Source organism: Streptomyces sp. NPDC005266 (genome assembly GCF_040607655.1).
GTDB lineage: Bacteria > Actinomycetota > Actinomycetes > Streptomycetales > Streptomycetaceae > Streptomyces.
The window spans coordinates 141,546-256,888 of the sequence record NZ_JBEXHC010000007.1; the positions used below are offsets into that span (position 1 = coordinate 141,546).

Here is a 115,343-nt window from a genome sequence, read left to right on the forward strand (position 1 = left end):
CGTCAGGCACCGCCTCGCGTACAGGCACCGCCTCGCGTACAGGCACCGCCTCGCGTACAGGCACCGCCTCGCGTACAGGCACCGCCTCGCGTACAGGCACCGCCTCGCGTACAGGCGCGGTGTCGCCTTGGGGCGACCGCGCCCCGGCCGGACCCTGGCCCGGCGTGGAGCCGCCCTGGCCGGCGCCGCTCAGCTCGCCGAGGCCGACGTCGGGCAGGCGCACCGGCTGGCGGTCACCCGCGGTGTCCCTGACCAGGCCGCCGACCGGTTCGGTGATCTTTTGCGCCTCCTGCTCGATCGGCTCCCGGACGGGCCGTACGGCCTTCTGGTCTGCCGCCGGCCCGGCCGACTCTCCCCGCTCGGCGAGGTGAGCGCTGCCGCCGAACAGGAACGCGAGGGCCACCCGGAGGAAGAGCACCACCAGCAGCGCCCGCCATGCCTGTCGCCGTGCGCCTGCCGCGCGCGGCGGGCGCACGGCGACAGGCATGGCGGACACGGCAGACACCAGCGGACCCTTCCCTGGGGGCAGGTGTACATGACGTAAGGACGTACGGCGATACGGCTTGGGGCGCACAGAACGGGACGATCCTGCCAACCGGGCAGCCGGACTCACGTCCCTGGCGACGAGAAAGATCGTCGCACGACCGGCAAGAGGCGGCGCAACTCCCGGATCACTGATGCGGCGTCATGTCCGGTATCGGAAGTCGGCGCCGTTCGATCGCCGCCGCCATCACCTCCGGGAAGAGATCGGGGGTGCAGGCGAAGGCGGGCGCGCCCAGCGCGGCGAGCGCCGCCGCGTGTTGGCGGTCGTAACTCGGTGCCCCCTCGTCCGAGAGCGCGAGGAGCGCCACGAACTGCACACCGGACGCCTTCATCGCCGCCACACGCCCCAGCATCTCGTCCCGTATGCCGCCCTCGTAGAGGTCGCTGATGAGGACGACGACGGTGTCGGCGGGCCGGGCGATCCGCGACTGGCAGTACGCCAGCGCGCGGTTGATGTCGGTGCCGCCGCCCAGCCGCGTGCCGAAGAGGACGTCCACCGGATCGTCCAGCTGGTCGGTGAGGTCAACGACGGAGGTGTCGAAGACGACGAGCCGGGTGGCGAGGGAGCGCATCGAGGCGAGCACGGCGCCGAAGACGGAGGCGTGGACGACGGACGCGGCCATCGACCCCGACTGGTCGATGCACAGGATGACGTCCTTCTTCACTCCGCGCGCCGCACGCCCGTAGCCGATCAGCCGCTCGGGGACGACTGTCCTGTGCTCGGGGAGATAGTTCTTGAGGTTGGCGCGGATGGTGCGGTCCCAGTCGATGTCCCGGTGGCGCGGGCGGCTGATCCGGGACGAGCGGTCGAGCGCGCCGGTGAGGGTCGCGCGGGTGCGCGTCGCCAGCCGCTTCTCCAGATCCTCGACGACCTTGCGGACGACGGCCCGCGCGGTCGTCTTCGTCGTCTCCGGCATCGCCTTGTTCAGCGACAGCAGGGTGCCGACGAGATGCACATCCGCCTCCACGGCCTCCAGCATCTCCGGCTCCAGCAGCAGGGCCGACAGCCCGAGGCGGTCAATGGCGTCGCGCTGCATGACCTGGACGACGGAGGTGGGGAAGTACGTACGGATGTCACCGAGCCAGCGCGCCACTTGGGGCGCCGAACCGCCGAGCCCGCCGGGGCGCCGGCCGTCCGCCGCCGTGCCGGTGCCGGAACCGCTGCCGGGGCGGCCGACGGCCACGCCCGTGCCGCCGGGACCGCGGCCGCCCCCGGCCCCGTAGAGCGCCTCGAGCGTACGGTCCATGGCGGCGTCGGCGCCGCTCAGCCCGTAGCCGGTGCCGTCGGCCCCCTGTCCGCCGAGGACCAGCCGCCAGCGGCGCAGCCGCTCGTTGTCACCATCGGTCATGGGGCTGCCTCCGTCGCGTCGTTCTCCGCTGTCTCATGAGGGTCGAGGCCGAGCAGAAGGCGCACCGTGGGGACGACGGCCGCCGCGCGGCCGGGGTCGAGCCCGGGACCGAAGCCAGGGACGGCGGGGGCGACCTGCCCACCCGTGGCCTCCTGGCCTGCCGGGCCCCGGCGAACCAACTCGCCCAGGGCGCGGCGCACGCCCGTGCCGTACGCCGAGAAGGTCCGCCGCAGCAGGGGCAGGACTTCCGTGAACGCCTCCGGGGGTACGGCCGTGAGCCAGCCGTCGACCAGGCCGAGCAGCCGTTCGTCATGGACGAACAGCATGCCGCCGCCCGCCCCGCCGCCGATGAACCCCTCGATCCAGGACGCCGCTTCGGCCGGCTCGGTGCCGGGCGAGAGCGCGAGCCCCATCAACCGGGCGGCCTCGTCCTCCGCGAGCCGGCCGTCGTCCAGCAGCAGCCGCGCGGCCCGGCCCCGGATCAGGCCCGGGGTCGCGGGGGCGCCGTCCCGCCCGGCGAGGGAGCGCAACACGGCGGCCCAGCGTGCCCGCAGCCCGTTGTGGTCGCCCGTTGCCGCGGGGCCTGTCCCCGTTGTCCCGGGCGCTGTCCCCGTTGTCCCGGGGCCTGTCCCCGTTGTCCCGGGGCCTGTCCCCGTTGTCCCGGGGCCTGTCCCCGTTGTCCCGGGCGCTGTCCCCGTTGTCCCGGGCGCTGTCCCCGTTGTCCCGGGGCCTGTCCCCGTTGTCCCGGGCGCTGTCCCCGTTGTCCCGGGCGCTGCCCCCGTTGTCCCGGGCGCTGCCCCCGTTGCCCCGGGCGCTGCCCCCGTTGCCCCCACTACTGTCCCCGCCGCCTCCGACAGCAGCCCGATCGCCTGGTGCACGCCCTCCATATGGCCGCGCATCTCGGCCGCGCCGTCCGCGTCGAGGCCGACGCAGGCGGGCGGCAGCCCGACCAGGATCCGCTCGGCCAGCCCCACGGCGACCTTGCCGAGCGCGACGGTGTCGGTGCCGCGTACGTCCCCATACCGCACCGACCGCACCAACGCCGGCAGCGCCTTGGCGAGATGCCCGACGTCCGCGTCGAGCGCGGCCCGGTCGGCCAGCGCCCGCATCACCACGGGCAGGGCCGCCGGGAGCGCGGCGAGCAGACAGCGCTCGGCGAGCTCGGTCACCTCGGCGAGGCTCCTGGCGCTTCGGGCGTCCGTCTCCGCCTTGGCGGTGGCCGCCGAGAGCACGGTCGTCCCCCATACCCCCGCCTCGGCGACCCGCACCGACAACTCCGGTTCCCAGCGCAGCCGCCAGGTCTCCCGGAAGGTGCCGGTGCTGCCGCGCGAGACGGCCGGGGTGCCCCAGTCGACGCCCAGCAGCCGCAGCCGGTGCAGCAACCGACCGCGCCCGGCGTCCGTCTCCTTCCGCAGATCCAGCTCCAGCTCGCGGTCCTGCGCCTCGGGCTTGAGCCGCAGCGAGCGCTGCGTACGGATCAGATCCCGCTGGAGCGGCACCGCCGGGGCCGACTCCGGCACCTCACCGAGCACATCCCCGACCACCAGCCGGTCCCGCACCAGCGCGATCGGCACGTCGGAGCCCTCGCACATCACCGCGCGCACGGCGTCCGTCGTCTCGGCCAGCCCGGCGAGCGGACGCCCGCGCATGGCCGCGAGCGTCCCGGCAAGCCGTACCGCCTCGATCACATGCGCCGACGACACCGCGAAGTCCTCGTCCCGCAGCAGCCCGGCGACCTTGGTCATCCACCGCTCCAGCGGCCGGTCCGGCGCGTGGAAGAGATGGCTGTACCACCCGGGCGAGGCGATCCCGGCCCCATAACCGCTGTGCCGCGCCAGTCGGCGATGCGTCCACGGCACCCAGCTGATCTCCGCCTTGACCTTCGGCAGCCCCTTCAGCAGCTTCCGATCGGCGGTCACGGTCGTCCGCTCGGCCAGCGCCGGCACATGCCAGGCCCCGCAGACGACGGCCAGCTCCTCCCCGAACTCCCGCCGCGCCTCCCGCAACCGAAGCCGCATATGGGCCTCCCGCGCGGCGTCATTCTCATGTCCGCCGTCCCCGTACTCCCCTCGGATGGCGGCCATGGCTTCCCCGACGGCGGCAAAGGACCCGACGGCACCGGCCCCCGGCCCGAGGCCGCGATGCTCGACGACGTCCTCCCACCACCGCTCGGGATCGTCGTACCCGGCGGCCTCGGCGAGCACGGCAAGCGGATCGACCCTCAGCCGCTCGTCGGATGGGGACTCGCACGGGGACTCGGACGGAGACTCGGACGGGGGCGGGTCGACCGGGGCCTCCTTGACCGACATCGCCAGCGAGTTGGCCGCCGGAAGGTCGATGAACCGTACGGGGACGTCGTGCGCCAGCGCCCACTGGATGGCCACCCACTCCGGCGAGAACCCGGCCAACGGCCAGAACCCGGCCCGCCCCGGGTCGTCCGCCGCATGCGCGAGCAGCGCGACGGGCGGCCGCATGCCGTCCTCGGCGGCGAGCCCCACGATCGCGTCCGCCTCGGGCGGCCCCTCGATGAGCACGGCCCGAGGCACACACGCGTCCAACGCCGCCCGCACGGCCCGCGCGGACCCGGGCCCGTGATGCCGAACCCCCAAGAGCAGCGGCCACGCCGGGGTCGCGTCCGCGACCGGGGCGGGCGCGGCCACGCCCCGCGCGCCGGCCGTCCCGGCCAGGGGCCCGGCCCCCGCCTGGACCCGCGACGTCCGGATGGCCGCCACGGCGCTTCGGCCGGCGCCGCCAGCGGGCGCGCTCGCGGCACGCGCCGCCGACGGCTGGGCAGACGGGCTCGGCGCCATGGGGCGCCGAGCCTCCCGGGCGGCGGGCGCACCCGCCGGGTGGTCTGCCCCGGCGCCGTCCACGGCCGCCCCCCGCGCGGCCGTGGACGGGGTCGCCGGGTCAAGCCCCGGCACGGGGAAGGGCGCGGTCGCGGACGGGCCCGCCGCTTCCCACCCCGGCACGGGGACAAGCGCGGTCGTGGACGCACCCGCCGCATCCAACCCCCGCGCAGAGGCAGGCGGGATGGCGGCCCGCCCTCGCGGGCCGCCGCTCACGCGGTCACCTCTCGGCACGCGCGGTAGAAGTCCGTCCAGCCGTCGCGCTCGCGGACGACCGCTTCCAGATACTCCTGCCAGATGACGCGGTCGGCCGCCGGGTCGCGGACGACCGCGCCCAGGATGCCCGCCGCCACGTCGCCGGCCCGCAGGACGCCGTCGCCGAAGTGGGCGGCGAGGGCGAGGCCGCCTGTGACGACGGAGATGGCCTCGGCCGTCGACAACGTGCCCGAGGGCGACTTGAGCTTGGTGCGGCCGTCGCCCGTCACCCCTTCCCGCAGCTCGCGGAAGACGGTGACCACGCGGCGGATCTCCTCGATGCCCTCCGGGACCTCGGGGAGGTCCAGCGAGCGGCCGATCTGGGCGACGCGCCGGGAGACGATGTCGACCTCGGCCTCGGGGGTGGCGGGCAGCGGCAGGACGACCGTGTTGAAGCGGCGGCGCAGGGCGCTGGAGAGTTCGTTGACGCCGCGGTCGCGGTCGTTGGCGGTCGCGATGAGGTTGAAGCCACGGACCGCCTGGACCTCCTCGCCCAGCTCCGGGATCGGGAGCGTCTTCTCGGACAGGACGGTGATCAGCGTGTCCTGGACATCGGCGGGGATACGGGTCAGCTCCTCGACGCGCGCGGTCATGCCGTCGGCCATGGCCCGCATCACGGGGCTGGGCACGAGCGCGGCGCGGCTGGGGCCGTGAGCGAGGAGCCGGGCGTAGTTCCAGCCGTATCGGATGGCCTCTTCCGGCGTGCCGGCGGTGCCTTGTACCAGCAGTGTCGAGTCGCCGCTGACGGCCGCCGCCAGATGCTCGGAGACCCAGGTCTTGGCCGTGCCGGGCACGCCGAGCAGCAGCAGGGCGCGGTCGGTCGCCAGCGTGGTGACGGCGACTTCGACGATGCGGCGCGGGCCCACGTACTTGGGCGTGATCACGGTGCCGTCGGGCAGCGTGCCGCCCAGCAGATACGTGGCGACCGCCCAGGGCGACAGCCGCCACCGCGCGGGGCGCGGGCGGTCGTCGGCGGCGGCCAGTGCGCGCAGTTCGTCGGCGAAGGCGTCTTCCGCGTGCGGACGCAGCGCCTCATCGGCCTCGTTGATTTCAGTGGATTCGGTTCCGGGCACAGTGACGGTCACAGCTCCCCCACGACTCGTTTCTCGCTCCGTTTCCGGACGCGCAATCCACCCTGCACCACCCCACTGACAACGCCCCCAGGCCCAACGAACCCGCAGGTCAAGGCGTTTGTCAGTGGCGCCCCGTACCGTCGCAGACATGAATCCGCAGGGGGAACGCTGGACGGCGGAGCAGGTGCTGGCCCTGGCTCCTGACGCCGCGTCGCGCAAGGCGGGCGGCAAGCTCGCCTCGGCCGGGCCGTGGTCGGGCACGGGGGCCCACGGCCACGGGGTGTGGGGCCTGTGCTCGGGCAGTGGCAGCAAGCCGTACCAGACGGTGGTGGATCTGAACGGGCCCGGGTATCGGTGCGGTTGTCCGAGCCGGAAGTTCCCGTGCAAGCACGCGCTGGGTCTGCTGCTTCTGTGGGCGACGGGCGACGGGGGCGTGCCGGGGAGCGGGGAGCCACCGGAGTGGGCCGGGCAGTGGCTCGCCGGGCGGCGCGAGCGCGCCGAGAAGGAGGCGGCCGCGGCCGGGCAGGCGGAGCCGGACGCGGGCGCGCGGAACGGCGAGAGCGGGGGCGCCGCCGACCCGGAGGCGGCCCGCCGCCGCGCCGAGCGGCGCGCCCAGCGCATCGCCGCGGGCGCCTCGGAGTTGGAGCGGCGTCTGGCGGATCTGCTGCGCGATGGACTGGCCACGGCCGACCGCGCCGGATACGGGGCGTGGGAGGAGACGGCGGCCCGGATGGTCGACGCCCAGGCCCCGGGGCTTGAGGCGCGGGTGCGGGAGCTGGGCGCGATCCCGTCGTCGGGGGCGGGCTGGCCGGCCCGACTGCTGGAGGAGTGCGCGCTGGCGCACCTTCTCAACCAGGGCTGTCTCCAGCTGGACCGGCTGCCGGAGACGCTGGCCGCCACCACCCGCGCGCGGGTGGGCGTCACGGTGCCGGTGGCCGAGCTGCTGGCGTCCGGGGAGGCGATCCGGGACCGCTGGCTGGTCCTGGGGCGGCTGGACGGGACGGACGGCAAGCTGACCACCCGCCGCATCTGGCTGCGCGGGGAGCGCACGGGCGGTATGGCGCTGCTGTTGTCCTACGGCGCGGCCGGCCAGTCCCCGGAGCTCGCCCTCCCCACCGGGTTGGTCCTGGACGCGGATCTCACCTACTACCCGGGGGCGCGCCCGCTGCGCGCGGCTCTCGCCTCGCGGTACGGGGATGCCCTGTCCCCCTCGTCGTCGGCCGCACCGGCCGGAAGTGGCGTGGAGGAGGCGCTTTCCGCGTATGGGGCGGCCCTCCGCGACGATCCGTGGCTGGACGGCTGGCCGGTCGTGCTCTCCGATGTGGTCCCGGTCCCCGGGGACGAGGGCTGGCAGCTGGCGGATGCGCGGAGCGGGTTGGCGCTGCCCGTCGATCCACGCTGTGTGGGGCGTACGAATCTCTGGCAGTTGATGGCGATATCGGGCGGTGGCCCGGTCACTGTCTTCGGGGAGTGCGGCCACCGTGGCTTCTCGCCCCTCACCACCTGGGACCCGGGCCCGGTCTCGCTCACCGGAACGACATCGCAGGGAGGCCGGCAGTGAACGGCACCGCGTCCGCATTCCCATCCGCATCCGCGCGCACACCCACCATCGCCCCCTGGGACGATCTCGTCGCGGCGGCCCTGCTCGGCACCGAGCGCCGTACGCCGCCCGTCACCCCACGCCCCGGGCAGGACGCGCCGTCCGCCCTGCTGGACGCCGCCGCGCTCAGCACGGTGCGGCGGCGGGCCGGGCTGCGGCCCGCCCCGGCCCGGCCGGCGCCCGACCGGGCGCCGGGGGATCCGCGTCCGGGCCTGCCCCCGGCCGCGCGGAGCAGACTGGCGATGCTGCTGGCCGGCCGTTCGGCGCCGGGGCGCGGCGGCCCGCGCTCGGCGCCCGACCTCGCCGAGCTGCTGCCGCAGTGGCTCACGCTCGCCAACGAGCACGGCTATCGCGTGCCGGACGCCCTGCTTCCGGCGCTGCTCGACGCGGCCCGCGCCCGTACGGATCTGCGTTTCGAGGCGCTGACGCTGGGCGGGCCTCGGGCGCTGTGGCTGGCCCGGCTCAATCCGGAGTGGAAGTTCGCGCTGCGCGGCGCGGCGGCGGGGCGAGGCGCGGGTGTAACCGCTCTCCCCACCCCATCCGACTCCGCCGACCCCACCGACCCGGCCGACCCCGCCCACGTCCAGCGGCTGTGGGAGGAGGGCCTGTTCGCCGAGCGGGTCTCCTTGCTGGCGGCGGTGCGCCACCGCGATCCGGCGGCCGGTCTCGCCCTGCTCAGCGGCACCTGGGCGACCGAGCGAGCCGAGGACCGGCTGATGTTCCTGGACTCGCTGCGCGATGATCTCTCCCCCTCCGACGAGGAGTTTCTGGAGCAGGCCCTGTCCGACCGCAGTCGAAACGTGCGGGCGACGGCCGCCGAGCTGCTCTCCGCACTGCCCGGCTCCGCGCTCGCCGCGCGCATGGCCGAGCGGTCGCGGGGCTGTGTGTCCCTGACCGGCGACGGGCAGATCGCCGTCGAGGCACCGGCCGCCTGCGACAGCGGGATGGAGCGCGACGGCATCGTGGCCAAGCCGCCCTCCGGCCGGGGGCAACGGTCGTGGTGGCTGGGTCAGTTGGTGGAGGCGACGCCACTGGACCGCTGGTCCGAGTGGTTCGGCGGGCGCGGCCCCGCGGAGATCGTGGCGCTGCCCGTCGCGGACGGCTGGCAGGCGGATCTGCACGCGGCCTGGTGCCGGGCGGCCGTACGGCAACGCAGCGCACCATGGTCCCGCGCGCTCCTCGGCACCCCGGTGGCACCCCCTGCCTCGGGCGGCGACGCGGCACCGGCGGCATGGCGGGACCCGGCAAAGCTGCTGTCGGCGCTGCCGGCCGGGGAACGGGCGGAGTGGGTGGCCCAGTTCATCGCGTCCCATGGGCTGTCCGACGCGTTCCGGCTGCTGGCAGTGTGCGCGGTGCCGTGGGCCGAACCGCTCGGCCGGGCCGTCGTCGACGCGCTGGACATCGCCCGGGACGCGGGCAGCTACCCCTGGAGCTTCAGCGGGGTCATGGGGATGGCCGAGCGCTGTCTGGATCCGGGGCAGGCCGATCGGCTGAAGGTGCTGACGGCGATCCCGGACGAGGAGGAGGGTGCGGCGCCGGGGGCCGGAGGGTATTGGGCGGAGGCGTTTCAGCGCCTGGTGGGCACGCTGCGGTTGCGGGCGGCGATGCGAGCCGAACTGACACCGCCGACCTGACCCCCGGGGCCCCAACCCGGACCCGACTGGGGTCCCGCCCCGGCCCGTTCTGTCATCCGGGGCCTGCCCCGCGTGACGCCCGGGCTGGGCCCCGGGCACCGTTCGGGCTCCGCCCCCCGCCCGTTCTGTCGGTCCGCCCCGGCCCGTTCGGGGGCTCTGCTATGAGCGCCATTCCCGGCCTCGCCCCGGCCCCGTTCGATGGCTCCGCCACGGGACCCGTTCCGGGCTTCCGCCCCAGGCGCCGTCGGGGTCTCCGCCCCGGGCCCCGGTCCGGGGATCCTCGAGGCGCTGGCCCGGGCGCCGTTCGGGGCCTGCCCCGGCACCGTTCGGGCTCCGCCCCGGCCCGTTCCCGGGGTGACGGGCCGGTGGGGGCGGGGCGCGGGCTCGGCGGGGTGGCGGGGGTGGCCCGCGAGGTCAGGCGGCCACCGGGCGGACGTTCTGGCGGACCCAGTCGACGATGGAGGTCGTCGTGGCGCCGGGGGTGAAGATCTCCGCGACGCCCTGCTCCTTGAGCAGCGAAATGTCTGCTTCGGGGATGATGCCGCCGCCGAAGACCTTGATGTCCTCCGCCTCGCGTTCCCGCAGCAGCTCCAGCACCTTCGCGAAGAGGGTCATATGGGCACCGGAGAGGATCGACAGCCCGATCGCGTCGGCGTCCTCCTGGATCGCGGTGTCGACGATCTGCTCGGGCGTCTGGTGCAGCCCGGTGTAGATGACTTCCATGCCCGCGTCGCGCAGCGCCCGCGCGATCACCTTCGCCCCGCGGTCATGGCCGTCGAGTCCCGGCTTCGCGACCACCACACGGATCGGACCGGTCACACCCATCACTGCCTCCAAGCCCCATTGCTCTGGCATGGCCTGGGGTGCCGTCGCGCGCCCAGGCGTGAACGAACGTTATCTCCAGCATCCCTTACCCGGCAGTTTCGCGGCGCGCAGCGAGGGGGAAATCACACGTGGGACACGTTCGTCATCGGCCGCACCCGCATCCGCATCGCATCGCATCGAGCCGCACTCGCACATCCACAGGGGTCGGGCCGGCCATCAGGGGAGCCGCAGCGGGGACCGTCGCACCGCGTCGCGCCGCCATGAGTCGCGCGGCGCCGCGGTGCGACGGTGCGGTCATGAGGCCAGATCACCATGACCGGGGCCGGGCCACGGCTGCCCGTGTGGGCTTACGGGGGGCTTCAGCCGCCTCCCGTGCGCCGTTCAGGAGGTCGGCCGTCATGGGCCTCGTACGAATCCGGGCCATCGCCCTCGACCTGGCGATTCTCGCCGGGCATCTGCTGCTCTATCCGACCGGGCTGCGCCAGGAGCGCCCGCCCGCCCCGCCGCCGCCCGGTGCGGCGGCTCGGCTGCCGACCGAGGGCCGGGCCCGCCGGCCGGTGCTGCTCCTCCACGGCTTCATCGACAACCGCTCCGTCTTCGTGCTGCTGCGCCGCTCCCTGAGCCGCCATGGCCGTCAGCATGTGGAGGCGCTCAACTACTCACTTCTCACCTGTGACATCCGAACCGCCGCCGCCCTTCTCGGCCGCCATGTCGAGGAGGTGTGCGCGCGCACCGGCCACAGCACGGTGGACATCGTCGGGCACAGCCTGGGCGGCCTGATCGCCCGCTATTACGTCCAGCGGCTCGGCGGTGACGTCCGCGTCCACACCCTGGTGACGCTCGGGACACCGCACGCGGGCACCCGGATCGCGCCGCTGTTGTCCGCACATCCGCTCGTGCGTCAGATGTGCCCGGACTCGGATGTGATTGCGGAATTGCGTCAGCCTGCTCCCGATTGCCGTACGCGCTTCATCTCTTTCTGGAGCGATGTGGATCAGTTGATGATCCCGCCGGAGGTGGCCCGGTTAGACCATCCGGATGTGGTCGTGCGCAACATCCGCGTCAACGGAATCGGACATCTCGCCCTGCCGGTGCATTCCGCCGTCGCCACCGGGGTCCGCGAGGCACTGGACGCCGCCGATGAGGCACCGAACGCCGCCTCCGACGCCTTCTCGGTCGCCTGACGAGGCCGAAAATTGCCGAACATCAATCGAACGCCCGGCCAAAGGCATGCGTACAGTCAACCGAAAGACGACCAAATGCCATTTCCCGGGATGCTAAAAACTTGCTGAAGATTGTCGCTGGCGCTTACCGCCGGGTACAGTCGCCGCTAATTCTCCTGCAGCCGAGGCGAAAGAGAAGTTGGTTGGTGGTGAACGACCGTCACCCGTCGGGGTCCCCTCTCCCGACTGTCCCCGCTCCCGACGCCTCGTATTCCTATGACGCGGCATATGGCCGGCAGGACTCAGCGCATGGCTACGGCGGGCACGACGGCTACGCCACCGGCAGCTTCGATCACCTGGGCGCCGCCTATGGCGACGGCGATCCGCTCTTCGGCACGCTCCCCGGCGGCTACGACGCGCACAGCGGCCAGTACGACGCCTCGCAGTGGGCGGCGACCGGCCAGCACGACTCCGGCCTGTACGACGGCATGTACGACGCGGGTCAGCACCACACCGGCGCGTACGAGACCGGCGCGTACGAGACCGGCGCCTGCGACACCACCGCGATGTGGGCCGCCTCCGGATATCAGCTGCCCACTGGTATCCCCGCCCAGCAGGACGCCGAGACCGGTGCCCACTGGGACATGGGCGCCTGGGACGCGAACGCCACCGGCCAGTGGCACGCCGGCACCGGCACCGGCTACCAGACGTACGAGCAGCACGAGGGCTACGAGCAGCCGGAGGTGTACGACACCTCGGGTATCGACACCGGCCAGACCCAGTATTGGGACACCTCGGCCTACGCGACCGTCGATGAGGCGCAGTACGAACAGCCGGGGTTCGACCACACCCGGATCGACCAGCCCGCCCTCGACGAGGCCGCGCTGGACCAGATCGCGCTCGATCAAGCCGACCTCGAGCAGGCCGCGCTCGATCAAGCCGCCCTGGCGCAGGACGAGACGGCCACCTTCGGCTTCTCCGGCATGGAGGACAAGTCGGCCGCCCCCGAAGCCGAACCCGAACCCGGGGCGGCGGCCGAGCACGAGCAGCCCGCGCCCTCCTCCCGCCGGGGCGGCAGCCGCGGCCGCCGCCGCACCCCCGCTCCCCGCGCCACCGCCCCGCGCCCCCGCCGTTCCGCGCTCCTCACCGTCGCCGTTCCCTCCGTCTGCGCACTGGGCGTCACTGCCGTGGCCGCCGCCTCCGTCATGGGCAGCGACACCAAGGACGACACGACCACGCAGGCAGCCGCCGACACCGCCGCGGCACCGGTCAAGCCCTCCATCGCCACCGCCGCCAACAGCAAGCTGGACTCCCAGCTCGCCGGGGTCCGCGAGGGCGCCGACGACTTCCGGGACCGCGCCAGCCGTACCCAGGAGCGGATCGACCTCCAGGCGCGCCAGGCCGCCGAGCGGAAGCGGAAGATCGAGGAGGCGGCGCGCAAGGAAGCGCTGCGCCCGAAGTTCGCGATCCCGGTCGCGCAGCACGGCCTCAGCGCCACCTTCGGCCAGGCCGGTATCAACTGGATGTCGGTGCACACCGGCATCGACTTCCCGGTCAGCTACGGCACGCCCGTGATGGCCGCGACGGACGGTACCGTGCGCACCCAGTGGAACGACGCCTACGGCAACATGGTCATAGTGACCGCTCCGGACGGTACGGAGACCTGGTACTGCCACCTCAGCAGCGCCAAGATCCGCTCGGGGTCCGTCAAGGCCGGGGACACCATCGCGTACTCCGGGAACTCCGGTAACTCCACCGGTCCGCATCTGCACTTCGAGGTCCACCCGGGCGGCGGCGCGGCCGTTGACCCGCTGCCGTGGCTGCGCGGCCACGGCCTCGACCCGAACTGACCGGCCCCCGTAAACCGGTAAACCCGCAAACCCGGACGCGAACCCGGACGTAAACCCGGACTACAGCTTCTCGACCGGCGCGTACCGCAGCAGCAGCCGCTTCGGCTTGTCCTCACCGAAGTCGATCGTCGCCTCCGCGTTGTCCCCGCTGCCCTTCACGCCGACGACGGTGCCGAGGCCGAACGAGTCGTGCGTGACCCGGTCGCCGATGGCCAGGGAGACCACCGGGCGCTCCTTCGCCCGCCGGGTCGCGAAACCGCTGGCCCCCGCGCGCGAGCGCGATGACGACAGCATCGACGGTGTAGAGGCGACGGCGCCCATCGACGCCGACGGCGTGGCGGGCCCGGTGCGCCGCCACTTCACATACTGGTCCGGGATCTCCTCCAGGAAGCGGGACGGCGGGTTGTACGCGGGCTGTCCCCACGCGCTGCGCATCGTCGAGCGCGTCAGATAGAGCCGCTCACGCGCCCGGGTGATCCCGACGTACGCCAGCCGCCGCTCCTCCTCCAGCTCCTTGGTCTGGCCGAGCGCCCGCATATGCGGGAAGACCCCGTCCTCCATGCCGCTGAGGAAGACGACCGGGAACTCCAGCCCCTTGGCCGTGTGCAGCGTCATCAGCGTGATGACGCCCGCCCCCTCGGTGTCCTCGTCCGGGATCTGGTCGGAGTCGGCGACGAGCGCGACCTGCTCCAGGAAGTCCGCGAGCGTGCCGGGATTCTCCTCACCCCGGTCCTGCTCGAACTCCAGGGCCACGGCCGCCAGTTCCTGGAGGTTCTCGATGCGGGTCTCGTCCTGCGGGTCCGTGGACGCCTGGAGCTCGGCCAGATAGCCCGTCCGCTCCAGCACCGCTTCCACAACGGTCGCGGCGCTCGCCCCCGACTCGACGATGGTCCGCAACTCCTCCATCAGCGTGTTGAACCGCTTGACGGCGTTCGCCGAGCGGGCCGCCATGCCGTACGCCTCGTCGACCCGGCGCAGCGCCTGCGGGAAGGTGATCTTCTCGCGCGCCGCCAGCGCATCGATCATCGCCTCCGCGCGCTCCCCGATGCCGCGCTTGGGCACATTCAGGATCCGGCGCAGCGGGACGGTGTCCTCCGGGTTGGCCAGCACCCGCAGATACGCGAGGACGTCACGGACCTCCTTGCGTTCGTAGAAGCGCACTCCGCCGACGACCTTGTACGGCAGCCCGACCCGGATGAAGACTTCCTCGAAGACACGGGACTGGGCGTTGGTCCGGTAGAAGACGGCGACGTCTCCCGCCTTGGCGTCGCCCTCGTCGGTCAGCCGGTCGATCTCGTCGGCGACGAACTGCGCCTCGTCGTGCTCGGTGTCGGCCACATAGCCGGTGATCGTGGCCCCGGCGCCCGCCTCGGTCCACAGGTTCTTCGGGCGGCGGTTCTCATTGCGCTCGATGACGGCGTTGGCCGCGCTCAGGATCGTCTGGGTCGAGCGGTAGTTCTGCTCGAGCAGGATCGTCCGCGCGGCCGGGTAGTCCTCCTCGAACTGGAGGATGTTACGGATCGTGGCGCCCCGGAAGGCGTAGATCGACTGGTCGGCGTCGCCCACGACGCACAGCTCGCCCGCGTCCTCCCCGGTGCCCACCAGCTCGCGCACCAGGGTGTACTGCGCGTGGTTGGTGTCCTGGTACTCGTCGACGAGGACGTGCCGGAAGCGGCGGCGGTAGTGCTCGGCGACGTCCGGGAACGCCTGGAGCAGATTGACCGTCGTCATGATGATGTCGTCGAAGTCGAGGGCGTTGGCCTCGCGCAACCGCGACTGATACATCGCGTATGCCTCGGCGAGGGTCTTCTCGAACCCTCCCCCGGACTCCGTCCGGGAGGTGCCCCCTGCCGCCTGCCCCGCGAAGGTCTCCTCGTCGATCAGCTCGTTCTTGAGGTTGGAGATCTTGGCGCTGAAGGACTTCGGCGGGAACCGCTTGGGGTCGAGGTCCAGGTCCCGGCACACCAGCGCCATCAGCCGCTTCGAGTCGGCGGCGTCGTAGATCGAGAACGAGGACGTGAAGCCGAGCTTCTTCGATTCGCGGCGCAGGATGCGGACGCACGCGCTGTGGAACGTCGACACCCACATCGCATTGGCCCGGGGGCCGACCAGCTGCTCGACCCGCTCCTTCATCTCCCCCGCCGCCTTGTTCGTGAAGGTGATGGCGAGGATCTGGCCGGGGTGCACCCCGCGCGCGCCGAGCAGATACGCGATGCGGTGGGTAAGGACCCGGGTCTTGCCGGAGCCGGCGCCGGCGACGATCAGCAGGGGCGAGCCGGTGTGCTCCACGGCGGCCCGCTGCTGCTCGTTCATCCCCTCGAGCAGCGCGGACATGTCCACGACCGGCCGCGCGGCGCCGTCCCGGTAATACGCCTCTCTGGGCGGCGCGGGCGCGTCGAAGCCGGTGCGGAAGAGGTAGTGCGGCACGTCTTCACCGCCCACGGGGCCGTGCTCCACGGGTCCCTCGCGGTCCTCAGGCGGCGGGGGCTCCTCGTCGGAGTGCCCGAGGTCCGCCAGGAAGCTGTCGTCAAAGAGGCTGCTCATCGCTCACCGAGTCTAAGCGGCGCCACCGACACGTAGGCGCGGATAGGGCGACCCGGGGGTGCGTTGTCGGGTGCCACGGTGCGTCGTCGGGTGCCGGGGTGCGGTGTCGGGTGCCAGGGTGCGTCGTCGGGCGCCGGGGGTGCGGTGCCGGGTGCCAGGGTGCGTCGTCGGGCGCCGGGGGGGCGGTGTCGGGTGCCAGGGTGCGTCGTCGGGCGCCGGGGGCGGGGCCTCCGGGGCGGGGGGCCTGGACCGATATATTTAGGCGCCGGAAGCCGGAAGCGTGGGGTGGGCCGGAGATCGGCGCCACAAATACACGTAGGCGTCCAGGCCCCCCGCCCCTGCACCCCCGCCCCCTCCCGAGCGCTGGCGGCTGCCGCTTTGGTGGTCCGGTCGGGCGCCGGGGAGGGGGCGCACCCTCAGCGGCCTCTGGCCGGTGGGCGGTCCAGACGGCGGGGACGGGACCCGCACAGGGCCGTCTCGAGGGGTGTTTCGGGTAAAACGACCATCAGCCTTCACAGAAGCACCACTAGTTCGTTACCGTCCTGCGTCAGGCAGCCCGACACCCGTCGGCGACCGCGTCGGCACGGGCGGCCTCCGCCGAGTCCGGAACGTCGCGACACCGTGGCAGCCGGAGCCGGGGACCCACAACGCAAGACCGGGGTGAATCGGCCGCGTGGGCCGTAGGGCAGCCTTCCGAACCGCCCGAACCCGACAGCTAACCCGGTAGGCGGTCCACGGAAGGAGTCGCCACCCTTGGCGTCGCACCGCAAGCCGCGGACCCGAATACCGGCCTCGCTCTCCGGTCCTGGCCGCCGTACCGCTGTCGGGGTCACCACCGCCGCCCTGGCTTCCGTCACGCTCCTGTCCCAGACGGCGAACGCCGCGCCCGGCGATCACAAACCGGCCGCCACCCAGTCGATCGAGAAGGTCAAAGAGAGGGTCGACACCCTCTACCACCAGGCGGAAACCGCCACCCAGCGCTACAACGCCGCCAAGGAGCGCACCGACCAGCAGCGCGTCAAGGTGGACCGGCTGCTGGACAAGGTCGCGCAGCGGACCGAGAAGCTGAACGAGGCGCGGCGCACGCTCGGCAATTACGCCGCCGCCCAGTACCGCGACGGTGGCATGGCCACCAGCGCCGCGGCCCTGCTGTTCTCCAACGATCCGCAGGACATGTTCGACCAGTCCCACCTCATGGACCGGATGAGCGGCAAGCAGAAGCAGGCCGTCGACGACTTCGAGACGCAGCGGACGAAGGCCGCCGAGGAGCGCGGTAAGGCCACCGAGAGCCTGGCCTCGCTGACCGCGTCGCAGAAGGAGCTGAAGACCCAGAAGAAGTCCGTCCAGGACAAGCTGGCCGAGGCCCGCCGACTGCTGGCGAATCTGACGGCCAAGGAGAAGGCCCGGCTGGCGGAGATCGAGAGGAAGAAGGAGGCGGAGGACCGGCGCAAGGCGGCGGAGCTGGCCCAGAAGCAGCGCCAGGCGGCGGCCGAGCGCAAGCAGCAGCAGGAGCGCAACGACAGCTCCGGCTCCGGTTCGACGGCCCCCTCCGCACCGTCCGTCCCCTCCAACAGCTCGAAGGCGGCCCAGGCGGTCGCCTTCGCGAAGGCGCAGGTCGGCAAGCCGTACGTCTGGGGCGCGACCGGCCCCAACTCCTTCGACTGCTCAGGGCTGACCCAGGCCGCCTGGAAGACCGCCGGGGTGTCGCTGCCGCGCACGACCTGGGACCAGGTGAAGGCCGGCACGCGCGTCTCCACGTCCGACCTCCAGCCGGGCGATCTCGTCTTCTTCTATGACGACATCAGCCATGTCGGGCTCTATATAGGCAACGGGATGATGATCCACGCGCCGAAGCCCGGGGACGTGGTGAAGAAGGCCCCGATCACCGAGATGCCGATCTATGGGAGCGTACGGCCCGCCTGAGCGGATGCGGTGAAGTTCGCCGCTGGTCCCTCGCCGTTCGGCCTGGCCGAGGGCTTGGACGCCGAGAAGGATCAGCACTTGACTTCGCCGTAACGCTTAGTGCGGACCGTAGTGCGGTGCGGCTGCCCGGCGCCGGGCAGCCGCACCATCAGGCTCACGTGCCCGGCTTGCGCCCGTACACGTACACATCGTCGCCGTTCTTCAGCAGGCTCCAGTACTTCTTCGCGTCGGCCGAGCGCAAGTTGACGCAGCCATGGGAGCCGGGCGGCGACCACACGCTCCCCGCGATGGAGTGGAACGCCTGCCCGCCGTCGAAGAACTGGCTGTACGGCATGGCGACGTCATAGAGCGTCGACCAGTGGTCGATGTCCCGCCAGTAGATCTTCTTCAGCCCGGTGCGGGTCTCGTACCGGTCGCGCCCGGTCCGTACCGGCACCGGCCCGTAGACCAGCCGGGAGCCGTCCTGGACCCAGCTCAGCTGCCGGGTGAGGTCGACGCAGGCGATGCGGCCCTTGTTGGTCGGGCATTTTCTCGCCGCGTTCGGGTTGTCTCCCGCCGCCTTCTGGGTGTTGATGAGGCTCATCACGCCCCAGGTGACCGGGCCGGCGTAGCCGATGGTCGGGCTTATGCCGTGGTTGATCTGGAAATTCTGGATCGCCAGGCAGTCCGCCCGGGACTGCCGCCCGTCGACGGGGCGGCCGAGGAACTTCTCGGCCTGCTTCTGGTACGGACCGGTGCTGGTGGTGCACGACGTCGCGGCAGACGCGGCCCGCGCCGCCTGCGCCGGGTTGGCGGCGGCCAACGCGAGTGGCACCACCATCCCCATCAGCCCCAGCGCGGCCCCCGCCCGGCGCCCCCGACGGCTCTTGATCGCCCCCACTACCCCCATTGCCACTCCCTCCGAACTGCCTTGGTCTTGGTAAGACAGCTCGCGAGTGCGAAGGGTTGCGCACGGTATCAGTCCGTTATACCCGCTATTGGTCATACGAGCCGGACGATCAGGTCCACAGCACCGCGATGAAGATGTTCGCCGTCGTGAGGGCGCCCACCGCGCCGAAGAGCCCCGGCTCGACCTTCTCCTCGTCCCGCTTCACATAGACCAGGCCCAGGATCACGATCAGCAGCGCCAGCTTCACGCCGATCTTCACCGTGTTGACGGTGGTGTCCTCGGCCTGGTTGAGCCCGACCAGCGCCACCCCGGTCACCAGCATGGTCAGCGCCCCGTGCAGCATCCCCGGGACCATCCGGGCCTCGCCCGACCGCATCGCCTTCATCTGCGTGAGGAAGCCGCCGAGCAGCGCGGCGATGCCGACGATGTGCAGACCGACGAACACATGAATCAGTACGTCCATGGCTCGGAGACTAGCCCCGCGCATAGCACCGCCCCGCACTCGGGTGGGCCCCGATCATCGCTTCGGTCAGAGCCGCCCTCCGCTCACCACCACCCCGCAAACCGCCCGATCAGCCACGGCCACCACAGCGACGAAATCCGTCCACTCCCGTTCATCGCACCGCACCGGCCCCACCGGGCGCCTTAGCTTCCTCCTTCAGGTGGCAGTCCGCTTCCCGTCATCCGAGGGTCCCCGCCTCATGGGCGGACTGCCACCTGTCAGCTCCCCCCAGGAAAGGTGAACGGCCGCAGTGGCGTCGCACAGGTCGCATACGAAACACCAGCAGCCCAAGCAGCGTTCGCTCGCCGGCACCACCGCCCGCACGGCCGCACTCCTGGCCCTCACGGGCGCCGCCTCCGCCACCCTGCTGGGCGGCACCGGTTGCGCCGACCCCCGTCCCGCGCCCGCCACCCTGGCTCAGGTGAAGGCCAAGGTCGACCGGTACCAGCGAGAGGCCGAGGAGGCCACCGAGAAGTTCAACGGCGCGAAGTCGACGGCCGCCAAGGCCCGTGAGGCGTACGAGGACTTACGCGACGAGGCCGCCCGCCGCACCGCCCGCCTCAACACCGCCCGCAACGCGCTGGGCGCCTTCGCCACCGCCCAGTACCGCACCGGGACCGTCGCCCCCACCCTCCAGCTCGCCCTGTCCTCCTCCCCCGACCAGTATCTGCGGCGCGCCTCGCTCGCCGACCGCGCGGGCGACCGCCAGGCCGCCACGATCGCGAGCATCGGCCACCAGGAGAAGAAGTTACGCACGCTGCGCGGCAAGGCGGCCGACCGCCTGCACGAGCTGCGCGACTGCCAGGCGGCCGCCGCCCGCCACCGACAGGCCGTCCAGAAGAAGCTCGCCGCCGCCGATCGCCTCCTCGACCGGCTGACCCGGGAACAGCGGCAGCGCCTGGAGGCCAGGGACACCCGCCCCGCCCACCCGGCGGCCCGCGCCACCAAGCAGCACCCCGCCCCCGCCAGCACCCGCGCGGCCCGCGCCGTCTCCTTCGCCTACGCGGCCCTCGGCAAGCCCTACATCTGGGGCGCCACCGGTCCGCACGGCTATGACTGCTCCGGGCTCACCCAGGCCGCCTGGCGCGCCGCCGGCGTCTCGCTCCCCCGCACCACCTACACCCAGATCAACGCCGGCCACCGCATCTCCCGCACCGAACTGGCCCCCGGCGACCTGGTCTTCTTCTACTCCGGGATCAGCCACGTCGGCCTCTACGTCGGCAACGGCCGCATGATCCACGCCCCCCACCCCGGCGCCCCTGTCCGCCTGGCCTCCCTCACCGACATGCCCTTCGCGGGCGCGGCCCGTCCCGCCTGACGGGCAGCGCTACGGCTCCCGTCGGCGCTCAACGCGTTCGCGCAGCTCGACTGCCCGCGCATCTCCGTAGCCGTCCAGGAGCCGTAGCGCATCGCCCCCATGGCGAGGCCAGGCTATGCGGCCGAGCACAGGGCCATACTGGCCGCATGTCTTATGAAGCCCCGGTGGTGCTGTCGGGTTACGGGCCTGTCGGGCAGGCCTACGCCGAGCAACTGATCAGCGGCGACGGGCCGCTACGGCTCGCCGCCGTCCGCACCAGCGACGCCGAAGGACTGCCGCCGGAGCCTCGCCACGGCTGGGGCCCGTTGCCGCCCCTCGCCGAGACGTTGGAACGGACGGGGGCGGTGGTACTGGCACAGGCCGTGCCGTCGTCCCCGGCGGTGCGGGAACAGGCCGCCGCCGATGCCCTGTTCGCCCTGCGCCGGGGCGTCCACGTTGTCACGGCCGCCAAGAGTCATCTGCTCAGCCACTGGGGCGAACTGGGCCGGGCGGCGGCCGAGGGCCGCGGCCGGATCCGGATCTCGGGGGCCACCGGCGCCGCCCTCCCCGCCGCCGATCTCGCCCGGACCGGCCTACGGGGCCTCGGCTGCCGCACCCTCCGCGCCTGCCTGGGTGGCACCGCCACCTTCGTCCTCGACCGGCTGGCGGCGGGCGACTCGCTGGCGGACGCGGTCGCCGAGGCCCAGCGACGCGGTATCGCCGAGGCCGACCCGTCGGCCGACCTCTCCGGTGCCGACGCCGCCACGAAGGCGCGGCTGCTGGCCGCCCTGTTGTGGGGCTGGGACGCGTCCGCCGTCCGCACGACGACAGTAGGGATGGATGACAGCACGGCGGACGCGGCCCGCGCGGCCGCCGGACGGGGCCTGCGCCTGCGCTCGGTCGCGACCGCCTCGGCGGACGAACCCCTCGTCGTCCGCGTCCGGTTGGAGGAGACGGGACCGGGCGACCCGCTCTACGCCCTCAACGGCCCCGAGAAGGCCGTGGTCTACGGCTGCCCGGAGGCGGGCGACATCACGGTCAGCGGCGGCCGCTCCAGCCCGCTCGGCGCGGCCCTCGCCATGGTCAAGGACACGTTGGACGCGGCCGCGCCGAGGCAGTTCGGTTTCAGCTGACGTTGGCGGACGACAGGACCAACGGTCAAAAGGGAAAGACGCGGGTGAGCAGCACGCAGTGGCCGGCCTCGTTGATCACGTATTCCACGATGCCGCCGCCGTCCGGAATGGGTACCGTGCGCCAACCACCGCCCTGAGGGGCCGCCGAGCTGACCTTCACCCATGGGTCAGCGATAGCCACGGTGAGTGCGACGCTCTTCGAGAAAAGCTCGACCGGGAGGGCCGGATCGGCGAGCGTCTCGGCCACGGCGGCGGAGGGCTCGACGGGTCAGAGATCCTCTTCATTCACCAGGGATCGCTACACCATTGGCCCGGCGTCGCCGGACGACCTCTTCCATGGTCACCGTGGGCAAGGTCCCCGCTTCTACAGCCGCAATGGTGCGTTCCCGCTCCGGGTCGGTATCGAGCATCGCGTGGCCCCACCATGTCGCGATCACATGCTGCAGCTCCGACCCGGCCTGGGCCTGCCCCACTTCTCGATAGAACTCCATCCGCCGAGCTCCGCTCAGTGCATCGGCAATCCCGTTGATCGTCCGAGGAACCCTCGGCTCCTCGGGTTCATGCGAATGCACGGGCTGCGCGCTCATGGTGCTCTCCTCAGCGGACTCCGGGGCGATGCCGGCCGAGATTTTCTGCCTGTCCACTGTGCGCCAGAGACATGGCCGGGGCGCTGCTGTGGCCACGGAGGGCCACTTGTGGTGTCGGCTGGCCCGATGGTTCACGAGCCGTAACCCCTTAATTTCTCAGTCTCCAGAGTGACCCCGACCGGGTCGGGGATCTCGATCACCGTGCCGTAGGGCCGCGACGTCAGGCTCCTGTATCTCCCCGCCTCCGGCTCGGTGTGGACGACGACCGTGCGGTCGTCCCGGTCGACCAGGAGGTAGACCGGGATGCCCGCGGCCGCGTAGCCGTCGCACTTCGCGAACCGGACACTTCGGACCGCCTCCGGATCCCGCGGGGTGACCTCGACGGCCATCAGCATCCCTTCCGGGTCGGACCACTCTCCGTGTCCCACGATGTGCCGACGCGGCGCGAGAACCCCGTCGGGGCGAGCCCTGCCCTCCCGGTGTGCCTCTACCTTCAGCCCCCGGTAGGTGTACAGAGACAGATCAGGCCGCTGCTGCAGGCAGCTCCTTACGAGCCACGCGACGATTTCGCTCCGAGCGCCGTCCGCGCCAGGCTTCACTTCCAGCCTGCCGTTGACGAACTCCAGCCACACGGTTTCCGGCGCCGCGCGGGCCAGGTCTTCGAACTCGGCGACGAGCATCTGGGGTTGCACCGTTTGTTGCGACGTCATGCGCGGCTCCTCTCACGGGTGCGGGCGGCAGCCCGTAGGCGGGCGGCCCAGGAGTGGACGTCGGGGCCGGTCGGCGGCTCGGCCGGGGCCGTGTCGCCGCCCCGGCAGGCGCGGCACAGCCCGCCCGGCAGGGCGGCCTGCGGGCCGGGACGGCCGCAGGCCGTGCATTCCAGGAGGCGGCGGACCACGATCTCCGGCCCAGGCTCGGCGACCGGCGGCTCGGGCGGCATCTTGGTCTCAAGGCGGGTACGGGCGATCGCCGCCGGGCTGTGGACCTGCGCCGGCAGCCCGGCCGTCAGGGCCTGTACGAGCTGCGCCGGGCCCACGCCACGCGCCAGCCAGGCGGCGGCCAGCGGTTCGAGGCGGGCGCAGTCGGCGGCCGAGAGGGTCATCCGGGGGTCCGTACGGCCGAGGGCGGCCAGGGCGTCGTACGCGGGCGGCCTGGCGGGCCCCGGTACGGGTAAGGGCGCGGGGGCGGGCCGAGGGTCCGGGTCGGCGGCCGCGCCCTCGCCGCCGTCCAGGAACGCCGCCCACCACTCCTCCCCGCGCGCCGTCCGCGAGAAGAAGGTGCGGGTCACCCAGCGCGCCCCGTCCTCGGTGATGTGGTGTTCCCGGACGCGCCGCAGATGACCGGCCTCGGACAGCCGCCGCAGCGCCGTGGCGCAGGCCATCTGACCGTAGTCGGGCAGGGACTTGGCGAGCGTCTTGGCGTCAATGGCCGCACCGTCCGGAAGCCGGTCGATGTACGCGGCGATGGCCGCCTCACGCTTGGGCAGATGTGCGAAGTCGTGGGCGCGACGAGGGGATTGGCCGGGTGCGCTCCGCTTGCCGAAACCGGGGTTCGCCATGGGGTGTGCGGACGGGCGCGGGGCAACGCTAAGGTCGTGAGAAGCCACGGATCGAGTCGCTTTCGATCTTGTAGGTCAGACCCCGGCATGGTGTTGGCGCACCGGCCGGGGTCGTTTGTTGTTGCGAACCTAGAGCGCGACGACCGCCCGTGGCAAGTCGGTCACGAAAAGTCATGAGGGAGGGTGGTGGGTTGTACCCCACCACCCATTCCTTGGACAGAGCGCTCGATCCCCGGCGCCCGAAGCTCAGGGTTTCAGGTGGCCAACAGGCCGCAGGGACAGGATCATTCGTTGATGGCTGATCACATGTCTCCCGCGTCCCCGCCCGCCGTGGAGCGGCTGACGCGGTACACGAAGGCCGACCAGGGCGAAATCCTCGGCGACAGCCCCGATCCCTTCGGCGTGGACGGCTACGGCTTGACGTGGCTGCCCAAGGAGGATCACTTCGGCGTCAGGCTGGAAGGCCGCCTCGTGGCCCACACGGGCCTGTTGAGGCTGCCCGTATCGATCGGGGGAGCGCGCACGGAGGTGGTGGGCGTCGGCGGCGTGGCCGTCGCGCCGGATCTACGAGGGCGCGGACTCGCACGGCTGGTCATGACGGCAGCGCTGGACCACGCGCGGACGATGGGGCCCCAGCACGGGATTCTCTTCTGCCGCCTGCCCCTTGTCTCCTTGTACCAGCGGCTCGGCTGGCGGGTGGTGGAGGGGGACGTTCAGGTTGAGCAACCGGATGGGGTGGTGGTCATGCCTTTGCAGACCATGTGGACACCCTTGCGTGACGGTGTTACCCGGCCGCCCGGAGAGGTGCGGCTGTTGTCGTTCCCCATGTGACGCGGTCTCCGACTGGCGCCCCGACGAGCGGGGCGCCAGGGGGCGTGACCCTTAGGCGGGTCCGACGGCCGCGAAGGCTATGAACTCGGCCCAGGCGGTGGGGGTGAGGGTGAGATGGGGTCCGGACTTGAGCTTCGAGTCCCGGACGTGGATGGTGTGCGGGCAGGTGGCGACCTCTACGCAGTTGCCGCCCTGGGTATCGCTGTAGCTGGACTTACGCCAGGACGCGGCCACCTCTACACAGTTGCCGCCCTCGCTGTTGCTGTAGCTGGACTTGCGCCAGGACATGGCGACCTCGACGCAGGCGCCGCCCTCACTGTTGCTGTAGCTGGACTTGAACCACACGAGCCCGTCGCTCATAGCTCCTCCGCCAGGTTTCTGATGAAACGCGCCGACTCCTCGGGGCTGAGGGCCTGCCGAAGGATCATGGCATGCCGCTGTGTGACCACGCTTACCTTCGCCGGATCGGCGTAGAGCACGCCCGTCGTCTGCCCCTCCTCGTACGCGAGATGTTCATGGTCGGCCGTCTCCAGCAGTACGAAGGGGCCCTGAAGTCCCGGGTGGGCGCCCCCAAATGGCACAGCCTGGACCGTCACATTGCGCCGCGCACCCACTTCCAGCAAGTGGCGCAACTGCCGCGCGTGCACATCCGTGCCCCCGATGGGGAAGCGCAAGGCCGCCTCGCCGATCAGGAATGTCAACGCCCTGGTCTGCTTCTCCAGCAGAGCCTGGCGTTCCAGTCGGGCCGCGACTCGCGCCTCGATAGTTTCGTCGTCCAGCGGAGGGCAGTGCTCGCCGATCAGCTCTCGGGCATACTCCGCATCCTGAAGCAGCCCCGGGATGACCAGAGCTTCGTACCAGTTGAGGACAATGGCCTCGGCCTCATACCGGATGTAGTCCAGCGAATACGACGGGAACTTCTCCGGCTTCAGGTACTCCGTAGCCGCGACCAACAACCCCCGCGCACCAAACATCTGGTCCGCGACCTCAAGCACGCGCAGCGTCGGCTTGCGCCGACCCTGCTCCATGGACTTAATACTCTCGTACTCGTAATTGGCCTCCTTGGCCAACTCCTCCCGGCTCACACCCGCCTGCGTACGCCACAACTTCAGCTGATTCCCGCAGTACCGCCACGACATCGGCGGCTGGGAACTCCCTTCCGTGACCGTCATCGGCCCTCCCTCCCTGAGGCACCCAACGGTACGCACACGCTCCGTACCTGCGTCGTTACTGCGTGAGCGTACGCCTGGCCAGCAGCATTCCGGCCATGAATGGTCCAACTCCCCCACTTCCGATGGACATCGAATGGCATCTGCCCCGCCACCCCCGCAGCGTCGGCCGCGCCAGGACGCTCCTTCGCGAGCAGGCGCGTTCGTGGAAAGTCCCGGAAGAACTGGCGGAGACAGCCGTACTGCTGCTGAGCGAGCTGATGACGAACGCCTGTCAGCACGCCCGCGTTCCCCCAGGCCGGGAGGTCCGTGCACGCTGCGTGGTGCGTGACGAGAAACTGCGCGTCGAGGTGTCGGACGCCGGCGATGTGCTGCCTCGGTTACGTCAGGCGCGGCCGGAGGACGAGTCGGGGCGCGGGCTCGCGCTGATCGCAGCCCTCGCCGACGCATGGGACGCGTACCCCCGCCCGTGCGGCATCGGCAAGACGGTCTGGTTCGAGCTCAAGGTCGTGACCGAGGTGTCCCTCCCGTGAGGGACTCTTCCGGTTCCTCCCCCGGCTGCCGGTGGTGGCCGTTGACCGGCATGATCTTCTTCAGCTGCTGGGCGGGCTGGAGCCTGGGCGAGCGCTGGATGACCACCATGGCGGCGTCGTCCCCGAGACGTCCGCCGACGTGGGCGAGCAGATCACGCTTGATGTGGTGCAGCAGCGCCTCGGGGCCGCAGTTGCTCCACTGCCGGACCCGTTCGGCGAGCGGATAGAAGGTCCCGTCGGGAGAACGCGCCTCGATGGCACCGTCCGTGTAGAGCAGGAGCGTGTCGCCGTCCTCGAAGTCGAACATGTCGAGGTCCGTGGAGCCGTCCCTCGGCAGTTCGCACATGCCCAGCGGAGGGGCGGGGTGGCTGGACTCCAGGGTGATCACCTTGCCCTCGTGCAGCCGCAGGGGTGGCGGATGGCCGCAGTTGGTCATCTTCACCTGAGTGCCTTCGTCAGGGATGTCGACCATGAGGGCGGTGATGAAGTGCTCGCGGAGTTCCTGGGTCGCTTCGGTGTACTCCATGTGCTCGGTGTCGAGGTGCTCGGCCAGGTGGCGACAGACGCTCCTCTCCAGGTTCTCGGAGAGTTCACGCAGGTCGCTGCATCGGTGTGCGACCTCCCGGAAGGCGCCCAGCAGTACGGAGGCGTCGCTGATGGACATCAGGCCCTTGCCCCGGACGTCCCCGATGATCAGACGCGCGCACTCGCCCGCCCTGGTCGCCGCGTACAGGTCTCCGCCGATCTGCGCCTCGTCCTCGGCGGCCAGATACAGGGAGGCGACACGCAACGGACCCATCCGGTGCGGAAGCGGCCGCAGGACGACCCGTTGTGTGGTCTCGGACACCGACCGCACCCGCTCCAGCTCACGGGAGCGCCGCTCCTGCTGTCGTGCGTAGAGCCAGATGAAGAGCGAGATCACCGTCAGCGCCGCTATCTGCACCTGGTGGTTGATGTCGAACCCCCCGCGCAGCGCCGCGAGAACTGTCTGGGCGATCACCGCCAATCCCCCGACCAGCCCCGTCGTCCGGGGACCGGCGATGGAGGGCGTGATGGCGGGGGCGACCACCAGCATGGGGCCGAGATGGATGTAGTGCGGGATCAGCAGGTCGACAGCGGTGATGACCGCGATCAGCCCGAGTGGGATCACCACCAGGGCGTGACCCGGTTGCCATGGCTGCCCCAGGTCCTCGAGGCGCCGGCGAAGGCCCATACATCCACTGTGCACCTTCGGGGCCCTGTCTCGCTCGGCGCGCTCAACGACCGGCGGTGTGACGGTAGTAATCGACCGTGACGGTGACCGTGTAGTCGCCGGAGTCGGTGTCCCGGACGTCGATGACGGCGACATCGCCCGTACTGCGGTCGCGCACGCAGAACCACTGCCCGGCGGGGGCCTGCGAGAAGTGCACGGTCGCCCGCAGCGGCGGGCGCGCGGCGATCTGGTCGGCGCAGCGCTCGGGGGTGACCTTCCGCTTGCCCGATACGTACGCGTCCGTCGTGCCCTGAAGCTCGAAGGCGCCCTTGCCGTCGCCGCCACTGTTGGTGCTCAGCGACCACCGTGCGTCGTCCTTGACGACCTTGCCGCCCGGGAGGTCGATGGCGTGGTCGTAGTCGGGGAGGCTGAGCGTCCGGTCGCGGTATCCGGCGATGTACGCGGAGCCGCCGTCCGCGCCGCCGCACCTGTTCGCGGTCAGGGCGACGGCGACCGCCACGGCGGCCACGCCGAGCCCGGCGGGGATGCCGACGCGGCGGCGTTCGCGGGTGCGGGGGCCGGGCCGGGCGGGGGTGCGGCCGTGGATCCGGGAGGCGAGGGGTTCCGGCAGCCAGCCGCGGCGGGGGCGGTGGTCACCGCATGCCTCGATGATCTGCGCCACGGTGGGGCGTTCGGCGGGCTCCTTGCGTAAGCAGGACGCGATCAGCTCGGTCAGCCCCGCGTCACCGCACTCCAGGGCGGTGGGGTCGGGCTCGCCGTGAAGGACGCGATACAGGACCTCGCTCGGCGGGCCATTGCCGAACGGCGCCACACCGGTGGCCACATAGGCCAGCAGACACCCGAGCGAGAAGACATCGGTGGCGGGGGTCAGCGGGTGGCCCCCAGCCTGTTCGGGGGCCATAAAGCCGACCGTGCCCAGAGGGACGCCGGTGGCCGTGAGGCGGGTCGCGTCGACCGCCGCCGCGATGCCGAAGTCGATGACCTTGGGGCCGTCGGTGTCCAGCAGCACATTGCCGGGCTTGAGGTCGCGGTGGATCACACCGGCGGCATGGATGGCCCCCAGCGCCTCCGCGATACCCGCCGCCAATGCCCGTACGACGGGCGGCGGCAGCGGTCCCGCCCTCCTCACAGTGTCATCCAGCGAGGGCCCGGCGATATAGGTCGTGGCCAGCCACGGCCGCTCGGCCTGCGCGTCCGCGTCCACGACGGCCGGGGTGTACGCGCCCTGTACCCGGCGGGCGGCGGCCACCTCCGCCGCGAAGCGGCGGCGGAACTCCGGCTGCGCCGCGAGATCCGACCGTACGAGCTTCACGGCGACCGGGCGCCCGCCCCGCGACACCCCCAGGTACACCCGCCCCATGCCCCCGGCCCCCAGCCGTCCGGCCAGCCGGAACGGGCCTACGCGGGGCGGATCTCCGTCGGCCAGCGGCGCGGCGGAAGCCGTCACTCCAGCGGTAAGGGATGACTCGTCGTCAGCTATCCCCATGCCTCGTCATTGTTCGCGCCATGCCATGGAGCGTCAATGACGGCTATCGGTTAAGCTGCGGCGAATTTTCGAACGTTCGTGCACGTGAGTAGGGGAAAACCGACATGCGGCGTGTGGGTGGGGTTGTCGTGGGGGCGGCGGTCGCTGTGGCGATGCTGACGGGATGCTCGTCGGAGACGGGCGGGAACGACAAGAAGAGCGGCAAGAGGGACGTCAAGGCGGGCGCCACCGCAAAGGAGGCAGCCCCGGCCCGCACCCTCGGCGCCAAGGGCACGGCGTGCGAGCTGCCGGTGCGGTTCGAGCTGGAGACGTCCTGGAAGCCGAAGGCCGTGGACATGCCCGCGGACAAGGAACTCGCCGCCCTCGGCCAGCAGGGGCCCGTCACCCTCGTCTGCGAGATCGACGCCAAGCCCGCCGGCCACATCGGCTTCCTGCGCGTCTGGACCGGCACCAAGGGCGCGGCGGCCGAGGGCGGCACGCCGACGGCCCTGCTGAAGGCATTCATGGCCGACTCGGACGACTCCCCGAGCGGGGTGAAGTACCGCGAGATCAAGGCCGGTGACCTGCCCGCCGCGGAGGTCACGTACACCGCCAAGGCCCTCGACGACACCAAGCGCGAGCGCGCCCTGGCCGTCATGACCCCGCAGGGCGGCCTCGTCCTCCACCTGGGTGGACTCGACACGGAAGAGCACGAGGCGATGCTGCCGGCGTACGAGCGGGCCAAGCGGACGATGACCCACGGCGCCTAGCCGTTGGGGCGCCGACCCCGGGGCCTTGGGGCCCCGGGCCCCGGGCTGGGCTGCGTCGCCGTCGCCGGGCCGGTGGGGGTGTTGAGGCATCGGCCGTGGACGCGGGCGCGGGACGCGGCGCCGTCCGGCGGGCCGGGGTCCCATCCCTACCGGGGCGGGCGCGGACGGCAGCACGCCGGCCCCCACCGCCCGGTGGACGGCAGCGCGCCAGCCCCCACCGCCCGGTGGACGGCAGCGCGACCCGCGCCCGCCCCACCCCCAACCGATGCTCCAGCCCACCGCAACCGAGACGAACGCCGCCGCCTCCCGAACCGGCCTCAGACCAGGCGCCGGGCCGTCGCCCAGCGGGTGAGCTCATGACGGTTGGAGAGCTGCAGCTTGCGCAGGACCGCCGAGACATGGCTCTCGACCGTCTTCACCGAGATGAACAGCTGCTTCGCGATCTCCTTATAGGCGTAGCCGCGCGCGATAAGGCGCAGCACCTCGCGCTCGCGCTGAGTGAGGCGGTCCAGGTCCTCGTCCACGGGCGGGGCGTCGGTGGAGGCGAAGGCGTCGAGCACGAAACCGGCCAGCCGGGGCGAGAAGACCGCGTCGCCGTCCGCGACGCGGAAGATCGCGTCGACCAGGTCGGTGCCGGTGATGGTCTTGGTGACATAGCCGCGGGCGCCGCCGCGGATGACCCCGATGACGTCCTCGGCGGCGTCCGAGACGGACAGCGCGAGGAAGCGCACCGGGCGGTCGGCGTCGGACATCATCGAGGCGCTGCGGCGCAGCACCTCGACGCCTCCGCCGCCGGGGAGGTGGACATCGAGCAGCACGACCTCGGGGCGGGTCGCGGAGATCACGGTGACCGCCTGGTCGACGTCGGCGGCCTCGCCGACCACCTCCACGCCGGTGCGGACCGTGTCGCCGATCTCGGCCTGCACGCCGGTGCGGAACATGCGGTGGTCGTCCACGAGCACGACCCGCACGCGCCGCCCCTGTGCGTTGTCGTCGGCGCCCGAGCTCGTCGCGCCGGACGCAGCCGTACCGCCCGGCGCGCCACCAACCACACCCGCACCAGCCCCCGCGCCGAACGCAGCGGCGCCCCCGGTCGCGGCGGCCGCGCCGCGACCGCTCCTCGCACCCGCACCGGAACCCGTCATGTCCTCGCCGCCCTCTCCATCTCCAGCTCCACTTCCGTGCCCCCGTCCGGCGCCGATCTGAGCCGGGCCGTGCCGCCGTTCCGCTGCATTCTGCCGATGATGGACTCGCGGACGCCCATCCGATCCTCCGGCACCGCGTCCACGTCGAAGCCGGGGCCCCGGTCGCGCACGGAGATGAACACCGTGGCCCCCTCGACCTCGGCGAAGACCTGCACGGCCCCGCCCTCGCCACCGTACTTGGCGGCGTTGACCATGGCCTCGCGCGCCGCCTGGATCTGGGCGCTCAGTCCTTCGTCCAGTGGGCAGTCGCCGACGACCACGACCTCGATCGGGACGCCGTGGTAGTCCTCGACCTCCGCCGCGGTCTTCTTCACGGCCTCGGCAAGGGTGTCCGGCTCGTCGGCCTCGTCCTTGCCGGTGCCCTCCGGCTTGTAGAGCCAGGCGCGCAGCTCCCGTTCCTGCGCGCGGGCGAGCCGGGCCACCTCGCGGGGGTCCTCGGCGCTGCGCTGGATCAGGGTGAGGGTGTGCAGCACGGAGTCATGGACGTGGGCGGCCACCTCCGCCCGCTCCTGCGCGCGGATGCGCATCAGCCGTTCCTCGGAGAGGTCCTGGGTCATCCGCACCACATACGGGCCGACGAGCAGCGCGATACCGACCAGGACGGCGAGGGCCGCCTGCAGGACCGCTCCCAGGTGCTTGGCCGAGCCCTGGAGGACGACGATGCCGGAGACACCGGCCCCCACCAGGACCACTCCCGCCGCGGCGCGGGCCAGCGGCAGGACCCGCTTGCTGCGGCTGAGCTCGACCCACTGGGCGCGGCGGACGTTGTCCGCCTGCCGCCAGAAGAGGGCGACGCCCGCGCCGATGAGGAGCAGCGGCCAGATGTAGGTGTTGGCCCGCCCTAGCTGGAAGCCCTGGACGAAGATGGTCATCGCGATGAGAAGGGCCAGGAGCGCGAACACCTGGCCCTTGTCGGGTCTGCGGGCCAGGATCCGGCGCCGGCCGTCGGGGCCGACGGCGGTGAGAGGGCGGGCGGTCGTCGTCTCCACGCCCCCGACGCCGAGAGGGACGATGAACCAGAAGAGGGCGTAGACGAGGGCCCCGAACCCCTCGGCCATGAACAGGCCGATGAACACGATCCGCACCCAGGAGACCGGAACCCCGAGGTGGCCCGCGAGACCCCGCGCCACGCCGCCCAGCAGACGGCCCTCGGCGCTGCGGTAGAGCTTGCGCGGGAGTGGCTCGGGGCGGTCGGCGGGGGGCACGGCGGCGGTCATGGAACCGATGGTCACACGGCGCGCGGGGCCGGGGCATCAGGGTCGCCCCTGATGGTTCCCCGACCGCTGGGCCCAGGCGGGCGCAGGCAGGCCGGGGGGCCAGGCAGGCCCAGGCAGGGTCAGGCGGCCCAGGCGGGTGCAGGCGGGCCCAGGCAGGGTCAGGTTGGTTTCCCGACCGCTGGGCTCGGGCGGGGTCAGGTCGGCTCGGGGTCCGTGGCGCGACGGGCACGGCGACGGGCCCGGTAGGTAAGGGCCGAGACGAGCCCCGACACGCACAAGCCGCCCAGCACCACGGCGAGCAGCACCAGCGGACGGACGTCCCACTGGCCGGACGCGTCCATCCCGTACGCGAGCGCCGCGCCCAGCACCACCAGCCCGGCCAGTAGCCTGCCCGGCTCGAACGCATGCCGCCTCATGACCGCACCACCTCCACCTGTCCCACTCCGATGTCCAGATTCAGCGACACCGTCCCGCGGGCCGTGCGACCGCCCGCCGGGTCCAGGGTCAGCTTCCGCTCCTGGCCCGGCTTGAGGTCGATGTCGTCCTTCCCCTCGCCCGGCAGCCGGATGTCCCCGAGCCCGAGGTCGATGGTCAGCTTCACCCGAGCGTCTGGCGGCACTGTGACCGCCAGCTTGCCCGCGCCCACGCTGACCCGGGTGGAGACGGTCTGGTCCGGCTTCAGCGGCAGCCGGTCCAGCTTCAGCCGGCCGACGCCCGTGCCCAGCTCGTAGAACCCACGCACCTCCCCCGCCGAGGTCGGCTCCCAGGTGCGCCGCGCCCACTCCGTGGTGACGGACTCCGGCAGCGCCGCCGCGCCCGCCAGCAGCACACACGTCAGAACGGCGAGCACCACGGTGCCGGGGCCGGTGCGGCCGTAGCGGGAGCTGATCACCATGGCCAGCCCGAAGACGCCCAACGCGCACGCCAGCCCGACCTCCAGGCTGGTGCCGAGGGGGTGGGAGGACCACGCCGCCCGGGCCCCGATCGCGGCGGCGGCGACGGCCACCACGAACGTCCAGCCGCCGAACGATCCACGGTCCCGCACCCGGCAGGACCGCCCGGCCCGCGCCGCGTCGTCGGACGGGTCGTACGGCCCGTCGTCGGGCCCCCACAGATAGCCGGTTTCCGCGCCGACGGGCCCGGTCGTGCCGTCCTTGACGATCGGGTCCCGCCACCAGGAGGGGCCCGGACCGCCGCGCGTGGGCGGGGCCTTGGCCTCGGGCGGCGCGTCCGCGACCGCCTGGGCGGTGGCCGGGTCCACGGCGCCGACGCTCTCCACCTGACGGCGGTGGTGCGACCAGTAGCCCGCGCCGGCCGCCGCGGTGGACAGCATTTCCGCGAAGAACATCACGCTGCCGTTGTTGAGCATCGACAGGAACAGCCCGCAGCCGACCAGGGCCACGAGCACCGCCGTCAGCGCCGGCCCCTCGACACGCCCGGAGAGCAGCCTGCGCCCCTCGTTCTCCTCCTCGCCGTGGAGCGGGACCAGCAGCCAGAAGAACCCGTACACGATCAGGCCGAGACCGCCCGTGACGGCGAGGACCGACAGCACCACCCGGAAGATCACCGGATCCACATCGCAATAGCGGCCGAGACCCCCGCACACCCCCGAGATCACCTTATGGTCACGACTTCGCCGCAACGGCGGCTGTGGTGGGCGGGAACCGGCGGCGCCTTCGGCCTCGTCCGCCACCGTGGGTGCATCGGTCATGCGTCCATGGTGACAAGACGGCGGGGCCCGGCGGCATCCGGCACAACCCTGGGGATTCCCTGAGATCGTCCCCGAGGCCCCGGCGGCTATCGTGGCGGGTCGATACGTATGCGGCACGCGGCGACGTACGCAGCGGCGAAAGGCTGCCGGGCCGGGGGAGCGGGAGGGGAACGCGGTGTCAGACGTGAAGCGGCTGATAGCCGGGCGCTACCGGCTGGTCGAGCAGATCGGCCGCGGCGGCATGGGCGTCGTATGGCGTGCCGAGGACGAACTGCTGGGCCGCCAGGTCGCGGTCAAGCAACTGCATGTCTCGCCGCACCTCAGCGACGACGAGCTGACGACGCTGCACGAGCGCACCCGCCGCGAGGCACGCAGCGCGGCCCGGATCACCCACCCCAACGTGGTCGTGGTCCATGACGTCGTGGACGACCAGGGGTTGCCGTGCATCGTCATGGAGTACGTGCCCTCGACGACGCTCGCCGACCTCCTCAAGGGGGGCGGGACGATCTCCCCCGAGGAGGCCGCCCGCATCGGCCGCGGCATGATCGCCGCCCTGCGCGCGGCCCACGCGGCCGGGGTACTGCACCGCGACGTCAAGCCCGGCAATGTGCTGCTCGGCCACGAAGGCCGGGTCGTGCTCACCGACTTCGGCATCGCGATGGCCACCGGCACCTCGACACTGACCAAGACCGGCGAGGTCGTCGGCTCCATCGACTACATCGCGCCCGAGCGGGTCAGGGGCCGCAGACCCGGCCCCGCGTCCGATCTGTGGGCGCTGGGGGCGACGCTCTATCAGGCGCTGGAGGGGCGGGCGCCGTTCCGTAAGGCGACGGCGATCGAGACCGGTTACGCCATCGCCGTCGACCCCCTCGACCCGCCCAGGCGGGCGGGCGCGCTGGCCCCGCTGATCGAGAGCCTGCTCGCCAAGGAGCCGGAGCTGCGGCCGACGGCCGAGGAGACGGAACGCGCGTTGCGGGTACCGGCGTCGGAGGCCGAGACGAGGGCGCAGTCGATGCCGCGCTTCACGGAGACGCTGAGCCTGACGCGGCAGCATCCGCAGCCGGCGCCCGCGATCCCGCCCATGCCCACCGCCGCGTCCGCTTCCGCGACACATGTGCCCGCGACTCCGGTGGTGCACGAGGCCGAGCCTGAGCCCGCCTCCGTGCCGAACCCGGACACAGCGCCCACGCCCACGGCGAAACGGGGCCGCAAGCCCCAGTGGACGGCCGCCGGGGCCGCGCTGGCCGTCGTGGCCGTAACGACCGGCGTCTACCTCTACGGCCTCGACAACGACGGCCACAAGGGCGACATGGGGCGGCAGTCGGCGGCGAAGCCGTCGCAGTCCGCGCCGAAGCCGTCCGCCACGCCCCCGTACACCCCGCCGCCGGTCCCCGCCGGATACCACATGGTCGAGGAGAAGGACTTCGGCATCTCCTTCCCCATCCCGGACAGCTGGAGCCGGCAGGCCGACTCCGACCCCGGGGGCACGGTCGACCGCACCCAGGAGGTCCGCTACCTCGACCCCACGCAGATGGCCCGGCTGACCATCAACGTCCTGGACTTCGCGCAGGCCGATCAGGTCAGGCACTTGACGGACGTCGAGGCGGATGTGAAGAAGCTCTACCCGGTGTACGAGCGGACGCGTCTGCAGGGGACGAAGTTCCGGGGACAGCCGGCAGCGGTGTGGGAGTTCAAGTTCAAGGGCCAGGCACGGTGGTTCCGGGCGATCGACCTCGCGTTCGGCGAGGAGGGCGGCAAGGAGTACGCGATCTACCTGAGCGCACCGGCCGAGCAGTGGGACGAGTACCGGCCGATCTTCGACAAGGTGCGGGACGGCCTGCGGCTGCCGTAGGGCACCGCCGACCCTGCGGCAGGGCTATCCGAAGAGCTGCGAGCCCTGCCTGCGGCTGCCGTAGGGCACCGCCGACCCTGCGGCAGGGCTATCCGAAGAGCTGCGAGCCCTGCCTGCGGCGCCGCTTGGAGAAGGCCACGTCCAGGGACAGATACGGCGCGCCCGCCAGCACCAGGGGGATCCAGGCCGCCAGATAGGCCAGGTCGTTGCCGTAGTAGTACGGATCCGACTGCCAGCTGATCGTCAGCCACAGGCTCAGCGAGATCAACGCGCCGCCGAAGGCGGCCGCCCGGGAGAGCAGGCCGACGAGCGTGCCGAGGCCGACGGCGAGTTCGCCGTAGGCCATGGCGTAGCCGAAAGCGGTGGGGTCCTTGAGGGCCTGGTCGATCAGCCACGGGACAGCCGAGCCGTCCCGCACCTGGCGCATCAGCTCACCGATCGAGCCCACGCCCGAGTCGGCGAGGAAGGCCGAGTCGGTGAGCTTGTCGATGCCCGCGTAGATGAAGGTGACGCCGAGGAACAGGCGCAGCGGAAGCAGCGCGTAGTGGGAGGCCGTGGCCCGTACCCCGGTGGGCTGGCCGCCGAGGCCGCCCACGCCGTTCACACTGCCGCCGCTGCCCGTGGTACCCGCCCCGGCCATTCGATCCGCATGCCTCATGACGCCCGCCTCTCCCATTGCCCACTCAACAAACCATACGAACGGCAGGACGGGAATGACTCAGGCGTTCAGGCGAGGACGTTCACCGAGGACGCTCAGCCGAGGACGTTCACCGAGGACGCTCAGCCGAGGACGTTCACCGAGGACGCTCAGTCGAGGACGTTCACCGAGGACGCTCAGTCGAGGACGTCGATCGGGTATCGGTTGGTCTCGGCGCCCGACGCCGTCACCACCTGCACCTCGACCCGGCCCGGTTCCACATCCACCGGCACGGGCACCGTCAGCGCCGTGTCCGTCGGGTTGCTGAAGCCCCCGGCGACCGGGACCAAGGGGACATGGACGTGCACCGCGCCGATGCGGACGACCATCTTGGCGAGCCGGTCGGGGTCCTGCGCGCCCGGGGGCACGAAGCCGCTGCCGCGGATCTCGATGTCGTCGCCGGTGCGGATCGGGGCGTCGCGGTCGAAGCCGCCCTCCTCGGGGCGGACCCGTACAACGGACAGCACGGTGGGGCGGCCGCCTTCCGCGTACTTGCCCGTCAGATACATGATCACCGAGACGATGGCCAACAGGGCCAGGCCCCACGGAACATCGGGCAGCCGCCACGGCTCGCGCCCCAGCCGCACCGCGGCGAAGGCGAGGGCCACCGTGTGGACGATGACGTACTGCGTGTCGGCGAAGCTGCCGCGGCCCGCGTCATCGGTGAGGAGGTCGGCGGCGCGCGGCCGCACGGCCCGGACCTTCTGCAGCCGCTGGGCCCGCACCCGGGCCGCCACGACGAGCCGGGCCAGCACGGCGGCCACACAGGTGAGCGCGGCGACGGTGAGCAGCCCGGCGGCGCGGCCGAGGGCGAGCCCGTCGGCCAGCCGCGTGCGGTCATCAGGGGCCGCGGCCAGTTCGACGCCCAGGACGAGCACCGAGAAGACCGCCAGCAGCAGCCAGGCGGCGGCGACGGTGCGGGAGGTGGAGAGGCGGTTGTCCTCGCCGACGAGCGGGGCGAGCGGGCCGCCGTTGTCGTGGTGGAGCCGGGCGGCGAGGGTCAGCAGCCCGGCGGTGACGGCGGCGGCGGCGAGCCCGGCCGTCCGCGCGACCGACCAGCCCGCGCCGATCGCCGTCGCCAACTGCCCGATCAGCAGAACCCCGACGGCGCCCCACACCACGAACAGCGTGCGTCGCCACACCCTGTCGCGCCATGCCGAGGTCTCGGCCCGGCCGCTGTCGACGACCGTACTGGCCGCGTGCGCCAGTTCGTCCGAGACCCACTGCCGGGACGCCCCCGCGGAGTGGGCCAGAGCCGCTGGAAGGCCCTCTCCCGCCGCGAAACGCTCGCGCATGGCCACGAACGCGGCCACGGCCCTTCGATGGCCCTCACGGGCGCCCTGGGGGCATGCACAGCCCGTATGGCCGGGACCGTGCGGGTGCCCTTCCGTCGTCGTGGCGTCTTGCGCCGTCTCCACCGCCACGAGGGTCGCTCCGTCGTTCGCTCGTTCCGGTGCGGCACCGCCGTTCGATCCGCCCGGCACCGCGCCAACTGACATGTGTTGAGAGGGGATTGTGCCGTACGGCGGAGGGTCTCAGCTCAGCAGGTCCGGCGCATCGCGGGTGATCTGCAGGTACAGAGGTTGATAGTTGATCCAGGCCACAAGATCGTTTCCTAGCTGCTCATGGGTCCGCGTGGCGCTCTCCCCATCGATGAGGACCGGCTTGCCCGCCGCCTTCGCGGCCAGCTGCGTCTGGCACGCCCGCTCCAACATGAGGAACCACCACGCGGCCGCGTCGACCGAGTCCCCGACCGTCAGCAGACCGCGATTGCGCAGGATGAGGGCCTTGTGCCCGCCGAGCGCGGCGGCGATCCGGCGCCCCTCCTCCTCGTCCACGACGACGCCCGTGGCGCCGTCGTGGAGCGCGTGATCCCCGAAGAAGGCGCAGACCTCCTGGGTGATCGGCTCCAGCGGCTCACCGAGCGTGGAGAAGGTGCGGCCGTGGACCGAGCGGCTGTGCGCGACCGCCACGACATCCGGACGGGCCCGATGCACGGAAGAGTGAACGACAAAGGCCGCCTGGTTGACGTGGTAGCGGCCCTCGACCACCTGACCCGCCTCATTGACCATGATCAGATCGCTGACGGTGATGTGGCCGAACGGCATCCCGAAGGGGTTCACCCAGAAGCAGTCCGTGAACTCCGGGTCCCGCGCGGTGATGTGCCCCGCGACCCCCTCCTCGTAGCCGTACCGACCGAAAAGCCGCAGAGCCGCGGCCAGCCGCTCCTTGCGATAGCGCCGCTCCGCGTCATGGGAGGTGTGATGCGGCGGCATGGTGATGGCCAGCTGGTCGGTCGGTATCGGCTCGGGCGTCTGCCGGGGCATCGGCATCGGGCTCGTCATCGGCGCGCTCCAGTCCTCGGGGGTGCCTCGGGGGTGCCTCAGGGTGCTGGGACCGGAAGCTACCTCTGGGTATCGCGGGAGGCCAGAGCCCAGGCCGGTCGTCCGCTACAGGTCGTCGACCTCGGTGAGGTCGATGTCGATGGTGAAGGGGACGGAGAGCTTGAGGTGATCGTGGTGAATGCCGGTGAGTCCATAGGCGTCGGTGGTCTCGTCCAGCTCGAAGACGTGAACAACCGGTCGTCCGTCCTCGGCTCGCTCCACCCGCCAGAAGTGCCGGATGCCCGCCTCGGCGTACAGCTGCGGCTTGCGCTTGCGGTCGCGCACTGCCGAGTCCGGGGACACCACCTCCACCGCGAGCTCGACGTCCTTCGCCTCGTAACGCGACTCCTCGGTACTGGTCGCCGCCTCGGCCCGGATGACGAAAAGATCCGGTTCCGGCGCCTGCCGCTCGTTGATGACCACGTTCATCTCCCTCCGGACCCGCAGGTCACCGGGGACTGTTCTGCGCAGACCGGATTCCAGCAGCCACATCACCAGGCAGTGAAAACTCCGCTGCGGACTCACGAAAACCAGACTCCCGTCGATCAGCTCGGTATGCGGCGGGAGATCAGGCAGACGGAACAAGTCGTCCACGGTGTAGCCGTCCGGCGGCGGCACCGGCCACGACGCGGCGGACGTGGTGGGCAGCGGCTCAGCGGTCATGGTTCCTCCCATGGACGGGATTCTTGGCCGTACGGTCAGCGTACCCAGCGGAAACGACGACGCCGCCACCCAAACGCATGAGCGACGGCGTCAGCGTTGACGATCGTCAGGGCCGACGGCGATTGATCGCGGTGAGGTCGATCTGGATCGGGAACGGGAGAGTGAGGGTCAGCTTGTCGTGGTAGATGCCGGTGGGGTGGTAGGCCTTCGTGGCGGAGTCGAGTTCGTAGACGTAGACGACGGGGAGTGCGCCATCCTCCTCCACACGCCAGAAGTGCGGGACACCCGCCTGCGCGTATTTGCGCGGCTTGACCTCGCGGTCGCGCTCCTTGGAGTCCGGCGACACGACTTCGACAGCCAGGACGATGTCTTCCGCCCTGTACCAGGTGTCGTGAGGCCCGGCGTCCGCGCCTTCCCGGAAGACCACGACATCGGGTTCCAGACGGTTCTTGTCGTCCAGCTTGACCGCCATCTCACGGTCCACGTCCAGATGGTCCGGTGCCTGCTCAAGCAGGGCGTTGTCCAGGAGCCGCATCGTGCGCGTGTGAAACCTGGTCTGCGGGCTCACGAGGACGAGGCTCCCGTCGATCAGCTCCGTGTGCGGAGGAAGATTCGGAAGCCGGTCGAGGTCGTCCGCCGTCCAGCCACCCTGCGGCGGGCGGGCCCACTCGTACCGCTCATCCAGCCCGTACTCGTGTGCGGCGCTCATGGTTGCTCCCATGCGACGGAGTCTCGCCTCTGCGGTCAGAGTACCCAGCGGAAACGACGACGCCGCCGCCCGGACGAATGAGCGACGGCGTCGGCGTTGACGATCAGGAGCGGGGTGCGGTCACTCCCACTCGATGGTGCCGGGCGGCTTGCTGGTGACGTCCAGGACCACCCGGTTCACCTCGTCCACCTCGTTGGTGATGCGGGTCGAGATCCGCGACAGCACGTCGTACGGCAGTCGCGACCAGTCCGCCGTCATCGCGTCCTCCGAGGAGACCGGGCGCAGCACGATCGGGTGGCCGTAGGTGCGGCCGTCGCCCTGGACGCCGACCGAGCGGACGTCCGCGAGCAGGACCACCGGGCACTGCCAGATGTCACGGTCGAGACCGGCGGCGGTGAGCTCCTCGCGGGCGATGGCGTCGGCCTCGCGCAGCAGGTCCAGGCGCTCCTTGGTGACCTCGCCGACGATGCGGATGCCCAGACCCGGACCCGGGAAGGGCTGGCGGTGGACGATCTCGTCCGGCAGGCCGAGCTCCTGGCCGACCATGCGGACCTCGTCCTTGAACAGCCGGCGCAGCGGCTCGACGAGCTTGAACTCGATGTCGTCCGGCAGCCCGCCCACATTGTGGTGGGACTTGATGTTGGCGGTGCCGGTGCCGCCGCCGGACTCGACGACGTCCGGGTACAGGGTGCCCTGGACCAGGAACTCCACGTCCTCGCCGGCCGCGCCCGCCTCGGCCACCAGCTCGGCCTGAGCCTGCTCGAAGACCCGGATGAACTCCCGGCCGATGATCTTCCGCTTCTCCTCGGGGTCGGAGACCCCGGCCAGCGCGGCCAGGAACCGCTCCTCGGCCTCGACCACCTTCAGCTGAACGCCGGTGGCCGCCACGAAGTCCTTCTCCACCTGCTCCGACTCGCCCTTGCGCATCAGGCCGTGGTCGACGTACACGCAGGTCAGCTGGGAACCGATGGCCTTCTGGACGAGGGCGGCGGCGACGGCGGAGTCCACGCCGCCGGACAGCCCGCAGATCGCACGCTTGGTGCCGATCTGCTCACGGATCGCGGCCACGGTCTCGTCCACCACATTGGTGGTGGTCCAGGTCGGCTCAAGGCCGGCGCCCCGGTAGAGGAAGTGCTCCAGCACCTGCTGGCCGTAGGTGGAGTGCATCACCTCGGGGTGGTGCTGCACGCCGTACAGCTTGCGCTCGTCGCACTCGAAAGCCGCGACCGGCACGACGTCGGTGGACGCGGTGACGGTGAAGCCCTCGGGCGCCGCCGAGCAGGCGTCTCCGTGGGACATCCACACCTGCTGCTCGTCGGGGGTGCCCGCGAAGAGCGTCGAGCCCGGCTTGGTGACGGTCAGCGCCGTACGGCCGTACTCACGCGCGCCGGTGTTGTCGACACTGCCGCCGAGCGTGGTGGCCATCAGCTGGAAGCCGTAGCACATGCCGAAGACCGGGATCCCGGCCTCGAACAGCGAGCGGTCGAGGGTGGGCGCGCCCTCCGCGTAGACCGACGACGGACCACCGGAGAGGATGATCGCCTTCGGCTTCTTGGCGAGCATCTCCGCCACCGGCATGGTGGACGGAACGATCTCGCTGTAGACCCGGGCCTCACGGACCCTACGGGCGATGAGCTGGGCGTACTGCGCGCCGAAGTCGACGACCAGCACGGTGTCGGGGGCGGCAGCAGGGGACGCTGATGGCACTTCGGCGGCCTTCCGGCGGTGGTTTGCGGTGGAACTGGAGGGTTGGACTTTCGATTCTAACGGGCTCATAATCGACGCCATGTCCACGCGCATGACTTTCGTCTTTACCTATGGCACCGGCCCGTCCGGCTGCCATGGTCGCGCTGCGTAACCGACAGCGACTCCCCAGGCGCCCCGGGCCGGTCAAGGCCCGGGGCGCTCTGTCTTTCTCCTCCGGGCTCCCGCCGGGTTTCGGGGCTCCGTCACCACAAACCGACAGACCAGGAGACAGACAGAGATGAGCAGCACCGACGTCCGCAGCGCCGATGTGATCAGCGGCGCGCGGGAGCAGATCGACGACCTGGACGGACGGATCCTGGATCTCGTACGGGAGCGGATGGCCGTCTCGGCCTCCATCCAGGAGGCGCGTATCGCCGCCGGGGGGCGGCGGGTGCACCTCTCCCGCGAGATGGAGATCCTCGACCGCTACCGGCAGGGGCTCGGCAAGCCCGGCACGACCCTCGCCATGACGCTGCTGGAGCTGTGCCGGGGCCGGGCCTGAGTTGTTGCGGCACGACGGTACGCCGCCGGGTCGCCGGATATGCCCGGTGTCGTCACCCGTACGCCACGTGACCGGCCCCTGAGCGTCCTCGTTGAGCCCGGTGCCGCACCAGCCAGGAGCGGCCCGGAAAATGCACGCGTGGCTCAGATCCGCCGAGGCGATGAGACGCGACCCCTGCGGTGATTCAGGCGGTGCGCGTCGTGGGACCTCGCCTCGGCGAGGTGACCGGTCGGCAGGGGACAGCAGCCCGGTCACCACCTCAAGGACGGTCGGTCCCGGGGACGCCTGGGGCCGACCGTATCCGGTCGAAACGGTTGCGCCCGATGCTCCGCATCCACCACGATGCAGACAGGGAAAACGCCCCGCCTCCCCTTCCCGCCATTGGTTCGACCACGCGGGCGTACGCCCCTGATATCCCCTGATCAACCCCCATGTAGCTGGGTCCCGAGCCAGCGGCGCAACCCCCCGGCGCCGCCTCTCAGCACCGGCGCTGCCCTGACGCCGGTGCTGACCGCCTAGGGCCCCGGAGGCGCCCGCCCCGCTCGGGCGCCCCCGGGGCCCTTCGCTCGTCTTCGGCCGGTCTCCTTCGACCGGTCCCCGGGGCGCCGATGTGGCGCAGTGGATCCTGTGACCATTCTGTGAGCAAACGTGAAGGCAACCTTTCGGCCACTGGGTTGGTCATGTACGTGCAAACGCACGGCCATCCCGCGCCCCCACCGCGACGGCCTTCCACACGCACGACGCTCCACAGCGGCGTGTACGGACCAAAAGAGGTCTTCATGAAGCTTCGCCGCGCACTGGCGGTCGCCGCAGCCACGGCCGCCATAGCCCCTGCCGCGATCCTCGCGGCGCCCGCTGCCTTCGCGAGTGACGAGACGCCCGCTCCGACGCCGTCCGTTACCGAGACCGAGAGCACCCCTCCGACCTCGGAGCCGACGGACGAGGCCACCGAGACGGCCGAGCCGACCGATGAGCCGACCGACGAGCCCACGGACGAGGCCACCGAGACGGCCGAGCCGACCGATGAGCCCACGGACGAGCCGACGGACGAGCCCACGGACGAGCCGACCGACAAGCCCACCACCCCGGCCCCGACCGACGAGCCCACCGGCGAGCCGGGCGAGTGCACCGACAACGGTGACTACAACGAGGACGCCGATCTCTCCACCACCCTCGTCGGCCTGCCGTCGAAGGTCGTGGCCGGAAGTGGTTTCCACGGCTTCGAGTACCAGGTCAAGAATGACTCGGACCGCACCTACCAGCGGGTCGACTTCGGCGTGTTCGCCGGCACCGCGCACGAGAACGCGCCCGACGGCACGGGCAAGTACCTGACCCTGCAGTACAAGGACCCCGAGTCCGGCGCGTGGAAGAACATTTCCACCGACGAGAACGACCCGGGCGCGGGCTACATCGGCTACACCGATGTCCGTCCGCACGAGACGCTCACCGTCGACCTCCGCCTGAGTGTCGCCAGCAGCGCGCCCGATGGCTTCGGTTACGCCCTCAGCATCGGCGTGTACGCGGACGACGAGGGCAACTGCGTCTTCTCGACCGGTGAGTACTACGAGTTCGACGTGCTGAAGGCGGGCTCCGAGCCGGGCAAGGTCCCGCCGGCCGAGCCGAAGCCGCAGGGTGGCAAGAAGCCGCTGCCGCACAAGCCGGAGGGCAACACGGAGATCAGCCCGAAGGGCAGCCTCGCCGAGACGGGTTCCTCCTCCGCGCTGCCGACCATCGCCGTGATCGGCGGCGTGGCCATGGTCGCGGGCGGGGGCGCGGTGTACATCGTCCGTCGTCGTCGCACCGGCGGCGCCGCCGCGTAACGGCCTGACGGCCGACGCGCAGGCGTAGGCAGCCGCGTCGAAGGGGCCGCTCCCGGCACGGGAGCGGCCCCTTCTTGGCGTCGGGCGGTGGCGGACGTCAGCTCTCGGGGTTCTTGGTGGCGGCCGGTGGCGGACGTCAGCCCTCGGGGTTCTTGGTGGCGGGCGGTGGCGGACGTCAGCTCTCGGGGGCGGCCGGGGGTACCACCGGCACCGGGAGCAGGGGCAGCTTCAGCGCCCCGAAGGCGTCCGCCGGGACCGCCGGGGCGGTCGGCTCGATGGGCTGGAGGCGTTCGTACGCCGCGCCCTGGGCGGGGCGGGGGTCGGCCTCGCCCTTGTTGGGCCACAGCGACATGGCGCGTTCCGCCTGGGCCGTGATCGTCAGGGACGGGTTGACGCCCAGGTTGGCCGAGACGGCCGCTCCGTCGACCACATGGATGCCCGGGTGGCCGTACAGCCGGTGGTACGGGTCGATGACGCCGTCCTCGGGGGAGGCTCCGATCGGGCAGCCGCCGAGGAAGTGGGCGGTCAGCGGGGTGCCCATCAGCTCGCCGACGTTTGATCCGGGGAAGCCGTTGACGGAGTCGGCGATATGACGGGCGGCCTCGGCGCCTTCGGGGATGTGGTCGGGGTTGGGTTCGCCGTGGCCCTGGCGGGCGGTGAGGAGCCCCTTCCCCAGGCCCTTCGGCTTGCGGTAGGTGGTCAGCGAGTTGTCGTGGGTCTGCATGACGAGGCCGATGATGGTGCGCTCGGACCAGCGGCGGTTGGACAGGGAGCGCAGGGTCAAGGTGGGGTGCCGGAGGCTGTTGCCGAGGAAGCGCAGCCAGCGCGGCACGCGCTCGCCGTGGGGGACCTGGAGGATGGAGAGCATGCCCATCGCGTTGGAGCCCTTGCCGTAGCGGACGGGCTCGATGTGGGTGTTCGCGTCGGGGTGGATGGACGAGGTGATCGCGACGCCCCGGGTGAAGTCGGCCCGCTCCGCTCCCCCGGCCGTCGCGCGGCGGTAGCGGCGGTCGGTGGTCTGCGCGCCCACCAGCGCCTCGGAGTTGGTACGGGTGAGCATGCCGAGCCGGTCCGAGAGGCGCGGCAGCAGGGCGTTGTCCCGCATGGTGTGCAGCAGCGTCTGGGTGCCGTACGTCCCGGCGGCGAGGACGACGTACCGGGCCCGCAGGGACGCCGGCTCGCCCTTGCGCCGGTTGTCGGTCGGGACGGTGGTGACCTGATAGCCGCCGCGCGGATCGTCGCTCAGGGCGACGACGGTCGTCATGGGGTGGACGACGGCACCGGCCTTCTCGGCGAGGTGGAGATAGTTCTCGTTGAGGGTGTTCTTGGCGCCGTGGCGGCAGCCGGTCATGCACTCGCCGCATTCGGTGCACGCCGTGCGGGACGGGCCCGCGCCGCCGAAGTAGGGGTCGGGGACGGTCTGCCCCGGCTTGGCCGCGGCCTTCCCATCGGCATCCGCATCGTCACCGTCTCCGAAGAAGACCCCCACGGGCGCCATATGGAAGGTGTCCCCCACCCCCATCTTCTCGGCAGCGGCCTTGAGGTGCACATCGGAGGGGGTGAGCGTCGGGTTGAGGCGCGCCCCGAGCATCCGCCGCGCCTGGTCGTAGTACGGCCGCAACTCCTCCTGCCAGTCGGTGATGCGGCCCCACTGCGGATCCCGGAAGAACGGCTCGGGCGGCACGTACAGCGTGTTGGCGTAGTTGAGCGAACCGCCCCCGACCCCGGCGCCCGCCAGCACCATGACCTTGCCGAGGACATGGATGCGCTGAATGCCGAAGAGGCCGAGGGCCGGGGCCCAGAGGTAGTTGCGGAGGTCCCAGGAGTTCTTGGGCAGGGTCTCGCGGGTGAAGCGGCGGCCGGCCTCCAGGACGCCGACGCGATAGCCCTTCTCGGTCAGCCGTAGCGCCGATACGGACCCGCCGAAGCCCGACCCGATCACGATGACGTCATAGTCGAACTCGTCGCACTGGTCGAGGTCCGCGCCATCGTCGGCCTGATTCTGCCGGTCCTGTTCCTGGTTTTGGGCGCACGTGTCCCCTGACATGGGTACCTCCGTCAGAATGTGCTGGTCAGCGCAGGCGCAGTGCCTTCATGGCGCGCAGGCTGCGGGTCATGAAGGCCGCGTACTTCTCGTCGGTCATGCCGAACGACGGGCCCAGCGGCAGCAGCCGCTGGTGAGCGACCGTCTGCCCTTCGGTGAACTTGAGAATGCCCTCGGAGCCATGGCGGCGGCCGAGCCCGGAGTCGCCCATGCCGCCCATGGGAGAGCCGACGCTGGCGTAGGCGGCGGCGTAGCTCTCGTTGACGTTGACGGTCCCGGCGCGCAGCCGGGCGGCGATCGCCCGGCCGCGCCGGCCGTCCTTGGTCCAGACGCTGGCGTTCAGGCCGTACTGGGTTGCGTTGGCGCGCTCCACCGCGTCGTCCTCGCCGGTGAAGCGGTAGAGGGAGACGACCGGGCCGAAGGTCTCCTCGGCGCAGACGGCCATCGGCGACTCAACGTTGTCGAGGATCGTCGGCTCGTAGAAGTACGGGCCGATGTCCGGGCGGGGGCGGCCACCCGCGAGCACCGTGGCGCCCTTGGAGACGGCCTCTTCCACATGGCGGGAGACGGTGTCCAGTTGCGTCTGCGAGACGAGCGAGCCCATCTCGGCGCCGTAGGCGAGGGTCGCGCCCAGCCGCATCGCCTTCGTCCGGGCGACGAAGCGCTCGATGAAGGCTTCGGCGATCGACTCGTGGACGTACAGCCGCTCGATGGAGATGCACAGCTGCCCGGCGGAGGCGAAGCAGCCGCGCACCGCGCCGTCGACCGCCTTGTCGAGGTCGGCGTCGCTCAGTACCAGCATGGCGTTCTTGCCGCCGAGTTCGAGGGAGCAGCCCACCAGGCGGGCGGCGGCGGCCTGGGCCACACCGCGCCCGGTGCGGGTGGAGCCGGTGAACGAGACGTAATCGGCGTGCTCGACGACGGCGGGGCCGACGACCGGGCCCTCACCGAGCACGACCTGCCACACCCCGGCCGGCATTCCGGCCTCCAGCATCAGCTCGCGCGCCCACAGGGCGGTCAGCGCGGTCTCGGTGTCGGGCTTCATGACGACCGCGTTGCCCGCGACAAAGGCGGGGATGGCATCGGAAACGGAGAGTTCCAGGGGGTAGTTCCACGGCACGATCTGGCCGATCACCCCGCGCGGCTGGCGCAGTTCGGTGACCTTGGTGAGGGTCGGTACGACGCCGAGGCGGGACTTGGGGCGCAGATAGGCATGCGCCTTACGGCCGTAATGGCGGGCGGCGACGAGGACGCCCTGTATCTCCTCATGGGCGTGCAGCCGGGTCTTGCCGGTCTCCAGCTGGATCAGGTCCAGAACCTCCGACTGGCGGCGCGCCACCAGATCGTGGAAGCGGAGCAGGACGGCGGCGCGGCTGCGGACCGGGGTCGCCGCCCAGGCGCGCTGGGCCTCGCGGGCCTGCGCGAAGGCCGTGGCCACGTCCTCGGGCGTCGACTCGGGCAGGGCGGCGGTGAGCACCTCCCCGGTGAACGGGGTGTGGCTGACGGTGGTGCCACTGCCCACGACGTCCCGGGCGAGCCGGGCCACCAGCTCGGGGGTGACGACATCGGCCGCGGTGCGGGGGGATTCGGGGGCGACCGGGTTGCCGTCGGCGGGGGCCGCCGCCGTGCCGCCACGTGCGCTGGTGCTGTCGTGCGTCTCCGTCATGCGGCTGAGGGTAGGCGGCAGCCGCCCGTTTGGGTACCCATCAGTAACTCGCCTTCACCGCTCACACACAATCGCGCCAGCGAACGCTGGCGCGACTGCCGGTGCGAGGGGGCGGATCGATGCGATCCGGGGTGATTCAGTCCACCGCGATGGTGAAGCCCTTATTGACCTTGAAGTTCTTCACGACGTCGGCGTAGAGCTTGTCGCCGATCTCGCGCGCATCGCCCTCGGCGGGCCCGGTCACCGTCAGCTGCCAGGCGATCTTCTTGTCGCTGACGGCGATGTGGTCCCGGTTCACATAACGGACACGATTCTTGTCGCTGCTGGAGCCGTACTCGAAGAACGTGGTCTCAAGATCCCTGGCCTCCAGCCCCTGCTGCTCACCCTCCTTGGCCGGTGAGCTGTCGGCCTCGTCCATCGTCGACAGGGCGCCGCTCTTGTAGAACTCGGCGACCTGCCCGGCCACCCCTTTGGCGTCGGTGATCGTCCTCTCCCCGTCGGACGTCGACGCGACGAGGGAGATGGTGTAGACGCCGCTGGGGTCGTAGAACGTGACGACCGGGTTGCCCGGGTCGTCGTCCTCCTGCACCCGCTTGTAGTCCTCGGGCACGGCCAGGGACGCGCCGACCACATCGCGCTCCTCGCGGACCGTCCAGCCGGACGGCAGCGCGGCCTCGCTCGCGAACGGCTTCATGAGCACCAGCACCAGCGCCGCGGCCACCACCAACACCACGGCGGCGAGGCCGACCTGGGCCTTGCGGTTCTTGTGCAGGATGGGCGGCACGAAGCGATTCCCGGGCTCGCCCCGGCCGTACGGGCGCGTCGAGAGCATCGTCGGCGCCGCCCGCGGCGGCGTGGCCACCGGCTCCAGCGCCCGCCGTACCTCGGCCGCCGCCGGACGCGCCGCCGCGTCCTTGCGCAGCAGCTGCATGATCAGCGAGCCGAGCGCACCCGCCCCACGCGCCGGCGTCTGCGGCTCGGCCGAGAGCACCGCCTGGAGGGTCGCGGGGGTGTGACTGCGGCGGAACGGGGACACGCCCTCGACCGCCGCGTACAGCACGACGCCCAGCGACCACAGGTCCGACGCGGGCCCGGGCCGCTGCCCCAGCACCCGTTCGGGCGCGATGAACTCCGGCGAGCCGACGAAACCACCGGTCTCGGTGAGCCCCTGCTCGCCCTCGATCTGCGCGATGCCGAAGTCGGTGAGCACCACCCGGTCATTCCGGCCCAGCAGTACATTGTCCGGCTTGACGTCGCGGTGCAGCACACCCGCCTCATGGGCGGCCGACAGCGCGCCGAGCACCGCGAGGCCGATCCGCGCCGCCTCGCGCGGATCCAGCGTGCCCTCCCCCAGCCGGTCACCCAGCGACTGGCCATGGACCAGCTCCATCACGATCCACGGGCGGCCGTCCTCGACCACCACGTCATGGACGGTGACGACAGAAGGGTGGTCGATCCGCGCCGCGGCGCGCGCCTCGCGCTCCATCCGCTGATAGACGGTCTGCCGCTCGCGCTCGGGCAGATTGTCGGGAACACGCGGCTCCTTGACCGCCACCTCACGGTCGACGACCTGGTCGTGCGCCCGCCATACGGTGCCCATACCGCCATGCCCGAGCCGGGCCACGAGGCGGTAACGGCCACCGACCAGCCGCCCGGCATCGGGCGCCGTGCCCCGCGGGGCCTCCGGCGGCTGGGGCGGATGCGGGGTGTGGCCGCTCCTTGGATCGTGCGCGTACTGCGTCGGCTCGTATCCGCTGTGCCGTGCCTGAGGCGGCGGTGCCTGCCGTGCCTGAGGCGGCGGCGCCGGAGTGGGAGCCGGTACCGGGGCGGCGGCCGGCGCGTGCGGCGGCCGCAGCCCATAGCTGGTGGGCTCGTTCGCCCGTCCCCCGTCGTTCGTCATGAGCCCATCATTACCTGCCCGGCGGTGTCGTCCGCCACTCGCCTCCGATTGCTGAGACCGCCCGTGACAAAGCCGTTGCGCCCCCGGCGCGTTGTCGGATGATCGACGCACCACGGGAACGGAGGACCGGCCGCCCGCCCCGGCGGGCGATTGAGTTCGGGAGCGGCGTACGGGAACGTAGAGCCTGCCGATGTTGAAGGGGCGGACCGCGGCCGCCCCGCATCGCCCAGGGTTCCCATGGATACGGAGTGCCCATAGTTCGGAGCGCCCCGGCGGCGCGGTCATCGCGCTGCTGCTGCTGTCCTTCGTGGTGGACATCTTCCGCGACCGCGAGGCGGCGAAGGCCGAGACCGGGGCGGAGGCGGGGCCCGAGCCCGCCTCCGCCCCGATGGCCGGCGGATTCCCGGTCCCGCCGCTGCCCGGCCAGTCCCTGCCGCCCGTGCCGCGAAGGGGCACCTCCCAGCGGTAGCTGGGAGAGAACCGAGCCCCAAAAAAGGGAGGCCGCCCCGTGGCGGGGGTCCACGAGGCGGCGGCTGGGGGTCGGCGCGGACGATGGCGCCGGTGGGCCGGTGGCTAGCCGGTGATCTTCCAGGTGCGGGCGTCGGCCAACTGCTTGCGCAACGCCGGGTCCTTCACCGCACCCGTGCCGTCCGTCGCCTTGGCGGTGACGGTGTGGGCGGCTCCGTCGGAGGGGACGCCCAGGGACGCCGGGGTGACGCTGGTCCTGCCTCGCGCGGCGCTGACCTCGGCCCCGTCCACGTACCACTTCAGCGACGCGGTCTTCGGGACGCTTACCTCGACGCTCGCCGTCCGCTTCACGGCCGCGCCCGCGGCCGTCCCGCTGCTGAGCACGTGCGCGTGGCGGTAGAAGCCCGCGATCATGGCCTCCCGGCCGGGCAGGCTGAACTCGCGGCCGAGGGTGCGCATGATCGAGTTGTCGGTGGGGCGGTTGATGCCCTTGGGGTAGTAGCGGCCGCCCTCATAGGCGCCGACCGTGCCGCCGTCCGGCGACGTCTGGCCGATCCAGCGGTACCACTTCTTCTTCTGCGCGGTCAGCTGCGCCGCCGTCAGCTTGGTCGCGTTGGACTCCTCGGGCTCGGCGCCGGTGTAGGTGCCGTACTCCGGGTAGAAGTACTCGTCCGCGAGCTTGCCGAGCGAGTGGCCGGTCTCATGGACCGCGATCTGGTCGGAGTCGGGGTGGTCGGAGGAGGCGGTGGCGATACCGTCGTAGCCGACCTGCGAGGTGACGGTGTAGCCCGCGCCGCCGTACTTGCTGGAGTTGGCCAGGACGACCACGAGATCGGCCTGCGGCGCCTTGGCGGCGTACGACTCGACCCTGCCGGTGTCGAGGCACAGCAGCCGCTCCAGGCCGTCGCACCAGAAGTACGAGTCGAGGGCGGTGTCCTTGACGACGTCCTTGGACGGGTCGCCGGAGACCCCGGACTGGTTCGAGACGGCGTCCACGGTCCAGACGTTGAAGAGGTCCTTGTACGAGGCGTACGGCTCGACGGCGGACATCTGATCCCACTTGGAGCGCGCGTCGGCGTGGAAGTCCGCCTGCCGGCCGGAGGTATAGCCGTCGCCGATGAAGACGACATCGAGCTTGTCGGCCGTGGGGCCGTTCTTGACGAGGGAGCCGACATCGCCGTCGGCGGCGGCCTCGCCGGCGGACAGCGAGTGCGAGTGGTCGGCGCTCAGCAGCCGCTTCGGGGTGGCGGCCGGGACCTCGAGATGACGGGGATGAGAGCCGGGGCCCGTGAAGTACTCCACGTCATGGGTGCGGGGTGCGCTCTGGGCGGTGGCGGCGGCCGTACGGGACGACGACGGGGTCACGGTGGCGCTCGCGGTCGTGGCGGCGGCCGCCGCCAACGCGATACCTCCGGCGACGGCCGCGGTGCGGAGGGAGACGCGTCGGCGTATGTGTCTGCGCACGGGGGCTCCCACGTCTTCCTCGTAAGCGGCCAATTAAGCGGGATTAATTCGCCGCTCAACCTAAGGGCTGCGGGGAGGCGCGGGCAATGCGAACTAGAGAAGACGCTAAAGAAATCCGGCACGGGCAACCGCATGGGCCGCCGCCCCGTCAAGGGGCCCTCATGGGGCCTCGTCGCGCGACGGCCTCTCGTGCGTAATGCCGGATCAGCTCCCCCTCGGGAGCCTTATGGTCAAGCGGTACGTCGAAGTGGTGGTCGGTGAGGAGCAGTCCAGCCGCGGACGGTCGTCCGACGTCCGGTCCGGCCGGTGCCGTTTCCCTCGCCTGGTGCATCCTTCGATCCTCACGTAAATGGACTTGGCTCGGCGATCAAGCTACAGCCGGGGAGAAGAGGGCACGGTGGCCGAGAAGAGCTCCGGAGACGGGCGCGGTGCGGCGGGAGCCGCCGGGGCGGGGGCGGGGACGGGTACGGACGGGATCACTAAAATCGGCCGCCGGGTGCTGCGGCTGCGTACTGAGCGCGGCTTCACCCAGCGGCAGCTGGCCGAGCCCGCCTACACGGCCGCATACGTCTCCACCCTGGAATCCGGAAAGGTGCGCCCCTCCGAGGCCGCCCTGCGCCATCTCGCCGGGCGCCTGGGCGTCACCTATGAGGAGCTGACCACCGGCCGCTCGCCGCGCGACGCCACCAGGCTGCGGGCCGGTCTCACCGACGCCCGACGGGCGCTGGCCACCGGCGCGGGCGAGGACGCGGCCGAGCGCTTCCGCGAGCTGCACGCCGAGGCCGACCGGCTCGGGTTCGCCGAGGAGCGGGCGGCCGCCCTGCTCGGGCTCGGCGACTGCGCGCTGGAGAGCGGCGAACTGACCGCCGCACGCGGCCACTTCGAGGCCGCCGAAGCGCTCCTCGCCGACGAACCCCTGCCCCGCCGGGTCCCGGCGATCCGCGGGCGCGCCATCGCCCATCTGCTCGCGGGCGAACTGCGCTACTCCTGCTATCTGCTGGAGAGCGCCATCGATGAGCTCAACGCCTCCGGCCTGCACGACCCGAGCGCCCTCCTGCTGCTCTATACAGCCGTCATCGCCCCCTATATGGACATGGGCGCCCACGCCCGCGCCGTCCGCGCCGCCGAACTCGCCCTCGCGCTGGCGCCGAGCGTCGACGACCCGGGGCTCGTCGCCCGCATGCACCGCGGCGTCGCCCGCACCCTGATCGCCGAGGGCCGCACCGCCGAGGCCGACGCCTCCCTGGCCAAGGCCCAGGAGCTGTACGAACAGCTGCGGATCCACACCGACCTGGCGCACTGCCACTGGATGCGCGGCTACGTTCACGCGCAGGACGGCAATCTGAAGCGCGCCGAACGGGAGCTGCGCATCGCGCGCGACATGCTGGCGTCCAAGCGGGCGGCGCTGTTCACCGTGCTGGTGGAGGTCGAGCTGGCGGATGTGCTGCGGCGGCGCGGCCGTACGGCGGAGGCCGAGGCGCTGTTGCTGCCGCTGCTGGCCCGGACCCCGGCGTCGGGTTCGCCCGACGCCTGGGCGTCGGGCCAACCGGCGGGCGAACCGGAGGCCGCCGGCCTCACCGCCGAGCGCGGCGCGGTCCACGCGGGCGGCGCCCACCGGCTGCTCGGCCTGATCGCCGACGAACGCGGAGACGCGGAGTCGGCGGAGGAGCACTACTGCGCGGCCCTGTCCCTGCTGGAACGCACGGGCGCGGCCGGAGACCTGGCAGACCTGTGCCGGCTGCTGGGCGATCTGCTGCGGCGCGAGGGGCGGCTGGAGGCCGCCATGGACGCCTACCGCACGGGCCTTGGCCACCGCGCGGCCCCGGGCACCACCACCCTGGGCCCGGCCCCGGCCGAACCGCCGGTATGAGGCGGCGGTGGCGGGGGCGCCGGGGTGCGTTGCCGGGTGCCGGGGGCGGGCCTCCGGGGCAGGGCGCCGGGGCCGATATATTCAGGCGCCCATATTTAGGCGCCGGAAGCCGGAAGCGTGGGGTGGGCCGGAGTTCGGCGCGCCACACATACACGTAAGCGTCCACGGCCCCCGCCCCGGCGCCCCCGGCCCCTCCCGTCTCGTCGGCGGCCCCCCGTCCGGCCGCCTCTTAGCGGTAGCTGGGGTCGAGCCAAAGGACTGGGCGCATCGTCAAGCCTCCGGGTGCTTCGTCCGACCGGCTGGGGGCAGCTCCCAGCGGTGGCTGGGGGCAAGCCGAAGGGCCGAGCACGGTCGACCGTCGACAGGGGCTTCGGCGTCCCGGAGGAGGACCGAGCCCTTCGAAAGGCGGGCGTGCGCAGGCCGCCGCGTGTGGGGGTCGCGGCGGCCTGCGTGCGGCATCACCCCGCTGCCGTTCCGCCGACAGCGCATCGGGAGGCCCTCCGGCACGATGACGGGGCTGGGGTTCGGGACGTCCCCGCGGGGTGGTGCGGCACGAGACCCACTCTGCCGGGTGAGCGACGGGGCGGGCATCCGCCGCTGGTCTTCCGTCACCCCCGCCGACCGGAGGGGGTGATCCCCCCAACAGGCCGGAGCCAACCGCTCCATATTCCCGCGCCGATACGGCAGTCTGTCGGGGCAATGGCCATGACAGCTGAGCAGAGGGAGCGGCCGGTGATCCGTGTTGCTGTGGTGGACGACGAGGCGCTCGTACGATCCGGCCTGCGGCTCATCCTGGGCACCGCCCCGGACATCGAGGTGGTCGCCGACTGTTCCGGAGGGACAGCCGTGAACACGGTGCTCGGCAGCGGAGCCGATGTCGTGCTCCTCGACATCCGGATGCCGGACGCGGACGGGCTGACCGTCCTGAGACAGTTGCGGGCCGCGCCGCGCGCGCCCGCCGTCGCCATGCTGACGACCTTCGACGCCCAGGAGTACCTCACGGCCGCGCTGCGCGCGGGAGCGGCCGGGTTTCTGCTCAAGGACACCGATCCGGAGCAGCTCGTGCGGGCTGTACGGACCCTCGCCGAGGGCGGCAGCGTGCTGGACCCGGGCGTCACCCGCGCCGTGATCGGCGGCTATCTGGCCGCCGAGGCCGAGGCGACGGCCGCCGAGGCGGTCGAGGCGCTCACCCCGCGCGAGCGGGAAGTGCTCGCCCTGCTCGGCGAGGGGCTGGCCAACCCGCGGATAGCCGAGCGGATGGGGCTGGCGTCCAGCACCGTCAAGGACCATGTGCGGGCGGTGCTCGGCAAGCTGGGCGGACTCAACCGCGTCCAGGCGGCGATCGTCGCCGACCGCGCCGGGCTGATCGCGAGCCGGCCGCCGACGGGCGGCGCCCTATGACGGTCTCGCCGCTGCGTGCGCTGCGTAGTACGGTCTCGCCGCTGCGTGCGCTGCGTAGTACGGATCGAGGTTCGACCCTCGACCCGCTGCCGTCCTCGCCCCGCGCACCGCGGCACCGGTTCCCGCGGTGGGCCGGGCTGCTCGTCCCCGTCGCCCTCGCCGTGGCCGACGCGCTGCTCGTCAATGGCGTCACCTTGGGCCTGGAGCTGAATGTTTCGCTGGTCGCCGCGGGCGCGCTGCTGCTGCGGCGGCGCTTTCCGGCGCTGGTCTTTCTGACCACCTTGCCGGGGATCCTCATCGGGTACATCTGGTTCGCGCCGATGATCGCCCTCTATACGGTCGCCGAACGCCGCCCCGACCGGCGGCTGCTGGGCATCTCGGCGCTGCTGCTGGCCGCCGCGCACTTCGTCCCGTGGCCCGTCTCCGACTTCGAGCCGACCGCGTACCGGGAGAACACCCTCACGCTGATCGACGCCTGTGTCACCTCGGTCGGCCCCATCGCGCTCGGCCTGCTGGTGCGCACGCGCGGTGAACTCGCCGCCCGTATAGCGGACCTGACCCGCAGCCGCCGTCACGCGGACGAGCTGATCGCCGCGCAGGTGCTGAGCACCGAGCGCGCCCGGCTCGCCCGGGAGATGCACGACGTGGTCGCCCATCAGGTCAGCCTCATCAGCCTCCAGGCGGGGGCGGTGCAGATCAGTGCCGAGGACCCGAAAGCGAGGGAGGGTGCGCGGACGATCCGTGAGCTGTCGGTACGGACGCTGGACGAGCTCCGCCATATGGTCGGCATCCTGCGCGCGGCCGGCGGCGACCACGAGGAGCTCACCCCACAGCCCCGGCTGGCGGATCTGCACCGCCTGATCGAACTGAGCGCGCTGGACGTCGCGTACGAGGCGGGCGGGGCGGAGGCCCGGACGGGGCGCCCGGAGGCGGTCGAGCGGGCCGCCTTCCGCATCGTCCAGGAGGCGCTGACGAACGTCCGTAAACATGCGCCGGGGGCACGGGTGACGGTGCGGGTCAGCGATGCGCAGCCGGACGGGACCGAGGAGGCCGAGGAGGCGCGCGGACTGCGGGTCGAGGTCCGCAACGGGCCGCCCGACGCCTCCGCCGTGGCCCCCGGGCTGCCGGGCGGCGGCCACGGCCTGATCGGGTTGCGGGAGCGGGCCCAACTGCTGGGCGGCACCCTGGAGGCAGGCCCGACGGACGAGGGCGGCTTCGTCGTGCGGGCGGACTTCCCGAGGTCGCCCCGGGTACCGGAGCCCCGGGCTGAGGGGGTGTCCGGCGCGCCACCGCAGAGGTGACCGGGCGCGAGTGTCGACGCGCTCCCCGAAAGGTGTGCCGTCACCGTGATTCGGCGCGAGCCGGGCCACCACCGCCCGGCCCGAGCCGGCACCTGCTGCTCACGACCTCCTGCCGACGCCGACAGCGGGCGGCCGGAGGTTGTGGTGGGCATCGTCGCCGCCCCGGACACCCCGGAGGAGCCGGCGGAGGAGTCGGCCGATGAGCCGGCGGAGGAACCGGCCGATGAGCCAGCCGATGAGCCCGCGGAGGAGCCAGCCGATGAGCCGGCGGAGGAGCCGGCCGATGAGCCCGCGGAGGAGCCAGCCGATGAGCCCGCGGAGGAGCCGGCCGATGAGCCGGCGGAGGAGCCGGCGGAGGAGCCAGCCGATGAGCTGCCCGGCTGCTCGCCGAGCACGTGGACCGGAACGTCACATGGAGCCTGCAGGCCGTCCGTGATCCGCTGACCGCCGCCGTGCGCGACGATGTCGGGGCCCTCAATTCCCCGGGCGTTCTGGGCGGCTGATCGGGCATCTGGCTGTTCATCGGTCGGCGTGGGCGCATACGAGCGCCTGGGATGGCTGGCGAGCTCGGCGGCCATCGTGGGCGGAGCCCTCGGCTCCGAATTCGAGAGCGACGACGCGGTCCGCCGCGCCGCCTACGGCCAGGAGCGTGAACGCGCGGAGTCGGAAACGTCCACGTGAAAAGGCCGGTATGCCTCAGGCCGAGAGGGAGTCGACCGCGTCCTCGTCGTCCTGATCCGGCTGGGTGGCGGCTCCGAGGTCCGGATAGACGTCGAACAGCCGCCGTACGCCCAGCGCCGCCAGCACCCTATGGACATGGGAGCCGTGCGCGGCACCCTGCGGCGGCAGGATCAGTCTCAGGCGGCCGGAACACGATCGCATCAGACGGCGCGCCGCGATCAGCACACCGACCCCGCTGGAGTCACAGAAGCGGACCTCCGCAAGGTCCAGCACCAGCCAGTGGCGGCCGTCGGCGACCGCGTCGTGGACGTGCTGCCGGACCGCGGGCGAGGTCACCAGGTCCATCTCGCCGGCGACCTGGAGAACGACCCACTCCTCCCGCCGGTCCTCGATCACCTTCAACGTCACGCGCTCGAAGCCCTTCGCTCGCCGCTAACCGGAATTGGCTCTTCCAGGGGCGGCTGCCCGCCCACTGACGCATGAAACTCCCCCCGGCATACGCCTAGAGTGACGACCCTATGCCGTGCCGAAGCGTTTCGTCTTGCCCCTCCTACGCAAAGTGGCCGGGTCAATACCATGTGCGTCCTGGTCGTGGCGCACTTTGCCGCATGCACGCGTGTTGCGTCAGCCCCCGGCACTACATTCGATATGAAGGTATAGCGCCTGGAGACCCGGCCGGACGACGACTCAGGGATGGGGGCCGCATGGCGAACGACGCACCGCCCCGCTGGGACCGCAGGATGCAGCAGCGCCTGGCACGCGGCGAGGCGGCCGCGCTCGGCGAGCTGTATGACCGATTTGCCTCGCTTGTCCACAATCTGGCGCACCGTGTCCTGGAGGACGAGTCGGCGGCCGACCGCGTCACCCGTGAGGTCTTCGGCTACGTCTGGGAGAACCCGGACGCATACGACCCCAAGCAGGGTTCGCTACGCGCATGGATGGCCATGCTCACCCACCGCCAGGCGGTGCACCGGCTCCGCCGCGCGGCCGCCTCGGCCGGTGAGCACGGGCTCACCACCGAGGACATCGAGGAGCGAATCCGCGAGGCGTCGGTGGCCGCCCGCGCCGACTACATCGTCACCTCCATGCCCGCCCCGCTGCGCGCCGCCCTGGAGCTCGCCTACTTCGACCGCCGCGACTACCGCCAGGCCGCGGCCGCCCTCGGGGTCACCGATGACGAGGCCAGGCGCCGCCTCCGGCTCGGTCTCCAGCTGCTCTCCACGGCCCATGTCCAGCCGCCCCACGCGGTCTCGCCTCCCGGCTACGGACGGGCGCTGTGAGCGGGCCGGGCGGCGCGGAGCCCTATGACGACGACGCCTTCGGCGAGCCCGACGAGGGGTCCGGGTCGCGTCCGGGGTCCGGGTCGGGTTCGGGATCCGGGCCGCGTCCGGGGCCTGGGCCGCGTCCGGGGTCCGGGCCGGGTTCGGGGCCCGGTTCCGGGCCGGGTTCGGGGCCCGGTTCCGGGCCGGGTTCGGGGCCCGGTTCCGGGCCGAGTTCGGCGTCCGGACCGCGTCCGGGGTCCAGGCCGGGTTCGGGATCCGGGTCGAGTTCGGAGCCCGGGCCGGGTTCGGGGTCCAGGCCGGGTTCTGGGTCCAGGCCGGGTTCGGGGTCCAGGCCGGGTTCGGGATCCGGGTCGCGTCCGGAGCCCGGGCCGGGTTCGGGATCCCGGTCGAGTTCGGCGTCCGGGCCGGGTTCGGGATCCGGGTCGAGTTCGGCGCCCGGGTCCGGGTCGAGTTCGGGGCCCGGGTCGAGTTCGGCGTCCGGACCGCGTCCGGGGTCCAGGCCGGGTTCGGGATACGGGTCGCGTCCGGAGGCCGGGCCGGGTTCGGGATCCGGGTCGAGTTCGGCGTCCGGGCCGGGTTCGGGATCCGGTTCCGGGCCGGGTTCCGCGTCCGGATCCGGGGACGGGAGAGACGGGCCCGGCCGGGGCAGCGCACCGGGCACCCCACCCCACCCCGCCGGGCCACCCCGTATACCCCCGCCGCGGCCGGCCGCCGAGGACAGCGGCCACTGGCCGGGCGCCCTGGACGGCGGAATTCCGGCCCCTCGGCCGCCCACGGAGGCCGAGGCCGAGCCGGTGCAGCAGCGTGATCCGGCGCCGGGCCCGGAGCCCGAATTCGAGCCGGTCGCCCCGGCTCCGGCTGCCCCGCCCCGGCCGCCCTCCCATGACCTCCTCAAGTCGCTGCTCGGCGCATGGGCGTTGGCCGCCTGCTCACCGGAGGAGACCACGGCCATCGAGGCGCATCTCAACCACTGCAACTCCTGCGCCGAGGAGGCGCTGCGGCTGCGCGAGGCCGTCGGGCTGCTGCACACCGAGCACAACCTCGACCTCGACCCCCTGCTCCGCTCCCGGGTCCTCTCGGGCTGTCTGGGCCGCCGCCCGGCCCGGATCCCCGTGCCCGGCTGGGCCGGTGCGTACGACGCGGAGGCCGCCCGGCTGGACGCGCTGCTGCGCGACATGGGCGAGGCCGAGTGGCGGGCGCCCGTGCGGCTCACATGGTTCGACGGGGAGCGGCTGACCGGGCGGGACACGACCGTCGCCGGGGTGATCGGGCACCTGATGGTCGTCGACGGCCTCGTCGCCGCCTCCCTCGGCCTCCCCGACCCGCTCGGCGACGGCACGCCCGACCCGCTCGGCGACGGCGCGCCCGGCACGCCCGGCACGCCGGTGGAGCGTACGGAGGCGTTCTGGCGGGCCGAGCCCACCGCGACGTACGGGGCCGGGCCGACGGGGGGCATACGAGAGTTGTGGCGCGAACAGGGCCACGCACTCGTCCGTACGGTGTCGTTCGCCGGGCGCGGGGTCTCGGACCTCGATGTGCCGTACGGCGATTTCGCACTGCCCATCCGCGACTCGTTCCTGGACCGCGCCTTCGAGTGCTGGGTGCACGCCGGGGACATCGCGGACGCCATCGACTACCCGTATGAGCCCCCGGCCTCCGCCCATCTCAGGGCCATGATCGACCTGTGCGCCCGGCTGCTCCCGGACACGCTGGCCGAGCGGCGGCGCGCCGGGCTCGCGGCCCCGCCCCGCCGGCTGGTCGCGGCGGGCTCGCCGGGCCGTACGCTCCATCTGGAGGTCGAGGGCACGGGCGGCGGCGACTGGTACATCCCGCTGGACTCACCGGCGGCGGTGGCCTCGCCGGAGCAGGCGGTGGCGCAGATCACGCTGGACCGGGAGGCGTTCTACCAGTTGGCGGCGGGGCATGTGGCGCCGCACGAGGCGGCGGCGGGCCAGTGCGGTGACACGGAGGCGATCAGGGACGTCCTGTTCGCGACCGCGTCCCTCTCCCGGCTGTAGGCAGCGTCCCCGGCCTCAGTGGGCGTAGGCAGCGTCCCCAGCCTCTCCCGGCCGTAGGCAGCGCCCCCGGCCTCAGTCGAAGACGACGGTCCGGTGGCCGTTGAGCAGCACACGCCGCTCGCTGTGCCACTTCACGGCACGCGCCAGCGCCTGGCATTCGACGTCGCGGCCCACCGCCACCAACTGCTCCGGGGTCAGTTCATGACCGACGCGCTCGACCTCCTGCTCGATGATCGGGCCCTCGTCCAGGTCGGCGGTCACATAGTGGGCCGTGGCACCGATCAGCTTGACGCCGCGCGCATGCGCCTGGTGGTACGGCTTGGCTCCCTTGAAGCTCGGCAGGAAGCTGTGGTGGATGTTGATGATCCGGCCCGACAGCCGCTTGCACAGGTCGTCCGAGAGCACCTGCATATAGCGGGCGAGCACCACCAGCTCGACGTTCTCCGCGCGCACCAGCTCCAGCAGTTCGGCCTCGGCCTGCGGCTTGGTGTCCTTCGTCACGGGGATGTGGCGGAACGGAACTCCGTACGAGCCCACCAGCTCCTCGAAGTCGGTGTGGTTGGAGACCACCGCCGCGATCTCCACCGGCAGCGCCCCGATCCGCGAGCGGAAGAGCAGGTCGTTCAGGCAGTGCCCGAACTTGCTCACCATGAGCACGATGCGCATCTTCTCGTCCGCGCGATGCATCTCCCAGTCCATCCGGAAGGACTCGCCGACCGCCGCGAAGCTGGCCCGCAGATCCTCCACCCGCACCGGCGAAACCGCGCGGAAGTGGACGCGCATGAAGAAGAGCCCGGTGTCACGGTCCCCGAACTGCTGGCTGTCCTCGATGTTGCAGCCTGTCATGAAGAGGTAGCTCGACACGGCGTGCACGATTCCCTGCTTGTCCGGGCAGGACAGCGTGAGGATGTACTGGTCGGGGACGGAATGCGACTCGCTCATGACTGTATAGCGTCGCACACCCGGGAAGATCCCCGGACCTTCCCGGACCCCCCGCGGCCGAGGACAGGGGGTTTCCCTAGACCGCCCGCGTCATGATCGCCAGCACCTCCAGGGTCCGCGGCGGAGCGTCCGGGTCCTCGCCGTCGTTCGTGGCGAGCCGCACATGGGCCTCGCGGGCCGCCCGTACGGCCTCGGGCCAGCCATGGTGTTCGAGGTAGGCCGAGACGGGGGCGTCGGCGCCCACCTGGTGCATGATCCTCAGCACCCGCAGGACGGCGACGTCGACGAGCGCCGCCTCCTGTGAGTCCCGGAAGATCGTGCCGACGTACTTCTCGGCGGACCAGTTGTCCAGCCAGGTGTCCTCGACCAGCCGGTAGACGGCATCCGTGACGTCTCCGTATCCATCCTGGCCGGCCAGCCAGCACTCCTGCTGGAAGACCGGGTCGGCGAGCATGTGCAGCGCCGAGCGCACGTTGCTGCGCCAGCGCCACCACGGCATGTCATTGACAGGCATACCGTCCATGGTGGTCGAGCGACGGCCTCGACGGGAAGACTTCTCCGAACCTTGCACAGTGCTCGATCGTACGTTCTTCACAAGCGCGGACGAGACGCCCCCCGCTGTTCACTCTCTCGTCACCATTCATTGGGTTGCCATAACGGTGGCGTTCCGCCCGCGAAGCCAGGATTCAGGGTCATGACCGGACGGCGACGCCCCTCCTCGCGCCCTTTCCAAGCCGCGGTCGCGGCCCTGTGCACGGTGATCGGCGCGTCGGTGCTGACCGGCTGCGGCGCGGTGCCGGGACTGGCCCAGGCGGACGAGAGCGACCCCATTACCGTAATGACGTGGGCCCCCGAGGGCACCAAGGCGACCAATATGCCAGGTATGCCCGCGATGGCGAAGGCATACGCCCGGTGGGTCAATGACTCCGGTGGTATCAACGGCCGCCCGTTGAAGATCATCACCTGTAATGAGCGCAACGACGCGATCCAGGCCGCCCGCTGTGCCCAGCAGGCCAAGGAGGAGAAGGCGGTCGCGGTCGTCGGCTCGTACAGCCAGCACGGGCGCTCGTTCATCTCCCCGCTGGAGGTCGCGGGCATCCCGTACATCGGCGGCTACGGGCTGACCCAGGAGGAGTTCAACAGCCCGTACTCCTACCCCGTCAACGGCGGCCAGGCCGCGCTGCTCGTGGGCAACGGACGCCAGTTGGCGTCCGTCTGCGACCGCGTCTCCCTGGTACGCCCCGACACCATCGCGGGCGACGAGCTGCCCGAGCTCCTCGACACCGGCCTGCGGGCGGGCAAGCGCGGGAGCGCCCATGACGTCCGCGCGCCCGAGGACGCGGGCGAGTACAGCGACCAGGCCCGCAACGCCCTGGGCGGCGTCGGCGCCGACGGCGCCCTCGGCACCCTCGCGTCGGGCGCGGAGCTGAAGAACTCCTGTGTCACCGCGGCCCTCGGCAATCGCACGGGCACCTTCTTCGACTCCTTCCGCCGGGTGCAGGAGGACCATCCGAAGGTACGTATCGCCTCCGTACTCGGCAGCGTCCGGCAGTCCCTCGTCGACAGCACGGGCGGCAGCAGCAGCCCCCTGGAGGGCACGTACGCCACCGGCTGGTACCCGGCCGCGGACGATCCGCGCTGGGACCCCATGAACAAGGTGATCAAGAAGTACGCCTTCGACGACAACCGCATCGACCCCGCCGACCCCGGCACCCAGACGACCTGGATCGCCTACACCGCGCTGCGCTCGGTCCTCACGTCACTGAAGGGCAACGACATCAGCGCCCGCACCGTGCGGAACGCGCTGGACCACGGCCAGGCGGTCGACACCGGCGGGCTGACACCGACGCTGCGCTGGGGGTACGGCGACGCGCTGAACGTGCCCAACTACTCGCGGATCGTGAACCCCGACGTCACCTACCAGGTGGTGCGCAACGGGCAACTGGTGCCGGTGAGCAAGGGGTTTGTCAACGTGGCGAAGACGCTGGAGCGCTACAACCCCGCGGACTGACGGCCGTCGGGCTTGGGGGGCCGACGGCCGTCGAGCCGGGGGGCGGCGTGACCGCCCCCCGGCTTCCGTGTCACAGGTCGGTGGCCTGGTGCTGGGTGAGCCCGTACTTCGTGGCGATCGGGTTCCAGATCCCGGCCGCCGTCTTCTTCGCCTCGGTCGCCCGGCCGCTCGCCAGCTCGGCGGCTCCCACCCGGGGCGTCCGGCGGGCCTTGCCCTTGTGGCAGCCCTTCTTGCCGCCGCCGACCTGATCGGCCCAGGCCGCGTACTGGTTGTCGGCCGTCGCCGACGACTTCCACGCCTTGGTGAGGGCCGCGGTCAACTGCGCGTGGTTCGGGAGCTTGTCCACGGAGAGCTTCTCCAGCCGGGTCACCAGACCGTTGCGCTGGCCGGCGGCCGTCCGCAGATCCGAGGCCGCCGTGGACAGGTCCTTGCAGTTCTTGATGTTGTCCACGGCCTTGATGACCGACGAGCGGCTGTTGTTGCTGTCGGCGAGCAGCGCGTCCAGCGCCTTAGCCTGCGGCTGGGCGGGGTCCGTGGGGGCCTTGCTCGGGGCGTCCTCGGAGGCGCTCGGGGAGGAGCTGCTCAGCGTGGAGTTGTCGCTCTTCTTGTCGTCACCACCGCCCGCGCTGAGCGCGGCTCCGGCGGCGAGGCCGGCGATGCCGCAGCCCGCGACGACCAGTCCGATGAGCACGGGACGCGACATACGGCGGCGTCCGCCACCGCCTCCGCGGCCGCGGCCCCCATGGCCGCTGTGACCCCCGTGGTCCGGCGGGCCCTGGTGGCCGAATTGCGGGAGCTGCTGGGTCTCGTCGGGAGCGTCGGCCCCGTCCGCGCGGAACAGCCCGTCGAACTCGGACGGCGGCGGGCGGTCTCCCGGCCGGCCGGGCCGGATCGCGTACGGGGCGCCGCCGGGCCGCTTCGGCTCGGGGCCCGCCGGGATCGGGCCGGGCAGCACCGCGGTCTCCTCGGCGGCATTGACGTCGGAGTTGGGGGTGGGTGCCGGGGCGGGGGCGGCGGTCTGCCGCTGGCGGTGCGTGCCACGGCCGGGGCGGACCGTGCGCAGCTGGGTGGTGGACTCGGCGGGCGACTCGGGCTTCCCTGGCCGGTTCTCGGGCGGCAGCGGCGCGCTCTTGATCGCGGCGAGCGTGGTGGTCGGGGTGTCCTGGGGCGGCTGCGCCCGGCCCAGGACGGGGGGTATGAACCGGGTCGCCTCGGCGTCGCCCGCGGGCTGCGGCGGCAGCACCTGCGTCTCCTCGGCGGCGTTGTAGGACTGCGGCGGCAGTACCTGAGTCTCTTCCGCGACGTTGTAGGGCTGCGGCGGCAGTACCTGAGTCTCTTCCGCGACGTTGTAGGGCTGCGCCTGGCTCTCCGGCGGCGACTGCGACGGCGACCAGCCCTGCTGCCCGTACGACTGCCCCTCGGGCGGCAGCGGCTGCCCCTCCGGCGGCAGGGGGGCACCGAACCCGCCCTCCGGCGGCAGCGGCGCCGCCGCGGAGGGTTCCGAGCCCGCAGCCCCCGGTGCGCCCTGCGGCGCCCCTTGCGGCCCCCAGGGCTGCCCCCACGCCTGCCCGCCGGCCGGGGCCGCGTGATGCTGCTCCGGGGACCACTGGTCGCCCTGGGCGGGCAGCACGACACCCTCGCGCACGGGGTGCGGGGGCTGCGCGGGCGGGACCGCAGGCAAATGCGGCTCATTCCCCTGTCCGCTCTGCGTCACCGGGACTCCTTGGCTATGCGGAACTTACGGAAGCGTCGGCTCACGCTACCGGTTCACCGAACACCTCGGCGCCCGTCGGTCCGCCCGGGAAGGGAGAGACTGGTCACCGCCTCCGCACCACAGCGGCTCTGGCCAGCGGCGATGCCAGGAGACGGGGAGGACGGGCCCCGGTCCCGGCCGGGGCCACCACCACCACAACGCATCGGACAAACCCGGCCACAACACCCATAGGACACCGCACATCCGGGCCCCTTGGGCCGCCTACGCCGCCTGCACCTCCAGCCGCGCCCCGAACTCCCGCACCACCGGTTCCTCCCGGTACGGCTCCAACCGCTGCTGGAAGTCGTCCAGATACTCCGCCCCCCGGTTGGACCGCAGCGTCCCCAGCAGATCGACCGCCTGGGTACCGATATGGCACGCCTGCTCCACCTCGCGCTGCTGCACATGCGCCGTGGCCAGCAGCAGCAGCCCGATCGCACGCCGCCGCACCCGCCCCTCCGGATGCCCCTCCAGGGCCTCCTCGGCGCGCCGCCGGGCCGGTTCGCCCTGGCCCAGGTCGCGATGGCAGTGGGCCAGCTCATCCGCCAGATACGCGTGGTCGAAGTGGCGGATCCACAGCGGCTCGTCCCCGGATTCGTCCCCCGCCGCCCGCTCCATCGCGTCCAGCGCCCGGCCGGCCGCGGACTGGCACGCCCGCGCGTCCCCCATCAGGGCGTGCCCGCGCGCCTCGGCGGCCAGGAACATCGACTCGGCGCGCGGCGGCACCTGACCGCGCGAACCCTCCTGGGCCGCCTTCGCCAACTGGGCGATCTCCCGTGGATTGCCCAGCTGGGCGGCGAGATGGCTCATGCCGGCGGCGAGCACATAGCCGCCGTAGCCCCGGTCCCCGGCGGCCTGCGCCAGCCGGAGCGCCTGGATGTAATAGCGCTGGGCGAGCCCGGATTGACCGGTGTCAATCGCCATATATCCGGCCAATTCCGTCAACCGGGAGACGGCCCCGAAGAGTTCACGCCCCACCGACTCGCGGTACGAGCCGGCCAGCAGCCCGGAGACGACGCTGTTCAGATAGTGGACGACGACCGGGCGCACATGCCCGCTGCCGTAGCGGTGGTCCAGCTCGACGAGCGCGTCGGTGGTGGAGCGCACGGCGGCGACGTCCGACCGGCCGACCCGGGCCCCGGCCGTGCGCGCGACCTGGACATCCGCGCCGGTGATCAGCCAGTCACGGCTGGGCTCGACCAGCGCCGAGGCGGCGACCGTCGAACCGTTCAGGAAGTCACGGCGCCCCACATCGCTGCGCCACAACTCGCAGACCTGCTCTATCGCGCCGAGGACGGTGGGCGAGAACTGGAGGCCGACGCCCGAGGCGAGGTTCTTGCCGTTGGCCATGCCGATCTCGTCTATCGTGACCGTACGGCCCAGCTTGCGACCCAGCGCCTCGGCGATGATGCCCGGGGCGCGGCCACGGGGCTGCTGTCCGCGCAGCCATCGGGCGACCGACGTCTTGTCGTAGCGCAGATCCAGACCGTGCTCGGCGCCGCACATATTGACCCTGCGCGCCAAGCCGGCGTTGGAGCACGCGGCTTCCTGGATGAGCGCCTGCAGCCGTTCGTTCGGCTGCCGCGCCACTAGCGGCCTAGCGGCCATGGCTTTACCCCCAGTGACTGCTGTGCGTTCTCGGCGAATCCGTCCCTGTTGACCAGTAATGCCCCGCAGATATCGCGGGTATACGGTGAATGCGGAACTTGCCCGTATTGACCGCATCGACCGCGCCGTTCGCGTACGGCGCCGACACGAGTCCGGGACCGCCGCCACGGGCAGCCGCCACCGGACACTCGTACGCCCGTCACGCATGGTGGCTACCCGCTCACACAGCCGCAACCCCGCGCGCGCCCCCGGCCGTGCACCCATGCGCCCCGCGTGCCGTCGCCGCGCACCCGCCGGGCCCCCTGTGGCCCCCGCCCGCCCCCGCCCACCCGAGGGCCCGGCCGTAACCCTTGTTGACGAGGGAAGTTGTCCCCTGCGTGGAAGAGACCATGGACGTGACAGGAACATCGCAGATCCCTCAGCAGCGCGGGGAGCGGCTGCGCGACGCCGCGGTGCGATATGCCGAAGAGCGGCATTGGGACGTGCTCTCCGGCGCCTGGCTGGAGGTCGTGGACGGCGTGGAGCGCTGCTCCTGCGCGAGCGCCGACTGCCCGGTCCCGGGCGCCCATCCGACCGGCCGGGACTGGGTGAACCAGGCGACGGGCAGCGCGGTCGTGGTCCGCCGCATGTGGGCCAAGACGCCGCGCGCCTCGATCCTGCTGCCCACCGGCCGCACCTTCGACGCGCTCGACGTGCCGGAGTCGGCGGGCTGTCTCGCGCTCGCCCGCATGGAGCGCCGTCACGTCGAACTCGGCCCGGTCACCTCCACCGCCACGCGCAGGATGCTCTTCTTCGTCCTGCCGGGCGCCGCGGCCAAGATCCCGGACCTGGTACGGAACCTGGGCTGGCCGCCGAACTCGATCGACCTGGTCCCGCGCGGCGAGGGCGACTATGTGGTCGCGCCCCCGAGCCGGGTGGGCCACCGCGGCCCGATCCAGTGGGCCCGCAAACCCACCCCGGCCAACCGCTGGCTGCCGGACGCGGAGGAGTTGGTCAGCGCCCTCGCCTACGCCTGCGGCCGCGAGAGCCGCCGCTGACGCGAGAGCCACCGCTGACGCAAGAGCCACCGCTGACGCAAGAGCCACCGCTGACGCAAGAGCCACCGCTGACGCAAGAGCCACCGCTGACGCGAAAGCCACCGCTGACGCGCCGAACGATTCGGCCGCACCGGACGTACCGGATACCCCGCGGCGCCCTGCCCGTATGGTGGTCGGCGGACGGGGACACGACCGGTCCCCGCATCAGCTGAGGTGGGAAGACGGGGAACCGGGTGCCGGAAGAACAGACAGACGCCGCACAGCCGACGACGACCGCCGCGGTGCGGGTGAGCGGGCTGTGGAAGCGCTACGGCGAGCAGATCGCGGTCGCGGGCATCGATCTGGAGCTGCCCGCCGGGCAGTTCATCGGACTCGTCGGCCCCAACGGGGCCGGCAAGACCACCACACTGTCGATGATCACCGGGCTGCTGCGCCCCGACTCCGGCACCGTCGAGGTCGCCGGCCATGACGTATGGCGCGACCCGGTCGAGGTCAAGGCCCGGATCGGGGTGCTGCCCGAGGGGCTGCGGCTGTTCGAGCGGCTCTCCGGCCGCGAACTCCTCGCCTACACCGGGCGACTGCGCGGACTGCCCGGCGAGGAGGTCGACAAGCGCGCCACCCAGCTGCTGGACGTCCTGGATCTGGCGGGCGCGCAGAACAAGCTGGTCGTCGACTACTCGACCGGTATGCGGAAGAAGATCGGACTGGCCGCGGCCCTCCTCCACAATCCGGAAGTCCTCTTCCTCGACGAGCCCTTCGAGGGCGTGGACCCGGTCTCCGCGCAGACCATCCGCGGCGTTCTGGAGCGTTACACCCGCTCGGGCGCCACCGTCGTCTTCTCCAGCCATGTCATGGAGCTGGTGGAGTCGCTGTGCGACTGGGTCGCGGTGATGGCGGCCGGGCGGATCCGGGCCCACGGGCCGCTGGCCGACGTACGGGGCGAGGCGCCGTCCCTCCAGGACGCCTTTCTGGAGCTGGTCGGCGCCAACCGGCGCATGGCCGGACAGAACCTCGACTGGCTGGGCGGCGGCACCCGATGACGCTCACCGACCCGCTCGGCGCCACGGCGCCCGCCCCTCCCACCGTCCCCACCGGCTCGCCCACGCCCGTCTTCGTCACGCTCAAGCTGACGCTGCTGCGCAACGGGCTGCGGCAGTCGGCGGGGCGGCGCGCCGCCTATATCTCCTCGATCGTCGTCACGCTGCTCTTCGCCGCGCTGCAACTCCTCGGTCTGGTGCTGCTGCGCGGTCATGACCACGCCGACGCGCTCGTCACCCTGCTGACCGCGGTACTCGCCCTGGGCTGGGCGGTGATGCCGCTGTTCTTCCCGAGCGGCGACGAGACCCTGGACCCGACGCGGCTGGTGATGCTGCCGCTGCGGCCCCGGCCGCTGATCACCGCGCTGCTGGTGTCGTCGCTGATCGGCATCGGCCCGCTGTTCACCCTGACCCTGGTGGCCGGTTCGGCCGTCGCCGTCGCGCACGGGGCGGCGGCCGCCGTCGCGGGCGTGGCCGCCGTCGTGCTGACTCTGCTGGTGTGCGTGGCGCTGGCACGCGCCGTCGCGACCGCCAACACCCGGCTGCTGACCAGCCGCAAGGGCCGCGATCTGGCGCTGCTGAGCGGCTTGTTCGTGGCGATCGGCGTGCAGTTCGTCAACATCGGGGCCCAGCAGCTCGGCGGCAAGAACGGTCTGGCCGTACTGGAGCCGGCCGCGGACGTGCTGCGCTGGGTGCCGCCCGCGGCGGCGGTCGACGCCGTCCAGGGCGTGAGCGACGGTGCGTACACCACCGCCGCCGCCCAGTTCGCCCTGACCGCGGCGGCGCTGGCGCTGCTGCTGTGGTGGTGGGCGCGCAGTCTCACCCATCTGATGACCGCGCCCGACGCCTCCACGCTCCAGGCGGCGACGCCCAAGGAGACACGGGCGGGGACGGCCGGCCCGGCGGACACGGCGGGCCCGCTCGGCCGGCTGCTGCCCGCCGGCCGCACCGGCACGGTCATGCTGCGCACCTTGCGCTATGCCGTCCGGGACCCGAAGTCCAAGGCGGCGTGGGCGACCTCACTGGGCGTCGGTCTGCTGCTGCCCGTCGTCACCGCCGTACAGGGCGGCGGCTCGGTCTATTCGGCGTGGTGGGCGTCGGGGCTGCTCGGGATGCAGATGTACAACCAGTTCGGCTACGACTCCTCCGCCTTCTGGATGGTCGCGCAGACGATCTCCTCCCCGCGCGACGCGTATCGGGAGCTGCGGGGCCGGGCGTGGGCGCTGGCGCTGGTCGGGCTGCCGTACGTCACGGTGGTGACGCTCGGGTCCGCCGCCCTCATGAAGGACTGGCCGGCCGCCCCCGAGACGCTGGGGATCGCGCTCGCGCTGTTCGGCTCGCTGCTGGCGACCGGCGCCATGACCTCGTCGCTGTTCCCGTACTCCATCCCGCAGGACAGCGGCTACAAGAACGTCGTGCCGGGGCAGGCCGGGCTCGCCTGGATCAGCATCCTCGGCGGGATCGTCGTGGGCGCCCTGGTGTGCGCACCGGTGCTGGCGCTCGCGATCTGGCTGCATGTCTCCGGGGGACATGCGTGGCTGTGGCTGCTGCTTCCGGTGGGCGCGGGCTATGGCGCGGCCGTCGCGGAGGCGGGGCTGCGGCTGGCCGCACCGCGCGCGGCGGCGCGGCTGCCGGAGATCCTGACGGCGGTCAGCAAGGGGTGAGACGGCGGTGGGCGGCGAGGGCATGGGGCTTGGTCAGGGCCCCGCCCTCGCCGCCTTTCCTTCCCCCTGCCGCAGGGACGTCACTGCCCTTCCGCAGGAACGTCACTGCGCCTACGGCCGGGACCGCTCCCGCTAGTCCAGGTACTTGCTGTAGACCCAGCCCCTGGTCCCGGCCCGAATTCCCGAGGTCGTACGCTTGATGATCTTCCCGTACGACCAGCTTTTCTCAAAGCCCCGGGTGCGGCAGAAGTACCGGAACGAATCTCCCCGGTAAAGCGTCCCAATCACCCGGTAGCGCTTGCCCGGACCGGTACGGAATCTGGCCCCACTCGTATCGACCTTGAAATTGACGTCCGGAGAATTGAACTGGCAGGCCGACGGCCCCACCGCGGACGCCGTCGGCGCCAGAGCCACCGAACCGCCCAGCATCAGTGCCGCCGTCAGCACGACCATCGAGGCTTTACGTTTAAGCTTCACGCAATCTCCCCCCGTGGCAGTCGTTTTCCCTTGCCCGCGGACGAGCGTAGCACCAGGCAATCCGGAAGCCCGGGACCCGCTAAAGCCAAGAAGTCGCCACGGTGTGAGGGAATGTCAGCGGAGCGTATGGGGGTCAGGCGAGTGCGGACGGAGTCAGCCCCGCCACATCCGTATGGCCCGACAACGCCATCGTCAGCTCGAACTCGGCCATCAGCGCCCGGATCACATGCTCGACGCCCGCCTGCCCGTCGAGCCCGAGCCCATAGGCGTACGGGCGCCCGAGCAGCACCGCGCGGGCGCCCAGGGCCAACGCCTTGAACACGTCGTCACCGCTGCGCACCCCGCTGTCGAACAGCACGGCCATCCGGTCCCCGACCGCCTCCACCACCCCCGGCAGCGCGTCCGCGGCCCCGATCGACCCGCCCACCTGGCGCCCGCCGTGGTTGGAGACGACGATCCCGTCCATTCCCGCCGCCGCGGCGCGGCGCGCGTCATCGGGGTGGAGAATCCCCTTCAGCATGATCGGGCCGTCCCAGTGCTCCCGCAGAAACGCCAGATCCTCCCAGCTCTTCCCGGGATCCCCGAACATCTTCACAAAGTGCAGCACCGCCGCGTCCCGGTCCTCATGGACCGGCTTGGCGAGTGCGGCCTGAAACGCCGGATCCGTAAAGTAGTTGGCCGTCCCCACGCCCCGCAGAAACGGCAGATACGCCTGGTCGAGATCGCGCGGCCGCCACGCCAGGAGCGGTGTGTCCAACGTAACGAAGAGTGCGGTGAAACCGGCCGCTTTCGCCCGGCCCAGAAAGCTCTTGGTTACCTCGCGGTCCTTCCCCCAGTACAGCTGGAACCACCGCTCACCATCCCCCATTGCCTCCGCGACCCGCTCCATCGGCGTACTGGAGGCCGACGACAGAATGAAAGGCACTCCCTGCGCGGCCGCGGCCCGCGCCGCCGCGCACTCGCCTTCGGGATGCATGATCGACAACACCCCGATCGGCGCGAGCGCGACCGGCGCGGGCAGCCGCCTCCCCCACAGCTCCACGGTCAGATCCCGCTGCCGCACATCCCGCAGCATCCGCGGCACGATCCGCCACCGCTCCAGCGCCGCCCGATTGGCGCGCTCCGTACTACCGTTGCCGGCGCTCCCGGCCACATAGCCCACCGGCCCCGGCCCCAGCCGCCCCGCGGCCAGCTCCTCCAACCGCCCGAGGTCGGCGGGCAACCGGGGCACGGCCCCGGTCATCCCGTTCAGGTAGATCTCGTACTGGAACGCCGCCCAGTCCTTGCCGGTCCCGTCGGCGCTCTCGTTCCCGATCATCCGTATCCCTCCGCGCCGCCGTCCTGACGCCTCCGTCTGCCTCGGCCCGCGCTCAGTTGGCCTCGGCCCGCGGTTCGCGCCAGGAGGGCAGCAGCTCGTCCAGCAGTGCCTCGGTGCGCGGCGGGAGACCCCGCGCGCCCCCGTTCAGGGTGTGGTCGCGGGCGACCAGGCCGTCCGCCGTCGACTGGAGGAGCTCCAGGTCGCCGGTGGCGTGGACCGCGCGCAGCAGCTCGTTCCACAGCCGCTCGTCCGCCGGGGCGGTGGCCAGCGCCGCGTTGAGGGACTCGATCGCAGCGTCCGCCCGGTCCGCCTCCAGGTGGTGGGCGGACAGCGCGAGGGCCACATCGGCCACCAGCATCGGCAGTTGGGCCTCGATCAGCTCATGGGACAGCCAGCCGTAGCGGCCCTCGGGACGGTCGGCCAGCAGCGGCCCGCGGGCGAGCGCGAGCGCGTCGGTGAGCAGCCGCTCCCGTACGGACGCGCGGCGCGACCCCCGCCCCTCGGTCGCCTCATGGTGGAGCGTGCGCAGCACATCCAGGTCCGAGACCACGGACGCGGCCAGGGTCAGCCGGCCCGTCTCGTCCCGGCCCAGCCGCGGAGTGCCGTCCGGGTCGTCGCCCAGCCAACCGCGCAGCCGCTCGATGAGCGCGTCCCGTACGTCCTCCGTGGCACCGCGCGGCCACAGCGCCGAGGCCATCACCCGCGGATGGACGCCTTCCCGGTGCAGCAGGAGCAGGGCGAGGGCCTCGTGCAGCAGCGGGCTGCGGTCGTCGTCCGGCGTGTCGAGCCCGATGATCTCGTACGAGCCCACCAGACGCGCGTACACCGCGGGCCGTCCCCGCTCGGTGATGTCGACCATGAAGGGCGGAGGGGCGGCGTCCGGACCGTCGGGCCGCGGCCCCGCGTCCGGGTCGGCGGCGGCGAACAGCTCGACGACCGCGCGGTGCTGTGCCTCGGGCAGCAGCTGGGCCGTCAGCTCCAGGCCCAGCAGCGGGGCCAGCAGCCGTCCCTCGGGCGTGACCTCCAGCTCCCAGGTGGCGCCCGGCAGTTCACCGCGCCCGGTGCCGATGAGATAACCGATGCCCAGGCGGCCCGAGTCGGCGGCGAGTGCGGCCAGCCGCGCGGCCTGCTCCTCGGTGGGCTCGGCGGCCAGCAGCACCAGATGCGGGGCGCGCTGGGTGTGCTGCGGACGGCCCGTACGCCCGGTGAGGACCGAGTCGTGACCCGCCGCGCCCAGCGCGCCGCGGCGCTGCCGGGTCTCGGCATCCATGGTCTCGATCAGGGCGTCGGCATCATCGACATGACGGATCCGGGTGGGCGCGAGCGCACCCAGCTCCCGCCCGAACCCGACGAGGGTCACGGTGAGCCGGTCCGACCAGCCGTTAGTGGCCAGTTCGGCCGCGACCGAGGCGAAGACGGCGGTCCGGTCCGCCTCGGAGCCGGTCAGGGAGACGATGCCGGGCACCGCCTCCAGGTTGAGCAGCAGCCGGGCATCGTCCAGCGTGCCGAAGCTGACCAGGCCCGGGTAGGGGGCGGCGGTGCCGTCGGCCTCGTCCGGCCCCTGCGGCTCGTGCGGCCGGACATCGGCGCGGCGCACCTGCCAGAGCGTCGGGTCCTGGCCGGGCTGCCAGGGCGCCGGGGGCTCCCCCGAGGGCGCGGCGAGCTGGAGATGGATCTCGGCGGCGGTGAGCCAGGCGGCGTAGACGGTCGGCAGCTGGCGGTGCTCCTCGGCCAGCGCGGCGGACAGCCCGCGCAGCGCGCTGTCCAGGTCGCGTACCGCGCCCGGGTCGGCGCCCACGAGCAGCGCGTCCTGTGCGTCGGCGGCGGCGCCGGTGGGCGTGAGGTCGATGCCGCTGCCGCGGCCCATCGCCGACATGGCGGCCTGCCACAGCGCCGCCCGGCGGCGCCGGCCCAGGGCGGCCAGCAGCCCGGCGGCGAGCAGCGGAGCGCCGATGAGCGCCTCGGACAGGCCGAAGGCGGAGTCCGAGCTGGTCGCGGTCGCGCCCTGCCCGGCGTCGTCCCGCTGCTGATCGGGCTGGGCGACCGGGGTCTTGTGCACATCGCTCGCCGGGTCCGCGTGCTCGCCGCCCTGCTGCCGGTCGCCGCCCTGCTGCTGGTCGGCGTGCGGGCTGTCGCGGTCGTAGTCCTGGATCTGCTGCCGTACCTCCGGGGAGACCTTCCGCCCCTCATCGGGCAACTCGACCAGCTCACCACCGTGCGCGTCCGCGGGCATCTCCATGATCCAGCCGGGGCGGATCAGGCTGGCCTGCGAGAGCTTCGAACCGTCCGGCTGCAGACGGTCCTTGTTCAGTTCGTAGATCTCCTTGTAGCGGCGGCCGTCGCCGAGGTGGCGGTCGGCGATCTCCCACAGGGAGTCGTGATGGCGGCCCTCGGGCGGATGGATGCGGTAGAACTTCGTGTTCTTCTCCCCGCGCATGGCCGCCTCTTCGGCCCGGTCGCCCGTCGTCGGATCCACCGCCTGCTCGCCCTGCGCACGCATCCCGGACTCGGCGCCGCCCTGCCCCTGCGCGCGGATGCCCCGCTGACCCTGCTGATGCTCGCCGGGTGTCTGCTGGGCGGCCGCCACCGTGCCGCGATGGTTCGCGTCGTACGCGTTCCCCAGCTGCGACAGCCCCGGCGTCAGGCTCGCGGCCGACGCACCCACCAGCAACAGCGCGGCCACCAACTGCCGGGCGAGCAGCTGGCTCGGCCCGGCACCGGGTATGCGCGACGGCATCCCCACACCGGACAGCTCGGCTTTGCCCTCCACCAGCACACACGCCGTGAACTGCGCCCAGGCCAGCCACACCACGACCGTGAGCACCTTGATGAAGATGCCCGCGGTGATCGGCTGCCGAACGGTGTCCATCGACGGCACCTGATGCGGCAACGGCCAGCCCACGAAGTACGCCAGCGACCCCGGCACCCCGATGAGCAGCACCGCCAGCGCGATGAAGGCGAGGAACGCCTTGACGACGTCACCGGCCGTGCGCCGCGGATCGTGGGGCAGCGGCCTGGGCTGGGGGCCCCCGGCGGTGCGGGGGCTGGTCCGTGCTCGAGCTGTGCGCGCCATGGCGGGGTTCCTATGCCGTCGGTGGTCGCCGGGGGTGCGACAGATGCTGATGGGACAACTCTAGTGCTCCACGTTCATGCTCAGTCGGTGCGCGTCTCGGCCGCCGAGCTGCCGCGCACCGTGATCGACCCCTTGTAGAACAGGCCGGTCAGCACGGGCTCGTAGGTCAGCCGCACCTCCACCTCCACCCGCGCGGCGGTGGCGCTGGTGCAGCGCGACCCGGCGACGTCCGCTCCCGAGAGACCGGCCTCGCGCACGAACGCCCGCACCCGGGCGGTGCAGTTCTCGAAGTTGATGGCCGGGCGGCCTTCGCGCAGCGCCTCCTGATCGAGGTCCTGGGCGGCGTAACGGGCCGCCTGTTCCGCGTAGTCGGCGGCGCGCTCGCGCTGGGAGATGGACAGACCGCCGTCGATGACGAAGGCGGCGATCGCCAGGAAGAGCACCGCGAAGATGATGACCGCCGCGGCACCCGACCCCCGGTCCTCACCGAGCCGGGCCCGCAGCGGGGCTCGCAACCGGGCCCACAACCGGCCTCGCAACCGGGCCCACAACCGGGCCCGCAACCGGGCACGCAGCGGGGCTCGCAGCCGCACGGCCGTGCGCCGCGGCACCCCGCCCCTGATCACGCGCGTCGTCCTCACGCCGCCCGCCGGTACGGGTCGATGGGCGAGGTGGCACGGCCCTTGATCGTGGAGCCGATGTCCAGACCGAGCATGCCCAGGCCCCTGACCCGACAGCTCACCTCGACCGTGAAGAAGCCGCCGGGCTCGAAGCTGCTGCCCGACATCGACACCTGCGGGGAACCCTCGCACACATCGCCCAGGTCGGCCTCGGCCGCCTTGCGCGCCTCGCTCATCGCCACCCCGTAGTCGTGCTGGATGGAGCCGGCGCGGGCGGCGTCGCGCGCGGCGCCGTCGACCGCGCCACGGCCGTCCACGAGCTGGCCGAAGGCCACCAGCACCAGGATGAACATCATCATTACGGGGGCGAGGATCACGACCTCGATGGTCGAAAGGCCCGCGTCACCACTCCGTCCGGATCGCCCGGCTCGCCCGATGCGGCCAGTGCGGCCGGCTCGACCGATGCGGCCGGTGCGGCCGATGCGGACGACGCGGCCGACGCCCTCGGCGCGACCGATGCGGCCGATGCCCTCGGCGCGACCGATGCGGACGACGCGCCAGATGCGGCCGATGCCGCCGACGCCCCCGACGCGGCCGACGCCCCCGATGCGGCCGATGCGGCCGACGCCCCCGGCGCGACCGATGCGGACGACGACCCCGACGCGGCCGACGCCGCCGACGACCCCGAGGCGGCCGATGCGCCCGACGCGTCCGATGCGCCTGGCGAGCGCCGTACGCCGTACCCATGGCGCCGACTCCATGGCCAACTGGCCCCTCATCCCGTGTCCTCCACGAACCGCTCGACCGGGCCCTGCGACCTCGCGTGCACCCGGAACGTCATCCCGGGGAAGACCGTCGGCACATCGGCCTCGACCTGCACGCCCACCGTGCCGCCCTCGGGCTGTACGGGCGTCACATCCGGCCCCAGGAGAAGCTGCGGCCCCAGCTGGCGGATGTACGCGTCCGCCGTCGAGGTGGCCTTGCCCCGCCAGCCGCCGGGGTTCTCGTCCGCCTCGGCGCGTGCCTTACGGGCGCCCGCCTGCGCGGCCGCCTGGGCAACATGGTCGGCGAAGAAGTACAGCGCGAACTGCACGGTGGCGAAGATCATGAAGAAGAGCACCGGGGTCAGCAGCACGAACTCGATCGCGGTCATACCGCAGTCGCTCGTACGGCCGCCGCTCCCGCCGCCGCGGCGCGCGCGATCGCCGTACCCGCGCACCACCGCGCCGCTGTCGCCGCGGGCGGCGTCCAGTCTGCGGCGTACGGCACGGCGCAGCGCACCCGTTCGTCTCATTCGCATCGCTCAACTCGGTCGGCTCGGTCGGCTCGGTCGGCTCGTCAGTTCTGTCAGCGCGGTCAGCGCGGTCGGATCAGTGGGACGGGGCGTACGGGACCGTACGGTCCCGCCTCAGCACGTCTTGCTGGCGTTGGCGCCCTTGATGCAGTCGCCGACCTTGTTGGCGCCGTCGCTCAGCGCCGAGTTGATGATCGCGGCGACCACGCCCACGATCGCGACCACGACCGCCGAGATGATCACCCACTCCACGGCGGAGGCGCCGCGGTCCGTCTCCTGGGAACGCGCCCGCTCGACGTGGCCGCGCAGAAAGGTGACCAGGAAGTCCACGGCCGGGTGGCCGGTGATCCGGGATCCGATGTTCATGGTGATGTCCTCTCACACAGGGGGGAAGGAGCGGAATTCCGCGCCGCATCCGGTCAGACCATCCAGGTCAGACCATCCAGGTCAGACCATCCGGTCAGACCATCCAGGTCTGGCCATCCGGTCAGACCTGGAACACGCGCATCGCCGCCGGATAGATCAGGAAGACCAGAAAGCCCGCGCACAGCAGGAGTTGCGCCACCAGCATGGACTGCGACTTCTCCCCCGCGCTCCCCTCGATCTCCGCCAGTTCTCGGTGCCGCATCGTCTCGGCGCGCGACGCGAGCGATTCCCGCACCTTCGCGCCGTCGTCCGCGACCAGGGCCAGCGACGCGGACAGGTCCTTAAGTTCCTCCACGCCGAGTTCCTCGCCGAGGTTCCCGAGCGCCTGCCACTGACTGACGCCGGTGATACGGGCGTCGGCCAGCGTGTTGCGCACCCGGCGCAGCGCCCATCCGTCGCTCACCTCCGCCGCGGCCATCAGCGCCTCGGGCAGACCCCGTCCGCCCGCCAGGTTCATGGCCACCAGATCCAGATAGGCCCCGATCACGCGGCGCAGATCGCGCCGCTTGTCCTTGGCATCCCGCCGGATCTCCAGATCCGGCAGCATGAAGAACAGGCCCGCGAAGGCCAGCGCCAGCCAGATGGGAATGACCGGGCTGCTGCCGAAGCCCAACGTCCACACGATCGCGAAGACGAACGGGCCGAAGACCAGACCGGCCGCGCCCAGCAGCACCTTGGTCGCCAGGAACGACTCCCAGCCGCGGTCCAGCACCGCCAGGTCCGCCCGCAGCGAGCGCTGCTCCCAGCCCTGCTGGAGATAGAACTCCGCGACCCGCGTCCCGACCCGCGCGCGCAGCGAGCCGAACCGGCCGCTCTCCCGCGCGCCCTGGGCCCCGGCGCCCGCGTGCGCCGCGCCGCGCGCCCGCAGCGCGTCGATCTCCGCGACCCGGGCGACCGCGCCGCGCTTGCTGGGCATCAGGGCCCGTACCAGGGCGTAGATGCCGAGGCCGAAGACCGCGCCGACCAGCACCGGCATCGTCAGGCTGCTGTTCATCGCGGCGTCACCTCCTCCCCACGGGGCAGCCGCGACTGCGCCGCGGGCGCGTCATGGGCACCGTGCGCCCCGTATGCGCCGTGGCCTGATCGCGGCCGTACGAACTGGACTCCCGGGTCGTCCCGGGTCAGGAAGCGGTCCGGGGTCTCGATGCTGGAGAGCTTGCGCAGCCACCAGAAGCCGAGCGCGAACAGCCCGCACACACAGGCCAGCACCAGCTGGCCGACGGGCGACCCGTACGGCTCGACGAAGTCCCGGTTGAAGACCGACAGACCGAGCACGAAAGCCACCGAGACGCCGATCACGATCTGCACACTGCGCCGGGTGCTGGCACGCTGCGCCATGACCCGCTGCCGCATGTCGACCTCCTCGCGCGCCGACTTGGCCAGCGCGCCCAGCACCTCGCGCAGACCCGGGCCGCGCAGCCGCGCGTTGAGGATGAGCGCGGCGACGATGATGTCGGCCGACGCGTCATCGATCTCATCCGCCAGATCCTGCAGCGCGTCGGGCAGCGGCGTACGGGCGCGCAACCGGTCGACCAGCGCGTCCAGATGGGGGCGCAGCGCCGGGGCGGCAGCGCGCGCGGACGCCGGAATGGCCTGCTCCAGGCCGACGGCGCCCGCGATGGTGTCCCGCAGCGACTCCGTCCAGGCGGCCAGCGCCTCGACGCGGCGCATCGCCGCCCGCTCCTCCGCCGCGCCGCCGAACAGCCGGTCCCAGAAGAAGACCAGCACCGCCGCGGCGATCCCGGCCACCGCCCACCGCGTCAGCAGCAGCACCACCAGCCCCACACCCGCGGCGAGCGAACCACGCCGGCTGGCGAAGCGGGCCAGCTCGGCGGAGCGCCGGCTCGCCTTGGCCCTCTCATGGGCCGGCTTGGCGGGCAGTCCGCGGATGGCGACGATGAGCAGCGCCAGACCGCCGCCGACGACGACGCCGCTCAGCAGCGCGTACAGCACGGGCAGCGAGAGGAAGCCGCCCATCGAGGGGAGTCGCATGGTGTCCCCGTCACCCCCAGGTTCCGGTCGGGCGGTAGCCGTACACGGCCAGTTCGTCGAGGCAGGTCACGGGGGCGTGCGGCACCACGCGGCCGTCGGGTGTCTGCGCGAACACCTCGCTGGACAGCACCCGGCCGTCCACGCCGTTGACCTCGCGTACGGAGGTGACGGTACGGCTGAGCCGCCCGCCGCTCTGATAGTCGTTACGGCGCTCGACGAAGACGACGAAATTGACCGCACCCGCGATCAGCATCTGGCTCGCCTCGATGGGCAGCCGCTCACTCGCCTGGAGCGCATAGGTCGAAATACGGTTGAAGACCTCGCTGGAACTGTTGGCGTGAATCGTCGACAGCGAACCGTCGTTACCCTGCGACATCGCATTGAGCATCGTGACGATCTCATCGCCCAGAACCTCACCCACGATCACGCGGGAGGGGTTCATACGCAGTGATCGGCGGACCAGTTCCGCCATGGATATCGCGCCCTGGCCCTCGGAGTTCGGCAACCGCTCCTCGAAGGCGACGACATTCGGATGCAGCTCCGGAAACTGATCGAGCCCCAGCTCCAGGGCCCGCTCCACCGTGATCAGCCGCTCATTGGGCGGTATCTCATTGGCGAGGGCACGCAGCAGCGTCGTCTTGCCCGCGTTGGTCGCGCCCGCGATCATGATGTTCTTCCGGGCCCTGACCGCACAGGCCAGGAAATTCCCCAACTCCGGCGTCACCGTGCCATTTCCCACCAGATCCGCCATGAAGACCTTGCCCAGACGGGCACGCCGGATGGACAGCGCCGGGCGCCGGGTCACATCCATGACGGCCGACAACCGGGAGCCGTCCGGCAGCCGCAGATCCAGCTGCGGATTGGCGGAGTCGAAGGGCCGGGAAGAGAGCCCCGAATAGGCGCCGAGCACCTGAATGAGCTCGATCAGCTCCTCATCGGTCTCGGCGACCGGCTCCCCCTGCTCCTCACGCCCGTCGGCGTAACCGACGAAGACCTGATCGAACCCGTTGATGTCGATGTTCTCGACCTCGGGATCGTCCAGCAGCGGCTGCAGCCGCCCCACCCCGAAGAGCGCCGCATGCACCGCCGCCGCGTACTGCTCCTCGGTCTCCGCGTCCAGCGGTGCCCGCCCGCTGTTGATCTCGGCGCGGGCGTAGGCCTCGAGGATCTGGGCTATGACGGCGCGGGCGTACTGCCGCTCGTCCTCGGTCGACATCGGCGCGGCACCGGACGCCTGGTCGAGGCGGCGCTGCTCGGCGATGCGGTCACCGGCCTGCTGCCGGAACCGCTTGACGAGCTGATGGTCGACGACGCTCATCGAGGCGCCCCCGGACCTGGACCGCGGGCCCCGTAACCGCCGTAGGCCCCGTGACCCCCGTGACCCCCGTGGGCCCCGTGACCGCCGTGGGCCCCGTGACCGCCGTGACCGCCATGGGCTCCCTCACCGCCGGGCATGACGGGCTGCGTCCACGCCGCACCGAACTGCTGATGCAGATCGCCGACGACCTTACGGGCCGAGCGCACGAGCAGCGACTTCTCCAGCCGCCCGCGCTTACGGCCGTTCAACTGGTTTGCGCCGCCGGTGTCGTGCGCGATGACCCCGACCACCCGCGCGCCGGCCTGCGCCGCGACCAGCATGTCGTTCACCTGACCGGCCAGCCGCCCGCTGTTGCCCGGGTCGGCGATCAGCAGCACCCCGATGAGGGGCGTACCCAGCTGCGCCGCACCCCGCTGCCCGCCGTGGAGCTTCGCGGACAGCGCGCCGGCCCGATCCCTGATCCGCGCCAGGTTCTCCGGTTCCGTACGGGAGACCAGCAGCACGAGCGAGGCGTGCGGAAACATGTCGACGGACGGCGAGTCGGCCCCGATCCGCCCGCAGTCGGCGATCACATCGGCAGCCCCCTGAGCGGATTGCGCGAGCCCCGCGAAGGTATGACCCAGGGTCGGCCACAACCCGACGAGCCCGGCGGACTGCTCCGAATTCCCCAGCCCCACCAGCACTTCGAGCCCGCCCGACATGGGCTGCGCGTGATCCCAGAGCTGCTCGGCAACCAGCCCCCGCCGCGCAGTGGCCGCCACCGACAGCATCCCCGTATTGGGATCCAGCGGCCCCCCGTGCGCCGCGGCGCTCCGGTACACCAGATCCCCACCGGCCGGATCCACCTCGGCCAGCAGCGCACGCCGCGGCCAGACCGCGGAGATCGCGACGGCTGTCGTGGTGACACCGGGCGAACCCTTGTCGGCAGCGAGAGCGATGAGCGCCATATCGTTATGTCTCTCTAAGACCCTGGACCTGGACCTGCGAACTGCACCCGAAGCCGCAGCAGCCTGGCGGCTGGGCACCGGATGACCGGGAACCGGACGACGGGAAACGAGACCCGCCCCCCACCCGGAAGCCCGAACTCACTGACCACTCTTGGGAACCTTGACCAGGGCGACCTCACCGGCCGCCGCCGCCTGGGTCAACGCGGCGGCGTCACCCTGATCGGCGAGCACCGAGACGGGATAGTCGGCACTGCCGACGCTGTCCCCACCCCCACCCGTGGAGCCGACGATCTGCACCCTCGCCCGCTGCACCAGCAACGTGTTCCCCCCGGTCCCACCGGAAGCCCCCGCCGATCCGGTCGCGCTGCCCTTGTCGGCGGCGTCGCCCACCCGGTACGCGGAGACGCTGTCCCCGGCGGCCAGATCCTGCGGATACTGCCCCGCCTTGAGCGACAGCCCGACCAGCACCTTGCCGTCAGGAAGCCCCTTCGACTTCTCGGTCAGCATCCCCCCGACCAGAAGGGATCCCTTCACGATGTCGGTGGTCGCGCGATAGTTGCCGAGGAGATTCAACTGGTTGTACTTCACGTAATCGATACCGGAATCTTCCGCGACCATCACCGATTCCACGGCCGATGACGGAATGGGCTTCCCGGCGGTCACATTTTGCGTGATCTTGATGACCTCGATCCGGTCACCGGCACGCAACACAAGAACGGTCGCCCCCAACGCACCGACAAGGATGAGCAACACCGCGAGCGCGGCAAGCGCAGGCTTACGCTCGCGGGGGGCGGAGGGAAGCCTGTCACCGACGGGTTGACCCGGCGCCAAGCCCCTGCCATGCGCCGCCCCCGTGCGCTCCTGGATCTTCACTGCGACTGCCCCCGCAAGTTATGTCCGAATTCCGGCATTTGCCCGCCGAAGCCCCTACTACGCGGTTATCCAGCGGAACTGGGGCTGTCAAGTCATCGAACCGTATCAGCCCCCCATAACCACCTCAAGGCGCGCCAGGAGGCCCCTCCTTCGCACCTCCCATCGTTATCCGCGCGCAATCGAGCCTCCCAAGCTGCTCCATGCATCCATGCCATCATCGATGACGTTTGCTACCGGACAGCCGTAGGAGATGCGGAAGTTGAATACGCACACACCCACAAAGGCCGGCCTGGCGGCCCTACTCACCGCCACCGCCCTGGCCCTGACCGCGTGCGGCAGCGACTCCTCTTCGGGGGACGATAAGAAGATCGACGGCGCCAAGAAGGCGACCAAGTCAGCCTCGCCCACCGCGTCTCCCTCGGACGACGGGCTCAAGCGACCGAAGATCACCCTCCCGAGTGACGTGCACAACGTCTTCGAGGACCGCAAGACCGGCGACCCGAAGAAGGACGCGGTGCTGGCCGACAACGAGCGGCGCATCAACTCGGTGGACGAGGCGATCACGAGTGGCGACCGCAACCGGCCGGGCCTCAAGTTCTACTCGAAGGAAGGTGCACTGCTCAGCGCGTCTGAGTACGTCCAAACATTCATTGATAACGGCACGACCTTCACCGGGGCTACCCGATACTACGATCGCAAGGTGACCTTCCTCAAAGACGGCGCGGCGGCTGTCACGTATTGCTCGGATGAAACCAAGTCGTACAACAAGAACCGCAAAACGCAGGAGGTACGCAAACTCCCCGGCAGCCCAGACGACTACACCTTCTACAACACTCGCTTGGAAAAGAATAAGTCCGGCGTGTGGCAGACTTCTAATGTCATCTCGCAGGAGGGCGCGAAGCAGTGCCAGCCGTGAAGCGCCACGCTCAGCTAAAGGCGGCAGTCGCGACACTTGTGATGACACTTGCACTCACTACACCAACCGCGTATGCGGGCGGTAAGGATCTCGACTCCAACGCCCCGAAAGAAGGAGCTGGCGGCTCCCGACAGGGAAACAACCTCATTGCGCATACAAAGGTTGAGGTTCGGACTCCCGGAAGTTCCAGGCCGGGCAGGGGGAGCGGGTTGACCTCCACTGATGTCAACTGGACGCCCCCGGCCTGCTGGTATGAACCGGCCTTCTCGCCGAAACAGATCAAGGCCCTCACCGCGTCGATATCCTCAGTGCCGTTCCTAAATTTCTTCGGCGCCGCGCTCAAAGAGCGGTACGATGGCGGCGCGTACAAGAATTACAACCTTGACAAACAAGGTAAGGGCATGTTCTGGGCGGCCGTCGTCAACCCCAAGCGCAAAAACGACCCCGAAGCGAACTCCTGTGACAAGCCCCCATTCTGGGTCGACGAGAACGACACCCCTGACGAACCCCTCGCCGTCTCCCCGAGAATCCTGGCCGAGTACGCCTACGACGAACTCCCGGTCCCGGACACGGACATCACCATGAGCCCCGACGGCAAGCAGACCGTCAACCTCGACACCTGGGTCTGGCTCAACAAGGCCAAGTTCAAGTCGGTCTCGGTAACCGCCAGCCTCCCCAACACCAACCTCTCGGCGACCACCACCGCAACCCCCGTCGCCCTCACCATCGAACCCGGCACCCAGGACGCCGAACTGCACCCCGCCTCCGGCGAATGCCCCATCAACAAAGACGGCAGCATCGGCACCCCGTACTCCGCAGACAAGAAGAACCAGACACCACCCTGCGGCATCACCTACCTCCGCTCCACCAACAACACCGGCCCCCACCACCTCAAGGCCACGCTCACCTGGAAAATCTCCTGGACGAGCACCAACGGCCAACGCGACACCCTCCCCGACGGCACCTTCGGCACTACCACCGACATCAGCGTCCAGGAAGTCCAAGCCATCAACCGCTGAAGTGTCAGGGGAATCGGAAACACCAGGATCGCTCGAACATGAAATTCATACTGGCTGAAGAGTGCAGGAAGATGGCATGACTGATCTACGGCTTGAGGGTACGATCTTCGAACATCTACGGAAAACCTTTTCTACAGTCGCAGACCGGATGGGCACCGCTCGCCGAACGCTGCGCCATACGGATGGCTCGGTGGTAGGAGCCAGCAAACTCGTCGATGACATCCACGACTTCGCGGACGAGTGGGGCTACGGCATGAAGCAACTTGGCAAACACGCCAAGGGCGCAGTCAAGATGATCGACCAGATAGACGACTCTTTCGGCGAATTGGACAAGGAACTTGCGGAGTCCATGAAGCCCAAGAAGAAGGGCAAGTGAAGTGGCCCGCCCCTCCTTCCCGAACATCGGCTGGGACCCCACGCCCGGTGACGCGGAAGAGACCCGGAATCTGGCCAGACGGATCGGTGGTCTGGCATCTGATCTGGGAACTGCGGTACGTGAGTTGGAACAGATCGAGACCGGCGCTTGGAAAGGCAAGGCCGCGATAGCCTTCAGCGATCACGTATCGGACGATGTTAAACCGCTGGTCAAAAAAAGCTATGAGTCCTTCCACAAAACATCCCGAGCGCTGTATCGATGGGCCAAAGAGCTCCAGCATTTCCAGGACGAGGCGGACCGGTTGGAGGTCGCGGCCGGGAGAAAGCTCGACGATCTGGCGGGCGCTAAGGCGAAGCAGGAGTCGAACGGCCAGGCGAAGGAAGAGGACAAGAAGGGAGATAAGAAGGGTAAGAACGTAGCTGACGCCTCCTCGGCCGTTGACGACATCATCAGCAAAGTCCACGATCTCGAGACGCGCTATGCCCATGCTGCCGCACTCATCGGAAAGGAACTTGACAAAGCTGACGACATTGCGCCCAATGAGCCGGGCATATTTTCCAAGATCGGGAACGCGTTCAAGGGCGCCGTGAACTGGGTCAAGGACCACGCCGACGTCATCGCTCTGGTCGGTGATCTACTAAGCGACCTGACTGCGGTGCTGGGCCTTCTGGCGATCGTCACCCTGCCCTTCGAGCCCCTCGGAGCGATCTTCGGCGCCGCTGCTCTGGTCACTGCAGGACTCGCTCTGGGCGCACACTCTCTAGCCAAAATTGCGGGAGCCGACGTGAGTTGGACGACGATCGGCTTGGATGCGGTAGGACTGCTCCCCGGTATCGGCCTGTTCAGCAAAGGGGCCAAGGTGGCGAAGACCGGTAGGGCTTTGGCGAGGACAGCCAAGACCTTCGGTACTGGATTCAAGGGAACCCAGGTCGCCTCGGCGAAGAATCTGCTCGCTATGGGAGATCTGGCGAAGAAGGTCGAGGGCGGGGTCAGTCTGGTGCCTGGCAGGCTGGTCGTGCTGGGCGGTAAAGCCAAGAACTTCGGACTGATTGCAAGGGAAGGTGGCGGGGTGATGAACCGTCTTGCGGGCCTCTCCCAAGCGGGTTACCACGAAGGCCAGTGGCTTGGGACCAAGGGGCTGAAGTTGATCAGTGGAGGAAAGGTGCAACTCAATCCTCTCGGCGCTGGCATCGCCCTGGATGGCCTCGGCAAGATCGCGCCCAAAATACAGAGCATACCCCAGCACATCGGAGAAGCCGTAAATCCCGGTGACCGCTTCCAGCAGTCGGCCAACTGAAGGTTTGGTGACTGACAATGCCGATCTGGCAGCCCAGCCCGGGAGAGGTACTCCTGACTCGGGCACCCATCATGTTTGCAACAGGCGCAGCGACGCCGGTCTCCGGTATGCGGTGGTTCCGCGATACAGAACGCAACGACATCCAGCACGAGCTTGCCAGCTGGCCTGAAGGTCCCACGTACACCGTCCGGACCAAAGCCGAGCGCCGGACGCGGGCAGTGGCAGAGGGCGCACTGCGGACACTCGGCGCTGTGGCGATAGGTGTCCTGACCGGCGGCGGAGGGGTGGGGAGCGTCAGTACGCTCGGACGTCCGCAGGACCCGGCCAACGAGGTGGAGGACTTCCCTGTCCTTTGGGGCGCTCCCGGCAGTCTTGCCCGAACACTGCCATGGCAGCTGGATCCTGCACGCCGCGGAGACACCCTGCGAACCCATCTCATTGTCACCGACCGACGCATTGTCATCGTGGGTCTGTTGAAGGCGGACGTCATCGATGACGAAGTACTGTGGGAGGTCGGGCGCGACCAACTCGCCAGAGTGGAGCCCAAGGACTTCAGCGCTACCAAATGCAATGATTTTAACGCCAAACAATGTGACGTTCGGATGGATTTCACGGACGGCTCCTGGTGCAGACTTGCTTCGAACTATCGCGACGAAGTCTGCGAACACCTGACGTATCCCTTGGAGTTGCTGAGCCCCGAAGCTCTTACGCCAGGACAGCGGAGAAGGGTGGATGCCTTCACAGCCGACAAGACAGTGGTCGACGGCCCCGTGGTCACTCGGTTGCCGGACTTCAACTACCTCATCCAGGTACGGACGTCGGAAGAGGTCAGTGTATTCGCCGGGATCACCTTTCTTACCGACGTCATGGATCGTGATGGCGAAGATCCGGACTACGGGCGACGTGACATCTGAGCAGAACGGCACCCCATGACCACCATCACTACTCCTGCTTCGTCGGAACCGTCGGACAGCGCCGACATACCACCCATATGGTTTACCGTTCCCGAAGGCTTCTTCGCTCTTCCACTCGCCGCCACGCCTGAAGACCGATCCACCCTCGCTGACGCCTTCGTACGGGAGTTGTACTCGGAGGGCAACGACAGCATCTGGACGCCGGCCGCCCCTTACTACGCCGCACTTGCTGAGCAGTTGGCCGCCAGTGGACTCTCCTATTCCGCGATGGGTCTGTTCTCCACCGACGAAGGTGGAGTCGCCCAGTGCGCCTTCACGGTGGCCGCTGTCGAGACCGACCAGTCTGACCCCGACACGGCGGCCCAGGGCATACTGGCGATTCTGGAAAGCGATCCGCTCAACGACGCCCGATGGCTGGATCTTCCCTGCGGGTCCGCAGTCTCCTGCATTACTCTCCGGGAACTGGTCCTGAGCGCCAAAGTGACGGCTTCAGGCGAGCAGAGCAAGCTCCTCACCGGGCAGATACAGGTGCATATCCCATTCGCCACCGGCCCGTACACTGCGGTCTTCACACTGGACACAGCGTCGGTGGACTACTGGGGCGAGTTGTGCGACATGACCATGGCCATCCTCCAGACGGTGTCCTTCACCGACCCCTCCGATCCCGGCACAGGGCCCCAGCAGCATGGGCCCATGTCCATAGCCGCTCAGGAGCGGCCTGCCGACGAGCTATCCGACACTCCCTGAACCCGACCGATATGAAGAACTTGCCGTCAATTCGGGCAAGGCACGAGGCGCCCCCGTGACCGCCGGTTGACGGACGCGAAGCGCTCCCGGTCAGCTCGGCAGAGGGGGCGTTCCCACGCACGATCCGGTCAGGCACCCTCGGGCCAGTGGCGCAGGAAGACCTTCACAGCCAACCATCGGACACAACCGTGCTGTCCACGCGGAGCCCAGGCGAGGGCTGCCGTACATACCACTTTGTGGCCCTGACATCTGGAAGTGGTCACGGCTCTCTGGGTGAAGTCGCCGCTGTTCAGGTCACTTCCCGGCATGGGACAGGCGGGGCTCGGGGTTGCTATCGGGCCATGCATTACGGGCAGGCCAGGAACGAGATGGCAATCTCGATGAGTTGATCCATCGAGATCGCTTCCTCCCCCATCTCATTCGACTTTGTGGATTCGACTCGATAGTGGCCATCAGGCAAGGGGCTGATCCAGATTTCCCCGGCCGTCCTGTCCGAGTAGTCTCTGGCAAGGCGCAGTGTGCCATGACTAAAGAAAGGAAACAATAGGCGCAGTCGATCGTCCGCATAGACCTTCTGTAGAATCGCACGGACGGACGAAAATTCCTCAGTGTCGAGCAACTGCTCCCATTGCGTCGCGACAGGATCGCCGCTTTCGTACGCCTTCGCCAACTCACTGTAGTGCATGAAGGGGAAATCGCTCTTCAGTTTCTCGAGCGTCGCGCCTCTGCGCCATACATGCACCACCTTGACCGCCGAGAGAAGGTCATCAGTGCCACCATCCGCCCATGGGTGGACGTCACCCTCGATGCTGATAGAAAACTTGCGCCTCTGTGCTCCAAGGTGAATAAATATCGCCCCTCTGTCCGTGTCTGCTACCGCAGTGATAAACCTGGCTCGCGGGGATTCAGTTGCAGGGCGCACGGGGCCCAGCTCCATGTCATTCGCCTGTGAGCATTGAATCATAGCCGACACGAGGCCACCCGATTCAAACAGGTCCGGATACAAGTTGGCATCGAGAGTGCTCGAGATGTTCGCATGTTGATCCTCATTTCCAGCCGTCATTGGCAGGTGCACCTCTCGAACTCAATTGCATACGAACTCGGCGCTCTTCGCGAGGAACACGCACATCTCGGTCCGCGGTGCGTGCCTGATCCGCGAACTTGTCCAACGCCGTGGCACCGTGTCGTAGAGAGTGGGCCACCCCCCGGCCTGAGTGCGCACGCTCTTGGCACGGTCGTGGAAGGCATCGGCAGCCTTGCCCTCCCATCTGGTCCGCCGGCTTCTCGCCGAACGCATGGTTGACCTTGTTGATCAAATGCAGCGGATTGAGGTCGACCACGACCGGCTCAGCCCTTCTTACCCTGGGCCCCGGCGGCCAACAGCACGTCCAGCAGATCGAAGGCATCGGACACGACGCCCATCAACTTCGCCTCCGCCCGCCACTCCCTGTCCAGGGCATGAGTGAGCTTGGCCAGAGTGTGCATGCCGTCATGTATGTCCTCTGTCGCGCTCAGTAGAGGACCCAGGGCACCCAGCGCGGATAGGTCATGCGACGCAGCCTTGAAATCCTGCAGCGGCTTAGCGGTGTGATGCGACACCTTTCGCAGCGCCGAAGAGGCCGTCCCCAGCGATTCCGCTTCCTTCTTCAGATCCGACACGATGTCCCCGCCCTCGCACGTAGCTGTCCGCACATACGAACAGAAACCCTAATCGGCGCAGCCTGACGGCAGGTGCGGCCCACCCCAAGGGCGGGCAAAAGATCGTTGATCGGGTACTCAAGTAGCCGACCTGCCTACCCCGCCCTCCAAACGTCTACGTCACACAGCCGGGAGCCCATACAACCGGTCGGCATGGTTCACCATAAGTCGACGTCCCGCGGCCACGACATGCCATTCGCTGTCGTCGTGGACCTCGTCGTTGTACGTCCAGCGAAGCTTGCCGTTCTTGGCGTCGAAGGCGTAGATGCCGCCGGAGTCGAAGAAGGTGGCGGCGTAGACCGAACCACCCACCGTTACGAACTCCTTCGGGGCCGGCCGCCGACCGAGCTCCGTGGACTTCCACAGCTTCTTTCCGCTCGCAGCGTCGACCGCCCACACCCCGCTGTTCTGTACGGCCACGTAGATCGTGTCGCCGTCAAGCGTGAGTGATTCGTGGTCGAACGGGTTCTTGTGCCCCGACGGGATCGACCAGCGGGCGTGGCCGTTCTTGAGGCCGAAGGCCCGCATGGATGCGCCGGCGATGACGACCTTGTCGCCGTGGATGACCGGGCGGTATGCCAGGTCCTCACCGACTGGGCGGGTCCACAGCTGCTTGCCGTCCGCGGCGCGGCGTACGGTGAGGTTGTGGAGGTCGTCCGTGTAGGCGATGTGCCGCCCATCAGTGGTTGCCACGACGTCCGTATCCCCGGAGCCGTTGCTGCGCGGCTCGTTCCACACGACCTTGCGGGTCCTGATGTCAACGGCGGCAATGGCGGTGAGCGTCTTGGTCGGGTCTTCATCGAGGACCTGTGCGATGACGAAGACCCGCTTGCCGTCGGCGGCGATCGGCTCCGGCTGGTCGTACTTCCCGCCCAGTCTGCTTCGCCACGCCTCCTTGCCGGTGGCCGGGTTGATGCCGATGAAGTCGCCGTCGTACTTGGGGCTTCGGAAGAACAGCAGCCCGGCGCTGTAGATCAGTTGCGCGCCGGGGCCGGCCATGCCGGGCGATGCCCACTTCCGCTTTCCGGTGACCACGTCATGCGCCACCAGCGGATCCCCCGAGAGCACCATGAGATTCCCGATGACCCGGGGCCGGACCGCATATTCCAGACTGAGGGGCTTGACCTTCGCGTGCCACAGCGGCTTTGGACTGGTGCCTGCCGGTGGGGTGGTGAAGTTCTCCGGAGCCGGCCCCGTGGCGGATTCCGACGTGTTCTCCGCCGGAGTCTCCTTGCCTCCGCCACCTGCGAACGCCCACGCGACGCCCCCAACGACCGCGAGCACCCCCGCCCCGGCGCCGAGCGCGAGGAACCGGCGACGCGAGGGGGCCGCGGCTGGGGCCGAGGTCCGCGAGTTCGGCTGCGACTGCGACTGCGGCCGCGATGTCTGAGTCGGGCTGGTCACGATGGACTGGTCGACCGCGGTAGGCGTCCGTACGGCCGACCCCGCATCGTTCCGCAGCGGGGTGTCCAGATCGAGGATGCGAGTGGCGTGCCGAGCGATGGTGGAGGCGACGGGGCCCGGCAACCAGTCGTCGACCACGGACTGCATCCCTTCGCCCGCGAGCGCCGCCTTGACCTCCGCGGGGCGGGGGCGGGCTTGCGGGTCCTTGGCGAGGCACGCCGTTACGAGGGGACGCAATGCCTCGGGCACATGGGACACGTCCGCTTCACCGTGGACGACCCGGTAGAGCGTCCCAGCCGCCGAGCCATGGCCGAACGGCAGCTGACCCGTCGCCGCGTACGCGAGGACCACACCCAGCGAGAACACATCCCCCTGCGGACCGGCGACCTGACCGCTGGCCTGTTCCGGCGGCATGAACCCGGGCGAACCGACCACAATCCCGGTACTGGTCATCCGCGCGCCATCGACCGCCCGCGCGATGCCGAAGTCGATGACGCGCGGGCCGTCGGCTGCCAGCAGCACATTGGAGGGCTTGAGGTCGCGATGCACCAGACCGGCCCCGTGGATCACCTCGAGCGCCGACGCCAGGCCCGCGCCGAGGCCGCGTACTGCCGGCTCCGGCAGCGGCCCATGCGCGGCGATAACCTCGTCGAGGGAAGGGCCGAGGACGTACGCGGTGGCGAGCCACGGCAGGGACGCTTCGCTATCGGCATCAACTACCGGGGCGGTATACGGCCCTGAGACGGCGCGCGCGATGCCGACCTCATGGCGGAAGCGGGCACGGAACTCCTCGTCCTCCGCGAGTTCGGGCCGTACGACCTTGACGGCGACGGTGCGTCCCCCCGGCGAACGTGCCAGGTACACCCGGCCCATCCCGCCGGCACCAAGCCGGGCCAACAGGCGATATGCGCCCAGGACATCCGGATCCTCACCCTGCAACGGCTGCACGGGCAGCCACCCCCATCCCTCATGTGCCGTGTTGCAACGCCGAACAGCAGGCTACTGTCCAGTACACCCAGTACGTGATGTGACGTGGCCTCACAGAGTCGCCGACGACAGTCAACAACTGAGCCTGACTTACGGCGATTTCGAAACCAAGTGGCCTCCCTGCGTTCAAATCGCACACCCCTCAGCAGGGTCAAATGACTCGAAATCACCTCGGTCCTGGCGCGTGGCCTTGCCCCCTCCCGACCCCAACTTGCCCCCTCGAGGCGCATGATGCATCCGTGCCATCATCTGAACAGCATCGCTACATCGCCAAGTGGAAAGACACAGAAGAGGTAGCCGCGTGGGGCACACCAAGGCAGACACAAATCTGATCAAGGAATGCTCAAGGGCGTTGTCGAGGATTCACCGTGAATTCGATAAGCATGGGAATCCAGCCGGCGATTTCAAGATGAACTCGGCCATGGTGGCCTCCGGGATGTATTCGATGAATTTTCTGACACTTGGAAAGATACCCGCAGAAAACTGAACAACCATATCAAGAAGCTCGCGGATGCGACTGACACCGCAGCCAAGAGTTACGACAAGATCCACACTGCCTTGGCCGACGCCCTTCGTGTCTGAAACTAGGCCTCGACTTTTTAGGGATACTTCCCGGGTTCGGAGCGCTGAAGGGGCTCACCGCAGAAGCCCGGGGAGCACGTGCCGCTGCCGCCGCGAGCGGCGTGTGGCACATGTTCACCAATGGCAAGGGTACTGAAATTGTCAACGGTAGCATTAAGGGACTGAGGTGGGTGGGCGGAAAATTGAAATGGGGAGCCCTAACGAGACTCCCGGAAGCAGGATTCGATGGGGAAAAGATCACACGCTTTATTAAGGGCGCTGGAATTATTGGTGCGGGAAATAAGATGAAGAACAAGTGGGAGCATCTATGGCAGGACGACGATTCGGACAACACTAGCTCGGACGGCAAGACTCCCACAGCCGTCGCCCTCACCGCAGCAGCCGCCCACTCTGAAATCGCGGCCGTCGTCCGGCCCCTTCCACAAGGCGCTGTCGCCTGCAGGTTGAGGAGAGTAATCAAGATGAGCACGAAACACCCTGATGAAGATCGCATGTTCATTGGCGATGATGGCAAAGCACACGAGTTGATCCCCTCCCAAGTGATCGCCTCGATACCAGAGGCCAAGGCGAAGGCGGAGGAGCTGGGCCGGGAAGTCCGTATTGACTTCTTGAACGACAGGGCCGTGCTCTGGATGCTCCATCAGCGCTGGGGCGACAACGCAGACAAACACAGGGCCGTGCTCGTCCTGGGGCTCCCCTTTATACTCCTAAGCTGTGCGATGTGGCCTTTCTGGGTTCTTGTCGCCTCAGAAAAGCCGCAGCCATTCAAGATGATAACCATTGGCGTGGCCGTAGCAGTTCTCGGCACCCTTCTTTTCTTTTGGTGCCGACATGGGCTACGAGCCACGTTCGATCCGGTCCGACGGAATGTACGAATCCGGGCCCGCATGTACCGGAAAGTCGTGGGTACCACCCGGGGAAATGGAGCCGACATACCTCACCTCTACCCCCACTACGGGATGTACGCCACCTCCCGTAAGTTCTTCCCCGACGCCGAAGACCTTCCCATTCCGGAAGACCTTCTCAATTCGGATGCGACCCCGAAGGAAGGCCCCGCATGAGTGCCGAAACCGTGAGCCGGGACGCGGTCCAAGGGATTACGGTCGAAGGAGTACGCGAGCGAGCTCTATCGGGCCCAGAAAATAGCCGACAAGGCGCTTGATGACTTCCGCACGGCGGACGCAGATCACAAGGAAGCCCTCAAGAAACTCGAGAAATACAAGGGAACGGTCCCCAGCAAGGATGACGTGACTGACCGCACACGGCTCGGAAAAAAGCGAGACGATGCAGCTGGTGGGATACGGGATGCGCATAGGGAGATCGGACGTGTGAAAATCATTCGCGACGACGCCGGCGACCGCGCGGCCAAGCACATCAAAAACCTCGTTAATCACGATGGAGTGCATGACCCGGGCGGTTTTATGCATTTCCTGGCAAAATGGGCAGACGACCTGTCTGCTATCGGGGTCGTGCTGGCCGCTGCCGCACTCGTCGTGGCATTTGTCGCCACCGGCGGAACTCTTGGGATAGCACTCCTCGTCATCGGCGCTTCATTGGCAAGCGCGGGCGCTTTCGCCGGGCACGCGTACGACATGTTCGCCCTGGGCGGGAAGCTCGATTGCTGAAACTAAGCCTCGACTTTGTGGGGATAATTCCCGGGTTCGGAGCGCTGAAAGGGCTCACCGCGGCGGCCATGGGGGCGCGTGTGGCTGCCGTCTCAAGCGGCGTGTGGCACATGTTCACCAATGGCATGGGTACTGACTTTGTCAACGGCACAGTAAAGGGGCTGAGGTGGGTAGGCGTCAAATAGAAATGGGCAGCCCCCTCGCGAGACGTCCGGAAGATGGCTTCGATGGGGAAAAGATCACGCGAGCCATCAAGGGCGCTGGAATCATTAGTGCAGGGAATAAAATGATACACAGATGGGAGCATGTGTGGCAGGACGACGATCCAGACAAGGCCGGTTGGGGTGACAAGACACCTCAGCCGTCGCCCTCGCCGCAGCAAACGCCCACACTGCACTCGCGGCCATCATCAAGCTATTTTTCACAAGGCTCTTTCGCCTGCAGGTTGAGGAGAGTTACCCACATGGGTAAGGAATACCCTGCCGAAGATCGTTTGTTCATGGGCGACGATGGCGCAGCGCACGCATTGATCCCATCCGAAGTCCTCGCCTCGATACCCAAGGCAAAGGTGCAAGCCGAGAATCTCGGACGGGAGGTCCGTATGGACTTCTTGGACGACAGGGCGGTTCTGTGGATGCTCCATCAGCGCTGGGGCGACAACGTAGACAGACAGGGGGTCGGGCTCGTCTTCGGTGGTCCATTGATAGTCCTGGGATTTGCACTGTGGCCATTTTGGGAGCTGGTGGCCTCAGAAAAGCCGAAGCAATTTAAGGTGATAACCATTTGCGTGGCCGTATTGGTACTCGGCACGCTTCTCTTCTTCCTGTGCCTACGCGGGCTACGGGCCACATTCGATCCGGTCCGACGGAATGTCCGAATCCGGGCTCGGATGTATCGGAAAGTCGTCGTCATCGCCCGGAGAAACGGAGCCGAGATACCCCGCCAGTACCCTTACTACGGGATGTATGCCACCTCCCGCAAGTTCTTTCCCGACGCCAAAGAGCTTCCCATTCCAGAAGACCTTCTCAATCCGGATACCACTCCGACGGAAGGCCCTACATGAGTACTGAAACCGTGAGCCAGGACGCGGTCCAAGTCGTCACGCCAAATACGGTAAGCGACGAGATACATGTGCGCTGAGTGGTCCCGGAGTCATGCATCGAAGCTCCTCTGAACGAAGACAGAAGCCTCACCGTCAACCGGCTGGACGCCCTGGCGCACGAGTATCTTCCCGATATGGAGTCGCCGGAGCGACTGCATCTTGGTCAACGCATGCGTGGATGGAATTGAAGCTCTGGCGTCCGCCGGCATTGAATACACCGCGTTCTGCATGGCAGATATCGACGGCACCGTGTGCGTCGCAACCCTGTACGCGGCCCTCTACAGCGGAGACGACACTCCGGCCGGCAGAGATGTCACCGTCGCCTCGCTGGCCAACACCCTTGATCTGCTCGGAATTGGCGAAGTGTCAGAAATCCAGCTTCCCGTAGCTCCTGCGGTGTCCTGCATAGGTGCGCGAGAAAGTGAGGCGGAGCTGCAGGACCTCATCGGCCGAGACCTGGAAGCGTTCAGCGGCCCGGCGAAGCGGCCAGCCGTCGTCCACGACGCAGCGGGGCAGACACAGACGCCCGGTCTCGGTCAGGGGTGCGTTACGGCGGGGCATGAGGGCCTTTCTGGTCGCCGGTGCAGATATCGCAATCCACACCAAGCCAGAAGGCCCTCACCCATTTCAAGATCACTCAGCCATGACGTCCGTCACCAACCTCAGTGGACAGAACAGCTGGGCCTCACTTACGGCTACTTCCGAAGCCGGTGAGCTTGCTGCATAACATAGCGCACCCCATAGCTGGACTAAATTAGGCGAAACTACCGCGGCTTTGGCGCGTAAACGCCTCGACGAAGGAGCTGGCTGACTATTGACATCATCGAAGGGATGCCAGCCGTACACCCTGACGATAAGATAATGAGCCATGTGGGGTAAATTTATGAGTATGAACCTCGACCCTTTCGGTGCAGGACCCCGCTGGTGGCGCATACTTATTCATGGGGCGTTCACCATCACATTGGTCCTCGGTGGCTTTGCGGCAGTCCTCATCGGCGGTGGGGTTGTGTGGTCCGGCTCCGACCCCCAACTGAATGGCGCAAGGGAAACGTTCGTCTCCGTGAGCGCTATCGTGGGACTTGGATGCACGATGCTCCGCATGGGGTACAGCTTTGGTCGTGACACCATCGCGTTGTGCCAGAACAGGCCTACCGGCCAGACCGGAAGCATCCTCACCTTGGTCTGCGGTTATTGCGCAATCACGGGGATAGTCCTGGCCAGTGTTGCGACACGCGTGCCGTTGTGGGGCTCTGTACTCATGGTGTCGGGCCCACCTACAGTGCTTCTGGTCATGCGTTGGCCGCATATGAGGCGACAGTTGCGGATGCGCCTTACCGCACGCGCCGCGTCACGTGCGTCAAGGCCCGCTACCATCGTACGAAAGCAACGAGTAGTGAAGCGAAAGACCCGGGCGCAGCGTCGACGCTGAAAGCGTCAAGCATGGAGATCATTCCAATATCAGTTGCCTTCATCGTAGAGACTGATACTTTGAACGAATTCGTCGAAATCCGACATGGCGGCCGCGAATGGGCCGAGGTTCCCCGACGAAGCCAAGGCAATGAGGTCGACTTCACGCTTGTCGTCCCGGAAGGCGTACCACAGATTCGCGGCAACGGTCTGGTCTTCAAGAAGGACGTGGTTCAGTGAGCGCAATCCGGTCCCGAGTGCCTCCGATGCGACCTCCTCGACTTGCGGCGGAAACATCGTGTCCGTGCTGTCGGCTCGTGCATTCCTGCGGAGTGCCACTTCCCGTTCGTCCTCGGCAGGACCGTACCAAAGGTGCATGGACAGAGGATCGGATTCCAGGTCACGGAAGTACAAATAGTGTTCCCGCCCCGGAGCATGCTCTTCGAATGCCCGGCGGTACCCGATGAGTTCTTTCTCAAGGCGGCGCAGCAGCTTCCTATTTCCTGGAATATCCTTGAATTCCAGCAAGACCTCCGCCGCGCTTTTCCCCCATTCCTTCTCACTCCCCCAAGAGGTGTTTCTCCAATCCTCATCCGCGGGGAGCTCGACCCAGTACTCATAGTCGAAGTCGACGATTACCCAGCTTTTCCTCACTCGCTGCTCCTATTCCTATGGTGCACGGTCATGCCAACCGCTATTCGAAAAAGAAAAATTATTCCAGTCCTTGGCGTCACTGTACGGCCCTATTTTTGGTTTATCGGGCCAGAGGTCGCTGCTCCCCACAGCCTTGTCACCCAGGTCCAAGCCAGTGCCCGCCACGAAGGCAGCAGAATTTCTCCTGCCTGCTCGCGCCGTCTGGTGGGCTGCCTCCCGAGTGGCGTTGTCACCAGAGCGCTTCGCCCCCTCACGGGCGGCATACTTGATCTGGGCCGCAACATCGGGGTCGCCGCCAGCCCTGAAGACCTCTTTTGCAGTGGGCTTGGGCAATTCTCGTGCCGCACCTGGACTCTTGAGCGACCTCTCGAATCTGCGCTGGCGCTTCAGAGCTGCATTCCGGGCTTTCTTATTCGGCGCGTCCTTAACCGCCTGTTTGAGCTCGGCACGCTTGGCGCTGCCCCTCAGCGCATCCTTCGTCTCCCTACGAGCCGCCTGCACTGAGGCTCTCCGGGTGGCGTCTGTGCCCGCTTTGATTCCCTTAGCGGCGGCGGTGCCCATTTTGAATGTAAAAAGGCCAATTATGTCAAAGCCCACATCGCCCCAACCGCCGTTGCCCGTCGCAGCCATCAGGACGTGCGTACCTAGCGTGAAAAAGGTGATGGCGGTACCGATCTGAGTCAATAGCGGAAGGATAGCCAGCAAACCCCCGGGAACTGCCACGAATGCAGCTACGACCGCAATGACCAAGGCGACCATGGCCAGGATGGTGGCTATATACCCCAGCACCTCCAGCGCCTTTTTTATCCAGTCGACGTTCCGCTCTACCCAGTTGGAGATAGCGCTCCAGAAACCATCCTCGACGGCGTCGTCGATGATGTCGCGAATCTTGTCCGCTATCTTTTTTGCGTCGTCCTCGTAGTCGCCGACCGCCGTATTGTATCTCTCCTCAGCTTTCTTGTACTTCTCTTGCGCGCTTTCCAGGCGCCCCTTCTCGCCCGCATCAAGTTCCTTCGCGGCTTTCTTCGCCTCGTCAGAGTCCTCATCAAGAGTTCCGACGAGTTCTTTGATATCCGCTTCGGCCTCTTTCGCTGATTTAAGCGCTCCGGCGGTCTCGGTCTGGGCATGCTCAAGCCGGCCCTTCCATTTGCCAAGCTGCGTGGCAACATGCTCGTACCGCCCTGCCGCCTTCTCCAGCTTCCCCGCGAGCTTTTCAGCGCTGTCTTTCAGCTCATCGACATACTCCCCTTTAAGCCCTTCACCATCCCCGATGGCTTTGAGCCGCTTCACTTGAGCGACAATCTCTTTGTGCGTGTTGCTCATTCGAGTCTGACCGGCTCTTACACCATCAGGATCACCGGGTGTAGGATCGGCATGCGGGTCATCCTTATTTAGCGGATGCCAATCCTTCGGACGCGGTTCCGATGGCGCCATGTTTGTGCCCCCCGTCGCTTCTCTTATTTCTCGCCCTTGGCCTTTTTGCCAAGGTCCTTGTCGAGGTCCTTGAAACTTTTCTTCACGTTCTGAACCAGCTCAAGCGTCTCGCCCAGATTCCAGAGCAACTGCTTGCGGTTGCCTGACCAGTTGTTCGCGAACTCGTGCATGGCGTCTTTCATCTTCCCGGCGCCCACGTCTTCAGCCAGCGAGTCCTGCCGTTTCGTGCACCTCTTGAACTCTGTGCGAAGAGTTTTCAGCGACGTTTCCGATGAGTCCAGAAGTTCGTAATTGACCTTTAGGTCTGACTTGTCGCCCATGTCCCCTCTCCTGTTACCCTTCATCAGATGTGACTGCGGGTCAGCAAGCAAACATATTGCAAGAGCCTCCCTCCTGGGCTGAGGACCAGTCAAGGGAAGGATCCGGTCTCACCCCAAAAGCCATAAGGCTGCGACACTATGAGAGTGGAACCTACGACCGAGACAGCACCGACCGCGAACGGTTACTCGCTCGTCCTGCCGCCCGGGTGGTCCAAAATCCCACTCCGGCAAGGCACGGAGGAGGCCATACGCGATGTAGTCAAGCAATCCTTCAATAAAGCTCCGGATGATGTGTCACGCGATGCGCTGTCGAAGCATCGCGTGAAGATTGAGGGTCACCTGCGAGAGATGGCCAGCCAATCCGCTGAGAACGGCGGACTGGACCTCTATCTCCCAACAGCTCCACGTGGAGAGACTCTGGTCGCGGGATCCATCATCATCTCCGAGATCCAGCTGAGCGGCGGCCCCGTCCTGGACACCAACGACGTCGCTGCCCGCTTGGCAGCCGGCTCCGAAACTCACATGGTCACTGTGGACGGGGCACGGGGAGCACGCGGCGAGCGGATAGTCAGCGCATCATCGGCCGACGCGGCCGACGCCTCCCGCCGCGTTGACTACGCACTGCCCGTGCCCGGTGACCCCAACCGGTGGATCACTGCCGTGTTTTCCACTCCAGCGGACGGAGACCCTGCAGGAGAGTTCGCTGATATACTCGTCGAACTTTTCGACGCGATAATGACGACCTTTCGATGGACTAAAGTAGGGCCTTGACGGGCAGTCCGCCGGCCCGGCGCTATGAATAACAGGTCGTGCGTGAACTGGCGCCGGGCCGCGGTCCGCGTGACGGCGATCACTTACCCTTGATGCCGTCGCCCAGCTTCTTGTCCAAGTGCTCGAAACCGTCAGCAGCCGAAGTGAGAAAGTCGCCCATACCTTCGAGGCCTTCAATCGTATCCGAGGCGCCCTTTTCGAACTCGTTGAAGGACTCCTCGAAGTCCTTCGATGATTTCTGGGTGACGTAGCCGTCCTTCACCAGGTTCTCGACGTACTTCTTCAAACTCTTCAGCGTCTTCTGGAGCTCTACCTTATCTTTCTTGAGTTTCTTCGCCGCATCCCTCATGTCCTGATAAGTGACTGCAACATCGTCCTTCTTGCTCATGCGGTCCCACGTCCTTTCATGTATGCGGCAGGGCCAGTCCCCGCGCCTCTTCCGGGTGTGGATGGTGTGATGATCCACCCGGTGAGGCACCTTACGGGTGAGGACACGCGGGGCGTGGAAGCGGTTCCCTTCCTCGCTTCTCGAGAATGCTCCTCAATCCCATAAATAGGATAGAAAAGGGTGTCAAATCCGGTCATTTGCAACGCATCAGCGCTTAACCGCCTGGTGGGATTGCTGGTAGCCGCGCGCCTACCGTCAGCCCGTGCAGATCGACCACGTCGCATCAACCTGCGATGGAGCCCATTGCCCCATCACCACACCGGACGGATATCGTCCTGTGTTACGGGGGGCCACTTCTGCACTCGGGCCCATCGACCGCAGTGTTTCGAGGAGGACGTCCGTGCGCCTGACTCTGTCCGTCGTCGATCCGCTCGGCGGTGCGAGCACCGACGTCGTACTCGACGCCGACCCCGAGTCTCACATCGGCGATGTGGCGCGCGAATTGGCTCAATATGTCGACTACGGAAGCGGGCCCAGCAGGAGCGCTACCGACAGCGGCGCGCAGATCATCCCCTTGCAGGGTGAGCGTGGTGGGCCCGGAGGCGACACACCCCCCATCTACGTGGACGGATACGCACTCGACCCATCGCTGACCATCGCCGGCTCCCCGCTTCGCGAGGGCGCGATCGTCAGCCTGCACGATCCGGCCGGTTGTCTGCCGGGGGAGCCGGTCGGCGTGGTGGAGTTGCGGGTGGCAAGTGGGCCGATGGCCGGATCAGTGCACCGTCTCGGAGTCGGGCGTTACGACATCGGCCGAGGCGCGGCGATGTTCATCCGTATCAACGATCCGGAACTCCCAGAGCGCGCCATGACCCTGTCCGTGGCGAGCGACGGTACGTGCCGGGTCGTCGTGCACGCGAACAACTCGGACGCAACACTCGATGGCAAGCCTCTCTCTGAACTCGAGAACGACGACTGGCCACTCGGGGCACAGCTCGCCGTCGGCAACTCTTTGCTCGAGCTGGTCCGTTACAGCCCGCCGAACGCCGCTCTCAAGTGGTCTGAGGACGGCGCGGGTCTCGACTACAACCGCCCGCCACGGCTGCGCCCGCCGGACCGGGTCACCAAGTTCAGGCTCCCCAACCCGCCCAGGGAGCAACAGGCTCGCCCCATGCCATGGCTCATGGCCCTCATGCCGCTCGTGACGGCAATCGTCATGGTGCTGGTCTTCAACCGCTGGTACTACATGATCATGGCCCTCATGAGTCCGGTCATGATGCTTGCCAACCACTTCATGGACAAGAAGCACGGACGCAAGTCCCACGCCCGAGAACTCAAGGAGTACAAGGAACACAAGGCTCGAATCGAAAAAGACGCCCAGGACGCACTGGTTGCGGAGCGGCTTGAACGACGCCACCAGCTGCCGGACCCGGCCACCGTGCTCACCCTCGGTACCGGCCCGCGCACCCGGCTGTGGGAGCGACGCCGGGCCGACCAGGACCATCTGGTGCTGAGGGTAGGCACCGGTCGGCTCCCCTCCGAGGTCGTTCTCGACGACCCGGAGCAGGATGACCACCGGCGCGAGATCACCTGGGAAATCGAGGACGCGCCGGTCTCGCTGCCGCTGCGGACCCTCGGCGTGCTCGGCATAGCAGGCCTCGGCGATGCGGCACGTGCGCTCGGCCGCTGGGCGGTGGCTCAGACAGCGGTCTTGCACAGCCCCATGGATGTGCAGCTCTACGTGCTGACCGAATCCAGCGCGCAGGACAGCTGGGACTGGGTGCGCTGGCTTCCGCACGCCCGCCCAACCTCCGGGCACGACACGAACGTCCTGATCGGCGCGGACGCTGAGACCGTCGGGGCTCGCATCGGCGAGCTGATTCAACTTCTGGACGCCCGCCAGAAAGCAGCTCAGCAGAACCAGAGTCAGGGGGCGTCTTTCAGCGACCCGGACATCGTGGTCATCTGGGACGGATCTCGGCGACTGCGTTCCCTTCCCGGCGTCGTCAAGCTGCTGCGCGAGGGCCCGGCCGTAGCGATGTACGCGATTTGCCTCGATACCGAGGAGCGCTTCCTTCCCGGCGAGTGCCAGGCCGTGGTAGTCGCCGAGCCACGCCCGATTGACCTCAACGGCTCCGATCCGACGCATGCGCCCTTTGAGTCCGCGCCGACCGGACAGGCACCATCGCTGTTCACACCGCCGACCACTCCACACGTACCCGCTGGCGACGCGGTCCCGTCCGTCCAGGCGCACACCAGCACCACCGTTGCTCACCAGTCCGAACGGGCCACCGCGATCGCGCAATTGCGGTTGCGCGTCGAGCAGACCGGCGCCGCCCGCATTCAGAATGTCCGCCCCGACTTCGTCTCCGGGGCCTGGTGCCTCCGGCTCTCCCGCGCTCTGTGCCCGCTGCGTGACATCAGTGGCGAGACCGAGGACTCGGCACTGCCCAGCTCCAGCCGGCTACTGGACGTCATCGAGATGGAACCGCCGACGAGCGGGGCGGTCGCCGCGCGCTGGCACATGGGCGGCCAGTCGACGATGGCGGTGATCGGCGAATCGTACGACGGGCCCTTCGGTATCGACATCCGGCGGGACGGTCCACATGGCCTGATCGCCGGTACAACTGGTTCAGGTAAGTCCGAGCTGCTGCAGACCATTGTGGCCGCGCTGGCCGTCGCCAACACCCCGGAGAACATGACTTTCGTTCTCGTCGATTACAAGGGTGGCTCGGCCTTCAAGGACTGCGTCCAACTGCCGCATACCGTCGGCATGGTCACCGACCTCGACGCCCACCTCGTAGAGCGTGCGCTGGAGTCGCTGGGCGCTGAACTCAAGCGGCGCGAACACATCCTCGCCGACGTCGGCGCCAAGGACATCGAGGACTACCAGGACCTGGTCCGCCGCGACACCTCACACCCACCGGTCCCCCGTCTGCTGATTGTCATCGACGAGTTCGCGTCCATGGTCCGTGACTTGCCCGACTTCGTCACCGGCCTGGTCAACATCGCCCAGCGAGGCCGTTCACTCGGCATTCATCTACTGCTGGCCACACAGCGCCCCAGCGGCGTGGTCTCCCCCGAGATCCGTGCCAACACCAACCTCCGCATCGCGTTGCGCGTCACCGACGGAGGAGAATCAAGCGATGTCATCGATGCCCCCGACGCCGGGCATATTTCCAAGAACACCCCGGGGCGGGCGTATGTGCGCCTCGGCCACGCCTCCCTCATCCCCTTCCAGTCCGGGCGCGTGGGCGGTCGGCGGCCAGGTGCCACGGATCCGCAAACCGTCGCCCCCTGGGCGAGTCGGCTCGACTGGCACGACCTCGGGCGCACCGCGCTGAAGAAGCCCGCCGCGGCCAAGCGCGAAGAAGAGGAGATCACCGACCTCAAGGTTCTCGTGGACGCCGTGCGGGAAGCGAACGAGCAGCTTGCCATCCCTCCCCAGCACAGTCCATGGCTTCCAGCCCTCGGCACCACGCTTCTGCTCGACGACATCTGGGCGATACCGATACAGGGAGCCGGGCCGCTGCCGCCCGCGCCGTACGGCATTGAGGACCTGCCCGCCGAACAGGCACGTCGCCCGGTCGTCGTCGACTTCGCTACCTTCGGTCACCTGCTCATCGGCGGCGCGCCACGCAGTGGCCGCTCCCAGGTGTTGCGGACGATCGCCGGCTCCTTGGCCCGTACCCACTCGGTCGCCGACGTCCATCTGTACGGCATCGACTGCGGAAACGGCGCGCTCAACGCCTTGACCCGGCTGCCGCACTGCGGCGCGGTAGTCGGCCGCGTCCAGACCGAACGCGCACAGCGCCTGGTGAGTCGGCTCTCCGCTGAACTGACGCGACGTCAAGAGCTACTGGCCGTGGATGGCTTCGCAGACATCGGGGAGCAGCGGTCAGCTGTCGCGGAGGAACGCCGGCTGCCACATATCGTGGTGTTCCTGGACCGGTGGGAGGGCTGGCTGCCGACGCTCGGTGAAATGGGCAGCGGGGAGCTGACGGACGAGATCTTCACGATCATGCGCGAGGGAGCGAGTGTCGGCATCCATGTGATCATCGCGGGAGATCGTCAGTTGTTCGTCGGCCGGATCAGCTCGCTGACCGAGGACAGGTACGCGCTGCGGCTCGCGGACCGCTCGGACTTCTCGATGATCGGCATCAACTACCGCAAGGTCCCCGAGGAGATCGCTCCGGGTCGCGCCTTCAAGGGCGAGACCGCGACCGAGACGCAGTTCGCCCTCCTGTCCGCGGACAACTCCGGCCAAGGTCAGGCGGCCGCACTGACCACCATCGGTGAGGCCGCGACTGAGCGCAACGCCGCGGTGCCGCGTGAGCGGCGGCCGTTCCGTGTGGACGTTCTGCCGAGCCGTATCTCCTTCCGGGACGCCTGGGAGCTACGTGACACCACTGCGTCGCGCTCGCCGCTCTGGTCCCTCGTGGGTGTCGGCGGCGATGAACTCATGGGCTACGGGCCCGATCTGGCCTCGGGGATTCCGGCTTTCGTCATTGGGGGCCCGGCAAAGTCCGGCCGCAGCACGGTGCTGCTGGCGATGGCCCGCTCCTACCTCGCCCAAGGCCTAAGACTGGTCATCGCGGCCCCACGCCCTTCGCCACTGCGTGAACTGGAGGACGAGCGGGGCGTACTGCAGGTCTTCACCGAGGACGAGATAGAGGACGACGAGTTCACCGAAGCCATCAGCTCCGCCAGTGTCGAGGCACCCATCGTGGTTCTCATCGACGATGGCGAGGTCCTGGAGGATTGCGACGCCGGTTCGGAATTCAAGAACATCATCCAGCGCGGCACCGAGCGCGGCCTGGGGCTGGTGCTCGCGGGTGATGAGGAGGAAATCTGCGGCGGATTCAGTGGCTGGCAGGTCGAGGCGAAGAAGGCGCGGCGGGGCGTTCTGCTCTCTCCGCAGGACTCATCGGCCGGCGACCTGATCGGTCTCCGCATTTCACGCAGGGCTGTGGGCGACCCGATCACACCAGGCAAGGGACTTCTGCACTTGGGGGACGGAGAGCCGTTCTCTGTGACGATACCGATGTGATCGGCGCCCGTCCGCGGAGCCAGAGGAGCGCTCAGCCCGTCTGCCACTCTTTGGGCGCACTCATACGCGGGCCGGTAACGCTCAGCCAAGTATGCGACCTACTCGAAGCCCTGCGCGATCGACCAGCGAGGCCGCTGCCGACAGGGTGCAGTGCTCTGGGCTCCGCCTCCGCCTCGTGTGTGCGGGGCAGCGACAGTGGGGCGCCTGGGCGGGGGCCGGGGCCCAATGCGGCCTGGGTCATGGCGAAACCGTGGAGTGCGGCGCTAGCGTCCTGTCACAACAACAACACCAGCCATCACCCGGGAGTACACCGTGCGCCGTCGAGCCACGTCCGCCCTCGCCGTCACGGCCGCCGCCGCGCTCCTGCTCGGAGGCTGTGGCGGTGGTGATGACAAGAAGGGCGACGACAAGATCGAGGGGGCCCAGAAGGGTGGGACGTCGTCCTCGGCGACCCCGTCCAAGGAGGCTTCGGGGGTCGGCAAGGGCCCCAAGATGACGTTCCCCAAGGACTTCAAGATGGTCCTGGACTGGGAACGGCCGACGGACGCCAAGCAGGCTGCCGCCCTCGACGATGCCATGCACTTTGTGCGCGGCATCAGGTACGGCGTCGTCAAGCAGGATGCCGAGAGTGCCGCGTACAAGTACTACTCGTCTCCGCTGGGCGGCGCCCAAGCGTATGCGAAGGATCAGATCAAGCAGTACGTCAAGGGCGGTTGGACGCTTTACGGTACGGACCGCTACACGCGGCCGAAAGTCGAGATCGCCCAGGGCGGGGAAATGTCCACCGTCTCCTTCTGCCATGACCAGTCGAAGCTGTACGGCAAGGAAGTGAAGACCAACAAGGTTCTTCGGACCAAGCCGAGCGACAAGTCGTACTCTTTTTATCAGCTCGCACTGAAGCGGATCCCCAAGGAAGACCTTTGGCAGACGGAATCCATTGATGTTCAGGAGGGGGCCGTTCAATGCAAAGGCTGAGGTCGGCACGACTCGTGCTGTCCGGGGTCATAGCCGCGTCATTGGCAGCGGCAACGGCTCCCGCATACGCCGATGTTCCCGTGGGAGAGGGGAGCTCGGACGGAGGGCTGAAGAAGAACGCGCTCTACGCCCGGGCCTCGAAGGTCACCTATGACACGTCGAAGAACGGGTCGGGGTCGTCGACCGGGCCGCTGACCGTCAGTGGTGGCAACTGGTCGCCGCCTCCCTGCTGGTATGCGCCTCTGTGGGATCCCAAACAGTTCGAGAAGGAGAACGAGGAGAGCTACAAGGAGGTCGCCAACGACGCCAAGCAGCCCAGCTATGCCAAGCGGTCCGTGGCCGAGGTCCGGCAGATGTACAAGGACGGTGAGTACAAGGACTACAACAAGGCCAAGGAAGGCAAGGGCATGTGGTGGGGCGTTGTGGAGAACCCCAATGAGCCGGATGTTCAAAAGAGGCTGTCCTGCAACAACAAGCCGCCGTTCTGGGTGGACAACGGCAAGACGCCGCCGGTCGAGAAGGCCATCGACCCTGAGGTGCTGGCCGGGCTGGCCTATCAGCAGCTCAAGGTGCCGGACACGGCGATCGACCTCAGTCCGAAGGGCCGGCAGACCGTCAATCTGGCGACGTGGGCGTGGCTGGACAAGGCGACGTTCAAGCCGGTGTCGGTGACCGCGTCCGTCGGGGCGCCGCTCGATATCTCGGCGACGACGACCGCGACTCCGGTCTCGCTCAAGCTGGAGCCGGGGACGAAGGACGCCGAGCTGCATCCGGCCTCGGGCGAGTGCCCGATCGACGAGGACGGGAGCATCGGCACCCCGTACACCAAGGGGTCGGGTGACAAGACGCCGCCGTGCGGGCTGACGTATCTGCGGTCCACGCCGGGCGGTGGGGCGTTCAAACTCAAGGCGACCATCACCTGGAAAGTGGAGTGGACCGGCACGGGTGGGGCCGGGGACGAGTTGCCCGACGGGGTCTTCGGGACCACGCAGGACGTGACCGTCCGCGAGGTGCAGGCCATCAACCGCTGATTGTGTTGTGTCGTCGGACGGACGGCTACGCCGGCAGTACGGAGGCCAGGAAGGGCTCCACGGCGCGGCGCCAGCCGTCCGGCTGGTCGTAGTGGACGAGATGGCCCGCGTCGACCACCTCCGCGTACTGGCCGCGCGGCAGCACCCGGACCATCTCCTGGGCCTCGGCGCGCCCCAGCTCGCCGTCCAGGCCGCGGACGACGAGGGTGGGGCATTCGACCAGCGCGAGCTCTTCCCAATGGGCGTCGTGGACCCAGGTCTCACGGACCTTCAGCATCTGGCGGCGGGAGAAGACCGGCCGCCAGCCGTCCGAGCGCTCGGCCATGATCTCGGCGAAGAAGTCGCCCCGGGAGGGGTTGGGCCGCTCCAGCGACGGGTCGTCCTCGCCGAACCACTTCCGTACGTCCGCGAGAGTCGCGAACGGCACCGGCCAGGACCGGAACCACTCGGTCCACTCCCGCTGCGAGGCGGCGCCCAGAGCGGAGGCGCGCATATCGCAGATGACCAGCGCCCGGACGAGATCGGGGCGGCGGGCGGCCAGCTGCCAGGCGGTGAGGGCGCCCATGGAGTGGCCGATGAGGGTGACCGGGGCGAGGCCGAGCTGCTCGACGGCCGCCTCGGCGTCGTCCACATAGGTGCCGCGGTCGAACGGGCCGTCGGCCGGTTTCTCGCTTCGGCCGTGGCACCGCTGGTCCAGGGCGACGGCCCGATGGCGGGTGGCGAGCCAGCGGGCGGTCTCCGCCCAGTGGGCGGCGCGGCCCATCAGGCCGTGGAGCAGCAGCACTCCGGTGCCGCGCGCTCCCGCGCGGCCGCGGCCGGCCTTGGGCGGGTCGGTGAATTCCCAGGCGGCGAGCCGCACACCGCCGACCCCGGTCACATCGATGCGTCGCACCATGCGTGGTGGCACCTCCAACCCTCTCTCGGTCTCACAGTATCGAACCCGCATTCGAATGTACTGCTAGCGCCAGGCAACACCCCTCGTTCGAGTGACCACGCTCAAGGATTGTTCGTCTGCACCGAGGGGAGAGTGCTAGCGGGAGGCGGACTACTCGGGGAAGGGAGTCCGCGGGGGACGACCCTGGGAGCTCGGGGCTCCGGGTCATCAGGGCCCCGGGTCGTACCGGCCGCGTCCGCGCGGTCCGTACGGCCCGGGGCCGAGCGGGGGAGCATGGGGAAGCAGGGCCCCGGCACCTTACGGCGCCGGGGCCCTCGCTCATGGTCATCCGCTCGGCAGCACTGCCCCTCGGGCCCATAAGGAGCCCCCTCCCCTGACCCGGGCCACGCATATGCATTCAGCGACAGCGTTGCACGGGTCCGCGCCGCCCGCTCGGTTTCCCTCAACTCCGTATTCGGGAAAATCCGTCTCCGCAGGTCGCGACGGCCGAATCGGCCGAACGGGGTGTATCGGTCAGCGTGTCGGGGCGGGTTGGGGCGGGTTCGGGGAGGGGGTGCGTGGGTTCCCGGGAGATGGTGCGTGGGTCAGGTGAGTGTGCGTTGGTTAGGGCGGTTTTGGGTGGGGCGTGGGAATTTTGGTGGGGCGTGGGAATTTTGGTGGGGCGTGGGAATTTTGGTGGGGCGTGGGAATTTTGGTGAGAGTGAGTGTTATGTGGCCTTCGGGGGTCGTTCGTTGGCCACGGTTCGGTGCGGTCAGCGCTTCGCCACGAAGACATGCGAGGCGATCTCCGCCTCCAGCTCCGCCGCCTCGCCGCCGCTGCCGACCAGCACTCCGCCCGGCGACTCCGTGACGCTCACCACCGAGCCCGGCTGCACCCCGGCCCGGCGCAAGGTGTACATCAGCTGCGCGTCCGTCTGGATCGGCTCGCCGATGCGGCGGACCACCACCGTCTTGCCCTCGGTGCCGGGCTCCAGCTCGCGCAGGCTCACCATGCTCTCGTCCAGGAACGGATCGGCCTCCGCCTTCTCGCCCAGCTCCTCAAGGCCCGGGATCGGGTTGCCGTACGGCGACTCGGTCGGATGGCGCAGCAGCTCCAGCACGCGGCGCTCCACCGCCTCGCTCATCACATGCTCCCAGCGGCACGCCTCGGCGTGGACCTGCTCCCACTCCAGCCCGATCACATCGACCAGCAGACACTCAGCGAGCCGGTGCTTGCGCATCACCCGCGTCGCCAGCCGGCGGCCTTCCTCCGTGAGCTCCAGATGCCGGTCGCCCGCGACCGTCACCAGACCGTCGCGCTCCATGCGCGCCACCGTCTGGCTGACCGTGGGGCCGCTCTGATCGAGCCGCTCCGCGATCCGGGCGCGCATGGGGACCACGCCCTCCTCCTCGAGCTCGAGGATGGTACGGAGATACATCTCCGTGGTGTCGATCAGTCCGGACATGCGTGCCCCTCGATAAGTCGTGCGGTGGCCCTGACCCCAATTCTGACGCATCCCACCGACAACGGGGTCTAGTCGGCCCCTTCCGCCGCGAGGGCGGGGCTGCTATTGACAGCGTCATGATCCGGACAGCGATGATCCGGACAGCGACAGGAAGGCCATTCGTGATGAGCGAAACCCAGTCGGCCGAGGACTTTTTCGACGCGGCCATCGGCCTGCTGCGGCGAGCGCGGGACGAGGAAGCCGAGCGTATCGCCTCGGCGGGGCGACTGATCGCCGACACCGTCGTCGCGGATGGCCGCCTCTTCGCCTTCGGCGCCGGGCACTCCGCGCTGCCCGCGCAGGACGTCGTCTACCGCGCGGGTGGACTCGCGCTGATGAATCTGCTTCCGGTGCCGGGGGTGGTCGGCGTGGACGTCATGCCCGCCACGCTCGGCAGCGCGCTCGAACGCGTCGACGGGCTCGCCACGGCCGTCGTCGAGAGCAGCCCGCTCCGGGCGGGCGATCTGCTCGTCATCATCTCGCTGTCCGGGCGCAACGCGCTGCCCGTGGAGATGGCGATGAGCGCGCGGGACCGCGGGGTCACGGTGATCGGGGTGACCTCCGTCGGATACGCGACCGGCACCACCTCGCGCCATTCGTCCGGCGGCTTCCTCAAGGACCACTGCGATCTGGTGCTCGACACCAAAATCGCGATCGGCGACGCGGAGCTGACGGCGAAGGGCATCGGCGCGCCCTTCGCACCCGCGTCGACGGTCGTGACCTGCGCGCTGATGCAGGCCATGGTGGCGGCGGGCGTGACGGAGCTGGCCCAGCGGGGGGTGGAGCCCCCGATGCTGAGGTCCGGGAACGTGGATGGCGGGCACGAGTGGAACGCGCGGGTGATGAGCGAGTACGGCGACCGGATCTTCTACCGGCGGTAGCCGGTGCCGGTGCCGGTGCCTGTACCGGTGCCTGTACCAGTGCCGGTGCCCGTGCCCGTGCCGGTGCCTGTACCAGTGCCGGTGCCCGTGCCGGTGTCGGTGCCCATGCCTGTGCTGGTGCCGTGTCGGTGCCTGTACCGGTGCCCGTGCCTGTGCCCGTGCCTGTGCCCCCGTGCCCGTGCCCGTGCCCCCGTGCCTGTACCCGTGCCGGTGCCCGTGCCTGTGCCCCCGTGCCCGTGCCCCCGTGCCTGTACCCGTGCCGGTGCCGGTGTCCGTGCCGGTGCCTGCACCTGTGCCGGTGCCTTGCCGGTGCCTGTCCCTTTGCCGGTGCCTGCACCTGTGCCTGTCCCTTACGGCTGGGCGCGGTGAGCCCTCCCGACGGCCGGGGCTCATCAGCGGTACGGCGCTACGCCTCAGCGCTCGCGGTACGGCTCGGGCGCGCCGGGCTCAGCGCGCCGGCGTGGTCAGGTCCAGGGATGCCGCTACCCGTGCCGCCACGTCCTCCGCGTACGTCGCGTCCGTGCGGTCGAAGGCGCGGCGGCTGGAGGTGCGGAGGAAGGTGACCACGCCGAGGGTGCGGCCGCGGCTGCGGAGGACCGTGCAGAGGGCGTGGGCCGTTCCCTCGGGCCATTTGCGGGCCGTCGCCCACTGGGTGGCGGCCGGCTCGTCCGTGCGGGTCGCTCCGGCCCGTACCGAGCCGCAGCGCTCGGCCGCCTGGAGGGCCGGGTGGCTGTCCGGGTAGGCCACCGGGATGCCGCCCGAGCCGATCGGGGGGCAGGGGCCGGGGGCGCCGCAGGGGGTGGCCGCCGCCCGGACGAGCCGGATCCGGGCCGGTGGGGTGGGGGTCGGCGGGTCCAGGACGAGGTCGATCAGGGCGTGGTCGGCGAAGCCCGCCAGGGCGAAGTCGAGCTGGATCGCGGCCGCCTCCGTCGGGTCCTCGCATTCGGCCGCCGCCCGCGCCGCGCGGTGCAGCTGGTTACTGCGGAAGCGCAGCCGGGCGCTCTCCTGTTCGTAGGTCTTCACCTCCGTCACGTCCTGGAAGATCCAGGCCACGCCGAGCGGCGCCGGCTCCTCGGTGAGCGGTGAGGCCAGCCGCAGGAAGCCGCTGCGCCAGCAGCGGCGAGGCGAGGCGTCGTGGTCGCCCCGCTCGCGCCGGTCGCCGCCGTCCGCCCGGCCTTCGTCGTCCAGCAGGCCCGCCTCGTCCTCGCCCTCATCCTCGTCCCGCACTGTCACCCACAGCTCGATGGGCGGCGCCGGGGGCGTGCCCTCCGCCAGGACGTGCTGAAGGGCGTTCTCGACCTCCTCGACGCCCTGGTCGAGGAATTCGCCCAGCGGGCGGCCGAGGGCCGCGGTACGGCCCGTCCGCAGCGAGCCCGCCGCGTTGGCGTTGACGAGGGCCACGCGCAGATCCGCGTCGACCAGGACCACGTTCCACGAGGCGTCCTCCAGCAGCGCCTCGCTCAGCGCGATCGACCGCTCCAGGTCGAGCTGCGCGTGCACCTCGCCGAAGGCGCAGTACACCCCGGCCGGCCGGCCGTCCGCGCCGGGCACCGCCGACGCCTGGGTACGGATCAGGATCCGGCCGCCGTCCTTGGTCAGCAGCGCGAATTCGTACACGTGGCGGCCCGCCGCGTCCATCGCCTCCAGCAGCCGTGTCTCGACCTCGTGGGCGTCCGCCGGACGGGCCGCCCAGCCGGCCAGCCCCTTGCGGCCGACCGCCTCCGCGGCCGTCCAGCCGAGGATGCGTTCGGCCTCGCGGTTCCAGTGGGTGACGGTACCGTCTGCGTCGAACGCGCACAGGGCGGCGTCCATGCCGTCGAGCAGGGCGGCGAGCAGATCGGAGTCGTCGCGGTCGGGCTGCTCGGGCGGGGCGGACGCCGCCGACTGCGCCGGGACGGAGCCGGCCGGCCGCGCGGGACGGGCGGGACGTGCAGGTTCGGAACGCTGTGGAGCGGTCACCGGATACCCCCTGCTGGACGTGGCTGCGTGTGGTGCTGCCTCTGGTGGGGCACGTCGGGACATTGAACTCGAACGTGACGCGCGCCACACCGGATTCGACCAAATCGTTGTCATGCGAAATTCGGTTGTGCGCACCGCGAGGCGGTTCTTAGGGTGTGCAGTACACGAGAAGGGAGGTGGTTCGGCAGATGTATGAAATCCGGACGCGTGAGGTGACTGCGGGCTAGCGGTCCGTCGTCGCGCTCAGCGCATTCGCCGGACCGGCGCACGAAGGATGTGCGCGGCCGGCCAATCCCACGCAGTCACCCGACCCGCGGTGTCGCCGGTACGTCCGACCGGCCCCCTCGCGCCTCACGGCGTCAGGGGCACGACCCGCGGGTCGTCTGCGTTTCGCGGCTGTGTGCCGAACACCGCGCGGTCCGCTCCAGCGGACCTGACCCGCGCGGTCTCTTCGCAGGGCAGTCCGACCCGCGTGCCGCCCGAGGGGCCGTCCGAGGGGCCGTCCGCGGCGAGCCGGACCGCGCGCCGCTCACGTGGCTCCTTCCGGGGCAGGCCAGGTCGCGCGCCGCCCGAATGGCCTTCCGGGTCAGGTCCCGTCAGGCCCGCCCGCTATGGGCGCAGCCGTCGTGGCCGGGGGCACAGCCGCTCCAGCCGCTACGGGCACAGCCGACCTGGGGGCACAGCCGCTCCAGCCGCTACGGGGCACAGCCGACCTGGGGGCACAGCCGCTCCAGCCGCTACGGGGCACAGCCCACCTGGGGGCACAGCCGCTCCAGCCGCTACGGGCACAGCCCTCCTAGGGGCACAGCCGTTCCACCCGCCAGCCGTCCTCGCCCGAGATCCGGACGTACCGCAGCCGGTCGTGCAGCCGGTTCTCCCGGCCCTGCCAAAACTCCACCGTCTCCGGCACCACCCGGAACCCGCCCCACTCCGGCGGCACCGGCACCTGCTCCCCCGGCGGATAGCGGTCCGCCAGTTCCGCGTACGACCGGTCCAGCTCCGCCCGCGAGCCGACCACCGAGGATTGGGTGCTGGCCCACGCGCCCAGCTGGGAGCCGTGCGGCCGGGTCCGGAAGTACGCGGCCGTCTCGTCCCGCCCGGTGCGCCGCGCCGTGCCCAGGACGACGACCTGCCGGGCGATCGGATGCCAGGGGAAGAGCAGCGAGACATAAGGGTTCTCGGCGAGCTCTCGGCCCTTGCGTGATCCGTAGTTGGTGTAGAAGACGAAGCCGCGCTCGTCGAAGCTCTTCATCAGGACCGTACGGGAGCTGGGGCGGCCGGCGGCGTCCGCGGTCGAGACGACCATCGCGTTCGGTTCGAAGAGCCCGCTGCCCACCGCCTGCTCGAACCAGCGGGTGAACTGCTGGTACGGGTTTCCCGCGAGCTCGGCCTCGTCGATGCCCTCCGCGCGGTAGTGCTCGCGCATGGCGGCCGGGTCGTACGAACGCGCGGAGGAAGCCAGGGGCTCCGGGTCAACGTGGGGCACGCGCTTATCTTGCAACATGACCGGCCCGTCGTGCGGACCGCCCCGAAAGAGCTGCCTTCTCCCCGGCCCCGGACGCCCGTAATCCTGCCTGCCCGCGCGGGTGATGTGCCGCTTCTCCCCGGCCCCGGACGCCCGTAATCCTGCCTGCCCGCGCCGGTGATGTGCCGCTTCTCCCCGGCCCCGGACGCGCGTAATCCTGCCTGCCCGCGCGGGTGATGTGCCGCTTCTCCCCGGCCCCGGACGCCCGTAATCCTGCCTGCCCACGCGGGTGATGTGCCGCTTCTCACGCTTCCCCACGGGTAGCGAACCCGCCAGACTGAGGCTGACCATGCGCCTGTCACCGTGTGGTGCGCCCACCGCTTCACGGCGGCTGGGTGACCACCGCCCGCACGGGGCACATCACCGGAGTAGCCGGTACGGACCGCGAGCCGCGCCACGCAGCCGTGTAACCGTCCCGGCACCGGCAGCACCCGACGATCTCGATGGCACCTGGTCCCGTATCCGCACCACCCGTCCGCCCACCGTCGCCCACATCATGAGGAGCCGCCTGATGTCCGAGTTCGTACCCGGACTCGAAGGAGTCGTCGCGTTCGAGACGGAGATCGCCGAACCCGACAAGGAGGGCGGTGCGCTCCGCTACCGCGGCGTCGACATCGAGGACCTCGTGGGGCACGTCTCCTTCGGCAACGTCTGGGGGCTGCTGGTCGACGGCGCCTTCAATCCGGGGCTGCCCGCCGCCGAGCCGTTCCCCATCCCCGTCCACTCCGGGGACATCCGGGTCGACGTCCAGTCCGCGCTGGCCATGCTCGCGCCGGTCTGGGGACTCAAACCGCTGCTCGACATCGACGAGGAGCAGGCCCGCGAGGATCTGGCGCGGGCCGCCGTGATGGCCCTGTCGTACGTGGCCCAGTCGGCCCGCGGGCAGGGGCTCCCGATGGTGCCGCAGCGGGAGATCGACAAGGCGGGGACCATCGTCGAGCGCTTCATGCGACGCTGGCGCGGTGAGCCCGACCCCAAGCATGTCGCCGCCGTCGACGCGTACTGGACCTCGGCGGCCGAGCACGGCATGAACGCCTCCACCTTCACCGCCCGCGTCATCGCCTCCACCGGCGCCGATGTCGCCGCCGCGCTCTCCGGTGCGGTCGGCGCCATGTCGGGCCCACTGCACGGCGGCGCGCCCTCCCGGGTGCTCGGCATGATCGAGGAGATCGAGCGCAGCGGGGACGCCACCGCGTACGTCAAGCAGGCCCTCGACCGGGGCGAGCGGCTCATGGGCTTCGGGCACCGGGTCTACCGCGCCGAGGACCCGCGGGCGCGGGTGCTGCGGCGTACGGCCAAGGAGCTGGGCGCGCCGCGGTTCGAGGTCGCCGAGGCGCTGGAGCGGGCCGCCCTGG

At 69.9% G+C, this 115,343-nt stretch carries 96 protein-coding genes, 5 pseudogenes and 1 riboswitch (1 of these 102 only partly in view); of the genes and pseudogenes, 40 read left to right on the top strand and 61 right to left on the bottom strand.

From position 1 onward, the window contains the following. From ABZU99_RS16280 to ABZU99_RS16295, 4 genes and pseudogenes are all read right to left on the bottom strand, one after another. Nucleotides 1–487, bottom strand: a pseudogene (locus ABZU99_RS16280) (hypothetical protein); the annotation flags it as partial. Between the two features lie 184 nt (nucleotides 488–671). Next, entirely contained in the window at nucleotides 672–1,892 is a 1,221-nt protein-coding gene (locus ABZU99_RS16285; RefSeq protein WP_356050301.1) for a VWA domain-containing protein, read from the bottom strand. Continuing rightward, nucleotides 1,889–4,552 (bottom strand): DUF5682 family protein, encoded by a 2,664-nt coding sequence (locus tag ABZU99_RS16290; RefSeq protein ID WP_356050306.1) that lies wholly within the window; start codon nucleotides 4,550–4,552, stop codon nucleotides 1,889–1,891. Before ABZU99_RS16290 ends, ABZU99_RS16285 begins: the two co-directional genes overlap by 4 nt. A 401-nt stretch (nucleotides 4,553–4,953) precedes the next feature. Beyond that, the gene (locus ABZU99_RS16295; protein ID WP_356050300.1) at nucleotides 4,954–6,081 is read right to left on the bottom strand and encodes an AAA family ATPase; all 1,128 of its coding nucleotides are present in this window, start codon (nucleotides 6,079–6,081) and stop codon (nucleotides 4,954–4,956) included. Between the two features lie 136 nt (nucleotides 6,082–6,217). Between ABZU99_RS16295 and ABZU99_RS16300 the strand changes: the two genes are divergently transcribed. Both ABZU99_RS16300 and ABZU99_RS16305 read left to right on the top strand, forming a co-directional pair. Next, entirely contained in the window at nucleotides 6,218–7,630 is a 1,413-nt protein-coding gene (locus ABZU99_RS16300) for an SWIM zinc finger family protein (RefSeq protein ID WP_356050299.1), read from the top strand. Continuing rightward, nucleotides 7,627–9,303: a DUF5691 domain-containing protein gene (locus ABZU99_RS16305; protein ID WP_356050298.1), complete on the top strand. Its 1,677-nt coding sequence runs from the start codon at nucleotides 7,627–7,629 to the stop codon at nucleotides 9,301–9,303. Before ABZU99_RS16300 ends, ABZU99_RS16305 begins: the two co-directional genes overlap by 4 nt. Before the next feature lie 414 nt (nucleotides 9,304–9,717). On the opposite strand, the gene ABZU99_RS16310 is transcribed toward ABZU99_RS16305, so the two are convergent. Next, nucleotides 9,718–10,128: a cobalamin B12-binding domain-containing protein gene (locus tag ABZU99_RS16310; RefSeq protein ID WP_355950253.1), complete on the bottom strand. Its 411-nt coding sequence runs from the start codon at nucleotides 10,126–10,128 to the stop codon at nucleotides 9,718–9,720. Between the two features lie 398 nt (nucleotides 10,129–10,526). On the opposite strand from ABZU99_RS16310, the gene ABZU99_RS16315 reads away from it, so the two are divergent. Both ABZU99_RS16315 and ABZU99_RS16320 read left to right on the top strand, forming a co-directional pair. Then, entirely contained in the window at nucleotides 10,527–11,312 is a 786-nt protein-coding gene (locus ABZU99_RS16315; RefSeq protein ID WP_355950250.1) for an alpha/beta fold hydrolase, read from the top strand. Nucleotides 11,313–11,500: 188 nt separating this feature from the next. Beyond that, a complete protein-coding gene (locus ABZU99_RS16320; RefSeq protein WP_356050305.1) occupies nucleotides 11,501–13,141 on the top strand; it encodes a M23 family metallopeptidase in 1,641 nt (546 codons plus the stop codon). Between the two features lie 60 nt (nucleotides 13,142–13,201). Here ABZU99_RS16320 and pcrA read toward each other — a convergent pair whose 3' ends face one another. Next, nucleotides 13,202–15,685: a DNA helicase PcrA gene (pcrA, locus tag ABZU99_RS16325; protein WP_355950247.1), complete on the bottom strand. Its 2,484-nt coding sequence runs from the start codon at nucleotides 15,683–15,685 to the stop codon at nucleotides 13,202–13,204. Between the two features lie 585 nt (nucleotides 15,686–16,270). Further along, a riboswitch (cyclic di-AMP (ydaO/yuaA leader) is annotated at nucleotides 16,271–16,431 on the top strand. A gap of 7 nt (nucleotides 16,432–16,438) precedes the next feature. Here pcrA and ABZU99_RS16330 point away from each other — a divergent pair. Then, nucleotides 16,439–17,608, top strand: coding sequence for an NlpC/P60 family protein (locus ABZU99_RS16330; RefSeq protein ID WP_355950244.1), 1,170 nt, complete (start codon nucleotides 16,439–16,441; stop codon nucleotides 17,606–17,608). A gap of 154 nt (nucleotides 17,609–17,762) precedes the next feature. On the opposite strand, the gene ABZU99_RS16335 is transcribed toward ABZU99_RS16330, so the two are convergent. Both ABZU99_RS16335 and ABZU99_RS16340 read right to left on the bottom strand, forming a co-directional pair. Continuing rightward, nucleotides 17,763–18,497, bottom strand: a complete 735-nt coding sequence (locus ABZU99_RS16335) for a L,D-transpeptidase (protein ID WP_355950241.1) — start codon at nucleotides 18,495–18,497, stop codon at nucleotides 17,763–17,765. Nucleotides 18,498–18,606: 109 nt separating this feature from the next. Next, on the bottom strand, nucleotides 18,607–18,960 hold the full coding sequence (locus ABZU99_RS16340; RefSeq protein ID WP_355950239.1) for a hypothetical protein: 354 nt from the start codon (nucleotides 18,958–18,960) through the stop codon (nucleotides 18,607–18,609). A 289-nt stretch (nucleotides 18,961–19,249) separates the two neighbouring features. Between ABZU99_RS16340 and ABZU99_RS16345 the strand changes: the two genes are divergently transcribed. Both ABZU99_RS16345 and ABZU99_RS16350 read left to right on the top strand, forming a co-directional pair. Further along, nucleotides 19,250–20,317 carry an NlpC/P60 family protein gene (locus tag ABZU99_RS16345; protein WP_355950236.1) on the top strand — a complete coding sequence of 356 codons (1,068 nt, stop codon included), beginning with the start codon at nucleotides 19,250–19,252 and terminating at the stop codon, nucleotides 20,315–20,317. A 146-nt stretch (nucleotides 20,318–20,463) separates the two neighbouring features. After that, a complete protein-coding gene (locus tag ABZU99_RS16350) occupies nucleotides 20,464–21,429 on the top strand; it encodes a homoserine dehydrogenase (protein WP_355950233.1) in 966 nt (321 codons plus the stop codon). 25 nt (nucleotides 21,430–21,454) lie between these two features. Here ABZU99_RS16350 and ABZU99_RS16355 read toward each other — a convergent pair whose 3' ends face one another. The 4 genes from ABZU99_RS16355 to ABZU99_RS16370 all read right to left on the bottom strand — a co-directional run bounded on the left by ABZU99_RS16355 (nucleotide 21,455) and on the right by ABZU99_RS16370 (nucleotide 23,574). After that, the gene (locus ABZU99_RS16355) at nucleotides 21,455–21,676 is read right to left on the bottom strand and encodes a hypothetical protein (RefSeq protein ID WP_355950230.1); all 222 of its coding nucleotides are present in this window, start codon (nucleotides 21,674–21,676) and stop codon (nucleotides 21,455–21,457) included. Between the two features lie 34 nt (nucleotides 21,677–21,710). Then, the gene (locus ABZU99_RS16360; protein WP_355950228.1) at nucleotides 21,711–22,016 is read right to left on the bottom strand and encodes a hypothetical protein; all 306 of its coding nucleotides are present in this window, start codon (nucleotides 22,014–22,016) and stop codon (nucleotides 21,711–21,713) included. 131 nt (nucleotides 22,017–22,147) lie between these two features. Continuing rightward, on the bottom strand, nucleotides 22,148–22,726 hold the full coding sequence (locus ABZU99_RS16365; protein ID WP_356045845.1) for a Uma2 family endonuclease: 579 nt from the start codon (nucleotides 22,724–22,726) through the stop codon (nucleotides 22,148–22,150). Continuing rightward, nucleotides 22,723–23,574 carry a hypothetical protein gene (locus ABZU99_RS16370; RefSeq protein WP_356045843.1) on the bottom strand — a complete coding sequence of 284 codons (852 nt, stop codon included), beginning with the start codon at nucleotides 23,572–23,574 and terminating at the stop codon, nucleotides 22,723–22,725. The genes ABZU99_RS16365 and ABZU99_RS16370 overlap by 4 nt, the downstream gene beginning before the upstream one ends. Nucleotides 23,575–23,868: 294 nt before the next feature. Between ABZU99_RS16370 and ABZU99_RS16375 the strand changes: the two genes are divergently transcribed. Continuing rightward, complete coding sequence (locus ABZU99_RS16375) at nucleotides 23,869–24,405, top strand: GNAT family N-acetyltransferase (protein ID WP_356045841.1); 537 nt, start codon at nucleotides 23,869–23,871, stop codon at nucleotides 24,403–24,405. Between the two features lie 51 nt (nucleotides 24,406–24,456). On the opposite strand, the gene ABZU99_RS16380 is transcribed toward ABZU99_RS16375, so the two are convergent. Together ABZU99_RS16380 and ABZU99_RS16385 are read right to left on the bottom strand one after the other, a co-directional pair. Further along, nucleotides 24,457–24,765 (bottom strand): DUF397 domain-containing protein, encoded by a 309-nt coding sequence (locus ABZU99_RS16380; protein WP_356045839.1) that lies wholly within the window; start codon nucleotides 24,763–24,765, stop codon nucleotides 24,457–24,459. Beyond that, nucleotides 24,762–25,577, bottom strand: coding sequence for a helix-turn-helix transcriptional regulator (locus tag ABZU99_RS16385; protein ID WP_356045837.1), 816 nt, complete (start codon nucleotides 25,575–25,577; stop codon nucleotides 24,762–24,764). The genes ABZU99_RS16380 and ABZU99_RS16385 overlap by 4 nt, the downstream gene beginning before the upstream one ends. Before the next feature lie 95 nt (nucleotides 25,578–25,672). Here ABZU99_RS16385 and ABZU99_RS16390 point away from each other — a divergent pair, with 95 nt between their 5' ends. Further along, the gene (locus ABZU99_RS16390; protein ID WP_356045835.1) at nucleotides 25,673–26,107 is read left to right on the top strand and encodes an ATP-binding protein; all 435 of its coding nucleotides are present in this window, start codon (nucleotides 25,673–25,675) and stop codon (nucleotides 26,105–26,107) included. Here ABZU99_RS16390 and ABZU99_RS16395 read toward each other — a convergent pair. Next, nucleotides 26,076–27,320, bottom strand: coding sequence for a PP2C family protein-serine/threonine phosphatase (locus tag ABZU99_RS16395; protein WP_356045833.1), 1,245 nt, complete (start codon nucleotides 27,318–27,320; stop codon nucleotides 26,076–26,078). The two genes, ABZU99_RS16390 and ABZU99_RS16395, sit on opposite strands and share 32 nt — an antisense overlap. A 43-nt stretch (nucleotides 27,321–27,363) precedes the next feature. Beyond that, entirely contained in the window at nucleotides 27,364–28,806 is a 1,443-nt protein-coding gene (locus tag ABZU99_RS16400; protein ID WP_355950204.1) for a serine/threonine-protein kinase, read from the bottom strand. A 104-nt stretch (nucleotides 28,807–28,910) separates the two neighbouring features. Here ABZU99_RS16400 and ABZU99_RS16405 point away from each other — a divergent pair, with 104 nt between their 5' ends. Further along, nucleotides 28,911–29,555 (top strand): lipoprotein, encoded by a 645-nt coding sequence (locus ABZU99_RS16405; RefSeq protein ID WP_356045831.1) that lies wholly within the window; start codon nucleotides 28,911–28,913, stop codon nucleotides 29,553–29,555. Nucleotides 29,556–29,872: 317 nt separating this feature from the next. Here ABZU99_RS16405 and ABZU99_RS16410 read toward each other — a convergent pair whose 3' ends face one another. From ABZU99_RS16410 to ABZU99_RS16425, 4 genes are all read right to left on the bottom strand, one after another. Continuing rightward, nucleotides 29,873–30,526: a response regulator transcription factor gene (locus ABZU99_RS16410; RefSeq protein WP_356045829.1), complete on the bottom strand. Its 654-nt coding sequence runs from the start codon at nucleotides 30,524–30,526 to the stop codon at nucleotides 29,873–29,875. 170 nt (nucleotides 30,527–30,696) lie between these two features. Beyond that, nucleotides 30,697–31,977 (bottom strand): PspC domain-containing protein, encoded by a 1,281-nt coding sequence (locus ABZU99_RS16415; protein ID WP_355950191.1) that lies wholly within the window; start codon nucleotides 31,975–31,977, stop codon nucleotides 30,697–30,699. A 194-nt stretch (nucleotides 31,978–32,171) separates the two neighbouring features. After that, entirely contained in the window at nucleotides 32,172–32,393 is a 222-nt protein-coding gene (locus ABZU99_RS16420; protein ID WP_355950188.1) for a hypothetical protein, read from the bottom strand. Beyond that, nucleotides 32,390–33,688 carry a PspC domain-containing protein gene (locus ABZU99_RS16425; protein WP_355950185.1) on the bottom strand — a complete coding sequence of 433 codons (1,299 nt, stop codon included), beginning with the start codon at nucleotides 33,686–33,688 and terminating at the stop codon, nucleotides 32,390–32,392. The genes ABZU99_RS16420 and ABZU99_RS16425 overlap by 4 nt, the downstream gene beginning before the upstream one ends. A gap of 175 nt (nucleotides 33,689–33,863) precedes the next feature. Between ABZU99_RS16425 and ABZU99_RS16430 the strand changes: the two genes are divergently transcribed. Continuing rightward, complete coding sequence (locus tag ABZU99_RS16430) at nucleotides 33,864–35,540, top strand: protein kinase (RefSeq protein ID WP_355950182.1); 1,677 nt, start codon at nucleotides 33,864–33,866, stop codon at nucleotides 35,538–35,540. 88 nt (nucleotides 35,541–35,628) lie between these two features. Here ABZU99_RS16430 and ABZU99_RS16435 read toward each other — a convergent pair whose 3' ends face one another. The 6 genes from ABZU99_RS16435 to guaA all read right to left on the bottom strand — a co-directional run bounded on the left by ABZU99_RS16435 (nucleotide 35,629) and on the right by guaA (nucleotide 41,700). Then, on the bottom strand, nucleotides 35,629–36,198 hold the full coding sequence (locus tag ABZU99_RS16435) for a DoxX family protein (protein ID WP_355950179.1): 570 nt from the start codon (nucleotides 36,196–36,198) through the stop codon (nucleotides 35,629–35,631). A 176-nt stretch (nucleotides 36,199–36,374) separates the two neighbouring features. Then, the gene (locus tag ABZU99_RS16440; RefSeq protein ID WP_356045826.1) at nucleotides 36,375–37,661 is read right to left on the bottom strand and encodes a hypothetical protein; all 1,287 of its coding nucleotides are present in this window, start codon (nucleotides 37,659–37,661) and stop codon (nucleotides 36,375–36,377) included. A 111-nt stretch (nucleotides 37,662–37,772) separates the two neighbouring features. Continuing rightward, entirely contained in the window at nucleotides 37,773–38,564 is a 792-nt protein-coding gene (locus ABZU99_RS16445; protein ID WP_356045866.1) for a class II aldolase/adducin family protein, read from the bottom strand. A 123-nt stretch (nucleotides 38,565–38,687) separates the two neighbouring features. Further along, complete coding sequence (locus ABZU99_RS16450) at nucleotides 38,688–39,284, bottom strand: Uma2 family endonuclease (RefSeq protein WP_355950176.1); 597 nt, start codon at nucleotides 39,282–39,284, stop codon at nucleotides 38,688–38,690. A 106-nt stretch (nucleotides 39,285–39,390) separates the two neighbouring features. Beyond that, nucleotides 39,391–39,993, bottom strand: coding sequence for a Uma2 family endonuclease (locus ABZU99_RS16455; protein ID WP_355950173.1), 603 nt, complete (start codon nucleotides 39,991–39,993; stop codon nucleotides 39,391–39,393). Between the two features lie 120 nt (nucleotides 39,994–40,113). Then, nucleotides 40,114–41,700: a glutamine-hydrolyzing GMP synthase gene (guaA, locus tag ABZU99_RS16460; RefSeq protein ID WP_355950171.1), complete on the bottom strand. Its 1,587-nt coding sequence runs from the start codon at nucleotides 41,698–41,700 to the stop codon at nucleotides 40,114–40,116. A 259-nt stretch (nucleotides 41,701–41,959) separates the two neighbouring features. On the opposite strand from guaA, the pseudogene ABZU99_RS16465 reads away from it, so the two are divergent. Further along, nucleotides 41,960–42,241 (top strand): annotated as a pseudogene (locus ABZU99_RS16465) (chorismate mutase); the annotation flags it as partial. 779 nt (nucleotides 42,242–43,020) lie between these two features. Beyond that, a complete protein-coding gene (locus ABZU99_RS16470) occupies nucleotides 43,021–44,061 on the top strand; it encodes an LAETG motif-containing sortase-dependent surface protein (RefSeq protein ID WP_355950168.1) in 1,041 nt (346 codons plus the stop codon). A 175-nt stretch (nucleotides 44,062–44,236) separates the two neighbouring features. Here the strand turns inward: ABZU99_RS16470 and ABZU99_RS16475 are convergent, their stop codons facing one another. The 3 genes from ABZU99_RS16475 to ABZU99_RS16485 form a co-directional block, all read right to left on the bottom strand. Beyond that, nucleotides 44,237–46,108 (bottom strand): GMC family oxidoreductase, encoded by a 1,872-nt coding sequence (locus ABZU99_RS16475; protein WP_356045823.1) that lies wholly within the window; start codon nucleotides 46,106–46,108, stop codon nucleotides 44,237–44,239. Between the two features lie 25 nt (nucleotides 46,109–46,133). Further along, nucleotides 46,134–47,771 (bottom strand): succinic semialdehyde dehydrogenase, encoded by a 1,638-nt coding sequence (locus ABZU99_RS16480; protein ID WP_356045821.1) that lies wholly within the window; start codon nucleotides 47,769–47,771, stop codon nucleotides 46,134–46,136. Between the two features lie 136 nt (nucleotides 47,772–47,907). Next, complete coding sequence (locus tag ABZU99_RS16485) at nucleotides 47,908–49,671, bottom strand: serine/threonine-protein kinase (protein WP_355950161.1); 1,764 nt, start codon at nucleotides 49,669–49,671, stop codon at nucleotides 47,908–47,910. Between the two features lie 271 nt (nucleotides 49,672–49,942). Here ABZU99_RS16485 and ABZU99_RS16490 point away from each other — a divergent pair. After that, nucleotides 49,943–50,122: pseudogene (locus ABZU99_RS16490) on the top strand (NADH-quinone oxidoreductase subunit H); the annotation flags it as partial. A 122-nt stretch (nucleotides 50,123–50,244) separates the two neighbouring features. Here ABZU99_RS16490 and ABZU99_RS16495 read toward each other — a convergent pair. After that, on the bottom strand, nucleotides 50,245–51,603 hold the full coding sequence (locus ABZU99_RS16495; protein WP_355950158.1) for a M64 family metallopeptidase: 1,359 nt from the start codon (nucleotides 51,601–51,603) through the stop codon (nucleotides 50,245–50,247). A 175-nt stretch (nucleotides 51,604–51,778) separates the two neighbouring features. Then, a pseudogene (locus ABZU99_RS16500) lies at nucleotides 51,779–51,934 on the bottom strand (alpha/beta hydrolase); the annotation flags it as partial. A gap of 66 nt (nucleotides 51,935–52,000) precedes the next feature. Here ABZU99_RS16500 and ABZU99_RS16505 point away from each other — a divergent pair. The 4 genes from ABZU99_RS16505 (at nucleotide 52,001) to ABZU99_RS16520 (ending at nucleotide 56,856) form a co-directional block, all read left to right on the top strand. After that, on the top strand, nucleotides 52,001–53,473 hold the full coding sequence (locus ABZU99_RS16505) for a helix-turn-helix domain-containing protein (RefSeq protein WP_356227861.1): 1,473 nt from the start codon (nucleotides 52,001–52,003) through the stop codon (nucleotides 53,471–53,473). 732 nt (nucleotides 53,474–54,205) lie between these two features. After that, complete coding sequence (locus ABZU99_RS16510; RefSeq protein ID WP_355950155.1) at nucleotides 54,206–54,874, top strand: response regulator transcription factor; 669 nt, start codon at nucleotides 54,206–54,208, stop codon at nucleotides 54,872–54,874. Then, nucleotides 54,871–56,175, top strand: a complete 1,305-nt coding sequence (locus ABZU99_RS16515) for a histidine kinase (RefSeq protein ID WP_355950152.1) — start codon at nucleotides 54,871–54,873, stop codon at nucleotides 56,173–56,175. The genes ABZU99_RS16510 and ABZU99_RS16515 overlap by 4 nt, the downstream gene beginning before the upstream one ends. 531 nt (nucleotides 56,176–56,706) lie before the next feature. Further along, complete coding sequence (locus ABZU99_RS16520; RefSeq protein ID WP_356045818.1) at nucleotides 56,707–56,856, top strand: hypothetical protein; 150 nt, start codon at nucleotides 56,707–56,709, stop codon at nucleotides 56,854–56,856. Nucleotides 56,857–56,871: 15 nt separating this feature from the next. Here ABZU99_RS16520 and ABZU99_RS16525 read toward each other — a convergent pair whose 3' ends face one another. Then, complete coding sequence (locus ABZU99_RS16525; protein ID WP_355950146.1) at nucleotides 56,872–57,264, bottom strand: STAS domain-containing protein; 393 nt, start codon at nucleotides 57,262–57,264, stop codon at nucleotides 56,872–56,874. A gap of 296 nt (nucleotides 57,265–57,560) precedes the next feature. On the opposite strand from ABZU99_RS16525, the gene ABZU99_RS16530 reads away from it, so the two are divergent. Continuing rightward, nucleotides 57,561–58,136 carry a sigma-70 family RNA polymerase sigma factor gene (locus ABZU99_RS16530; RefSeq protein ID WP_356045816.1) on the top strand — a complete coding sequence of 192 codons (576 nt, stop codon included), beginning with the start codon at nucleotides 57,561–57,563 and terminating at the stop codon, nucleotides 58,134–58,136. A 22-nt stretch (nucleotides 58,137–58,158) separates the two neighbouring features. On the opposite strand, the gene ABZU99_RS16535 is transcribed toward ABZU99_RS16530, so the two are convergent. Continuing rightward, nucleotides 58,159–58,800 carry a hypothetical protein gene (locus tag ABZU99_RS16535; RefSeq protein WP_356045868.1) on the bottom strand — a complete coding sequence of 214 codons (642 nt, stop codon included), beginning with the start codon at nucleotides 58,798–58,800 and terminating at the stop codon, nucleotides 58,159–58,161. A gap of 28 nt (nucleotides 58,801–58,828) precedes the next feature. On the opposite strand from ABZU99_RS16535, the gene ABZU99_RS16540 reads away from it, so the two are divergent. After that, the gene (locus ABZU99_RS16540) at nucleotides 58,829–60,157 is read left to right on the top strand and encodes a zf-HC2 domain-containing protein (protein ID WP_356045862.1); all 1,329 of its coding nucleotides are present in this window, start codon (nucleotides 58,829–58,831) and stop codon (nucleotides 60,155–60,157) included. Nucleotides 60,158–60,229: 72 nt separating this feature from the next. Here the strand turns inward: ABZU99_RS16540 and purU are convergent, their stop codons facing one another. Beyond that, complete coding sequence (purU, locus tag ABZU99_RS16545) at nucleotides 60,230–61,099, bottom strand: formyltetrahydrofolate deformylase (RefSeq protein WP_355950140.1); 870 nt, start codon at nucleotides 61,097–61,099, stop codon at nucleotides 60,230–60,232. Nucleotides 61,100–61,175: 76 nt separating this feature from the next. Continuing rightward, entirely contained in the window at nucleotides 61,176–61,613 is a 438-nt protein-coding gene (locus tag ABZU99_RS16550) for a hypothetical protein (protein ID WP_355950138.1), read from the bottom strand. Between the two features lie 180 nt (nucleotides 61,614–61,793). Here ABZU99_RS16550 and ABZU99_RS16555 point away from each other — a divergent pair, with 180 nt between their 5' ends. After that, nucleotides 61,794–63,110 carry an ABC transporter substrate-binding protein gene (locus ABZU99_RS16555; protein WP_356045814.1) on the top strand — a complete coding sequence of 439 codons (1,317 nt, stop codon included), beginning with the start codon at nucleotides 61,794–61,796 and terminating at the stop codon, nucleotides 63,108–63,110. Between the two features lie 70 nt (nucleotides 63,111–63,180). On the opposite strand, the gene ABZU99_RS16560 is transcribed toward ABZU99_RS16555, so the two are convergent. Beyond that, entirely contained in the window at nucleotides 63,181–64,824 is a 1,644-nt protein-coding gene (locus ABZU99_RS16560; RefSeq protein WP_356045812.1) for a hypothetical protein, read from the bottom strand. Nucleotides 64,825–65,085: 261 nt separating this feature from the next. Continuing rightward, entirely contained in the window at nucleotides 65,086–66,471 is a 1,386-nt protein-coding gene (locus ABZU99_RS16565; RefSeq protein ID WP_355950130.1) for a transcriptional regulator, read from the bottom strand. Nucleotides 66,472–66,860: 389 nt separating this feature from the next. Between ABZU99_RS16565 and ABZU99_RS16570 the strand changes: the two genes are divergently transcribed. The 3 genes from ABZU99_RS16570 to ABZU99_RS16580 all read left to right on the top strand — a co-directional run bounded on the left by ABZU99_RS16570 (nucleotide 66,861) and on the right by ABZU99_RS16580 (nucleotide 70,209). Next, nucleotides 66,861–67,508 carry a bifunctional DNA primase/polymerase gene (locus ABZU99_RS16570; RefSeq protein ID WP_356045810.1) on the top strand — a complete coding sequence of 216 codons (648 nt, stop codon included), beginning with the start codon at nucleotides 66,861–66,863 and terminating at the stop codon, nucleotides 67,506–67,508. Nucleotides 67,509–67,741: 233 nt separating this feature from the next. Further along, nucleotides 67,742–68,548, top strand: coding sequence for an ABC transporter ATP-binding protein (locus tag ABZU99_RS16575; RefSeq protein WP_355950125.1), 807 nt, complete (start codon nucleotides 67,742–67,744; stop codon nucleotides 68,546–68,548). Continuing rightward, nucleotides 68,545–70,209 (top strand): transporter, encoded by a 1,665-nt coding sequence (locus ABZU99_RS16580; protein WP_355950122.1) that lies wholly within the window; start codon nucleotides 68,545–68,547, stop codon nucleotides 70,207–70,209. Before ABZU99_RS16575 ends, ABZU99_RS16580 begins: the two co-directional genes overlap by 4 nt. 132 nt (nucleotides 70,210–70,341) lie before the next feature. Here ABZU99_RS16580 and ABZU99_RS16585 read toward each other — a convergent pair whose 3' ends face one another. From ABZU99_RS16585 to ABZU99_RS16640, 12 genes are all read right to left on the bottom strand, one after another. Next, a complete protein-coding gene (locus ABZU99_RS16585) occupies nucleotides 70,342–70,686 on the bottom strand; it encodes an SH3 domain-containing protein (protein ID WP_355950119.1) in 345 nt (114 codons plus the stop codon). A 133-nt stretch (nucleotides 70,687–70,819) separates the two neighbouring features. Continuing rightward, nucleotides 70,820–72,004, bottom strand: a complete 1,185-nt coding sequence (locus ABZU99_RS16590; RefSeq protein WP_355950116.1) for a lactate 2-monooxygenase — start codon at nucleotides 72,002–72,004, stop codon at nucleotides 70,820–70,822. Between the two features lie 52 nt (nucleotides 72,005–72,056). Then, a complete protein-coding gene (locus ABZU99_RS16595) occupies nucleotides 72,057–75,077 on the bottom strand; it encodes a BTAD domain-containing putative transcriptional regulator (RefSeq protein WP_356045808.1) in 3,021 nt (1,006 codons plus the stop codon). An 80-nt stretch (nucleotides 75,078–75,157) separates the two neighbouring features. Continuing rightward, a complete protein-coding gene (locus ABZU99_RS16600; RefSeq protein WP_356045860.1) occupies nucleotides 75,158–75,604 on the bottom strand; it encodes a pilus assembly protein TadG-related protein in 447 nt (148 codons plus the stop codon). Nucleotides 75,605–75,714: 110 nt separating this feature from the next. Continuing rightward, nucleotides 75,715–76,134, bottom strand: a complete 420-nt coding sequence (locus ABZU99_RS16605) for a TadE/TadG family type IV pilus assembly protein (RefSeq protein WP_356045858.1) — start codon at nucleotides 76,132–76,134, stop codon at nucleotides 75,715–75,717. Nucleotides 76,135–76,472: 338 nt separating this feature from the next. Next, entirely contained in the window at nucleotides 76,473–76,991 is a 519-nt protein-coding gene (locus tag ABZU99_RS16610; RefSeq protein WP_356045806.1) for a TadE family protein, read from the bottom strand. A 114-nt stretch (nucleotides 76,992–77,105) separates the two neighbouring features. After that, on the bottom strand, nucleotides 77,106–77,357 hold the full coding sequence (locus tag ABZU99_RS16615; RefSeq protein WP_355950107.1) for a hypothetical protein: 252 nt from the start codon (nucleotides 77,355–77,357) through the stop codon (nucleotides 77,106–77,108). A 121-nt stretch (nucleotides 77,358–77,478) separates the two neighbouring features. Beyond that, on the bottom strand, nucleotides 77,479–78,411 hold the full coding sequence (locus ABZU99_RS16620; RefSeq protein ID WP_356045804.1) for a type II secretion system F family protein: 933 nt from the start codon (nucleotides 78,409–78,411) through the stop codon (nucleotides 77,479–77,481). Next, nucleotides 78,408–79,394 (bottom strand): type II secretion system F family protein, encoded by a 987-nt coding sequence (locus tag ABZU99_RS16625; RefSeq protein ID WP_355950264.1) that lies wholly within the window; start codon nucleotides 79,392–79,394, stop codon nucleotides 78,408–78,410. The genes ABZU99_RS16620 and ABZU99_RS16625 overlap by 4 nt, the downstream gene beginning before the upstream one ends. A 25-nt stretch (nucleotides 79,395–79,419) precedes the next feature. After that, the gene (locus tag ABZU99_RS16630) at nucleotides 79,420–80,727 is read right to left on the bottom strand and encodes an ATPase, T2SS/T4P/T4SS family (RefSeq protein WP_355950103.1); all 1,308 of its coding nucleotides are present in this window, start codon (nucleotides 80,725–80,727) and stop codon (nucleotides 79,420–79,422) included. Beyond that, nucleotides 80,724–81,674 carry a hypothetical protein gene (locus ABZU99_RS16635; RefSeq protein ID WP_356045802.1) on the bottom strand — a complete coding sequence of 317 codons (951 nt, stop codon included), beginning with the start codon at nucleotides 81,672–81,674 and terminating at the stop codon, nucleotides 80,724–80,726. The genes ABZU99_RS16630 and ABZU99_RS16635 overlap by 4 nt, the downstream gene beginning before the upstream one ends. 138 nt (nucleotides 81,675–81,812) lie before the next feature. Next, nucleotides 81,813–82,547: a hypothetical protein gene (locus ABZU99_RS16640; protein WP_356045800.1), complete on the bottom strand. Its 735-nt coding sequence runs from the start codon at nucleotides 82,545–82,547 to the stop codon at nucleotides 81,813–81,815. A 259-nt stretch (nucleotides 82,548–82,806) separates the two neighbouring features. Here ABZU99_RS16640 and ABZU99_RS16645 point away from each other — a divergent pair, with 259 nt between their 5' ends. The 6 genes from ABZU99_RS16645 to ABZU99_RS16670 all read left to right on the top strand — a co-directional run bounded on the left by ABZU99_RS16645 (nucleotide 82,807) and on the right by ABZU99_RS16670 (nucleotide 87,816). After that, a complete protein-coding gene (locus ABZU99_RS16645) occupies nucleotides 82,807–83,463 on the top strand; it encodes a hypothetical protein (RefSeq protein WP_356045798.1) in 657 nt (218 codons plus the stop codon). A 209-nt stretch (nucleotides 83,464–83,672) separates the two neighbouring features. Next, entirely contained in the window at nucleotides 83,673–84,482 is an 810-nt protein-coding gene (locus tag ABZU99_RS16650; protein ID WP_356045796.1) for a hypothetical protein, read from the top strand. A 76-nt stretch (nucleotides 84,483–84,558) separates the two neighbouring features. Further along, nucleotides 84,559–84,858 carry a hypothetical protein gene (locus tag ABZU99_RS16655; RefSeq protein WP_356045794.1) on the top strand — a complete coding sequence of 100 codons (300 nt, stop codon included), beginning with the start codon at nucleotides 84,559–84,561 and terminating at the stop codon, nucleotides 84,856–84,858. Nucleotide 84,859: 1 nt separating this feature from the next. Beyond that, nucleotides 84,860–86,155 carry an enoyl-CoA hydratase/isomerase family protein gene (locus ABZU99_RS16660; RefSeq protein WP_356045792.1) on the top strand — a complete coding sequence of 432 codons (1,296 nt, stop codon included), beginning with the start codon at nucleotides 84,860–84,862 and terminating at the stop codon, nucleotides 86,153–86,155. A gap of 251 nt (nucleotides 86,156–86,406) precedes the next feature. Continuing rightward, nucleotides 86,407–87,069 (top strand): hypothetical protein, encoded by a 663-nt coding sequence (locus ABZU99_RS16665; protein ID WP_356045790.1) that lies wholly within the window; start codon nucleotides 86,407–86,409, stop codon nucleotides 87,067–87,069. Nucleotides 87,070–87,084: 15 nt separating this feature from the next. Continuing rightward, a complete protein-coding gene (locus tag ABZU99_RS16670) occupies nucleotides 87,085–87,816 on the top strand; it encodes a hypothetical protein (RefSeq protein WP_356045788.1) in 732 nt (243 codons plus the stop codon). 346 nt (nucleotides 87,817–88,162) lie between these two features. Here ABZU99_RS16670 and ABZU99_RS16675 read toward each other — a convergent pair whose 3' ends face one another. From ABZU99_RS16675 to ABZU99_RS16685, 3 genes are all read right to left on the bottom strand, one after another. Beyond that, entirely contained in the window at nucleotides 88,163–88,879 is a 717-nt protein-coding gene (locus ABZU99_RS16675) for a DUF6193 family natural product biosynthesis protein (RefSeq protein ID WP_356045786.1), read from the bottom strand. Nucleotides 88,880–89,163: 284 nt separating this feature from the next. Next, nucleotides 89,164–89,475, bottom strand: a complete 312-nt coding sequence (locus ABZU99_RS16680; protein WP_356045784.1) for a hypothetical protein — start codon at nucleotides 89,473–89,475, stop codon at nucleotides 89,164–89,166. Nucleotides 89,476–89,634: 159 nt separating this feature from the next. Then, nucleotides 89,635–91,866 (bottom strand): PQQ-binding-like beta-propeller repeat protein, encoded by a 2,232-nt coding sequence (locus tag ABZU99_RS16685; protein WP_356045782.1) that lies wholly within the window; start codon nucleotides 91,864–91,866, stop codon nucleotides 89,635–89,637. Between the two features lie 340 nt (nucleotides 91,867–92,206). Here ABZU99_RS16685 and ABZU99_RS16690 point away from each other — a divergent pair, with 340 nt between their 5' ends. From ABZU99_RS16690 to ABZU99_RS16705, 4 genes are all read left to right on the top strand, one after another. Further along, entirely contained in the window at nucleotides 92,207–92,392 is a 186-nt protein-coding gene (locus ABZU99_RS16690; protein WP_356045780.1) for a hypothetical protein, read from the top strand. A 205-nt stretch (nucleotides 92,393–92,597) separates the two neighbouring features. Continuing rightward, nucleotides 92,598–93,548, top strand: coding sequence for a hypothetical protein (locus tag ABZU99_RS16695; protein ID WP_356045778.1), 951 nt, complete (start codon nucleotides 92,598–92,600; stop codon nucleotides 93,546–93,548). Nucleotides 93,549–93,815: 267 nt separating this feature from the next. Next, complete coding sequence (locus tag ABZU99_RS16700) at nucleotides 93,816–94,112, top strand: hypothetical protein (protein ID WP_356045776.1); 297 nt, start codon at nucleotides 93,816–93,818, stop codon at nucleotides 94,110–94,112. Nucleotides 94,113–94,575: 463 nt separating this feature from the next. Next, complete coding sequence (locus ABZU99_RS16705) at nucleotides 94,576–95,175, top strand: hypothetical protein (protein ID WP_356045774.1); 600 nt, start codon at nucleotides 94,576–94,578, stop codon at nucleotides 95,173–95,175. A gap of 489 nt (nucleotides 95,176–95,664) precedes the next feature. On the opposite strand, the pseudogene ABZU99_RS16710 reads toward ABZU99_RS16705, so the two are convergent. The 4 genes and pseudogenes from ABZU99_RS16710 to ABZU99_RS16725 form a co-directional block, all read right to left on the bottom strand. Next, a pseudogene (locus ABZU99_RS16710) lies at nucleotides 95,665–95,775 on the bottom strand (IS481 family transposase); the annotation flags it as partial. A gap of 897 nt (nucleotides 95,776–96,672) precedes the next feature. Continuing rightward, on the bottom strand, nucleotides 96,673–97,275 hold the full coding sequence (locus ABZU99_RS16715) for a hypothetical protein (RefSeq protein ID WP_356045772.1): 603 nt from the start codon (nucleotides 97,273–97,275) through the stop codon (nucleotides 96,673–96,675). A gap of 15 nt (nucleotides 97,276–97,290) precedes the next feature. Next, the gene (locus tag ABZU99_RS16720; RefSeq protein ID WP_356045770.1) at nucleotides 97,291–98,598 is read right to left on the bottom strand and encodes a hypothetical protein; all 1,308 of its coding nucleotides are present in this window, start codon (nucleotides 98,596–98,598) and stop codon (nucleotides 97,291–97,293) included. A gap of 134 nt (nucleotides 98,599–98,732) precedes the next feature. After that, nucleotides 98,733–99,029, bottom strand: a complete 297-nt coding sequence (locus tag ABZU99_RS16725; protein WP_356045768.1) for a hypothetical protein — start codon at nucleotides 99,027–99,029, stop codon at nucleotides 98,733–98,735. Nucleotides 99,030–99,173: 144 nt separating this feature from the next. Between ABZU99_RS16725 and ABZU99_RS16730 the strand changes: the two genes are divergently transcribed. Further along, complete coding sequence (locus ABZU99_RS16730) at nucleotides 99,174–99,800, top strand: hypothetical protein (RefSeq protein WP_356045766.1); 627 nt, start codon at nucleotides 99,174–99,176, stop codon at nucleotides 99,798–99,800. 79 nt (nucleotides 99,801–99,879) lie between these two features. On the opposite strand, the gene ABZU99_RS16735 is transcribed toward ABZU99_RS16730, so the two are convergent. After that, nucleotides 99,880–100,188: a WXG100 family type VII secretion target gene (locus ABZU99_RS16735; protein ID WP_356045764.1), complete on the bottom strand. Its 309-nt coding sequence runs from the start codon at nucleotides 100,186–100,188 to the stop codon at nucleotides 99,880–99,882. A gap of 400 nt (nucleotides 100,189–100,588) precedes the next feature. Here ABZU99_RS16735 and ABZU99_RS16740 point away from each other — a divergent pair, with 400 nt between their 5' ends. The 3 genes from ABZU99_RS16740 (at nucleotide 100,589) to ABZU99_RS16750 (ending at nucleotide 107,244) form a co-directional block, all read left to right on the top strand. Next, nucleotides 100,589–105,238, top strand: coding sequence for an FtsK/SpoIIIE domain-containing protein (locus ABZU99_RS16740; RefSeq protein ID WP_356045856.1), 4,650 nt, complete (start codon nucleotides 100,589–100,591; stop codon nucleotides 105,236–105,238). Between the two features lie 312 nt (nucleotides 105,239–105,550). Further along, the gene (locus tag ABZU99_RS16745) at nucleotides 105,551–106,213 is read left to right on the top strand and encodes a hypothetical protein (protein WP_356045762.1); all 663 of its coding nucleotides are present in this window, start codon (nucleotides 105,551–105,553) and stop codon (nucleotides 106,211–106,213) included. An 80-nt stretch (nucleotides 106,214–106,293) separates the two neighbouring features. Then, nucleotides 106,294–107,244: a hypothetical protein gene (locus tag ABZU99_RS16750; protein ID WP_356045760.1), complete on the top strand. Its 951-nt coding sequence runs from the start codon at nucleotides 106,294–106,296 to the stop codon at nucleotides 107,242–107,244. 25 nt (nucleotides 107,245–107,269) lie between these two features. Here ABZU99_RS16750 and ABZU99_RS16755 read toward each other — a convergent pair whose 3' ends face one another. Continuing rightward, nucleotides 107,270–108,139 carry an alpha/beta hydrolase gene (locus ABZU99_RS16755; protein WP_355948735.1) on the bottom strand — a complete coding sequence of 290 codons (870 nt, stop codon included), beginning with the start codon at nucleotides 108,137–108,139 and terminating at the stop codon, nucleotides 107,270–107,272. Nucleotides 108,140–108,891: 752 nt separating this feature from the next. Beyond that, nucleotides 108,892–109,584, bottom strand: coding sequence for a metal-dependent transcriptional regulator (locus ABZU99_RS16760; protein WP_355948738.1), 693 nt, complete (start codon nucleotides 109,582–109,584; stop codon nucleotides 108,892–108,894). 164 nt (nucleotides 109,585–109,748) lie between these two features. Between ABZU99_RS16760 and ABZU99_RS16765 the strand changes: the two genes are divergently transcribed. Next, nucleotides 109,749–110,504, top strand: coding sequence for an SIS domain-containing protein (locus ABZU99_RS16765; protein WP_355948741.1), 756 nt, complete (start codon nucleotides 109,749–109,751; stop codon nucleotides 110,502–110,504). A 447-nt stretch (nucleotides 110,505–110,951) separates the two neighbouring features. On the opposite strand, the gene ABZU99_RS16770 is transcribed toward ABZU99_RS16765, so the two are convergent. Together ABZU99_RS16770 and pdxH are read right to left on the bottom strand one after the other, a co-directional pair. Beyond that, entirely contained in the window at nucleotides 110,952–112,463 is a 1,512-nt protein-coding gene (locus tag ABZU99_RS16770) for a PAS domain-containing protein (RefSeq protein ID WP_356045758.1), read from the bottom strand. Between the two features lie 796 nt (nucleotides 112,464–113,259). Beyond that, nucleotides 113,260–113,889: a pyridoxamine 5'-phosphate oxidase gene (gene pdxH / locus ABZU99_RS16775; RefSeq protein WP_355948960.1), complete on the bottom strand. Its 630-nt coding sequence runs from the start codon at nucleotides 113,887–113,889 to the stop codon at nucleotides 113,260–113,262. A gap of 610 nt (nucleotides 113,890–114,499) precedes the next feature. Between pdxH and ABZU99_RS16780 the strand changes: the two genes are divergently transcribed. Next, on the top strand, nucleotides 114,500–115,343 hold the 5' portion of the coding sequence (locus ABZU99_RS16780; RefSeq protein WP_356045756.1) for a citrate synthase 2. Its footprint extends 257 nt past the window's final position; only the first 844 of its 1,101 coding nucleotides appear in the window; it begins with the start codon at nucleotides 114,500–114,502; its stop codon lies off the right edge, out of view.

Bases quoted from the DNA above. Each gene is read 5' to 3' on its own strand.
- ABZU99_RS16315 (WP_355950250.1), top strand. From the start codon at position 10,527: ATGGGCCTCGTACGAATCCGGGCCATCGCCCTCGACCTGGCGATTCTC.
- pdxH (WP_355948960.1), bottom strand. From the start codon at position 113,889: ATGCGCGAGCACTACCGCGCGGAGGGCATCGACGAGGCCGAGCTCGCG.
- ABZU99_RS16765 (WP_355948741.1), top strand. From the start codon at position 109,749: ATGAGCGAAACCCAGTCGGCCGAGGACTTTTTCGACGCGGCCATCGGC.
- ABZU99_RS16445 (WP_356045866.1), bottom strand. From the start codon at position 38,564: ATGCCCCGGCAGACGCCCGAGCCGATACCGACCGACCAGCTGGCCATC.
- ABZU99_RS16655 (WP_356045794.1), top strand. From the start codon at position 84,559: ATGACTGATCTACGGCTTGAGGGTACGATCTTCGAACATCTACGGAAA.
- ABZU99_RS16310 (WP_355950253.1), bottom strand. From the start codon at position 10,128: ATGGGTGTGACCGGTCCGATCCGTGTGGTGGTCGCGAAGCCGGGACTC.
- ABZU99_RS16635 (WP_356045802.1), bottom strand. From the start codon at position 81,674: ATGGCGCTCATCGCTCTCGCTGCCGACAAGGGTTCGCCCGGTGTCACC.
- ABZU99_RS16615 (WP_355950107.1), bottom strand. From the start codon at position 77,357: ATGAACATCGGATCCCGGATCACCGGCCACCCGGCCGTGGACTTCCTG.
- ABZU99_RS16705 (WP_356045774.1), top strand. From the start codon at position 94,576: ATGGGTAAGGAATACCCTGCCGAAGATCGTTTGTTCATGGGCGACGAT.
- ABZU99_RS16335 (WP_355950241.1), bottom strand. From the start codon at position 18,497: ATGGGGGTAGTGGGGGCGATCAAGAGCCGTCGGGGGCGCCGGGCGGGG.
- purU (WP_355950140.1), bottom strand. From the start codon at position 61,099: ATGAGCGAGTCGCATTCCGTCCCCGACCAGTACATCCTCACGCTGTCC.
- ABZU99_RS16620 (WP_356045804.1), bottom strand. From the start codon at position 78,411: ATGAACAGCAGCCTGACGATGCCGGTGCTGGTCGGCGCGGTCTTCGGC.
- pcrA (WP_355950247.1), bottom strand. From the start codon at position 15,685: ATGAGCAGCCTCTTTGACGACAGCTTCCTGGCGGACCTCGGGCACTCC.
- ABZU99_RS16565 (WP_355950130.1), bottom strand. From the start codon at position 66,471: ATGGCCGCTAGGCCGCTAGTGGCGCGGCAGCCGAACGAACGGCTGCAG.
- ABZU99_RS16285 (WP_356050301.1), bottom strand. From the start codon at position 1,892: ATGACCGATGGTGACAACGAGCGGCTGCGCCGCTGGCGGCTGGTCCTC.
- ABZU99_RS16375 (WP_356045841.1), top strand. From the start codon at position 23,869: ATGGCTGATCACATGTCTCCCGCGTCCCCGCCCGCCGTGGAGCGGCTG.
- ABZU99_RS16610 (WP_356045806.1), bottom strand. From the start codon at position 76,991: ATGAGACGAACGGGTGCGCTGCGCCGTGCCGTACGCCGCAGACTGGAC.
- ABZU99_RS16725 (WP_356045768.1), bottom strand. From the start codon at position 99,029: ATGGGCGACAAGTCAGACCTAAAGGTCAATTACGAACTTCTGGACTCA.
- ABZU99_RS16470 (WP_355950168.1), top strand. From the start codon at position 43,021: ATGAAGCTTCGCCGCGCACTGGCGGTCGCCGCAGCCACGGCCGCCATA.
- ABZU99_RS16455 (WP_355950173.1), bottom strand. From the start codon at position 39,993: ATGAGCGCCGCACACGAGTACGGGCTGGATGAGCGGTACGAGTGGGCC.
- ABZU99_RS16695 (WP_356045778.1), top strand. From the start codon at position 92,598: ATGTTCACCAATGGCAAGGGTACTGAAATTGTCAACGGTAGCATTAAG.
- ABZU99_RS16380 (WP_356045839.1), bottom strand. From the start codon at position 24,765: ATGAGCGACGGGCTCGTGTGGTTCAAGTCCAGCTACAGCAACAGTGAG.
- ABZU99_RS16475 (WP_356045823.1), bottom strand. From the start codon at position 46,108: ATGTCAGGGGACACGTGCGCCCAAAACCAGGAACAGGACCGGCAGAAT.
- ABZU99_RS16360 (WP_355950228.1), bottom strand. From the start codon at position 22,016: ATGAGCGCGCAGCCCGTGCATTCGCATGAACCCGAGGAGCCGAGGGTT.
- ABZU99_RS16370 (WP_356045843.1), bottom strand. From the start codon at position 23,574: ATGGCGAACCCCGGTTTCGGCAAGCGGAGCGCACCCGGCCAATCCCCT.
- ABZU99_RS16350 (WP_355950233.1), top strand. From the start codon at position 20,464: ATGTCTTATGAAGCCCCGGTGGTGCTGTCGGGTTACGGGCCTGTCGGG.
- ABZU99_RS16415 (WP_355950191.1), bottom strand. From the start codon at position 31,977: ATGACCGCCGCCGTGCCCCCCGCCGACCGCCCCGAGCCACTCCCGCGC.
- ABZU99_RS16735 (WP_356045764.1), bottom strand. From the start codon at position 100,188: ATGAGCAAGAAGGACGATGTTGCAGTCACTTATCAGGACATGAGGGAT.
- ABZU99_RS16450 (WP_355950176.1), bottom strand. From the start codon at position 39,284: ATGACCGCTGAGCCGCTGCCCACCACGTCCGCCGCGTCGTGGCCGGTG.
- ABZU99_RS16675 (WP_356045786.1), bottom strand. From the start codon at position 88,879: ATGACGGCTGGAAATGAGGATCAACATGCGAACATCTCGAGCACTCTC.
- ABZU99_RS16480 (WP_356045821.1), bottom strand. From the start codon at position 47,771: ATGACGGAGACGCACGACAGCACCAGCGCACGTGGCGGCACGGCGGCG.
- ABZU99_RS16395 (WP_356045833.1), bottom strand. From the start codon at position 27,320: ATGGGCCTTCGCCGGCGCCTCGAGGACCTGGGGCAGCCATGGCAACCG.
- ABZU99_RS16580 (WP_355950122.1), top strand. From the start codon at position 68,545: ATGACGCTCACCGACCCGCTCGGCGCCACGGCGCCCGCCCCTCCCACC.
- ABZU99_RS16760 (WP_355948738.1), bottom strand. From the start codon at position 109,584: ATGTCCGGACTGATCGACACCACGGAGATGTATCTCCGTACCATCCTC.
- ABZU99_RS16570 (WP_356045810.1), top strand. From the start codon at position 66,861: ATGGACGTGACAGGAACATCGCAGATCCCTCAGCAGCGCGGGGAGCGG.
- ABZU99_RS16365 (WP_356045845.1), bottom strand. From the start codon at position 22,726: ATGACGTCGCAACAAACGGTGCAACCCCAGATGCTCGTCGCCGAGTTC.
- ABZU99_RS16515 (WP_355950152.1), top strand. From the start codon at position 54,871: ATGACGGTCTCGCCGCTGCGTGCGCTGCGTAGTACGGTCTCGCCGCTG.
- ABZU99_RS16390 (WP_356045835.1), top strand. From the start codon at position 25,673: ATGAATGGTCCAACTCCCCCACTTCCGATGGACATCGAATGGCATCTG.
- ABZU99_RS16385 (WP_356045837.1), bottom strand. From the start codon at position 25,577: ATGACGGTCACGGAAGGGAGTTCCCAGCCGCCGATGTCGTGGCGGTAC.
- ABZU99_RS16485 (WP_355950161.1), bottom strand. From the start codon at position 49,671: ATGACGAACGACGGGGGACGGGCGAACGAGCCCACCAGCTATGGGCTG.
- ABZU99_RS16555 (WP_356045814.1), top strand. From the start codon at position 61,794: ATGACCGGACGGCGACGCCCCTCCTCGCGCCCTTTCCAAGCCGCGGTC.
- ABZU99_RS16670 (WP_356045788.1), top strand. From the start codon at position 87,085: ATGACCACCATCACTACTCCTGCTTCGTCGGAACCGTCGGACAGCGCC.
- ABZU99_RS16550 (WP_355950138.1), bottom strand. From the start codon at position 61,613: ATGCCTGTCAATGACATGCCGTGGTGGCGCTGGCGCAGCAACGTGCGC.
- ABZU99_RS16300 (WP_356050299.1), top strand. From the start codon at position 6,218: ATGAATCCGCAGGGGGAACGCTGGACGGCGGAGCAGGTGCTGGCCCTG.
- ABZU99_RS16435 (WP_355950179.1), bottom strand. From the start codon at position 36,198: ATGAGGCATGCGGATCGAATGGCCGGGGCGGGTACCACGGGCAGCGGC.
- ABZU99_RS16595 (WP_356045808.1), bottom strand. From the start codon at position 75,077: ATGGCGCGCACAGCTCGAGCACGGACCAGCCCCCGCACCGCCGGGGGC.
- ABZU99_RS16420 (WP_355950188.1), bottom strand. From the start codon at position 32,393: ATGAGGCGGCATGCGTTCGAGCCGGGCAGGCTACTGGCCGGGCTGGTG.
- ABZU99_RS16530 (WP_356045816.1), top strand. From the start codon at position 57,561: ATGGCGAACGACGCACCGCCCCGCTGGGACCGCAGGATGCAGCAGCGC.
- ABZU99_RS16400 (WP_355950204.1), bottom strand. From the start codon at position 28,806: ATGGGGATAGCTGACGACGAGTCATCCCTTACCGCTGGAGTGACGGCT.
- ABZU99_RS16720 (WP_356045770.1), bottom strand. From the start codon at position 98,598: ATGAGCAACACGCACAAAGAGATTGTCGCTCAAGTGAAGCGGCTCAAA.
- ABZU99_RS16405 (WP_356045831.1), top strand. From the start codon at position 28,911: ATGCGGCGTGTGGGTGGGGTTGTCGTGGGGGCGGCGGTCGCTGTGGCG.
- ABZU99_RS16625 (WP_355950264.1), bottom strand. From the start codon at position 79,394: ATGGGCGGCTTCCTCTCGCTGCCCGTGCTGTACGCGCTGCTGAGCGGC.
- ABZU99_RS16340 (WP_355950239.1), bottom strand. From the start codon at position 18,960: ATGGACGTACTGATTCATGTGTTCGTCGGTCTGCACATCGTCGGCATC.
- ABZU99_RS16630 (WP_355950103.1), bottom strand. From the start codon at position 80,727: ATGAGCGTCGTCGACCATCAGCTCGTCAAGCGGTTCCGGCAGCAGGCC.
- ABZU99_RS16425 (WP_355950185.1), bottom strand. From the start codon at position 33,688: ATGACCGATGCACCCACGGTGGCGGACGAGGCCGAAGGCGCCGCCGGT.
- ABZU99_RS16590 (WP_355950116.1), bottom strand. From the start codon at position 72,004: ATGATCGGGAACGAGAGCGCCGACGGGACCGGCAAGGACTGGGCGGCG.
- ABZU99_RS16755 (WP_355948735.1), bottom strand. From the start codon at position 108,139: ATGGTGCGACGCATCGATGTGACCGGGGTCGGCGGTGTGCGGCTCGCC.